This window comes from Nesterenkonia sp. LB17, assembly GCF_022565915.1.
In the GTDB taxonomy this organism is placed as follows: Bacteria; Actinomycetota; Actinomycetes; order Actinomycetales; family Micrococcaceae; genus Nesterenkonia.
The window spans coordinates 568267-681290 of record NZ_JAJOYX010000001.1 but is presented as its reverse complement, the minus strand read 5'-3'; the positions used below and the strand labels follow the sequence as shown (position 1 = coordinate 681290).

At 65.9% G+C, this 113024-nt stretch carries 114 protein-coding genes and 1 other RNA gene (2 of these 115 only partly in view); 48 read left to right on the top strand and 67 right to left on the bottom strand.

Annotated elements, in window-relative coordinates; genetic code table 11:
- The 11 genes from LTH96_RS03120 to LTH96_RS03075 form a co-directional block, all read left to right on the top strand.
- Positions 1–19, top strand: partial view of a CrcB family protein gene (locus tag LTH96_RS03120; RefSeq protein ID WP_241464283.1) — the 3' end only. Its footprint begins 521 nt before the window's first position; 19 of the gene's 540 nt are visible here — the last part of the coding sequence; its start codon lies off the left edge, out of view; its stop codon occupies positions 17–19.
- Positions 9–413, top strand: coding sequence for a CrcB family protein (locus tag LTH96_RS03115; RefSeq protein ID WP_241464282.1), 405 nt, complete (start codon positions 9–11; stop codon positions 411–413). Before LTH96_RS03120 ends, LTH96_RS03115 begins: the two co-directional genes overlap by 11 nt.
- A gap of 64 nt (positions 414–477) precedes the next feature.
- Positions 478–850: a transfer-messenger RNA gene (gene ssrA, locus LTH96_RS03110) on the top strand.
- A gap of 163 nt (positions 851–1013) precedes the next feature.
- Positions 1014–2276 (top strand): site-specific integrase, encoded by a 1263-nt coding sequence (locus LTH96_RS03105; protein WP_241464281.1) that lies wholly within the window; start codon positions 1014–1016, stop codon positions 2274–2276.
- A 197-nt stretch (positions 2277–2473) separates the two neighbouring features.
- Positions 2474–2647: a helix-turn-helix domain-containing protein gene (locus LTH96_RS13160; protein WP_370644364.1), complete on the top strand. Its 174-nt coding sequence runs from the start codon at positions 2474–2476 to the stop codon at positions 2645–2647.
- Positions 2648–2736: 89 nt separating this feature from the next.
- Positions 2737–4620, top strand: a complete 1884-nt coding sequence (locus LTH96_RS03100; protein ID WP_241464280.1) for an AAA family ATPase — start codon at positions 2737–2739, stop codon at positions 4618–4620.
- Between the two features lie 315 nt (positions 4621–4935).
- On the top strand, positions 4936–5157 hold the full coding sequence (locus tag LTH96_RS03095; protein ID WP_241464279.1) for a hypothetical protein: 222 nt from the start codon (positions 4936–4938) through the stop codon (positions 5155–5157).
- Positions 5154–5558, top strand: a complete 405-nt coding sequence (locus LTH96_RS03090; protein ID WP_241464278.1) for a hypothetical protein — start codon at positions 5154–5156, stop codon at positions 5556–5558. Before LTH96_RS03095 ends, LTH96_RS03090 begins: the two co-directional genes overlap by 4 nt.
- Positions 5555–5788 (top strand): hypothetical protein, encoded by a 234-nt coding sequence (locus LTH96_RS03085; RefSeq protein ID WP_241464277.1) that lies wholly within the window; start codon positions 5555–5557, stop codon positions 5786–5788. Before LTH96_RS03090 ends, LTH96_RS03085 begins: the two co-directional genes overlap by 4 nt.
- A 26-nt stretch (positions 5789–5814) precedes the next feature.
- On the top strand, positions 5815–6459 hold the full coding sequence (locus tag LTH96_RS03080; protein ID WP_241464276.1) for a hypothetical protein: 645 nt from the start codon (positions 5815–5817) through the stop codon (positions 6457–6459).
- A 199-nt stretch (positions 6460–6658) separates the two neighbouring features.
- Entirely contained in the window at positions 6659–7243 is a 585-nt protein-coding gene (locus LTH96_RS03075) for a recombinase family protein (RefSeq protein WP_241464275.1), read from the top strand.
- Here the strand turns inward: LTH96_RS03075 and LTH96_RS03070 are convergent.
- On the bottom strand, positions 7212–7880 hold the full coding sequence (locus LTH96_RS03070; protein WP_241464274.1) for a hypothetical protein: 669 nt from the start codon (positions 7878–7880) through the stop codon (positions 7212–7214). The two genes, LTH96_RS03075 and LTH96_RS03070, sit on opposite strands and share 32 nt — an antisense overlap.
- A 72-nt stretch (positions 7881–7952) precedes the next feature.
- Between LTH96_RS03070 and LTH96_RS03065 the strand changes: the two genes are divergently transcribed.
- The 3 genes from LTH96_RS03065 to LTH96_RS03055 all read left to right on the top strand — a co-directional run bounded on the left by LTH96_RS03065 (position 7953) and on the right by LTH96_RS03055 (position 10189).
- Positions 7953–8354, top strand: a complete 402-nt coding sequence (locus tag LTH96_RS03065) for a hypothetical protein (RefSeq protein ID WP_241464273.1) — start codon at positions 7953–7955, stop codon at positions 8352–8354.
- Between the two features lie 260 nt (positions 8355–8614).
- Positions 8615–9712: an aldo/keto reductase gene (locus LTH96_RS03060; protein WP_241464272.1), complete on the top strand. Its 1098-nt coding sequence runs from the start codon at positions 8615–8617 to the stop codon at positions 9710–9712.
- 87 nt (positions 9713–9799) lie between these two features.
- Positions 9800–10189, top strand: coding sequence for a DUF6480 family protein (locus tag LTH96_RS03055; protein WP_241464271.1), 390 nt, complete (start codon positions 9800–9802; stop codon positions 10187–10189).
- Positions 10190–10245: 56 nt separating this feature from the next.
- Here the strand turns inward: LTH96_RS03055 and smpB are convergent, their stop codons facing one another.
- The 13 genes from smpB to LTH96_RS02990 all read right to left on the bottom strand — a co-directional run bounded on the left by smpB (position 10246) and on the right by LTH96_RS02990 (position 20638).
- Positions 10246–10749, bottom strand: coding sequence for an SsrA-binding protein SmpB (gene smpB / locus LTH96_RS03050; RefSeq protein ID WP_241464270.1), 504 nt, complete (start codon positions 10747–10749; stop codon positions 10246–10248).
- Between the two features lie 69 nt (positions 10750–10818).
- Complete coding sequence (gene ftsX / locus LTH96_RS03045) at positions 10819–11736, bottom strand: permease-like cell division protein FtsX (protein WP_241464269.1); 918 nt, start codon at positions 11734–11736, stop codon at positions 10819–10821.
- Entirely contained in the window at positions 11733–13748 is a 2016-nt protein-coding gene (gene ftsE, locus LTH96_RS03040) for a cell division ATP-binding protein FtsE (protein ID WP_241464268.1), read from the bottom strand. The genes ftsX and ftsE overlap by 4 nt, the downstream gene beginning before the upstream one ends.
- Before the next feature lie 3 nt (positions 13749–13751).
- Positions 13752–14867, bottom strand: a complete 1116-nt coding sequence (gene prfB / locus LTH96_RS03035; RefSeq protein ID WP_241464267.1) for a peptide chain release factor 2 — start codon at positions 14865–14867, stop codon at positions 13752–13754.
- Between the two features lie 138 nt (positions 14868–15005).
- On the bottom strand, positions 15006–15929 hold the full coding sequence (locus LTH96_RS03030; RefSeq protein ID WP_241464266.1) for a hypothetical protein: 924 nt from the start codon (positions 15927–15929) through the stop codon (positions 15006–15008).
- A gap of 81 nt (positions 15930–16010) precedes the next feature.
- Entirely contained in the window at positions 16011–16505 is a 495-nt protein-coding gene (locus tag LTH96_RS03025; RefSeq protein ID WP_241464265.1) for a hypothetical protein, read from the bottom strand.
- Between the two features lies 1 nt (position 16506).
- Entirely contained in the window at positions 16507–16977 is a 471-nt protein-coding gene (locus LTH96_RS03020) for a hypothetical protein (protein WP_241464264.1), read from the bottom strand.
- Positions 16964–17344, bottom strand: a complete 381-nt coding sequence (locus tag LTH96_RS03015) for a TadE family protein (RefSeq protein WP_370644379.1) — start codon at positions 17342–17344, stop codon at positions 16964–16966. Before LTH96_RS03015 ends, LTH96_RS03020 begins: the two co-directional genes overlap by 14 nt.
- Before the next feature lie 28 nt (positions 17345–17372).
- Entirely contained in the window at positions 17373–17567 is a 195-nt protein-coding gene (locus LTH96_RS03010; protein WP_241464262.1) for a hypothetical protein, read from the bottom strand.
- Between the two features lie 45 nt (positions 17568–17612).
- Positions 17613–18011: a type II secretion system F family protein gene (locus LTH96_RS03005; protein WP_241464261.1), complete on the bottom strand. Its 399-nt coding sequence runs from the start codon at positions 18009–18011 to the stop codon at positions 17613–17615.
- Positions 17992–18558: a hypothetical protein gene (locus LTH96_RS03000; protein ID WP_241464260.1), complete on the bottom strand. Its 567-nt coding sequence runs from the start codon at positions 18556–18558 to the stop codon at positions 17992–17994. Before LTH96_RS03000 ends, LTH96_RS03005 begins: the two co-directional genes overlap by 20 nt.
- Positions 18555–19415 carry a type II secretion system F family protein gene (locus tag LTH96_RS02995; protein ID WP_241464259.1) on the bottom strand — a complete coding sequence of 287 codons (861 nt, stop codon included), beginning with the start codon at positions 19413–19415 and terminating at the stop codon, positions 18555–18557. The genes LTH96_RS03000 and LTH96_RS02995 overlap by 4 nt, the downstream gene beginning before the upstream one ends.
- On the bottom strand, positions 19412–20638 hold the full coding sequence (locus tag LTH96_RS02990) for an ATPase, T2SS/T4P/T4SS family (protein ID WP_241464258.1): 1227 nt from the start codon (positions 20636–20638) through the stop codon (positions 19412–19414). The genes LTH96_RS02995 and LTH96_RS02990 overlap by 4 nt, the downstream gene beginning before the upstream one ends.
- 230 nt (positions 20639–20868) lie before the next feature.
- Between LTH96_RS02990 and LTH96_RS13155 the strand changes: the two genes are divergently transcribed.
- Complete coding sequence (locus tag LTH96_RS13155) at positions 20869–24852, top strand: FtsK/SpoIIIE domain-containing protein (protein ID WP_241464257.1); 3984 nt, start codon at positions 20869–20871, stop codon at positions 24850–24852.
- Positions 24853–25161: 309 nt separating this feature from the next.
- On the opposite strand, the gene LTH96_RS02980 is transcribed toward LTH96_RS13155, so the two are convergent.
- Positions 25162–26325: a histidine kinase gene (locus LTH96_RS02980; protein WP_241464256.1), complete on the bottom strand. Its 1164-nt coding sequence runs from the start codon at positions 26323–26325 to the stop codon at positions 25162–25164.
- Between the two features lie 39 nt (positions 26326–26364).
- On the opposite strand from LTH96_RS02980, the gene LTH96_RS02975 reads away from it, so the two are divergent.
- The 3 genes from LTH96_RS02975 to LTH96_RS02965 all read left to right on the top strand — a co-directional run bounded on the left by LTH96_RS02975 (position 26365) and on the right by LTH96_RS02965 (position 28142).
- Positions 26365–26640: a hypothetical protein gene (locus tag LTH96_RS02975; protein WP_241464255.1), complete on the top strand. Its 276-nt coding sequence runs from the start codon at positions 26365–26367 to the stop codon at positions 26638–26640.
- Positions 26641–26812: 172 nt separating this feature from the next.
- The gene (locus LTH96_RS02970) at positions 26813–27505 is read left to right on the top strand and encodes a PepSY domain-containing protein (protein WP_241464254.1); all 693 of its coding nucleotides are present in this window, start codon (positions 26813–26815) and stop codon (positions 27503–27505) included.
- Positions 27506–27560: 55 nt separating this feature from the next.
- On the top strand, positions 27561–28142 hold the full coding sequence (locus LTH96_RS02965; RefSeq protein WP_241464253.1) for a MarR family transcriptional regulator: 582 nt from the start codon (positions 27561–27563) through the stop codon (positions 28140–28142).
- Between the two features lie 27 nt (positions 28143–28169).
- Here LTH96_RS02965 and LTH96_RS02960 read toward each other — a convergent pair whose 3' ends face one another.
- From LTH96_RS02960 to LTH96_RS02935, 6 genes are all read right to left on the bottom strand, one after another.
- Complete coding sequence (locus LTH96_RS02960; RefSeq protein ID WP_241464252.1) at positions 28170–29078, bottom strand: SseB family protein; 909 nt, start codon at positions 29076–29078, stop codon at positions 28170–28172.
- On the bottom strand, positions 29075–29836 hold the full coding sequence (gene priA, locus LTH96_RS02955) for a bifunctional 1-(5-phosphoribosyl)-5-((5-phosphoribosylamino)methylideneamino)imidazole-4-carboxamide isomerase/phosphoribosylanthranilate isomerase PriA (protein WP_241464251.1): 762 nt from the start codon (positions 29834–29836) through the stop codon (positions 29075–29077). Before priA ends, LTH96_RS02960 begins: the two co-directional genes overlap by 4 nt.
- 99 nt (positions 29837–29935) lie before the next feature.
- Positions 29936–30577, bottom strand: a complete 642-nt coding sequence (gene hisH / locus LTH96_RS02950) for an imidazole glycerol phosphate synthase subunit HisH (RefSeq protein WP_241464250.1) — start codon at positions 30575–30577, stop codon at positions 29936–29938.
- Positions 30574–31191: an imidazoleglycerol-phosphate dehydratase HisB gene (hisB, locus tag LTH96_RS02945; RefSeq protein WP_241464249.1), complete on the bottom strand. Its 618-nt coding sequence runs from the start codon at positions 31189–31191 to the stop codon at positions 30574–30576. Before hisB ends, hisH begins: the two co-directional genes overlap by 4 nt.
- A 38-nt stretch (positions 31192–31229) precedes the next feature.
- Positions 31230–32369, bottom strand: a complete 1140-nt coding sequence (locus tag LTH96_RS02940; RefSeq protein WP_241464248.1) for a histidinol-phosphate transaminase — start codon at positions 32367–32369, stop codon at positions 31230–31232.
- Between the two features lie 52 nt (positions 32370–32421).
- The gene (locus tag LTH96_RS02935) at positions 32422–32787 is read right to left on the bottom strand and encodes a LysM peptidoglycan-binding domain-containing protein (protein ID WP_241464247.1); all 366 of its coding nucleotides are present in this window, start codon (positions 32785–32787) and stop codon (positions 32422–32424) included.
- 318 nt (positions 32788–33105) lie between these two features.
- Here LTH96_RS02935 and lexA point away from each other — a divergent pair, with 318 nt between their 5' ends.
- The gene (gene lexA, locus LTH96_RS02930; protein WP_241464246.1) at positions 33106–33825 is read left to right on the top strand and encodes a transcriptional repressor LexA; all 720 of its coding nucleotides are present in this window, start codon (positions 33106–33108) and stop codon (positions 33823–33825) included.
- Positions 33826–33895: 70 nt separating this feature from the next.
- Here lexA and LTH96_RS02925 read toward each other — a convergent pair whose 3' ends face one another.
- From LTH96_RS02925 to hflX, 3 genes are all read right to left on the bottom strand, one after another.
- Positions 33896–35179 (bottom strand): CapA family protein, encoded by a 1284-nt coding sequence (locus tag LTH96_RS02925; RefSeq protein ID WP_241464245.1) that lies wholly within the window; start codon positions 35177–35179, stop codon positions 33896–33898.
- A 150-nt stretch (positions 35180–35329) separates the two neighbouring features.
- Complete coding sequence (locus LTH96_RS02920) at positions 35330–37357, bottom strand: ATP-dependent DNA helicase (protein ID WP_342357705.1); 2028 nt, start codon at positions 37355–37357, stop codon at positions 35330–35332.
- A 2-nt stretch (positions 37358–37359) separates the two neighbouring features.
- Positions 37360–38985 carry a GTPase HflX gene (hflX, locus tag LTH96_RS02915; RefSeq protein ID WP_241464244.1) on the bottom strand — a complete coding sequence of 542 codons (1626 nt, stop codon included), beginning with the start codon at positions 38983–38985 and terminating at the stop codon, positions 37360–37362.
- A gap of 322 nt (positions 38986–39307) precedes the next feature.
- Between hflX and LTH96_RS02910 the strand changes: the two genes are divergently transcribed.
- A complete protein-coding gene (locus LTH96_RS02910) occupies positions 39308–39925 on the top strand; it encodes a methyltransferase (RefSeq protein ID WP_241464243.1) in 618 nt (205 codons plus the stop codon).
- Between the two features lie 34 nt (positions 39926–39959).
- On the opposite strand, the gene dapF is transcribed toward LTH96_RS02910, so the two are convergent.
- The 16 genes from dapF to LTH96_RS02830 all read right to left on the bottom strand — a co-directional run bounded on the left by dapF (position 39960) and on the right by LTH96_RS02830 (position 56993).
- Positions 39960–40949, bottom strand: a complete 990-nt coding sequence (gene dapF, locus LTH96_RS02905) for a diaminopimelate epimerase (protein ID WP_255727122.1) — start codon at positions 40947–40949, stop codon at positions 39960–39962.
- Between the two features lie 60 nt (positions 40950–41009).
- Positions 41010–41981 (bottom strand): tRNA (adenosine(37)-N6)-dimethylallyltransferase MiaA, encoded by a 972-nt coding sequence (gene miaA / locus LTH96_RS02900; protein ID WP_370644363.1) that lies wholly within the window; start codon positions 41979–41981, stop codon positions 41010–41012.
- Positions 41981–43558 (bottom strand): tRNA (N6-isopentenyl adenosine(37)-C2)-methylthiotransferase MiaB, encoded by a 1578-nt coding sequence (miaB, locus tag LTH96_RS02895; protein ID WP_255727123.1) that lies wholly within the window; start codon positions 43556–43558, stop codon positions 41981–41983. The genes miaA and miaB overlap by 1 nt, the downstream gene beginning before the upstream one ends.
- 11 nt (positions 43559–43569) lie before the next feature.
- The gene (locus tag LTH96_RS13150) at positions 43570–44598 is read right to left on the bottom strand and encodes a regulatory protein RecX (RefSeq protein WP_370644362.1); all 1029 of its coding nucleotides are present in this window, start codon (positions 44596–44598) and stop codon (positions 43570–43572) included.
- 12 nt (positions 44599–44610) lie between these two features.
- On the bottom strand, positions 44611–45654 hold the full coding sequence (recA, locus tag LTH96_RS02885) for a recombinase RecA (RefSeq protein WP_241464241.1): 1044 nt from the start codon (positions 45652–45654) through the stop codon (positions 44611–44613).
- Between the two features lie 257 nt (positions 45655–45911).
- A complete protein-coding gene (locus LTH96_RS02880; RefSeq protein ID WP_241464240.1) occupies positions 45912–46130 on the bottom strand; it encodes a DUF3046 domain-containing protein in 219 nt (72 codons plus the stop codon).
- Positions 46127–46711, bottom strand: a complete 585-nt coding sequence (locus LTH96_RS02875; protein WP_241464239.1) for a MarR family winged helix-turn-helix transcriptional regulator — start codon at positions 46709–46711, stop codon at positions 46127–46129. The genes LTH96_RS02880 and LTH96_RS02875 overlap by 4 nt, the downstream gene beginning before the upstream one ends.
- 177 nt (positions 46712–46888) lie before the next feature.
- Positions 46889–47335 (bottom strand): helix-turn-helix domain-containing protein, encoded by a 447-nt coding sequence (locus LTH96_RS02870; RefSeq protein ID WP_274615740.1) that lies wholly within the window; start codon positions 47333–47335, stop codon positions 46889–46891.
- A 94-nt stretch (positions 47336–47429) separates the two neighbouring features.
- Positions 47430–48083, bottom strand: coding sequence for a CinA family protein (locus LTH96_RS02865; RefSeq protein ID WP_255727914.1), 654 nt, complete (start codon positions 48081–48083; stop codon positions 47430–47432).
- Complete coding sequence (pgsA, locus tag LTH96_RS02860) at positions 48076–48768, bottom strand: CDP-diacylglycerol--glycerol-3-phosphate 3-phosphatidyltransferase (RefSeq protein ID WP_241464238.1); 693 nt, start codon at positions 48766–48768, stop codon at positions 48076–48078. Before pgsA ends, LTH96_RS02865 begins: the two co-directional genes overlap by 8 nt.
- Before the next feature lie 7 nt (positions 48769–48775).
- Complete coding sequence (locus LTH96_RS02855; RefSeq protein WP_241464237.1) at positions 48776–52117, bottom strand: DNA translocase FtsK 4TM domain-containing protein; 3342 nt, start codon at positions 52115–52117, stop codon at positions 48776–48778.
- A gap of 176 nt (positions 52118–52293) precedes the next feature.
- A complete protein-coding gene (locus LTH96_RS02850) occupies positions 52294–53976 on the bottom strand; it encodes a ribonuclease J (RefSeq protein WP_241464236.1) in 1683 nt (560 codons plus the stop codon).
- A 96-nt stretch (positions 53977–54072) separates the two neighbouring features.
- The gene (dapA, locus tag LTH96_RS02845) at positions 54073–54990 is read right to left on the bottom strand and encodes a 4-hydroxy-tetrahydrodipicolinate synthase (protein ID WP_241464442.1); all 918 of its coding nucleotides are present in this window, start codon (positions 54988–54990) and stop codon (positions 54073–54075) included.
- Between the two features lie 165 nt (positions 54991–55155).
- Positions 55156–56043 carry an anti-sigma factor gene (locus LTH96_RS02840; protein ID WP_241464235.1) on the bottom strand — a complete coding sequence of 296 codons (888 nt, stop codon included), beginning with the start codon at positions 56041–56043 and terminating at the stop codon, positions 55156–55158.
- The gene (locus LTH96_RS02835; RefSeq protein WP_241464234.1) at positions 56036–56593 is read right to left on the bottom strand and encodes a sigma-70 family RNA polymerase sigma factor; all 558 of its coding nucleotides are present in this window, start codon (positions 56591–56593) and stop codon (positions 56036–56038) included. The genes LTH96_RS02840 and LTH96_RS02835 overlap by 8 nt, the downstream gene beginning before the upstream one ends.
- A 34-nt stretch (positions 56594–56627) precedes the next feature.
- The gene (locus tag LTH96_RS02830; RefSeq protein WP_241464233.1) at positions 56628–56993 is read right to left on the bottom strand and encodes a class F sortase; all 366 of its coding nucleotides are present in this window, start codon (positions 56991–56993) and stop codon (positions 56628–56630) included.
- A gap of 254 nt (positions 56994–57247) precedes the next feature.
- Between LTH96_RS02830 and LTH96_RS02825 the strand changes: the two genes are divergently transcribed.
- Complete coding sequence (locus LTH96_RS02825; RefSeq protein WP_241464232.1) at positions 57248–57421, top strand: hypothetical protein; 174 nt, start codon at positions 57248–57250, stop codon at positions 57419–57421.
- 33 nt (positions 57422–57454) lie between these two features.
- Here the strand turns inward: LTH96_RS02825 and LTH96_RS02820 are convergent, their stop codons facing one another.
- Entirely contained in the window at positions 57455–58276 is an 822-nt protein-coding gene (locus tag LTH96_RS02820; protein WP_241464231.1) for a DUF4397 domain-containing protein, read from the bottom strand.
- A gap of 195 nt (positions 58277–58471) precedes the next feature.
- Here LTH96_RS02820 and LTH96_RS02815 point away from each other — a divergent pair, with 195 nt between their 5' ends.
- Positions 58472–59686, top strand: a complete 1215-nt coding sequence (locus LTH96_RS02815) for a heparan-alpha-glucosaminide N-acetyltransferase domain-containing protein (protein WP_241464230.1) — start codon at positions 58472–58474, stop codon at positions 59684–59686.
- Positions 59687–59729: 43 nt separating this feature from the next.
- Here LTH96_RS02815 and galK read toward each other — a convergent pair whose 3' ends face one another.
- Genes galK through LTH96_RS02795 form a run of 4 tightly spaced genes read right to left on the bottom strand, consistent with a single transcriptional unit; the run spans position 59730 to position 64025 of the window.
- Positions 59730–60911 carry a galactokinase gene (gene galK, locus LTH96_RS02810; protein ID WP_241464228.1) on the bottom strand — a complete coding sequence of 394 codons (1182 nt, stop codon included), beginning with the start codon at positions 60909–60911 and terminating at the stop codon, positions 59730–59732.
- Positions 60908–61927 carry a UDP-glucose 4-epimerase GalE gene (gene galE, locus LTH96_RS02805; RefSeq protein WP_241464227.1) on the bottom strand — a complete coding sequence of 340 codons (1020 nt, stop codon included), beginning with the start codon at positions 61925–61927 and terminating at the stop codon, positions 60908–60910. The genes galK and galE overlap by 4 nt, the downstream gene beginning before the upstream one ends.
- Positions 61924–63159, bottom strand: a complete 1236-nt coding sequence (gene galT, locus LTH96_RS02800) for a galactose-1-phosphate uridylyltransferase (RefSeq protein WP_241464225.1) — start codon at positions 63157–63159, stop codon at positions 61924–61926. The genes galE and galT overlap by 4 nt, the downstream gene beginning before the upstream one ends.
- Positions 63156–64025, bottom strand: coding sequence for a DeoR/GlpR family DNA-binding transcription regulator (locus tag LTH96_RS02795; protein ID WP_241464223.1), 870 nt, complete (start codon positions 64023–64025; stop codon positions 63156–63158). Before LTH96_RS02795 ends, galT begins: the two co-directional genes overlap by 4 nt.
- Positions 64026–64146: 121 nt before the next feature.
- Between LTH96_RS02795 and dapB the strand changes: the two genes are divergently transcribed.
- Entirely contained in the window at positions 64147–64908 is a 762-nt protein-coding gene (gene dapB / locus LTH96_RS02790; RefSeq protein ID WP_241464222.1) for a 4-hydroxy-tetrahydrodipicolinate reductase, read from the top strand.
- 5 nt (positions 64909–64913) lie between these two features.
- Positions 64914–65366 carry a hypothetical protein gene (locus tag LTH96_RS02785; RefSeq protein ID WP_241464221.1) on the top strand — a complete coding sequence of 151 codons (453 nt, stop codon included), beginning with the start codon at positions 64914–64916 and terminating at the stop codon, positions 65364–65366.
- 13 nt (positions 65367–65379) lie between these two features.
- Here the strand turns inward: LTH96_RS02785 and LTH96_RS02780 are convergent, their stop codons facing one another.
- From LTH96_RS02780 to glp, 4 genes are read right to left on the bottom strand one after another with little or no spacing between them, the layout of a single operon-like run.
- A complete protein-coding gene (locus tag LTH96_RS02780) occupies positions 65380–65868 on the bottom strand; it encodes a molybdenum cofactor biosynthesis protein MoaE (protein WP_241464219.1) in 489 nt (162 codons plus the stop codon).
- Positions 65865–66470 (bottom strand): MogA/MoaB family molybdenum cofactor biosynthesis protein, encoded by a 606-nt coding sequence (locus LTH96_RS02775; protein WP_370644361.1) that lies wholly within the window; start codon positions 66468–66470, stop codon positions 65865–65867. Before LTH96_RS02775 ends, LTH96_RS02780 begins: the two co-directional genes overlap by 4 nt.
- A complete protein-coding gene (moaC, locus tag LTH96_RS02770; RefSeq protein WP_241464217.1) occupies positions 66467–67003 on the bottom strand; it encodes a cyclic pyranopterin monophosphate synthase MoaC in 537 nt (178 codons plus the stop codon). The genes LTH96_RS02775 and moaC overlap by 4 nt, the downstream gene beginning before the upstream one ends.
- Positions 67000–68343, bottom strand: a complete 1344-nt coding sequence (gene glp, locus LTH96_RS02765; protein ID WP_241464215.1) for a gephyrin-like molybdotransferase Glp — start codon at positions 68341–68343, stop codon at positions 67000–67002. Before glp ends, moaC begins: the two co-directional genes overlap by 4 nt.
- Positions 68344–68516: 173 nt before the next feature.
- Here glp and moaA point away from each other — a divergent pair, with 173 nt between their 5' ends.
- The 3 genes from moaA (at position 68517) to LTH96_RS02750 (ending at position 70513) form a co-directional block, all read left to right on the top strand.
- Entirely contained in the window at positions 68517–69662 is a 1146-nt protein-coding gene (gene moaA, locus LTH96_RS02760) for a GTP 3',8-cyclase MoaA (protein ID WP_370644378.1), read from the top strand.
- A 105-nt stretch (positions 69663–69767) separates the two neighbouring features.
- Positions 69768–70070, top strand: a complete 303-nt coding sequence (locus LTH96_RS02755; RefSeq protein ID WP_241464214.1) for a MoaD/ThiS family protein — start codon at positions 69768–69770, stop codon at positions 70068–70070.
- 62 nt (positions 70071–70132) lie between these two features.
- Positions 70133–70513: a nuclear transport factor 2 family protein gene (locus LTH96_RS02750; RefSeq protein ID WP_241464212.1), complete on the top strand. Its 381-nt coding sequence runs from the start codon at positions 70133–70135 to the stop codon at positions 70511–70513.
- Between the two features lie 20 nt (positions 70514–70533).
- Here the strand turns inward: LTH96_RS02750 and LTH96_RS02745 are convergent, their stop codons facing one another.
- The 3 genes from LTH96_RS02745 to LTH96_RS02735 form a co-directional block, all read right to left on the bottom strand.
- A complete protein-coding gene (locus tag LTH96_RS02745; protein ID WP_241464211.1) occupies positions 70534–70980 on the bottom strand; it encodes a hypothetical protein in 447 nt (148 codons plus the stop codon).
- A 157-nt stretch (positions 70981–71137) separates the two neighbouring features.
- Positions 71138–72439, bottom strand: coding sequence for a pitrilysin family protein (locus LTH96_RS02740; RefSeq protein ID WP_241464210.1), 1302 nt, complete (start codon positions 72437–72439; stop codon positions 71138–71140).
- 154 nt (positions 72440–72593) lie between these two features.
- Positions 72594–73025, bottom strand: coding sequence for an Lrp/AsnC family transcriptional regulator (locus LTH96_RS02735; protein WP_106122999.1), 432 nt, complete (start codon positions 73023–73025; stop codon positions 72594–72596).
- Positions 73026–73173: 148 nt separating this feature from the next.
- On the opposite strand from LTH96_RS02735, the gene LTH96_RS02730 reads away from it, so the two are divergent.
- Both LTH96_RS02730 and ctlX read left to right on the top strand, forming a co-directional pair.
- The gene (locus LTH96_RS02730; protein WP_241464209.1) at positions 73174–74202 is read left to right on the top strand and encodes an ornithine cyclodeaminase; all 1029 of its coding nucleotides are present in this window, start codon (positions 73174–73176) and stop codon (positions 74200–74202) included.
- A gap of 6 nt (positions 74203–74208) precedes the next feature.
- A complete protein-coding gene (gene ctlX / locus LTH96_RS02725; protein ID WP_241464208.1) occupies positions 74209–75204 on the top strand; it encodes a citrulline utilization hydrolase CtlX in 996 nt (331 codons plus the stop codon).
- 133 nt (positions 75205–75337) lie between these two features.
- Here the strand turns inward: ctlX and LTH96_RS02720 are convergent, their stop codons facing one another.
- From LTH96_RS02720 to poxB, 3 genes are all read right to left on the bottom strand, one after another.
- On the bottom strand, positions 75338–75940 hold the full coding sequence (locus LTH96_RS02720; RefSeq protein ID WP_241464207.1) for a hypothetical protein: 603 nt from the start codon (positions 75938–75940) through the stop codon (positions 75338–75340).
- Between the two features lie 476 nt (positions 75941–76416).
- Positions 76417–77103, bottom strand: coding sequence for a DUF6318 family protein (locus tag LTH96_RS02715; RefSeq protein ID WP_241464206.1), 687 nt, complete (start codon positions 77101–77103; stop codon positions 76417–76419).
- A gap of 101 nt (positions 77104–77204) precedes the next feature.
- Positions 77205–78920 (bottom strand): ubiquinone-dependent pyruvate dehydrogenase, encoded by a 1716-nt coding sequence (gene poxB / locus LTH96_RS02710; protein WP_241464205.1) that lies wholly within the window; start codon positions 78918–78920, stop codon positions 77205–77207.
- 167 nt (positions 78921–79087) lie between these two features.
- Here poxB and LTH96_RS02705 point away from each other — a divergent pair, with 167 nt between their 5' ends.
- Positions 79088–79720, top strand: a complete 633-nt coding sequence (locus tag LTH96_RS02705; RefSeq protein ID WP_241464204.1) for an NUDIX hydrolase — start codon at positions 79088–79090, stop codon at positions 79718–79720.
- Between the two features lie 48 nt (positions 79721–79768).
- On the opposite strand, the gene LTH96_RS02700 is transcribed toward LTH96_RS02705, so the two are convergent.
- Positions 79769–80413, bottom strand: a complete 645-nt coding sequence (locus tag LTH96_RS02700) for a cation transporter (RefSeq protein ID WP_241464202.1) — start codon at positions 80411–80413, stop codon at positions 79769–79771.
- Positions 80410–80778 carry a helix-turn-helix transcriptional regulator gene (locus LTH96_RS02695; RefSeq protein ID WP_241464200.1) on the bottom strand — a complete coding sequence of 123 codons (369 nt, stop codon included), beginning with the start codon at positions 80776–80778 and terminating at the stop codon, positions 80410–80412. Before LTH96_RS02695 ends, LTH96_RS02700 begins: the two co-directional genes overlap by 4 nt.
- Before the next feature lie 128 nt (positions 80779–80906).
- Between LTH96_RS02695 and LTH96_RS02690 the strand changes: the two genes are divergently transcribed.
- Both LTH96_RS02690 and LTH96_RS02685 read left to right on the top strand, forming a co-directional pair.
- A complete protein-coding gene (locus tag LTH96_RS02690; protein WP_241464198.1) occupies positions 80907–81248 on the top strand; it encodes a helix-turn-helix transcriptional regulator in 342 nt (113 codons plus the stop codon).
- A complete protein-coding gene (locus LTH96_RS02685; RefSeq protein WP_241464197.1) occupies positions 81245–81721 on the top strand; it encodes an SRPBCC domain-containing protein in 477 nt (158 codons plus the stop codon). The genes LTH96_RS02690 and LTH96_RS02685 overlap by 4 nt, the downstream gene beginning before the upstream one ends.
- On the opposite strand, the gene LTH96_RS02680 is transcribed toward LTH96_RS02685, so the two are convergent.
- The gene (locus LTH96_RS02680; RefSeq protein WP_241464195.1) at positions 81705–82442 is read right to left on the bottom strand and encodes an ABC transporter ATP-binding protein; all 738 of its coding nucleotides are present in this window, start codon (positions 82440–82442) and stop codon (positions 81705–81707) included. The genes LTH96_RS02685 and LTH96_RS02680 overlap by 17 nt on opposite strands.
- Before the next feature lie 26 nt (positions 82443–82468).
- Complete coding sequence (locus tag LTH96_RS02675) at positions 82469–83647, bottom strand: ABC transporter permease (RefSeq protein WP_241464193.1); 1179 nt, start codon at positions 83645–83647, stop codon at positions 82469–82471.
- A gap of 230 nt (positions 83648–83877) precedes the next feature.
- Here LTH96_RS02675 and LTH96_RS13145 point away from each other — a divergent pair, with 230 nt between their 5' ends.
- From LTH96_RS13145 to LTH96_RS02660, 3 genes are all read left to right on the top strand, one after another.
- On the top strand, positions 83878–85119 hold the full coding sequence (locus LTH96_RS13145; RefSeq protein ID WP_241464191.1) for a sensor histidine kinase: 1242 nt from the start codon (positions 83878–83880) through the stop codon (positions 85117–85119).
- A gap of 41 nt (positions 85120–85160) precedes the next feature.
- Entirely contained in the window at positions 85161–85787 is a 627-nt protein-coding gene (locus tag LTH96_RS02665; protein WP_241464190.1) for a response regulator transcription factor, read from the top strand.
- 87 nt (positions 85788–85874) lie between these two features.
- Positions 85875–86807, top strand: a complete 933-nt coding sequence (locus tag LTH96_RS02660) for a cation transporter (protein ID WP_241464189.1) — start codon at positions 85875–85877, stop codon at positions 86805–86807.
- Between the two features lie 75 nt (positions 86808–86882).
- On the opposite strand, the gene LTH96_RS02655 is transcribed toward LTH96_RS02660, so the two are convergent.
- From LTH96_RS02655 to LTH96_RS02630, 6 genes are all read right to left on the bottom strand, one after another.
- Positions 86883–87257: a hypothetical protein gene (locus LTH96_RS02655; RefSeq protein WP_241464188.1), complete on the bottom strand. Its 375-nt coding sequence runs from the start codon at positions 87255–87257 to the stop codon at positions 86883–86885.
- Positions 87258–87348: 91 nt separating this feature from the next.
- Positions 87349–88236: a Ku protein gene (locus tag LTH96_RS02650; protein WP_241464187.1), complete on the bottom strand. Its 888-nt coding sequence runs from the start codon at positions 88234–88236 to the stop codon at positions 87349–87351.
- Between the two features lie 266 nt (positions 88237–88502).
- Positions 88503–88730 (bottom strand): hypothetical protein, encoded by a 228-nt coding sequence (locus tag LTH96_RS02645; RefSeq protein ID WP_241464186.1) that lies wholly within the window; start codon positions 88728–88730, stop codon positions 88503–88505.
- 143 nt (positions 88731–88873) lie between these two features.
- On the bottom strand, positions 88874–89761 hold the full coding sequence (locus LTH96_RS02640; RefSeq protein WP_241464185.1) for a serine hydrolase: 888 nt from the start codon (positions 89759–89761) through the stop codon (positions 88874–88876).
- Positions 89751–90629, bottom strand: coding sequence for a serine hydrolase (locus LTH96_RS02635; RefSeq protein ID WP_241464184.1), 879 nt, complete (start codon positions 90627–90629; stop codon positions 89751–89753). Before LTH96_RS02635 ends, LTH96_RS02640 begins: the two co-directional genes overlap by 11 nt.
- 110 nt (positions 90630–90739) lie before the next feature.
- The gene (locus LTH96_RS02630; RefSeq protein ID WP_241464183.1) at positions 90740–91636 is read right to left on the bottom strand and encodes a LysR family transcriptional regulator; all 897 of its coding nucleotides are present in this window, start codon (positions 91634–91636) and stop codon (positions 90740–90742) included.
- Between the two features lie 72 nt (positions 91637–91708).
- Between LTH96_RS02630 and LTH96_RS02625 the strand changes: the two genes are divergently transcribed.
- A complete protein-coding gene (locus LTH96_RS02625; protein WP_241464180.1) occupies positions 91709–93109 on the top strand; it encodes an MFS transporter in 1401 nt (466 codons plus the stop codon).
- Between the two features lie 129 nt (positions 93110–93238).
- Here LTH96_RS02625 and LTH96_RS02620 read toward each other — a convergent pair whose 3' ends face one another.
- Positions 93239–93556: an XRE family transcriptional regulator gene (locus LTH96_RS02620; protein WP_241464178.1), complete on the bottom strand. Its 318-nt coding sequence runs from the start codon at positions 93554–93556 to the stop codon at positions 93239–93241.
- 86 nt (positions 93557–93642) lie between these two features.
- Between LTH96_RS02620 and LTH96_RS02615 the strand changes: the two genes are divergently transcribed.
- Together LTH96_RS02615 and LTH96_RS02610 are read left to right on the top strand one after the other, a co-directional pair.
- Positions 93643–93975: a cupin domain-containing protein gene (locus LTH96_RS02615; protein WP_241464177.1), complete on the top strand. Its 333-nt coding sequence runs from the start codon at positions 93643–93645 to the stop codon at positions 93973–93975.
- 85 nt (positions 93976–94060) lie between these two features.
- Positions 94061–94759 (top strand): hypothetical protein, encoded by a 699-nt coding sequence (locus LTH96_RS02610; RefSeq protein ID WP_241464175.1) that lies wholly within the window; start codon positions 94061–94063, stop codon positions 94757–94759.
- A 422-nt stretch (positions 94760–95181) separates the two neighbouring features.
- On the opposite strand, the gene LTH96_RS02605 is transcribed toward LTH96_RS02610, so the two are convergent.
- Positions 95182–95562 (bottom strand): hypothetical protein, encoded by a 381-nt coding sequence (locus LTH96_RS02605; protein ID WP_241464173.1) that lies wholly within the window; start codon positions 95560–95562, stop codon positions 95182–95184.
- Between the two features lie 598 nt (positions 95563–96160).
- On the opposite strand from LTH96_RS02605, the gene LTH96_RS02600 reads away from it, so the two are divergent.
- The 10 genes from LTH96_RS02600 to LTH96_RS02555 form a co-directional block, all read left to right on the top strand.
- Positions 96161–98644 carry an ATP-dependent DNA ligase gene (locus LTH96_RS02600; protein WP_241464171.1) on the top strand — a complete coding sequence of 828 codons (2484 nt, stop codon included), beginning with the start codon at positions 96161–96163 and terminating at the stop codon, positions 98642–98644.
- Between the two features lie 87 nt (positions 98645–98731).
- Complete coding sequence (locus LTH96_RS02595) at positions 98732–99208, top strand: pyridoxamine 5'-phosphate oxidase family protein (RefSeq protein WP_241464170.1); 477 nt, start codon at positions 98732–98734, stop codon at positions 99206–99208.
- A gap of 429 nt (positions 99209–99637) precedes the next feature.
- Positions 99638–99829 (top strand): helix-turn-helix domain-containing protein, encoded by a 192-nt coding sequence (locus LTH96_RS02590; RefSeq protein WP_241464168.1) that lies wholly within the window; start codon positions 99638–99640, stop codon positions 99827–99829.
- Between the two features lie 127 nt (positions 99830–99956).
- Complete coding sequence (locus tag LTH96_RS02585) at positions 99957–100712, top strand: hypothetical protein (protein WP_241464167.1); 756 nt, start codon at positions 99957–99959, stop codon at positions 100710–100712.
- Positions 100709–101266, top strand: coding sequence for a BREX protein BrxB domain-containing protein (locus tag LTH96_RS02580; protein WP_241464165.1), 558 nt, complete (start codon positions 100709–100711; stop codon positions 101264–101266). The genes LTH96_RS02585 and LTH96_RS02580 overlap by 4 nt, the downstream gene beginning before the upstream one ends.
- Entirely contained in the window at positions 101263–104718 is a 3456-nt protein-coding gene (gene brxC / locus LTH96_RS02575; protein ID WP_241464163.1) for a BREX system P-loop protein BrxC, read from the top strand. Before LTH96_RS02580 ends, brxC begins: the two co-directional genes overlap by 4 nt.
- Before the next feature lie 2 nt (positions 104719–104720).
- Complete coding sequence (locus LTH96_RS02570) at positions 104721–107924, top strand: N-6 DNA methylase (RefSeq protein ID WP_241464161.1); 3204 nt, start codon at positions 104721–104723, stop codon at positions 107922–107924.
- The gene (gene pglZ / locus LTH96_RS02565; protein WP_241464159.1) at positions 107921–110254 is read left to right on the top strand and encodes a BREX-1 system phosphatase PglZ type B; all 2334 of its coding nucleotides are present in this window, start codon (positions 107921–107923) and stop codon (positions 110252–110254) included. The genes LTH96_RS02570 and pglZ overlap by 4 nt, the downstream gene beginning before the upstream one ends.
- Positions 110251–112308, top strand: a complete 2058-nt coding sequence (gene brxL, locus LTH96_RS02560; RefSeq protein WP_241464158.1) for a protease Lon-related BREX system protein BrxL — start codon at positions 110251–110253, stop codon at positions 112306–112308. The genes pglZ and brxL overlap by 4 nt, the downstream gene beginning before the upstream one ends.
- Before the next feature lie 461 nt (positions 112309–112769).
- Positions 112770–113024 carry the start of an IS110 family transposase gene (locus tag LTH96_RS02555; protein ID WP_241464156.1) on the top strand. 828 nt of this gene lie beyond the right edge of the window, so 255 of the gene's 1083 nt are visible here — the first part of the coding sequence; its start codon is at positions 112770–112772; the stop codon falls past the right edge of the window.

Here is a 113024-nt window from a genome sequence, read left to right as displayed (position 1 = left end):
GGGCCGCCATGAATCCTGAATTCAGCATCGCCATTGCGCTGGGCGTCGCGCTCGGCGGCTCGGTGGGCGCGGTGGCGCGCTTCCTCCTGGACCGATACCTGCGCGTGGGCCTGCTGCTGGCGAACACGCTCGGGTGCTTCCTGCTGGGGTATCTCCTCGGCGAACTCACCTGGCTGAGCGGGAACGGCGCGGCTGAGCCCGAAGGCGTGCTGCCCGGCCCGGTGTCCACGGTGCTGATCTTCGGGGTCCTCGGTGCGCTGAGCACCTTCGCAACCGTCTCAGTGCGGGTGGCGCAGACCTGGGTGTCGGGTCGACGACTGCGGGCGGTCGGGATCTGGACGGCGCACGTGGGGTGCGGGTTCGCAGCCGCAGCGTTGGGGATTGCGCTGTCCCGGATGTCGGGGCTATACTGAAAAGTCAGCTCGCGAGCACGTGGCGAGAGACAGGGGCTGATAAGCCTCGTTGACAACACAATATGGGGACGATCGGTTTCGACGATCTGAGTTGATCATGGTGAAGCGGGTCGAGGATGCAGAGTGACCTCGTAAATACCTCTCTGCAAAACAATAAGTGCCGAAACTAAGCGCACTGACTTCGCCCTCGCTGCCTAAGCAGCGACGCGAGTCTGTCAGCCTGGGTCTGCTATCGACCCAGCTCCTGGCATCAGCTAGATAGCCACTGGTTCCAACTCCTCGTCGTGGGGAGTTGGGTCGACAATTCACACGACTGGGCCCGTCAGCCGCCTGTCTGCGTGACGGCTGGGGCCGAGAAAATCTATCAGCAGACTGCACCCGGAGAAGCCCATGTGAATCCAGATCGGACGCGGGTTCGATTCCCGCCGTCTCCACAGTGAAGGGCCAGACACATCGTGTCTGGCCCTTTTTTGTGCCCTTTTTCCGCGCCATCACTGGGATGTGGTCTACTAGCTACAGAATTACGCTGTACACAGAAGTAGACACCATTGGACCCGCGTGCACTCTCCTTAGTGCACGTAGAGCGCACGAAAGGCACACATGGCGAAGCGTCGAGACTTCGGAACTGTCCGCAAACTGCCCAGCGGTAAGTTTCAGGCCACGTACATCGGTCCCGACCATCAGCGCCATAAAGCACACACCACGTTCGACACCAAGGGTGCCGCGACCAGCTATCTAGGTCGAGTCAAAGCAGACATTGACCGTGAGGCGTGGGTCAGTCCAGAAGAAAAAGCTCAGCGTGAAGCTGAGACTCAGAGGCTTGCGGACGAAAAGGCACAGCTCGAGGCAGAAGCCTTGGAGCGGGATATGACGCTGACCGCGTTCACTCAGCTATGGCTCACAGCGAAAGCCAGTGGCAAGACTGTTTCAGGCCGAGGCGCACGCGAGGTCAAAACTTCTACGATCAGCACCTACCGGAGCAGACTCGAGCACGACGTGTTGCCGGTGCTAGGGGATCTACGCATGAGCGAACTCAACGACAAGAACGTAGGCAAGCTGCTCGATGATCTTGCCCTACAACCGTCGAAGGTGAACCCTCAAGGCCGGGGCAACGGCGTAGCCCTGCCAGTCGGTAGAACACTGAAAGCCCTTCTAAGCGACGCCGAGCGGGAAGGGTATATAGCTTCACTCCCCCACATGTACCTACCCGCAAACAAGCCGGTACGGGCTCGACGCGAGGACTCAGACGTAGCGACGCAGGAGCAGGTCAAAGCGCTCCATGAAGCCATGCCAGAACAGTGGCGGATAGCCGTCCTGTTAGCCGCGTACTGCCAGACGCGCCTAGGCGAAACCCTAGGACTTCAGCGCCGGGACTTTGAACACCTAGACGACAGCACCCGTGCACTGGTGAAGGTCAGGCGACAGCTCAACACCAAGACTGGCAAACTCACCGACGATGGAGACGTGAAGAGCACCAGCGGTGAGCGAAACCTGTTCATCCCTAGCGGCATACTGCCAACTCTTCGGGACCACATGGACTCCCACGTAGAGGAACACCCAAACGCGCTTATCCTGCGATCCCTGACCCCCTCGAAGCGCTCCAAGGGTGAGATAGCTTCATCGTCAGTGTTTGACCGTACTTGGAGAGAGGTCAGGGACTCTCTCAACATGGAGGGGTTCCGCTTTCACGATCTACGGCACACGGGGCTGACTCTCTACGCCCAGCAGGGCGCGACCCTGAAAGAACTCATGTACCGAGGTGGACACTCCGACCACAAGGTAGTGATGCGCTATCAACACTCGACCCAGGATCGACAGTTGAAGCTAGTGCAGCTCATGAGTAACGAGATGCCTCAGTTTTAGCTATTAAAGTGTGAGTAGAAATGGATAAATCTATTTACACATGTTCGCTGTACGGCCATTTATTGACAGACTAAGACAATACTTGATAAGCTTTTCTTGTCACTCGGGCGCGGAGTCTTTCTGAGAAGTGATCATCGGGGTAGCTGAACCGTAAAAAAGCGTAACGTCCTATTTTGTATCAATAGATAGGCCCTGCTATGCCCTTTACAGTCGCAACCGTCGATCAGACCGCCGAAATGCTCGGCGTAAGTACTCGCAGCGTCCGCCGCTGGATTGACGACGGGAGTCTTCCCGCATTCCGTATTCACGGACACCTACTCAGAATCAAAGTCGCCGACATTGAGGCTCTACTCGAGCCGGTGACCTCATGACTAAGGCCCGGTTGGGAGACCGGGCCTTAGATACCACCACAGGAGAGGAGAACCATCGACACAATCAACAATCGACCAGAAAGACTATTATGCCTAACCCCTATTCTACCATCGTTGACACCGTAAAGACAGGCGCTGAACTTGCCCTCGAATGGGTAAATGCAGGTTATTCAATCCTGCCGTGCAACTCCGATAAAGAGCCGCTTAACGGTGAGCGAGGGTTTCTGGTGGCTTCTAACAGCCCCGACCAGATCAAGCGGTGGTGGCTGCGACACCCTGAAGCGTTGGTCGGAGTCGTGCCGTTCTCAGGCGGTGCAGTGGTGATCGACGTTGACCATAAGGAAGGTCGCGATGGTCACGACGGGTTGACCGTCGCAGGTGTCACCCTGGACCCGGCTGACGGGTTCCACTCACTCTCACGTGTGGGCAAGCACTATTGGTACGCCGCGACTGAAGAGGTGCGCAACGTGGGGGTGTCAGACCTCGACGGTATGCCCGTGCCACTAGTGGACGTGCGCTCTTCTGCTGGCTACGTGGTCGCTCCCTACGCGCCACCGGAGACACTGCCAGCACTGCCAGAGTCGGTGACGTTCCTCGAGAGTCTGGGCATCTATGGAGACCCCGCGACACGTGCACAGTTTCTTACCTTCATCGCGGACCACGTCGGACGCTATGACGATGCACAGGAAGCCACCCGTGCAGACCTGCTGAACCGGTTCATTGCCGAGCGCGAGCAGGGCACCCTGAACCGTGACTTCATGCTGCGCGTTCAGGTCGCTATGATCGCCGGGTCTGTCCCCGGTGATGCAACGATGCTTCTGCTCGACGCGCTGCGCGAGGTCTATATCCGTCCGGCTGACGGTGAATCTATCGACGGCAAATGGGTTCACGACTGGGATACCGCGCTCATGGGCGCAGTGGGCAAGATGCTCAACGGTGGTTTCAAGCCTGAGGACAGTCCGAGGTATCAGCGAGACCTCGACACAGAACAGCTCAGACAGCGAGTCGTCAGGGACGCACGGGAAGCACTCGAGCGGGAGGACGCTGCGACAAGTGGCAAACTGCTGGCACCGGTGTCACTGGACGATGAGGTAGAGGAAGGTCCAGCGGAGCGTATTGAAGGAATCCTGTTCACTGGCGGCAAGCTCGGCATCAGCGCCAAGGCCAAGGCAGGTAAGACCACGTTCACTATGAACCTGGTGCGCTCCCTGACCACTGGTGAGCCGTTCCTCGGCGAGTTCGAGACTGTACCGGTGCAAGGCACGGTGGGATATCTCAACTACGAGATGCCGAAGCGTAAGTTTCAGGAGAACGCGCGCCGTATGGGTATCGACCTGAACAAGGTGCGAGTGTTCCACGGGCGCGAAGGGTTCAACCCCTTCACGCACCCGGAGCAGTGGCGCGTGATCGCTGAGGACTTCAAGGCTCACGGTGTGGAGGTTCTGATCCTCGATCCACTTTCCAACGCGTTCCCCTTCAACAGCCAAGACAACGCCGGAGAGATGCGGCGCTTTCTCAACCTGGTCAATGACCTGCGTATCGAGTGTGGGGCGTCTGAACAGATCATCGTCATGCACGCCGGGAAGGGTCACGCTGACCACAGCCCTCGAGGCTCGAGCGTTCAGGAAGATGACCCTGACAACCTGCTCTACATCAAAGAGTCAGCGGGTAAGCGGAAGTTCTCGACCAAGGGCCGACACGATGAAGATATCCCTGACACCGGGCTCACGTTCGATCCGATGACACAGCTACTCACCGCGAGCATGGACGGTGAGCATTTTGCCGATGAGGTGGACGCGCTGGTAGAGCTTGAGCGCAAGGTACTCGACTACATCAAGAAGCACCCCGGCTGCGGGATCGGCAACCTTCCAGGACAGACCGACGCAAAACACACAGCTAAAGAGTCGCTGCTGAGTCAGAGCCTGATCGAGATGCGGCGGGACGGGCGCAAGCACACGTTCTACGCGCTCTAACTCCCCTCTTCAACTCTCCCCGAGAGATAGCTCAGGGAGAGTTAGAGGGATAGTTGATATCGCTCTGACCTGGGGTTTTAGCGGTTTTTGCGAACTATCCCTATCTATCCCCAAGCTACGAAGTAGCGGGGGTAGATATTTCAGGGACAGTAACTGGTTGGGGATAGCTCAGAAGTAGGGGTTGTGAGCAAAACTAACAACGTGGGCGATTCTCGGTGACTTGGGGTTAATCAGCTAAAACGGCGTGACGAAAAGAATGATAAATGTATCCGGAATTTCTTTGATAAGTTCACCCCTTTATGGGATACTTTAATCATGGATACAACAAATAGTTTAACGCCGGAGGAAGTGGTTGAAAGAAAGCGTGAGAAGCGTCGCGCTTATCAGCGTGCATGGGTCAAAAGGAATCCCGGTAAATCCACTGAGTACGCTCGAGCATTCTGGTATCGCCAGTTCTTGGACGATCTCGCGGCGGCAGAGCACGCCCGTGATGAAGAGTCTCGCGAGCTTCTGCGCAGTCGGGGCATCGACGTATGACCGGCGCACTTGACCGCGAGACCCTTGCCACGGCGTATATCGCAGAAGGGAGTATGACTCGCGCGGCACAGATCGCCGGGGTCTCACTCTCAACAGCAAGCCGCCGACTCAATGAGCCAGAGACGCTGGAAATCATCAGAGATGCGAGGCGAGGACTTCTGACGAAGGTGCTCAGCACTCTCGAGGTTCACGTACTCAAGTCCGTGGCAACGCTGGCAGAGATTCAAAACGATCAGGCCGCACCCTCGACTGCACGCGTCCAGGCCGCTAATAGCATCCTGAGTCGCGTTGAGAGCCTGGCAGAACAGCTCGAGGTACAGGAACGCCTGACAGTCCTGGAAGACGCTCTCAAGGCCACACGGGCACCGTCCACGCGTCGTGGCGGCGAGGTTATCCCGTGAGAACGCTTCAGTTCCTCAATGAAGCCGAACGGCGAATATCGGCACCACAGCCCCGACCCTCACTAATCCTGATTGAAGACGGCATAGCGAGCGAGATGTGGTGGGACGGCATTCCCGGCAGATCAGAAAACGTGAAGGTGCGCGTCCACGATCTGGACGAATACCTAGACCAGTTCCAAGACGGTGACGGTCGCATGACGGTCATCATCGCGGACGAACTTCCCGAATAACCACACCACAAAGTAAGGAAAACCATATGAGCAAGACCAGTTTCCCGCCGTCGCACATCCCTCTCGGCCCCTGGTATGAGGGCATGGAGCCTGGCGCAGCCGTCGCTAAGTACATGGAGAAGGCCCAGTACGAATATTCACGCGTGGATGACCGCGAACTGCGAGACGTGAAGACAGGCGAGCGTGTGTGGCTCAATGGCACCACCACCAAAGCAGACGCTGAACTGAAGGTGATGAAGGAACGTCAGGCCGCTGAGAAGGTGATCCGCGCCCAGTACGACACCGCCCGTGAGAAGGTCCGCCGCTCAATTGCTAAGCCAATGCCTAGTGGTGTCCGTGAGCAGATTGCCACGATGAAGCAGCTCGGCGCGACTCCGACGGAGGTCGAGGCGCTTCAGCGGACCTATGCAGATAGCTACCTCGCGCAGCGACTCATTCAGGCTGAGCTTATGGACGACTCGACCCCTGGCACTCAGATCATGGCACCGGCTGTGGACGATGTTCTCGGCGAGCTGGACCATACAGAGTCACTTGCCCTGCGTGCGCTCAGTGTCAATCCTGAAGAGGCCCACCTGTCATATGATGCCCAGCTCGTGGCCAAAGGAAACGTCACGCGCAATTCACTGAACTCCGCTGAGGTCTTCGACTCCATGTTCGGTGGCGATAAGTAAACCTCCCTCCCCGCTCACGCGGAAGATGCCGCGCTTCACGGCATGAGACCCCCAGACTCCTTCCGAGGTCTGGGGGTCTCTTTACGTGTAACCCTGGACCATAGTCCAAGGTGACATGCACAAGGTTGACAGTTTCCCTATCTCGCGCCGCTCAGCGTGTGTAAACTAATCTGACAACTAATTAGGTGAGGTTGAAGCCATGACTAAATGGGGATACGTGCGGGTCTCGACTGCCAGGCAAGACACATCGGAGCAGCGCAGAGAGCTTGAAGCGCACGGCGTTGAGCCTGAGCACATCGAAGAAGACCACGGGATCACCGGGCGCACTATGGAGCGTGACGGACTGACACGCCTATTAGGTCGCATGGAGTCGGGAGACACCGTACTTGTCACGGCTCTCGACCGGGCAGGGCGCACCATGAAGGGAATGCTCGAACTAGTGGAAGAGCTGACCGAACGGGGCATCACTATGCGCACCACGGCAGGAGACGTGAACACAGGTACAGAGATGGGACGCGCTGTGTTCCACATCCTCAGTGCACTTGCTGTAATGGAAGCCAACATCAAGCGTGAACGGGCTCAGGCTGGCATACGCAGGGCTCAGGCGAGCGGACAGAAGATCGGTGGACGGAAACCCGTCGTCTCTGATCTGAGGATCACACAGGCGGCTACACGGGTGCGAGATGGATCGTCGTCAGTCACCGATGAGTGTCACCGACTGGCTATGTCTCGGCAGGGCTTCTACAAGCGCATTAAGTCCCTGGGGTTGGAGCTGAGGGCTTAGTTCGGGGCGGCCAATTAAACGGACGATGATCACGAAGCCACTTGAACAGACGATAGTCACGAAGTCGTTGACGGCGGGACTTAACGTAAAGCTCACGCCTTGTGGCTTCGGCGATGCGTCTGCGCTGGTCTTCCAGCTTCACCTCCATAGCTTCAATTTCATCAGAAATATCCGAGGTGCTGCCGTGAGCCAGATTAATAGCTTTATCAACAGAATCATTCACCGATATGTAGGCATCCCGTACAGCCGAGGGTGCGTATATCTCGAGTGAAGACTTATACTTGTCGAGCTTGTTGGATTCATTTATCAAAACCGTAAATCTAGATTCTACTTCGTCTGATGTCTTTTTATATGATTCGACATTAAGTGGTTTAGGGCCACCTGTTAGATCGGAGTCATTCAAGATCCGTATTTTGAAATTCTGGGCATGTATCCAAGAGTAGAATGCTTTCTGAAATGATTTGAAGTCTTGGTCAAACTCAATGACTAGTTTGGCAAGGTGCTCAGAGTTTCTAGCGCGCGCTTCCCGACTCGCGGCTGACAAGTGCGTGACGAGGTTAGTCACCAAAGCTGTGAGCAAGGCAGACCCAGCAGCGATGACCGCGATGTCCCCACTCGTCAGCTCTCCTGTCTCCATAGTGACAAGACCCTAGCGCATTAGGCGCCATTCAACTCGCCTATGCTGAGTCCGAGATAAAGGAGTCTGCACATGTTCGAACTACTACTCGTGCTGGCTGGTGCCGGTGCCGCGTTCCTTGGACAACTATTCAAGTCGAAGTGGGACCGCAAGAGCAGCCTGACGGACCGACGTAGAGAAGCCCACGCAAAGTTCCTGGGCGAGATCTATCAAGCCATGCGACTCGGCGCGACGCTGAAGAACGTAATGCGGGTGTCCGTCACGCGTGAATCTCAAGACCCTGAATTTGTCGAGCTAAGGGCGAAGCTGTCTAGCTCCCTGGCACAGGTACAGATTCTCAGTTCGGTCCACGTGGCAGTTCGTGCAGTAAGACTCTACGACGATGCAATGAACAAGCTCAGAGGGGATCCTCTAGTTGCGCTAGGCCCCGCGATAGACGCCTACATGGACGCTTTGAAATCTGAGATCAATTAACGCACGTAGAGTGCACGTCGAGTGAGTCTCACTCACGTAATCCTTAAAACCACAGGTCAGACGGCTATCGGGCTACATTCCCGCCGTCTCCACAGATCGCCCGAGCAGGCTCAGCCTGCTCGGGCTTTTTTGTGCCCTGAAGCCGGGAAGCCCCAGCTCGAAGGGCCCCGGAAGGCCGCGTTGCTCAGCCCGCCCCTCGGGAGTCGGAGTAGTATCCGGAAGGTCTCGTTGACTGTGCGAAATCTACGTGAAGGAGCCTGATGAGCATCCCCTTCTACCGCCCGCTCTCCCCCACCTGCGGCCTGCGGGTCTCCCCGCTCGCGCTGGGAACGCTGCCCTTCGGCGGCGCCAACGGCATGGGTCATATGGGCAGCCTGGGCCCCGACGATGCCGCCGTGCTGCTGGATCGCTCCCTCGAAGCAGGGGTCAACCTGCTGGACACCGCGAACCTCTACTCGCTCGGTGTCGCCGAGGAGGTGCTGGGGCAGACCCTGGCGCGCAGCGGCCGCTATGACGAGTTCCTGATCGCCACCAAGGCCCGGATGGTTGTCGGTGACGGCCCCAACGACGGCGGCGCCTCCCGCTGGCACCTGCTCAAGGAGGTCGAGACGTCTCTGCACCGGCTGGGCCGTGATCACATCGACCTGTTCTACCTCCACCACTGGGACGGCGAGACCCCGCTGGAGGAGACGCTGCAGACCATGGACGGGCTGGTCCGGGCGGGCAAGATCCGGTACTACGGGGTCTCGAACTACACCGCCTGGCAGCTGATGAAGGCGCTGAAGGTCTGTGAGGTCAACGGCTTCATCAAGCCTGTGGTGCAGCAGATCCACTACTCACCGTTCTCCCGCGAGGCCGAATACGAGATGATCCCCGCCGGGATCGATCAGGGCATCGGCACCCAGGCGTGGAGCCCGCTGGGCATGGGGCTGCTCAGCGGCAAGTACCGCCGGGACCAGCGCCCGGAGTCAGGTGCTCGCATGGTCGACGGGGATGGCTCCGAGATGCGCGTGGCGGACTGGGAGAAGCTCCACAGCGTCGTCGATGTGCTCGATGAGGTCGCTCAGCGCAACGACGCCACCATCCCGCAGGTCCTGCTCGCCTGGCTGCTGGAGCGCCCCGGGGTGACCAACCTGGCCGTGGGCGCGCGCAGCCTGGAGCAGTGGAACGATCTGCTGGGCACCTTTGAGGTCTCCCTGGACGCGGCGGACTCTCAGGCCATCGACGACGTCGGCCGGCCGACCCTGGCCTACCCGTTCTGGCACCAGGCCGATATGGCCAGCGAACGCATGAGCGCCGCGGATGTGTCGATCATGGCGACCACCAAGCGGGAGATCGCCGAGAAGATCGGCGAGTAGTCAGCTGACGTTCAGCTCGCACGGACAGGGCCCGATGGTGGTCTGACTATGGTGGAGACAGACGACCACAACAGATTGAGGTGTCAGATGACTACCGAACAGAACAGACCTGAAGAGGCGAAGAGGCCCAGCGCGGACCACAGCTCCGCCGATGTGAACGGCGGCCAGCCGCTGGACACTCCCCCGCACCAGCGTGACGGCGGGAATCAGCACACCCACGGCGAGCATCACCGCGACGAGGCTGCGCGCAACCCGGGGCTGGATCCCGAACCGACCGAGACTCCGGGGCTGGAAGACGGCGGCGGCGTGCAGCCTGGCGATACTCCGCCCGATTCGAACTCCGCGACCGCCTCACCCAAGCAGGCTTCGCCGACGAAGCCCCCGAAGTCCAACCTGGTCATGACCGTGGCGATCATCGCGATCATCGTCGTGGTGCTGCTGATCTTCGTCGGTTACATCGCGGGACTGCTCGACTGAGCCAAGGGATGACCGAGGGCTGAGCACGACTCAGTTGAGATCGGCTCAGCGGAGACTCAGGACGACCGCAGGTTCCGGTAGCGCATGGCGCGCTGGGCCTCGCGGTTGTCCTGCTTTTCTCGGAGGGTCTGCCGCTTGTCGAACTCGCGCTTGCCGCGGGCGATGCCGATCTCGACCTTGGCCCGGCCGCCCTTGAAGTAGAGCGAGAGCGGGACGATGGTCAGGCCCGGGTCCTCGATCTGGCGGGAGATCTTCACCAGCTCTTTCTGGTGGAGCAGAAGCTTGCGTTTCCGGCGGGCTGAATGATTGGTCCAGGTGCCGTTGAGGTACTCGGGGATGGTGACCTGTTCGAGCCAGAGCTCGCCGCCGCTGGAGAAGCCGCCGAAGCCGTCGGTGAGGTTGGCGGTGCCTTCGCGCAGCGACTTCACCTCGGTGCCGGTGAGCACCAGTCCGGCCTCGTACTTGTCGAGGATCTCGTAGTCATGCCGCGCGCGACGGTTCGTCGCCACGATGCTGTTGTTGGGATCGCGCTCTTTCTTCGCGCCCTTCTTCTTCGCCACCGTGTCACCTCCGCGCTGGATCGCTGATCTCGGCGTTCTTCTGCAGTGGCCAGAAGAGCCGACCTTCGATCATACACGCAGGTATCGGCGCACCGTGACCCAGGAGGCGATGATCGCCAGGACCACGGCGATCGCCAGAAGGCCCGGCATGATGATCCAGGCTTCGGCGGAGTCGATGAAGTGGATGCTCGGCACCTGCTGGGCCATCCACTGTCCCAGCACGAACTCCGCGACCACCCAGGTGGCCGCACAGGCGAGCAGACCGCCGATCAGGGCAGCGATCACGCCTTCGAAGACGAAGGGCATCCGGATCATCGATTTGGAGGCGCCGACCAGACGCATGATCCCGGTCTCGCGGCGACGGCTGAACGCGGAGAGCCTGATGGTGGTCGCCACCAGCAGCAGCGCGCAGACGATCATCACCCCGGCGATGATCAGCGCGACCATGGTCAGCCCGTTGAGGATGCCGAAGATCTGATCGAGGACCTCCTGCTGATCCGCCACGGACTCCACCCCGGGGGCAGACCCGAAGAGCTCGGTGACCACCGGGAACTCCTCCGGCTCGTGGAGCAGCACTCGGTAGGACTCCGGCATGTCGGAGGCGGTCAGCGCCGCGGTGCGCGAGTTCTCCCCACGGGTGTCCAGGAAGTCGTCCAGGGCTTCCTGCTGCGTCTCGTGGCGGTAGCTGGCCACGTACTGGCTGGCCGCACCATCGGAGAGCGTGTGTTCCAGGGAATCGCGCTGATCCGTGCTCACCGCACCGGTGGGACACGCTGACTGCGGGGAGCTCTCGGTGCACAGGAACACCGAGAGCTCAAGGCGATCATAGAAGTCGTCGGTCATCTGGTTGACCTGGGTCTGCATCAGCGCGGCGGAGCCCACGAAGGTCAGCGAGATGAAGGTGACCAGGATGACGGAGGCGACCATGGCGACATTGCGGCGCAGCGAGCTGAAGGTCTCGCTGAGCATATAGAGGAGGCGGTTCATCGGTCCCTCCTCAGGCGGCGCATGATCGATCGGCGCGAGCGGGACAGGCCGAGATGTTCTGCTGTCCTGCTCGCATCGGGGTAGGTGGACTGAGCTGCCGAGGACTCAGGCTGCGGCACCGGGCTGGGCTCCTCGGGCTCGGGCGGCAGCTCCGGTTCACGTTCCAGCTCTGGCTCTGACTGGGGCCCGACCTCTGGCTCCGGCTCGGGTTCCGGGTCGGGCGTCGGGGGATCCAGCGTGAAGGCGGGCCGGGACGGTGACTGCTGTTCCGGCGGCTGGGCGGAGGGCGGCTGCGGGGCGTCGTCGTCGGCGCGCGCCAGCCAGGACAGCTGGGGCCGCGCGGGCGGCGGAGTCGCCGGAGCCAGCGGTGCGAGCGGCTCGCCGTCGAACATCGGGGCCGACGGCGGCCGGGGCTGGTCAGGTTCGCGGGGCGGCTCGACGGAAGGCCCGGTCGCGGCAGGAATCTCGCCCGTGATCGGTTCCTCCAGGGTCGGCTCGACCGACTGAAGTGCGTGGGCGTCCTGATGATCAGCCCGAAGTTCGGTCTGATCCTCGCGTGCACCGTAACCCGCTGGTTCGTCCGCTGGTTCCGTCACGAGATCGTCCACGAGATCGTCCTCGAGATCGTCCTCGGTCTCGGTGTAGCCGTCCTGTTCGAGGTCGGGCATCTCGGTGCCGTTGAAGTCCCCGTGGGGCTCCTTGACGTCATGGCCGTGAGCGTCGTGGCGGAGATGCTCGGGCCAGGTGACCCTGAAGCCGGCGTCTTCTTCGTGCGCGGAACCCTCGCCGTCGAAGTCGTGCTCGTGCTCGTGCTCGTGCTCGTGCTCGAAGGGATCGTGGGCGACGGGCTCATCGTTGATCGGCGCGTCGTGGAGGCCCGGTTCGCTGTCATCGCCCGCGGGAGCCGCGGGGGCGTCGTCGTCGAGGTCCAGTTCGGTGAGCTCATCGGTGTATGCCACCGGGGCGGTCTCCTGGAGCACCGGATCTTCGTCGTAGGCGAGCACGGAGGGGTCCTCGCCTGGAGCCATCACCTGGTCCTGGGGGTGATCACCGACGTGATCGATGGCGTCATCACGCGATTCCACGAAATGGTGGTCTTGCGCGTCGGGCTCCCAGGTGTGGTGTTCCTGACCGTCGTGTTCCTGGGTGCCGTGTTCCTGGGTGCCGCCGTCACCGAAGTCACTGTCCGCCAAGTGGTCTTCCGCGGTGCCGGTGTCGCTGCCGACCACGGCGGGAACCATCCCGGTCTTGAGCGGGGCCGGATCGTGGGCGCGCAGCCCTGATTCGCCCTCCTCCTGGGCGAGCACATCCCGGGCCTCGGAGCCTTCGGGCGGGTCGTAGGAGCCGTGGGGCTCGTCGCGGACCACCCGGCCGTGGTGCAGCTGCACCACCCGGCTGTTGGCCTGGTCGACGATGGCGCGGTCGTGGGTGGCCATGATGACGGTGGTGCCGGAAGCGTTGATCCAGCGCAGGACCTTCATGACCTCGGCGGAGGCGCGCGGGTCGAGGTTGCCGGTGGGCTCGTCGGCGAGCAGGATCGCGGGGTCGTTGACGATGGCGCGGGCGATGGCGGCGCGCTGCTGCTCACCTCCGGAGATCTCATGCGGGTAGCGCTTCGCGAGGTGAGCGAGGTCGACCTTCTCCAGGACCTTGGTGACGCGTTTGCGGATCGCGCTGCGTTTGGCGCCCAACACCCGCATGGCGAAGGCGACGTTGTCGAACACGGTCTTGTCCGGCAGCAGGCGGAAGTCCTGGAAGACCATGCCGATGCTGCGTCGGAAATCGGGGACCCGGCGGTCGAGCATCAGCCCGAGGTTCTGCCCGGCCACGGTGACCTTGCCGCGCTGGGGCAGGCCCTCGCGCAGGATCATCCGCAGCAGAGTGGACTTGCCGGAGCCGGAGGCGCCGATCAGGAAGGCGAAGTCTTCGCGGTAGAACTCCACGGTGACGTCATCGAGCGCCGGTCGCCCGTCTGCCTCGTAACGACGGGTGACCTGTTCGAATCGGATCATGGATCAGTCGTCCTCGGCCGCAGTCTCGTTGCGCCAGCGGATGCCGGTGTCGATGAAGCCGTCGATGTCTCCGTCGAGGACGGCCTGGGTGTTGCCGACCTCGTGCTCGGTGCGCAGGTCCTTGACCATCTGGTACGGGTGCAGCACGTAGGAGCGGATCTGGTCGCCCCAGGAGGCCTTGATGTCTCCGGCGAGCGCCTTCTTCTCGGCGGACTCCTCGGCCTTCTTCAGCACCAGCAGCCGGGACTGCAGCACGCGCATCGCGGCGGCGCGGTTCTGGATCTGGGACTTCTCGTTCTGCATCGAGACCACGGTGCCGGTGGGAAGGTGGGTGATGCGCACGGCCGAGTCGGTGGTGTTCACCGACTGTCCGCCGGGCCCGGAGGAGCGGAAGACGTCGATCTTGAGGTCGTTCTCGTCGATGTCGATGCTCTCGGTGCCTTCGAGCAGCGGGATGATCTCGACCGCGGCGAAGGAGGTCTGTCGGCGGCCCTGGTTGTCGAAGGGGCTGATCCGGACCAGCCGGTGGGTGCCGGCCTCGACCGAAAGGGTGCCGAACGCGTAGGGCGCGTTGATCTCGATGGTGGCGGACTTCAGTCCGGCCTCCTCGGCGTAGGAGGTGTCGAGCACCTTGACGTTCCAGCCGCGGCGCTCGGCCCAGCGGGTGTACATGCGCAGAAGCATCTCGGCGAAGTCCGCGGCGTCCACGCCGCCGGCTCCGGAGCGGATGGTCATCACGGCGTCGTACTCGTCGTACTCCCCGGACAGCAGGGTCGTGATCTCCAGGGACTCCAGCGCCTTGTGGATGGAGGCGACCTCACGGACGGCGTCGTCGAGGACCTCGTCGTCGCCCTCCTCCTTGGCCATCTCGACCATCATCTCGACGTCGTCGATCCGGGTCTCGAGCCGCTCAAGGCGCTCCAGCTCGGTCTGTCGGTGACTCAGCTGAGAGGTGACCCTCTGCGCGTTGGCCTGGTCGTCCCAGAGGTCCGGCGCGACGGCCATATCACTGAGCTCGACGACCTGCGCCTTGAGCTTTTCAACGTCGGTGACCTCCGTGATACGGCGCAGCGTATTGCGCAGGTCACGAAGTGCGGTGGGGAAATCTGTCTCAGCCATAACAGCACTACAGTACCGTCGTCTGGGGATTCACCGGTTGAGACTCACCCGGGGGCATGCTCGCGCTGATCTTCACCCCATCGAGGAAGGGACTGACGCGAAGGTGCCGGGCAGAGGGACCCGGCGTCGGGCCAGGTCTCAGCGGGCATCTCGGCGGCGCTTGAGCCAGCCGTCGAGGATGGACCATCCCCAGAGCGCGACGACCCCGAAGCCGAGCAGGATCCCCAGGATGCGCAGCGTCTCGGCTTCGAACACCCCGGAGTCGAGGAACTCCGGGCTCACCAGGGCCCCGCGCACCAGCAGGTTCAGGATCAGACTCACGAACACCACCGCGAGCACGGTGTTGGCGACCGCGAGACCCGCATCCCACCGGCCACGCCGCTGAAGGACCACCGCGAAGACCGCGTGCAGCCCGATCAGCACCAGCAGCCACGGCCAGAGGGTGGTGTTGAGGATCGGCATGGTCTCGCCGTCGACCCGCATGGAGCCGCCGAATCGGTCCCACAGCACAGCACCGGCGGCCAGCCCGAGGAAGACGAGGGTGGCGATGAGCTCGGATTTCGCGCTGTCCGCCCCCGGCACGGGGAGTTCTTCGGGGTCCCAGCCGGCGTCGATCTCGACACCGGATCGCTCGATGATGAAGAAGACCAGGGTGACCCAGAAGCAGAGATGCACGATCAGTGAGAGTCCCACGGTGATCGAGGCGCTGAGGATCTCGCCGATATCGGCGCCGTCGAGGGTCTGTCCGAGCGCGACGCCGCCGGCCGCACAGATCGGTACGATCGCGAGCAGCTTCCTGAGCAGGCGCCACCAGGTCAGGTAGTAGGGCGGTCCGATCAGGTGCAGCGGCTGGTGCGAGTAGCCGGCGGCCAGGACGGCTGGGTCGCCCAGGTCGATCAGCGTGGCGCGTTCGGCCGCAGCCGGTTCCTCTCCCATGCTGACCCGGCGGGCGATCGCCTCGGCGATGGACTGCTCCAGGTCGGTCCGGGATTCCTCGCGCACCTTCGGAGCCAGGTGTCTGGTGGCGGCGGTGACATACCGCTCGGTCAATGTGGTGTCCATGTCAGGGGCCCCTCCCCGGAGTTGATTCGTCGGAGAGGACTATCGTCGCGCCTGCTGATCCCGGCGGGAAGAGTGGGCCGCTCATCGGTTGAGGCTCACTCGAGCGTGGGACTCCACGCTGATCGGGACCTGAGCCGGCAGGATCACCGAGACCATCGGCAGGTCGACGACGGCGGCCAGTTCCACGTGCGCCGTCTCCCCCGCATCGGTGACCCAGGTCCGCGACACGACCAGGTCATCGAACCGGCCGTGGGCGCCGGAGACGGTGAGGTAGTTCTGCGCCTGGGCGCGCACCTGGTCGCTGCTGACCCGCGGGGTCGGCCCGGAGGCGCCCTGTTCTGCGGCCTGGGCGGCGGCCGAGGCGGCACCATCGGCGGCGGAGAGCAGCTTGCGCGCCTCCAGATTGACCGCCGTGGCGCCTGCCATCACGGCGACGAGCAGCAGCACCACCAGCAGCATCCCCAGGATCAGGACGCTGGACTGTCCCGCGTCCTCAGTCTGCAGCCGCCGCAGCGCCGCCTTGGTCGCGCCTCTCTGCGGGAGCCGAGTCGGGAGCAGGGTCCGTGTCGTGTACATCTCACCCCGCCTGGACCTGCGCTGAGGTGGAGGAGACGGTGACCAAGGTGGAGCGCCAGCCACCGAGGTCCGGGATCAGCGGCACCGGTACCCGGACTTCCACGGTGAAGGCGACCACGTCGCCGTCATCCTCGCAGCCACCCTTGGGGCAGGACATGGTGATCTCCGCCTGCTCGGTGCTGATCCCGAAGTCGGCGAGCGCCGCCGACGCCGCAGCCTGGCTTCGTGCTGCCCGTTCCCCCGCGCCGAGGTCCTCCCCTCCGAGGACGTACATCCGGGCAGCCTGATCGGAAGCGCCGAGGCTCGCGTAGGCCGCGGCCTGGACGGTCGCGACGCCGAGGATGAGATAGATGACCGGAATCAGCACCAGCACGGCGAGCATGATGAATTCGACCAGTGTGGAACCTGACTCATCCTGGCCCTGCCGCAGCCGCTGGGTCAGCCGCTCAGTCAGTCGCTCAGTCAAAGTCATACGCGCTGCCCGTCACCTCGAGGCTGCCGACCCCCGGAAACAGCCCCAATACCGGGACCTGAGCCTGGACCGTGATCTGAAGGGTCTGGCCCTCCGGTTGGGCCAGGTACTCATAGCCCACGTCCTGGGCGTATCGGGAGGAGATCGAGGACTCGATCAGAGTCCGGGTGCGCTGGACCCCGTCCCCGGCGGTGCGGTCCTCCAGCACGCCGAAGCGAGCCCCCGTGGACGCCGCGTCGATCAGGGTGTTGCGCACGTGCACCATGAGTGTCAGCTGGAGGATCGCGAAGGTCAGCAGGACCAGGAGCGCGGAGACCATGGTGAATTCAGCGGTGGCGGCACCCCTGTCCTTCCCCGGCGACCGGATGCGCGCGAATCGATGGGCCCGGTGCGGGTCAGCGCGAGACCTGATTGATGGCATCGTTGAACAGTCCTTGCAGGGCTGGCTGAGCGATCGCGAGCAGCCCGGCCACCAGCACGGCGCTCATCAAGGTGATCATCACCCAGCCCGGCACATCACCGCGCTCCTCCTCTTTCAAACAGACCGCGGCGCAGGCCGCCTGGTGGACGAGTCTTTCCGTGTGCGGCATGTTCTTCCCCTTCTCCGGTGGTGTGGTTGTGTTGTGAGCGGTGGTTCAGATGCCGATCTCCAGCAGCGAGAGACCCGGGTAGATCGCGAAGAGCACCGTCAGCGGCAGCACGCCGAACACCAGCGGCACCAGCATCCCGATCTCCTTCTTCCCCGCCGTTTCGATCAGTTCGCGACGAGCGAGTTCGCGGACGTCCTGGGCCTGGGCGTGCATGACCTCGGCCAGGGGCGTGCCGCGCTCCATCGCCACGATGATGCCCTCGAGGAACCGGGAGATCGGCGCCGACCCCACCCGGGTGGACATCTGTTTCAACGCTGTCGAGAAGCTGGTGCCGGCTTGGGTCTGGTGCAGCACCCGGGTCAGCTCGAGGGCCAGCTCTCCGCGCGCCAGCCTTCCCACGCGGGAGAACGCACCGGGAGCCCCCTCACCGGCGCTGACCGCCAAACGCGATCATCTCTGCGATGGTGGGAAACTCTGTGAGCATGCGCGCCTGTCGGCGCCGAATCTGGCTGGTGAGCAGGTTGTCACGCAGGGCCACGCCCAATCCTGCAAGCCCGAGCACGATGACCGCGGCGGAGAACCCGTTGAGGCTGCCCGCCCAGACGCCGAGCAGACTGAGCCCGGTTCCCAGCAGGGCGCCGAGGACTCCGAGGCCGAGCTGCTGAAGGCGGTAGTCATTAGGACCGAGTCGTGAGTTCGCCTGTCCCAACCGGTGACGAAGCTGTTGGGTGTCGAGACTGAACCGATCGAATTGGCGTGCCGCCTGGTGCAGCACCGGTGTGAGGATCTTCGCCAGTACTCCCAGGGGCAGGGTGTGCTCGACACCAGAATCGGAGAGGGCGAACCGCGAGTCCGTGGAACGCAGGTAGGGAGCCACCCGTGCTGAGAAGCTGGGCTGATTGTTCACCGGCAGCGCTCGCAGGATGATGACCAGGCCAAGTCCCAGGACCAGCCCACAGATCATCGCCCATCCGATGACCGCCTCATTCACGCCAGCACCCGTACTTCCCGCGGCAAAGCGCCGATGCGCAGCATGAGTCGATAGCACACCAGGGACACGAGGAGTCCGGCACCAAGCACAAGCATGCCGGTCGCGCCTCGGTATGCCTCGGCGGCATCCCGCTGCAACGAGAGCAGCAGAACCACGATCCAAGGAGCGGCTACCGCGAGCTTGGCGGCGTTGACCGTCCAGGATTGCCGCGCCTCAAGTTCGCTTCGCGTCCTGGCGTTCTCGCGCAGGAACTCCGCCAAGGTGCTCAACAGCCGACCCAGGTCAGAACCACCCACCTCGCGAGTGATCAGGAGCGCCGCCACGATCCGGTCCCCCACCGGATCGGCGAGACGCAGCTTCAGCCTCTCCAGCGCGACACCGAGGGTCTGTCCCGCGCGGTAGTCCTTGGCGAACTCCACAAACGGTTCACGCAGCGGCTCTGGACCTGAGGTGCCGAGTTGAATCAGCCCCTCAGGCAGCGACATCCCCGACCTGACCGCCGAGCGCAGATGATCCACCGCATCAGGCCAGATGTGTCGCAGCAGTGCGCGACGCTTCCCGGCCTGCCAGCGCAGCGCCAGGACCGGGACCATCCCGGCGAAGAACGCGAAACACAGCGCCACCGGGACCGCAGCGGTGAGCACCAGGACGACCAGAAACGCTGCGACGGCGCAGACCAGGACTGCGGTGAGGACCCCCGTGACCGGGATTCTGGGGTGCCCGGCCTCATCGAGAAGCTTGCGCAGCCTCCGCCGACGCGGTCGGTTGGGACGACCCGCGGTGGAGGGACGCGGCCAGAAGGACGCGTAGATCAGCAGCAGTCCGAATCCGAGCCCCAATCCCAGCAGCAGACTCATCCCAGCATCCCCGCCCTGGCCAGTCGGATCTGGTACTGCGGTGAGAGCTTCGGCAGATCGAAGACTGCAGACTCCGTGACCTCCAGCTCGCCCTCCGGTGCGTCGAAGAGCATGGTCGTCTCGATGGTGTCGGCCTCGACCCGGCTCCCCACGGCCAGGATCTGCCCTACGTGGCGGCTGCCGTCCCGCTCGCGCACGCAATGGACGACCAGGTCGAAGCAGGAGGCGACGGTGGGCAGGATGAAGCTGCGCGAAATGTTCTCACCGGCCAGCAGCGGAAGGGTGCAGATCTTGGTGACAGCGTCTTGGGCGCTGTTGGCATGCACGGTCGCCATCCCAGGAAGTCCTGCATTCAGAGCGATGAGCATGTCTAAGCTCTCGGCTTCCCGGACCTCCCCGACGATGAGCCGGTCAGGGCGCATTCGCAGCGCCTCTTTCACCAGCCGCCGGAGCGGGATCTCTCCCTCCCCCTCGAGGTTGGACTGGCGACACTGCAGTCCGACCACATCGCGAAGCGGCAGCTGCAGCTCGAAGATCTCCTCCACCGTGACGACCCGCTCTCGCGGACCGATCGCAGCCGAGAGGCAATTCAACAGCGTCGTCTTTCCAGACTGGGTCGAGCCTGACACCAGGATATTCATTCCGCTGTCCACACACCCGGCCAGGAACTCCGCGGCCGCTGCGGTCAGGGAGCCGTTGCGGACCAGGTCGTCGAGCGTATGGGCTCGCGCAATGAACTTGCGGATATTGACGGCCCAGTGGCGTCGGGTGATGTCCGGAATCACGACGTGGAGACGGGACCCATCGGGCAGCGTCGCGTCGACAAACGGTGAGGACAGGTCAAGTCGACGTCCTGAACTCTTGAGCATCCGTTCCACGAGGTCCCGGATGCGGGATTCACTCAACGTGATCGAGGTGAGTTCGGAACGGCCCGCGCGAGCCACGAACACGGCGCTGGGTCCGTTGACCCAGACCTCCTCCACCGAGGCGTCATCAAGAAGCGGCTGAAGCTCCCCGAAGCCGGCGACGGCATCGACGACATGCTTGACCGCTTGCTCCACGGGGCCGATCAGCGGCAACGCGGTCACCATCGACCGCCGGTCGTACTCGACGACGGCGGCCTCGACCAGCTCTCGAACGCCGCGCGGATTCTCTGCAGGGTCGAGCCCGCGGTGTCGGATCTGTTCCCGCACCTCATCTTCAACGATCGTCAAAGCATCCACAGGCTCGGCCTCGTCCCTGATTCCAGTGTGGTGAGATCACGATAGCCAGCTGCGCAGTGACTGACCAGCGATTGTTCAAACCCTGTGGAAAATAGGCGATGATCACAGGTTCTCCACAGCTCGCCATCTGCCCGCGGCCGCCGAATCGTGGGGGCATAACCTCAGGGAAAGCGGACGCCGCGAAGCGCTCTCGCGGACGTCTCGGCACCCGAGGATCAGGAGGGACACGCGTGACCACGGCAGCACCGATGACCCTGGCCTTCACAGTCGTCCACGCGCCAGGGTCCGTTCCTGAGTCCTTGTGGACCCTGATGCGTCTCGCAGCGGGCGGTGCGCACGTCCACGAGCTGAGGATCGTCCTCGACGGCACCGCCATCCCCTCGGGGGCGCAGATCGATGAAGCGCTGTCCGCATGGGTCCAGAGCTTCCGGAGCGACTGTTCTTCCCGCACTGGGGTCCTGGCCGGCCCAGTCGGACCCGCCTGGGTCGCAGTCCTGGACCATACGCCGTTGAAGGACCACGCCGCGGACTCCTCTTCGATCCATCACGGAATGGTCGTGGTGCTGCATCCCCGAGCCCATGCGGCGCAGCGAACCAGGTCGGACCCGTCACCGCTGCGACTGTGCATCAGCGCCGGGCCGGACTCCGGATGGATGGTGAAGGTCCCGCGAGGTGTCCACCTGCTGGGGCGGGGCACTGCGCATCGCGGCACCGCAGACATCCGGATCAATGACCCTCGTCTGGAGCCCGTGCATGCTTCGATCCATGTCAGTGCGACACAGGTGAAGCTGACTCGCTCAGGCACAGCTTCACAGCTGCTCGCCATCGAGGTCCCGGTCTCCGTCGGCGGGTCGCGCGTGGAGCTGGTCCAGAACGCGCCGGCGGCTGCCCCCGCAGCGATCTGGCCCCTGCCACGCGCAAGCGTCGCGGAACAGCCACCGTCCGGACGCCACCGCACGACGCTGCTCATGTCCTTGGCCCCGCTGATCGTCGGGATCGTGCTGGTGCTCGTCACCGGAATGTGGATCTTCCTGATGTTCAGCGCCGCCTCTGCACTCCTTGCTGTGGTCACACTCGTCGTCGCGCACCGGCAGCGCCAGCGCTTCCGCCGGGCCGTTCGCGCGGCCGCCACCGCATGGGCCCGGCAGCGCAGAGACCTGCTGACCCCACCAGGACGCTCCATCAGAGCCCTGCGAGCGCGGGCTCACCCGCGGAGCTCGCTCACCCCCACGGACGCCGAGGGCGTCGTCGTGACAGTGGGTGAGGCGAGAATCGATGCTGATCTGGACTGCCCGGGTGATACTGGACCGCCGGTTGACCTGCCGGAACTCTCGGTCTGCACAGCGACGGCGCTGACACTTCGCGCGTCTGAACACACCGCACTCTCGGGCCCACCTCGAGACCAGCTCAGCGTCCTGCGTTGGATTCTCGCGCAGCTGACCCACCATTGCCGAACAACTCCCGAAGTCATGCTCGCAGCAGGTCCCGAGGAGAGCGGCGGATCCCGGTCAGGTGAGCTTCTCGACATCACGGAGCTGCGCGACTATCCCCACGTGAGCGTCGTGCAGCGGCGCAGTCTCCCCGACGCGCTGCAGCTCAGACAGGCCAGGTCCCCTATCTCATCGGCACCGGTGCTGATCACCCCTGTTTCGCTGGACCCCGCACACATTCGGGCAGCGCTGCACGCCGGGTGGCACGTCATCTCCCCGGCCGGGTCCCCTGCCCTCCAAACACTGCCGGGGAAGCCACCGGAGGAGCAGGGGCTTCCCCCGGCAGCCGATGGCTGGCAGGTGAACCTCGAATCGGGCGAGATCCACCGGATCGAGTCAGGAGCCGCGCTGCGGGTCGCAACAGAGCTGGTTCCTGACGGACTGTCGCGACGGACGCTCCACGAACACCTCAGGCTGGGGCTCGCGCGGATCTCAAGGACGGCGACGACTCCCGAGGTCCCCGCGCAGTTCACCGCGGCCCTGCCCGACCCCCTGATGACGCGCAGCGCCCACCTGCGGCTGGAGACGCTGCTCGGCCGTGGGGCCGCCGACGCGGAGCTTCTGGACCTGGTGGAGGACGGTCCCCATATCCTGCTGGCAGGAACGACTGGAGCGGGTAAATCGGAGCTTCTGAAGTCGATGCTGCTCGGCTGGGCGGCCAGATACAGTCCCCGCGAGCTGAACTTCCTGCTCTTCGACTTCAAGGGCGGGTCGAGCTTCCAACACCTGGCGCGACTGGAGCACACGGTGGGTCTGGTCACGGACCTCACACAGGCACAGGCCGATCGCGCGCTGGAAGGCGTCCGATCTGAGCTCACCCGGCGGGAACGGCTCTTCCTCGAGTCCGAGGCCACCGACTACGCAGATTTCCGACGAGCACAGCCCGACCGGCCGCTGGCTCGGATCCTGGTGGTCTTCGATGAGTTCCGGATCTTCACGCAGGAGCTTCCGGCAGCGATGGGTGAACTGATGCGCCTTGCCACCCTGGGTCGATCGCTGGGCCTCCATCTGATCCTCGCGACCCAGCGCCCACAGGGAGTGGTCACAGCAGAGATCCGGGCCAACATCGGAACCACGATCTGTCTGCGTCTGCGCAGCGATGACGAGGCACGCGAACTGGTGGGAACCACAGCGCCCGCACATATCCCTCGGCACCTGCCGGGCCGAGCAATCATCCAACGCCCAGGAGAACCAGCGGTGGCGTTTCATGCGGTGCAGCTGCTGGACCGTTCGGCGAAGCTCCGGGCGCGTCCGGAAAGGTCCCCGATGCCGCCGGCGGCCGGGTGGCGAGAGACCACCCCGCACCTGGTCGAGACGCTGGGGGCGCATATGCGCCGGCAGCGGATTCGCAGACCCCACACTCCGCTGTGCCCTCCGCTGCCCGAGATCCTGCGAACGCCACTCCAGGCCCACGAGGTCCTCCTCGGCCTCATCGACGATCCCGCCCGGCAGGCGCAGCGTCCGCTTCGCCTCGACCTGAACGAGGGTCTGGGCACCGCCCTGCTGGGCGAGACCGGGTCTGGCGGCACCGCAGCCTTGGTATCGCTGGTCCACCAGCTCCTGGAGCTCCCCGCAGAGGTCCACGTGTACCTCCTGGACGGCGACCACTCCTTGGAACAGTTCCGGAGTCACCCACGAGTCGGGTCCTGGGTCACCACGGAACACCCTCAGGAGGCTCAACACCTGGTCAGCGAGCTTCACCGCCTGGTGGTCCGACGGCGCACCGCCCCGCCTCAGGAGCGCATCCCGGTGGTCCTCATCGTCTCTGGGCACCCGCAGTGGCATGGGTTGAGTCACCTGCTCGGCCTTGGAGGCCTGGAGCATGACCTGGGCGTCCTCATCGGTGAGGGAGCCGGCTTCGGTGTCAGCGCGGTGGTCGCAGGAGGCCGCGAGCTCGCCCTGGGGAAGCTGGGTTCGCGGCTCCCGTCCAGGATCTACCTCCCCTACGGCGTCTCCGAGGACGTGCGGCTGCTGTGGCCGAAGCTGCGCGTCACAGATCGCCTGCTCGGGCGCGGAGTCCTCGTCACGGCCGATGTTCCGCCCCCAGGCCTGACCGTCCAGCTTGTGACCGGCGTCCGCGTGCAGCAACCTCGGAGCCAGGTGATCGGCGGTGAAGAATCGACGAACCGTCCCATGCTCCGGGTGCACCCGCTGCCAGAAGCGATAGACCTCCCTGTGTTGAAACCCCGCTCGGAGGCGCTGCTGTTGGGCCTGCGCCAGTTCACGCACGCACCCGCCCTGCTCGAGGACGACTCCTGGCAGGTCGGGCTCATCCTCGGAACCGCGCAGACCGGGAAGACCAACGCCCTGCGCGTGGTCGCCGCCCAGCGGGGGTGTTGGACTCTCGGCGATCTTTCCAAGACCTGCGAGCACGGGGTCACCGAGGCTGCGGCCCACCGGCTGCTCCTGGTCGACGACGCCGACCGGTGCACCCCCGCGCAGCACCAGAGTATTGAGGCGTGGCTGGACTCTGGGGGAAAGGTGCTGGCGACGGCACGGCCAAACCTGAACGTCGTCGGTCAGTTTCCCTGGTCCTACCGGGCACGTGGAGGCTCAGCGAACTTCGTGCTCAGTCCGCTGAGCCGCTCGCAGGGGGACGCCCTCGGAAGCTCCATTCCCATCCTGCCGAGACTCATTCCGGGACGTGCAGTGTGGACGGCATCCGAGGGGCCCCGGGTCATCCAATGGTGGAGGCACCCGCGGACACCCTGTGCCGACCGCTGAGACACACGCTGGTTGCCGAGAGACAGGGCGGCTCCCAAGACTTGGCGGCTTGGCCACTGGGAGGATCGATGGCAAGGGCCCCTCCGGCGCGTCAGCCTCACCCGGTCGGACCCGCCCCGACTCGTAGGCGACCACCACCAGCTGCGCCCGGTCCCGACATCACACTTGTCCAAGGACGGTTGACGTCGGCCTCACCGCCGCTGTGCTGAGGAACAGCGCACCTGCGATCTCATCGCCGAAGCGTCCGAGCTCCAGGGCGCAGCCCGGTGTGGACGAGTTCCTGGTCATCGACGAGCAGTACCCGCAGCGTCACTGGGGACCCCGGGTGGGGAGCCGGGCCCGGACGCGGTAACCGGGCTCTCCGTCGTCGGCTGGTCCGTAGTCCAACCGACCCCCGGCCACAGCGATCCGCTCGGCCATCCCCTGCAGCTCCGATCCGTGCCGGTCAGGCCGGACCGGGGTGGGCTCCCGCGGGCTGCCATGGTCACGGATGATCACGTTGACCACATCGGCCTGCAGGTCCAGACCGACATCCACGCTCTCCGCCGTCGAGTGGCGCAGCACATTGGTCAGTGATTCCTGCACGATCCGGTAGATGACCAGCTCCACAGAGGGACGGACCGTGGAGAGGTCCCCGTGGACGGTCAACGAGACGTCCAGTCCCGAGGTCCTGACGGCGTCGATGAGCTCAGCGAGCTGATGTTCTGCGAGTGCGGACTCTTGCGCGGCCCCGGTGCCGTCTTCGCGCAGCACCGCGATGGTGCTGCGCAGATCCACGGTGGCTTCCTGACTGGCGGTACGGACCCTCGCCACGGCCTGTTTCGCGGTCTCCGGGTCGCTGTCGATGGTCTCCGCCGCCACGCTTGCCTGGATGCCCACCACGGCCACCGTGTGGGCCAGGACATCGTGGAGTTCACGAGCGGCACGCAGTCGCTCCTCGGTGAGCTGGCGCTGATGCTGCTGATCCGCCAGCAGCAGTCGCAGGGAGGCCTCCTCACGGATCGTGCGCCGGCTGCGCAGCGCCTCCCCCAACAGCAGCAACACCCCCAGCAGCGAGATGTCGAAGAGCGTGCTCAGCGCCACCTGACCCAGCGGCTCCGCCTCGGGACCGCTGAGCCGGTAGGGCACGCTGATGAGACCGGTCAGCGCGAGGACCGCGAGCGCCCACCAGAGGTGCCCCTTCCACGCGGCGATCAAGACCGGCACGCCGATGGCCAGGGCTGGCGAGAAGTCGGGAATGCCGACGCTGACGGCGGCGTAGAAGCTGACGCTGGCGCCGATCAGGGCGGCCCGCGGGGCTCGTCGCGCAATAGCGGTCCAGGCCCCGGTGAACAGGAGGATCGCGACCACCGCCGCATCGACCTGCCGAGCCGGCTGATCTGCTGACTCCGAGGCGGCGATGATCATGACCACGGTGACCAGTGCTGCAGCCGCGAGGTCCAGAGGAATGCCGCGCCAGAAGGTGAAAGGCACCTTCCCAGTTTAGCCACCTGGCTCATCAATGGTCTGGCGATGGACCTGGAACGTATCGATGAGGTCGTGGAGGTCGACACCACGGAGGTCTGGGAGGTCACGGAGGTCTGGGAGGTCTCGAACTCAGGCAACCTCCCGCGCAACCTCCACGGCCACACCAACCCGGATCTGGCCCAGGTGCTCCACTCTCACCTGCTTTGTCACGAGGATCTGGGCATGATCGGCCAGTTCGTCGTCGTCGAACCGGGGCAGCAGCCCGGAAATCGGTCGAAGGGTCGTCCCGGGAGTCCCTCAAGGAGTCAGCACGAACATTGAGCCCCATCCGCTCAGCGTCTGGCCTGGATCCAAGGTAGACGCAGATCAGCGCGGGCAACTATTCTCCAAGGATGCAGCAAGGCCCTGCTGCACGCAGCATCCCAGGAGGCTGGAGGCCAGTCGCACCGCCTCTCTGGGAGTCAGCCCATAGCCGCTTGTGGAAGGAGATCCGATGTCCCACACCCGCATGAGCACACGCAACGCTTTTCTCTCGATGGCCGCCATCTCGACACTGGCGCTGAGCGCCTGCGCCAGTGATGAACTCGGCGCAGAGGATCCCGCCGAGGACGAAGACACTGCGCAGACCGAGACCGCTGAGACCGATGACACCGAGACCGCCGACACCGGGACCGAGGACACGACGGAGGACGCCACAGCCGAGGAGGACGCGGCGGGGACCGATGCGGATGAGGATGCTGCAGCTGATCCGGAGGATGCGGATACGCAACAGACGGACGAGACCTCGGACGGCGATGGTCCGCAGGAGCCCTATGACGCCGTAGACGCCGTCATGGCCGAATACCCGGATGCGATCGTGCTGGACTTCGACACCGAAGGCTTCTACTACGAGTTCACGATCTACGACGGCGAGGTCGAGTGGGAGCTCGAAGTGGACCGTGACAGCCTCGAGATCATCGATGCGGAGGAGGACGACGTGGACTCCGATGACCAGCGCAAGTCGGAGTCGGTGGAGATCGACTTCGCTGAGGCGCTGCGCACCGCCGCTGAGGAGGGCGACGGCGTTGCCGCCGAGGCCGATCTCGACGACGACAACGGCGCGGTGGTCTGGGAGATCGACCTGGACAACGGCACCGAGGTCTATGTGGATGTGGCCACCGGCGAGGTCGTCAACGTGGACAGCTGACATAGAATGGGCTGACTTGAGAATCAGCCGACTAGGGCAGGGAAGAGGTGAGGTCGTGACGGCCAGCCACAGCGACACCACCAGTGACAACGTGAACCCGACCGCGCAGGAGGCCGTCGGCGAGGCCTCCCGGGACGCCGTCGAGGCAGGCACGGTCGATGATCAACGCGGCCGTCACGACCTCACCGGCTTCTCTCCGAAGGCTCGGGCTTGGCGGTCCTTCTTCGAGACCTCCGCGATCATCAGCGATCGCATGGAGAAGCGGCTGCACTCCAGCACCGGGCTGCGGCTCACCGATTACAACCTGATGCTGCTCCTGGCCGAGGCCGAGGACAACCAGCTGCGCATGGGGGAACTCGCCGAGGGCATGGTCTTCTCCCCCTCCCGACTCTCCTACCAGGTCAAGTCGCTGCAGAAGCGCGGTCTGATCGATCGCTTCGCCGACGCCGAGGACCGGCGCGGCATGACCGCCCAGCTCACCGAAGAGGGGCATCGCGTCTTCGAGCAGGCCTCCCGGCTGCACGCCACGCATATCAAGCAGCTCTTCCACCCCGCGCTGGATGACGCCGAGGCCGACACGCTGCGCCAGATCTGCGAGCAGATCAAGGACACCGTCGCTGCGGCAGACCGGGCCTGAGCCCAGAGTCTGAGCGACGACCTCCGCTCAGCGGACCAGTTTCAGCTGCACCGAGTCCGCCCGATGGCGCAGCATCTCAAACTCCGACAGGGCCGCCTGCACGCTGGCCAGCGCCAGCCGGGCATCCACCTCATCGGCTCCGGGCGCCAGCACGACGCCGATGCTCAGCTCCGGTCCGCTGCCGCCGCCCACCACCGCATCTCCTGCCACGGTGCGGGTCGCCACGCCGTCGCCGGGCTGCAGCTGCAGCTGGGCGACTCCGGGGCACAGATCCAGGATCCCCGCCAGCGACTCGGCCAGCTCGGGGTCCTGATACGAGGGCACCCATCGGGTGGCCTGCGCCAACGCCTCCACCGCGGGGCGGCGCAGCACGAAGGTCAGCTCCGCTCCGGGGTCCAGCACCGCGAGCTCGGCGCCCTCGGCCAGGGCCGCGAGCATGATCCGTTCGGTCTCGGCCGCCACCGGCCGGGCCTTGTCGTGCCAGGCGGTGAGTGCCTGCACGGAGGTGAACACCGGCATCGTCTGGCGTCCATCGCGGCTGGTGACACTGATCAAGGTGATGTCGGCCTGCTTGTCTCCCACCGGCGCGCCGCCATGGCCCGGTTCGGTCGAGCTACCCGGGGCGGGCGCGGCCTCCTCGGCCAGCTCGGCGAGCACCGGGACGAAGAGCCGCTGCCCGGCCAGGGCGTTGACGAATCCCGCCTCATCGAGCTCGCCGGCGAGCAGCTGCTCCCGGGCGGACCGGACCGCGGCGGCGGCGAGGCCGTCGTCGCCGTCGAAGGTGTGCAGCGGGTTGCCGTCGCCGGAGAGGTCGCGGTCCGCCCAGGGGATCCCGGCGGAGTCCGCGGGGCGGCCCTCGGCGTCCCGGGGTGCACGCTGCAGCAGGGCAGCGATATGACCGGGCAGGTCCCTGCTGGGGGCGGAGTCCTGGTTCATGCGGAGGCTGAGGCCACCTTCAGCGCCTCGGGGAACTCGAACTTCCCGGCGTAGAGGGCCTTGCCCATGATGGCGCCCTCGACCCCGAGGGAGACCATCTTGGCCAGGGCCGCGACGTCCTCCAGGGAGGAGATGCCGCCGGAGGCGACCACAGGCTTCTTCGTCTTGGCGCAGACCTGGGCGAGCAGCTCGGTGTTGGGGCCGCGCAGGGTGCCGTCCTTGGTGACATCGGTGACCACGTAGCGGGGGCAGCCGGCGTCTTCGAGGCGCTGCAGCACCTCCCAGATGTTGCCGCCCTCGCGGGTCCAGCCGCGGGCGGCGAGGGTCTCTCCGCGCACATCCAGGCCCACGGCGATGGCGTCGCCGTGGCGTTCGATGGCGCGGGCGGTCCACTCCGGGTCTTCCAGTGCGGCGGTGCCGAGGTTGACGCGGGTGGCGCCGAGCTCCAGGGCCCGGTCCAGGGATTCGTCGTCGCGGATGCCGCCGGAGAGTTCGATCTTCACACCGAGCTCCTTGACCACGCGGGCCATGATGTCGCGGTTGTCGCCGCGGCCGAAGGCGGCGTCGAGGTCCACCAGGTGGATCCACTCGGCGCCCTGCTGCTGCCAGTTCAGGGCAGCTTCCAGCGGATCCCCGTAGCCGGTCTCAGATCCGGCCTCTCCCTGGACCAGTCGCACGGCCTGGCCGTCGGCCACGTCGACGGCGGGCAGCAGCTCCAGGGCGGGAACGGTGGCAGTGGGCGCGGAGGGCTCAGTCATGGATCTACTTTCGGCTGGATGTACGGCTGGTCGGAATGTCTGGCTGGGTGGGTCAGGTTCTCGGGCGGCGGACCCTCAGGTCACGCCGAAGGACAGCGGTCAGAGGCTCAGGATCCAGTTGCGCAGCAGCTGCATCCCCGCGTCACCGGACTTCTCCGGGTGGAACTGGGTGGCCGAGAGCGGACCGTTCTCCACCGCGGCGATGAAGTCGGCGCCGTGGTGGCTCCAGGTGACCTTCGGTGGGTTCATGGTCTCGATGGACTGATCGAAGTCCCAGGACTGCACGGCGTAGGAGTGCACGAAGTAGAACCGCTCATCCCTGAGCCCGTCGAAGAGCACGCTGTCCTCGGGCGGACGCACGGTGTTCCAGCCCATATGCGGGACCACGGCATCTTCGGGCAGGGCTGTGACCTCACCGGGCCACTCCCCCAGGCCTTCGGCGGGAATGCCGTGTTCGACTCCGCGGTCGAACATCACCTGATGCCCGACGCAGATGCCGAGCACCGGGCGGGACCCGGCGATCCGGCGGCCGATCCAGCGGGGTCCGTCGATCTCACGCAGCGCAGCCATCACCGCCGCGAAGGCGCCCACACCGGGCACCACCAGCCCGGAGGCGTTGAGCACCGCGTCGGTGTCTTTGGTCAGGGTCACGTCCGCGCCGGCGCGCTCAAGCGCACGGACCGCGGAGTGGGTGTTGCCGGAGCCGTAGTCCAGGACGACGACGTCGGGCTTGCCGGTCACAGGGCACCCTTGGTGGAGGGGATCTCGTCGGTGCGCGGGTCGGACTCCACTGCTTCGCGCAGCGCGCGGGCGAAGGCCTTGAACTGGGCCTCGGCGATGTGGTGCGGGTCGCGTCCGCCGAGCAGGGTCATGTGCAGGCAGATCCCGGAGTGGTACGTGATCGCCTCGAAGACATGGCGGGTCATGGAACCGGTGAAGTGCCCACCGATGAGGTGGTACTGCTGACCCTCGGGCTCCCCGGAGTGGACCAGGTAGGGCCTGCCGGAGACATCGACCACGGCCTGGGCGAGCGCCTCATCCAGCGGGATGGTGGCATTGCCGAATCGTCGGATGCCCCGCTTGTCTCCCAGGGCGAGGCGCAAGACCTCGCCGAGCACGATGGCGGTGTCCTCGACCGTGTGGTGCACGTCGATGTGGGTGTCGCCGGAGGCTTCGACGTCGAGGTCGATGAGGGAGTGCCGGGACAGTGCGGTGAGCATGTGGTCATAGAACGGCACACCGGTGCTGATGTTCGAGGTGCCGGTCCCGTCGAGGTCCATCCGGACCTTGACGCTGGACTCGCTGGTGACACGTTCCATCTGGGCGATGCGCCCGGAGATCAATTCTGCTCCCATAACTCCTGCTTGGTGGTGGGGTACGCCAACGCTTCAGTCTACGCGGTGGTGCTGGTGATGAATCGCTGCAGCGAGGCCAGGAAGTCGCCGGTCTCCTCCTCGGTGCCGGCGGTCACGCGCAGATGCCCGGGGATGCCGACGTCTCGGATCAGGATCCCGTCCTCGAGCAGGTGCTGCCAGGCGGCCTTCTCGTCGGTGAGGCCGCCGAAGAAGACGAAGTTGGCGTCCGACGGCGCCGGGTGCAGACCCATCTGCTCCAGCGCGGTGACGATCCTGTCGCGCTGCTCCTTGATCCGTTCCACATTGGCCATCAGGGTTCTCGAGTGGTCCAGGGCGGCGACGGCGGTCGCCTGCGTCACCGCGGAGAGGTGGTACGGCAGCCGCACCAGTCGCATGGCGTCGGTGACCTCGGGGGCCGCGGCCAGGTAGCCCAGTCGGCCACCCGCCAGCGCGAAGGCCTTGCTCATGGTGCGCGAGACGATCAGCCGTTCCCGCCCGGGCAGCAGCGCCAGCGCCGAGCCGGTTCCGGACTGGCGGAACTCGCCGTAGGCCTCGTCCACCACGACCATGGTCTGAGATTCCTCGGCGGCGGCATAGGCGGCCTCCACGGTCTCCAGCGAGAGTGCGGTGCCGGTGGGGTTGTTCGGCGAACACAGGATCACCACGTGGGGACGGTGCTCACGGATCTGCGCGGCGACGTCGTCAGGGGTCTGGGTGAAGTCAGCCGCGCGGGTCCCGGCGATGTACTCGCTGTAGGTGCCGCGGGCGTAGAGCGGGTACATCGAGTAGGTCGGCGGGAAGGAGAGCACCGAGCGGCCCGGGCCGGCGAAGGCCTGAAGGATGTGCTGCATGATCTCGTTGGAGCCGTTGGCGGCCCAGATGTGCTCGGCCGTCAGCTCGGCCGGCTCTCCCTCGGAGGCGAGGTCTCGGTTCAGGTATTCGGCGAGCTTCTGTCGCAGGACCGAGAACTCGCGGTCCGGGTAGCGATTGAGCTGGGCGGCCGCGGCGCGGACCTCTTTGCCGATGGCATCGACCACATCGGCCGGAACGTCATAGGTGGTCTCGTTGACATTGAGCATCGCCTTCACGCTCAGCTGCGGGGCTCCGTAGGGTTCTTGACCCTGGAGCTCCTCGCGCAGCGGCAGTCGGGACAGGTTCCTGGCACGGGATGAAGTCACCGGGACATTCTAGCCGGGTGATGCGCACCGACTTCAGCTTCCCGCGGTCTGCTCAGTCTCTTGGGACGAACAGTTCCTGGCCCGGGGTGAGCTCGGAGCCGTTGAGACCGTTGAGCTCAGCGATCTGCCCGATGAGGACCTGGGCGTGCTCCTCGGAGTCCACGGAGGCCGCGACGCTCCACAGCGTGTCCCCCGCGCCGACCGTGACCACCTGTGCGTCCACGCCTGGGACGTCGCCCGAGGAGGCCTGCGCCTGGTTCAGCAGCGAGGTGGCCAGCATGAGCGCACCCAACAGTGCGACCGCCAGGACTGCCAACGCGGGCAGGCCCAACAGGAGGAAGCGACCGCGGCGAGTGAGGTGCACTGCCGGAGCCGGTGCGGAGTCAACAGGTGCAAGTGCAAGCGGTGCTGTACTCATGGGGAAGAACCTCTCATTCGAACGTGTGTACTATTTCTAGCACATAGTTTCGAATCTTGACCAGACTCGCCGCAGAATCAATGGAATCTCTCTACGATTTCGAGTAACCTGAGCGCCAAGTTCGAAGTGATCTTCGAAGCGAATCTCACGGTGAACAGTCCACCAGCAGGGTCTGACATGGATGCTGACACGGGTCCCGGCGGGGTCAGCCCCGCTTCGGTACAGGGTCGAATCTCGGTCCGCTCGGAGCTCGGTCCGCTCGGGTCCGGCACTGCTTCATCGGGACGCAGAACGCTCAGCACAACTACGGAGGCAGCAATGGCGCGGAACACCAGGGACTCATCGGCAGCGCCGCGACTGACGGATCGGCAGCGGCAGATCGTCGATGTCATCCAGGAGTCGCTGGCCGAGCGCAGCTACCCTCCCTCCATGCGTGAGATCGGCGACGCCTGCGGGCTGGCCTCACTCTCCTCGGTGACTCACCAGCTGGCGCGGCTCCAGGAGCTGGGCTACCTCAGACGGGTGCCCGGGCGACCGCGCGCCATGGAGGTGCTGCGTGACTCTGCCGGCGCCCCCGTGCTCAGCGAACAGGCCCAGGAGGCCGAATCTGCGGCACGTGACGCAGTGGTGGAGCTGCAGGGCTACCGCACCCAGTCCGACAGCCGGATCTCTGAGATTCCCATGGTGGGTCAGATCGCGGCCGGTGGACCGATCCTGGCCGATCAGCAGGTCGAAGACATCATGCCGCTGCCGCGGCAGCTCACCGGCGAGGGCGAGCTGTTCATGCTTCAGGTCCGCGGTGACTCCATGATCGAGGCCGGCATCTTCGAAGGCGACTGGGTCGTGGTGCGTCGGCAGAACACCGCAGAGAACGGCGACATCGTCGCCGCCCTGCTCGACGACGAGGCGACCGTGAAGACGCTCAAGCGCCGCGACGGCCACGTCTGGCTGCTCCCGCAGAACCGGCAGTATGAGCCGATCCTCGGCGACGAGTCCACCATCATGGGCAAGGTCGTCACGGTGCTGCGCAGCCTCTGAGGCAGCTGCAGGTCCCCCCACACACGCCGCGGTGCCCCCAGCTCTTCCCGGCCCTCCGAGACCCGGCGTCCTAGTCCCGGCGCGGCACCACCGTGGGTTCCTCCCCCGTGGGTGACGGTGGATCCTCGCGGAGCTCCTGCTCCGTCATGACGTCGAGGACCCGCGACCACCGGTCTTCAACGGTTTCCGCGCTGAGTTCGACCCCAGGCGGAATGTTCCCCTCGGCGAGGTCGCGCAGCGGCCAGATCCCTCGGTGAGGCTCATCATCGGTCGGGCCGCGATCCACGGTGACGGGCAGCCAGTCCATGGAGATGACCTCGGCGTCCTCGTCGCTGACCTCGACCGTTGCGTAGACCACTGTTCCGCTGGCAGTTTCTGGGATGCAACAGGCCTCGTCCTGGTTGGAGAGGAAATTGCCCATGGACCACACCACCCACATGCCCTCACCTGACGGGCCGCCCTCGAGGTGTTCCAGCGGCTGGGGCGTGTGCGAATGGCTGCCGAACACCACGTCGATCTCACCACCGGCTGCCAGCTGCTCGCCATAGTCCCGCTGCTCTTCAGCGGGCTGGTGGACATACTCCTCACCCCAGTGCACAGAGGCGACGACGACGTCGGCGCCGTCCTCGCGCGCCTGGGCCGCCTGGTCTGTGAGCTCCTCGGGAGTGACATCGGCGACGCGCCACAGTTCATCCTCCGGCGGTGGATATGCCTGGTTGTGGAGCATGGTGGTGGCCACATGCGCCACCGTCACCTCTTGTCCGCCGCGTTCCAGCGTGTAGAGCTGGGGCTGGGCGGCTTCGGCTTCAGTTCGCGCGGTTCCCGCATGTCCCAGGCCAGCGTCGTCGAAGACGTCGAGCGTGCGCTCCTGCCCGGCCGTTCCCTGGTCGAAGGAATGGTTGTTTGCTGTGGAGCAGCCGTGGAAACCCACCGAGGCGAGATCCCCGGCGAGTTCCGGCGGGGCCGCGAACACCGGATAACCGGCCGGCTCCACACCCTCTGGGGCGATCGGCACCTCCAGCCCGCACAGGGCAAGATCAGCACCACTGATGAGATCTTCAACCCCGCCCATCAGCGGCGCAAACGAGTAGTCTGCGCCGTCGGCGAGCGCAGCTGCCTCGTCAATGATGGGGCCATGGAGAAGCATGTCCCCCGTGCCGGCGATGGTGAACTGCTCCGGCTGAGGTTCGTCAGTCTCCGCCTGATCGGCTTCATCGTCGTCGATGTCGGGCCGCGCGGTGTCAGTATCGCTGTGCGCATCGGTCGGCACAGCGGGCGCGGCGTCGTCATCCCCAACGCCTTCGGCGCAGCCGGCCAGGGTGAGCGCTGCCGCCAGCACCCAGAAGCAGGTCATGGGGCCTGAGCCTGTGGTGCGTCTTGGATCCGACATCGTCTGTGAGCCTCCCGTGGTCACCCATCATGTGGGATTGATTCTCTTCTGCAGCCTCACCCGGGAAGCGCACTGAGCCCAGCTCGCAGCACCCGACTCACCTCACACGTCGAGCTAGCCGTCTGACTCGGCCAGCCGGGCCAGCGCCCCGCGGGCCAGATCCCCGTTGACGGTGGGCCAGAAATCTGGCATCGATTGCTTCAGGAAGCCGCCGTAACGCGCATTGGCCAGGCGTGAGTCCAATATGGCCAGCACCCCCTTGTCCTCCGAGGTGCGGATCAGCCGTCCAGCACCCTGGGCCAGCCGGGTGGCGGCGTGGGTGGCGGCGACCTGCATGAACCCGTTGCCGCCATGCTTGGTGACCTCCTGGCTGCGCGCACTGACCAGTGGATCATCCGGTCGTGGGAACGGGATCCGGTCGATGGCCACCAGCCGGCAGGACCGGCCGGGCACATCCACGCCCTGCCAGAGGCTCATGGTGCCGAACAGGCAGGTCTCCTCATCCTCAGCGAAGGCGCGCACCAGCGCGGACATCGTCGAGTCGCCCTGGCAGAGGATAGGGATATCAAGGCGCTGCCGCAGATCCTCGGCCGCCTCCTCGGCGGCGCGGCGAGAGGAGAACAGCGCGAGGGTCGCACCCTTGGAGGCCTCGATGAGACCGGCCAGCTCATCACGCTGGGCCTGGGCGGTCTTCATCGACGGCGGCGGCAGGTGCTTGGCCACATAGAGCACCCCCTGTTTGGGGTAGTCGAAGGGGCTGCCCACATCCACGGCGTCCCAGGCCGGGGCCTTCTCCCCCGCCAGGCCCAGTGACCCGGCCACGGGGTCGAAGCTGTCGCCGATGGTCAGCGTCGCGGAGGTCAGCACCACGGTGCGATCACCGAAGAGGCCTTCACGCAGCCGCCCGGCCACCGAGGTGGGTGCGACGTAGATGAGTGGGGACTCATCCAGATCTGCCTCCTGGTAGCCCCGACCCGGCACGAACGCTCCGGGCCTGTTGAGCCAGACCACGTCGGGGGTGTCCGGGGAGTCCAGGATCCGGTTGGCGGTGTCGAGCACGGCCTGCATCCGGGACCTGGCGGTGCTGCGCCCGGGATCGGCCTCGGCGTCACCGGTCGGCTTCGAGTCCGAAAGTGCGGTCCGTGCGGCGTTGCGGGCCAGCTCGACCGCCTCGCGCTGCTGCGGGTTCAGGCCGCGCGCTAGCAGGCCTGAGTCGATCCGGTGGAAGGCCGCCTCCACGGCGACCGCGGAGCTCTGCAGCGCTTCGACGTTGATGGCGGTGTGCCGCCGAGCGGAGGAGGCCGCGGCCTTGATCATCTGTGCGGAGAGCTGCGCGGTCACCGCGGAGGTCACCCGGTCGGCCAGTTCATGGGCCTCATCGACGATGACGGCGTCATGGTCCGGCAGCACGTCGAGCCCCTCGAAGGCATCGATGGCCAGCATGGCGTGATTCGTGATCACCAGGTCGGCGTCCTTGGCCTTCTCCCGGGCTCGCTCGGAGAAGCACTCTGCCGCCATCGGGCATTTGCGCGGGCCGATGCAGTCCACGGCGTTCACCGAGATCTGCCGCCAGGCCCGGTCGGTCACCCCGTTGGGCAGGTCATCCCGGTCCCCGGTCTCGGTGACCTCGGCCCACTCGCGCAGCGCCACGATCTCCTTGCCCAGCTGAGAGCCGGGTTCGAAGGCGGTGACCCCGCCGGTGGGTTCGTCGGCGAAGGCGAAGAGGGCCTGTTCGTCGTCGTCCTCGGGGAAGCCGCCGTCCATCTTGTGCTTGCAGGCGTAGTTCGCGCGGCCTTTGACCAGGGCCACGTCGACCGGTCGGTCCACGTGCTCGGCGATGTTCTCCAGCAGGCGCGGAAGATCACGGCCCATGATCTGGGCCTGAAGCGCCAGCGTGGCGGTGGAGATCAGCACCGGCTTCTCCGCGTCCAGTGCGTGGACCACCGCCGGCACCAGATAGGCCAGTGACTTGCCCGTGCCGGTGCCGGCCTGGACCAGGAGGTGACGGCGCTTGCGCAGCGCCATGGCCACATGTTCGGCCATGGTCACCTGCCCCTCGCGCTTGACTCCGCCCATGGCGGTGACGGCGCGCTCGAGCAGGTCCGTGGTCTCCTGGTATCCCGTGGACCGGCTGGTGCTCACGCTCAAGGCGTCGGCTCTGCCTGGACCTGGAACTCGGCGAGGTCCCCGACGAGTTCCCGGCGGACCAGCACCTTCAGCAGCGTGCCCTCCTCCAGGTACTCGGTGGAGAGGATCTCGGCGTCCTCCGCGTGGAGCCTGGAGACGATGTCACCCTGGTCATAGGGCACCATGAGCTGCAGCGGGACGCTGGGACGCGGGATGGAGCGGCTGATCAGTTCGCGCAGCTCCTCGATCCCCTCCCCGGTGTGCGCCGAGACCACGATGGTGTGCGGCTCACGACGGCGGATCCGTTCCACCACGTCCCAGTCTGCGACGTCGGCCTTGTTCAGCACGATGACCTCGTCCACCTCGTCGGCGTCGACCTCGGCCAGCACCGTGCGGACCGCGCTGATCTGGCCCTCGGGCTCGGGGTGGGAGGCGTCGACCACGTGCAGGATGAGGTCGGCGTCGGCCACCTCCTCCAGCGTGGAGCGGAACGCCTCGATCAGCTGGGTGGGCAGCTGTCGGACGAAGCCGACCGTGTCCGAGAGCGTGTAGCCGATCCCGTCCGGGGTGACCGCCTTGCGGGTGGTGGGGTCCAGGGTGGCGAACAGGGCGTTCTCCACCAGGACCCCGGCGTCGGTGAGCCGGTTCAGCAACGAGGACTTGCCCGCGTTGGTGTATCCGGCGATCGCGACGGAGGGCACGGCGTTGCGTTTGCGGTTGGCCCGCTTCGCGTCCCGCGCCGGTTTCATCGCGGCGATGTCCTTGCGGAGCTTGGCCATGCGCGCGTTGATCCGCCGACGGTCCAGCTCGATCTTGGTCTCACCTGGACCGCGTGACCCGATGCCGGCACTCGCGCCACCGACCTGGCCGCCGGCCTGGCGGGACAGCGACTCGCCCCAGCCGCGCAGGCGCGGGAGCATGTATTCCATCTGGGCCAGCTCCACCTGGGCCTTGCCCTCCCGGGACTTCGCGTGCTGCGCGAAGATGTCGAGGATCAGGCCGGTCCGGTCGATGACCTTGACCTTCACGATGTCCTCCAGGCCGCGGCGCTGGGAGGGTGCGAGCTCGGAGTCGACCACGACGGTGTCGGCGCCGAGCTCGGCCACTGCGACGCGGATCTCTTCGGCCTTGCCGGAGCCGAAGAAGGTGCCGGGGTCCGGCTTGGCCCGGCGCTGCAGGAAGCCGTCGAGCACGGTGGAGCCTGCGGTCTCGGCGAGCGCGGAGAGCTCACGCAGCGAGTATTCCGCCTCTGCGACGGTGCCCTCGCCCCAGAGCCCGGCGAGGACCACGCGCTCCAGGCGCAGCTGGCGGTACTCCACCTCGGAGACGTCTTCCAGCTCGGTGGAGAGCCCGTCGACCCGGCGCAGGGAGCGGCGTTCCATGAGTTCGAACTGTTCGCCGTCGGACTCGGAGTGTGAGGTATCACCGGCGAGCTCACGTGCCTGTTCACCGAGGATGCCGCGGCGTTTGAAGCTCGAATCCGCCTCAAACCGGGTGGTCCGCTTCGGTGCGTCTTCGCGGGCTCGATCAGCGGCCAGGATCCGCTCGATGGTCGCATCGACGGAGGACTGCTCTGCGGCTGGCGCCGTGGAGTCCTCGGGGGTCTCGCCTGAAGGTTCGGGCGTGTGATTCTGCTTGGTCATGATCTCCTTAGGACCAGTTTTCGGCCTGGCCCTGCCCGCCGTGGATCTCCATCCTACGTTCGACCCTGGACATGGTTAAGTGCGCGGGTCCGCTGTGGAGATCGAGCGGGGCTTGTTCGGGGGTGTGGATACTTTGGTTCGGCCAGCTTCCGGATCCGCACCGGGAACCGAGGTGGCGCAGTCCGCGAGGACCGCGCTGGTGCCGGGCGAACGACACTGCCGGCTCAGCGGGCCGGCCAGGTGGTGAAGGGGTGACTCAACCGCGCGGGCGGGAGTACGTCAGGTGAATCCACATAGGGAGGAGTCTACTACGATTCACCGTGTGAACTCCCAGCATTATTTCTCCGCGTCCCCTGAGGGGCCCTTCACCCGCCGAACCGTCAGCGTCACCCTGGACCGCAGAGAGGTCTCGGTCTCCACCGCCGGGGGCATCTTCTCCCCCGACGGAGTGGACAAGGGCACTGCGGTGCTGCTCAAGCACGCGCCCGATCCGGCGAGCCAGGGCCACCTGCTCGACATCGGCTGCGGCTGGGGCCCGTTGGCGCTCACCCTGGCGATGCGCTCACCGGCGGCCACGGTCTGGGCGGTGGATGTCAACGAACGCTCCCGCATCCTGTGTGCGGAGAACGCGGCTGCACTGGGACTGACCAATGTGCGGGTCGTGGCACCTGAAGAGGTGCCGGCTGAGATCGAATTCGACACGATCTGGTCCAATCCCCCGATCCGTGTGGGCAAAGAGGTGCTGCACGGACTGCTTGAGCATTGGCTGCCGCGGCTGGGCCCCGGCGGCGAGGCCTGGCTGGTGGTGCAGAAGAACCTCGGCGCGGACTCGCTGCTCGCCTGGATCACCACGATGCTCTCCGGCTCAGCGAGCGAGTTCCACAGCGGGCGCGCGGAGACCGCGAAGGGCTTCCGACTGCTTCGGATCAGCCGCGGCTGAGCAGGCGGCGTCGACGGCTCAGCGGCTCAGCGGCTCAGGCGAGTGTCCCGGTGAGCACCAGCTCCGCGGGTCCCGCCAGCTCCACGTCCTCGGCCCCGTCGGCGCGGGCGGTGAACCGTACAGTGACCTGTCCGCCGGGGACGTCGACCTTCCAGAGGTTCACGCTGTCATCTGCGGCCCAGACCCGGACCGCGGCTGCGGCGGCGCAGGCGCCGGTCCCGCAGGACATGGTCTCGCCGACCCCGCGTTCATGCACGCGCATCCGTACCCGACCCACCGGCTGGCCGTCCTCGCCCTGAGTCACCAGCGGCTCGGCCGGGACCACGAACTCCACGTTGGTCCCTGCGGGCGGGACCGGGTCCACCTTGGGTGCCTCGTGAAGGTTCAGGTCCTGCAGCGTGGTCTCGTCAGAGAGAGCGACGACGGTATGCGGATTGCCCATCGAGATGCTCAGGGCTGGGCGGGGCTCATCGAGTCCGGCGGCGATCACCAGCGCGTCCGAGGCGTTTGACGCGGCCTGCTCGGGGTCCAGGAAGGACCATACGCCCATGCCGATGGCGTAGCCCTCGGGGACCTTGCGCACGGTGCGCAGCCCGGCCCGGGTCAGGACGGGAAGCTCCTGGCCCTCGGCCAGCTGCACCAGGTCTTCGGCGATCAGGAAGTGGGCGAAGGCGCGCACGCCGTTGCCGCACATCTCGGACACCGAACCGTCGGAGTTCCGGTAGTCCATGAACCACAGGGGCGCTTCGTCGGTGCTGCTGAGCTCAGGCGTCTCGGCCAGCACCCGTGACACCATGGCGTCGCCGATGACCAGGTGTGCGGGGACTGCACGGATGACCCCGTCGCCGCCGATGCCCAGGTGACGGTCGCAGAGCGCTGCCACCTGGTGCGCTTCCAGAGTCTGCTCCCCGGTGGGGTCGGCGATCATGACGAAGTCATTGCCGGTGGCGTGGGCCTTGGTGATCGAGGTGCCGGTGAGGGCGTCCAGGCCGGTGAGGTGGTGAGCCACGCGGTTCTCCTTCATTGATGCTTCGGGTCCTGATCTTCTGAGCTGCTGCTTGGGGGCGCGCCGCTGTCGAGATGTTCAACGCAGCGCGCGGTGGATCGCTTCCTGGGCCTGCTGGGTGAGGTCTTGGGACGGCGCCGGGAGCCAGGTCACGCGGGGATCAGCGCGGAACCAGGTCTCCTGTCTCCGGGCGAACCTGCGCGTGGCCACCGTGGTGGACTCGATCGCCTCCCCCGGGGTCAGTTCGCCATCGAGGACTTGGAGGAACTGCTGGTAGCCGATGGCCCGGGAGGCGGTGCGTCCTCGACGCAGTCCGGCGTCGTCGAGCTGGCGCACCTCCTCGAGCAGGTCTTGGTCGGCCATGCGCTGGACGCGGTGTGCGATGCGTTCGTGGAGCAGGGGCCGGTCCACGTCGAGTCCGATCTGCACCACCGGTTCCAGGCCTGGTTCATGGCGCCGCTGCGGCATGTAGGAGGAGAAGGTCCGGCCGGTGAGCAGCACGACCTCCAGGGCACGGATCAGGCGTCGGTCGTCTTTGATGACGGCGGCAGACTCGGGGTCCAGCTCGCGCAGCTCCTGGCGCAGCGGGGCTGCACCCTCGTCGTCGAGTCGCAGGGTCAGGCGGCTGCGCAGCTCTGCGTCGGTGGGCGGGAATTCGATCACGTCGATGACGGCGCGCACGTAGAGCCCTGAGCCGCCGACCATGATGGGGGTCTTGCCGCGGGCTCTGATCTCCCCGATGATCCGGCGTGCCTGGTCCTGGAAGTCCGCGACCGAGGCCTCCTCGGTCACGTCGAGGACGTCGAGGAGGTGGTGCGGCACGGCGCCGGCCTCGTCCTGGGTGACCTTGGCGGTGCCGATGTCCATGCCTCGGTAGAGCTGCATCGAGTCGGCGTTGATGATCTCCCCGTCGAGGCGCTCGGCGAGGTCGATGCCCAGCGCTGACTTGCCGGAGGCCGTGGGGCCGACCAGCACGATCAGCGGAGCCGTCTGCCGGGCAGCATCCGATCTTGCGGAGGACACCTGCTGTGTCAGATGATCAGCGGTCATCAGGAGACGGGGCGCAGAGTCGGCATGCCGAGGGAGACCGCCGCAGGAGTGGATCCGGTTACCTGAGTGGTGCCCACGCCGCAGGAGTCAGCCTGCCAGCGGTCCCAGGCTTCGCCGGCGGAGGACCGACGAAGCTCGTAGTCCGCGGGGCCCGTCGGATCGGCCAGCAGGTGGAATCCGGCGGCCTCGGTGATGGTCACGGTCACGAAGTCACCGGGACGCGGCGCGGAGGCTCCGGCCGGCACGGCGAAGTGCACGAGCCGGTTGTCCCGCGCGCGCCCGCTGAGCCGTCCGGTCTCGGTGGCTTTCGCACCGGAGTCGGCGGTGACGAGAAGCTCCTGGGAGGTGCCCACAAGTTTCGCGTTCTCTTCGGCGCCGATGCGGTCCTGCAGGGCGCACAGGCGTTCGAACCGCTCCTGCACGATCGCCTTGGGGATCTGATCCTCCATGGTGGCGGCGGGGGTGCCTGGACGTGGTGAGTATTGGAAGGTGTAGGCCGAGGCGAAGCGTGAGGCCTCGACCACCCGCATGGTGTCCTCGAAGTCCGCCTCGGTCTCCCCGGGGAAGCCCACGATGATGTCGGTGGTGACCGCCGCACGCGGCATGGCTTCACGCACCTTCTCCAGGATCCCGAGGAACTTCTTGGAACGGTAGGAGCGTCGCATGTCTTTGAGCACCTTGTCGGACCCGGACTGCAGCGGCATGTGCAGCTGGGGCATGACATTGGGAGTTTCGGCCATGGCATGGATGACGTCGTCGGTGAAGGAGGCCGGGTGGGGGCTGGTGAACCGGACACGCTCGAGCCCTTCGATCTCTCCGCAGGCGCGCAGCAGTTTGGCGAAGGCGCCGCGGTCGCCGAACTCGACTCCGTAGGTGTTCACGTTCTGGCCCAGCAGGGTGACTTCCACTGCGCCGTCGGCGACGAGCGCGCGGACCTCGGCGAGGATCTCGCCCGGACGCCGGTCGCGCTCTTTGCCGCGCAGCGAGGGCACGATGCAGAAGGTGCAGGTGTTGTTGCAGCCCACCGAGATGGACACCCACCCGGAATGCACGGACTCGCGTTTGGTCGGCAGCGTCGACGGGAAGGTCTCGAGAGCCTCGAGGATCTCGATCTCGGCCTCGGCGTTGTGGCGGGAGCGCTCCAGCAGTGCCGGCAGCGACCCGATGTTGTGGGTCCCGAAGACCACGTCCACCCAGGGTGCCTTCTTCTGGACGGTCTCCTGATCCTTCTGCGCCAGGCAGCCGCCGACGGCGATCTGCATGCCGTCATGCGCGGCCTTGGTCTGGCGGAGCATCCCCAGATGTCCGTAGAGCTTGTTGTCGGCGTTCTCACGCACCGCGCAGGTGTTGAAGACGACGAGGTCCGGGGTGGCGCCCGCTGCGACGGGCCCGTAGCCGGCGTCCTCCAGGAGTCCTGACATCCGCTCGGAGTCGTGGACGTTCATCTGACAGCCGAAGGTGCGCACCTCGTAGGTGCGCGGACCCGCCGCTGCCGGGTGCGCATCGACGGCAGAACCCTCCGCCAGGGCGGGGTCCGGTGCAGTGGTCTCGGCGCGGTCCATCAGTGCATCACTCATTGCAGGGAATTCTACGCGTTTGAGTGATCCTCGATCACTTCACGCACGATCTGAAAGGCTGCTCCCGGGGCGTGGCCTCTGCGGGCCAGCATCGAGACCAGTCGACGGGTGACCTTGTCCCGCTCGGCGCGCTCCTCCGGACTGGGCCCGGTGGGCACGGCCTTGCCCTGAAGCTTGCGCCGCACGAGCTCGCGCGCGGCCTCACCCTCGTCCTCGGCGCTGATCTGCTCCAGCGCGTCAGCTGCCACCGGCTCGCTGATGCCCTTCTCACGCAGCTCCCGGCGCAGCGCGGACTTTCCGAGGTTCTTGAGCTCATGACGACCCCTCACCCAGGTGCGGGCGAATTCCGTGTCATTGACCAGGTGGACCTCTTCCATCCGATCCAGCACCCGGGTGATGATCTCCGGGTGGAACTCCTTCTCCTTCAACGCCACGGCGAGCTGGTGCCGGGACTTCGGGGACCCGGTAAGTCGGCGCAGCACCACGGCACGGGCCTTCTCGTACTGCTCCTCAGGACTGAGCTCGGCGATGGCGCCCATGGAGGTCTCGGCCTCCCCGTCGTCGGCCTCAGCTTCAGCTTCAGCTTCAGCTTCAGCTTCAGGGGCATCGACTTCGGGGGCATTGACTTCGGGGGCATCGAACGCGGGGGCGTCCTCGGCCCGATCTTCGCGGCGATCCTCAGCCTCCAACGGCGCCGTGGGGCCGGGGAGCCCGCCAGGGTCCACCAGCGGACGGGCCGCGGCTGATGCCTCGAACTCGAGGTCTCCCGACTCGATGTCAGCGAGTTCGGGGCCAGCGAGTTCGGAGTCAGCGAGTTCGGGGCCGGCGGAGTCGGCCTCCGCGCCCAGGGCGTCGCCCGGGACGGTTTCGCCCGGGGCAGACCCGGCAGTCCCAGCGTCGGCAGGCGGAGGGTCGGCAGGCGGAGCGGGCAGGGAGGTGTCCACCACCAGGAAGTCGGGAACCGGCTCGTCCGGGTCCCGCTCCTGGATTCTCGTCATGGCCGCCCGCAGGGCGTCGATCTTCTGCTGCTGGTCACCCATAGAGGCCTCCTATCAGCCGTCGACCGCCTTGAGGGCGGGTCCACCTTCGTCTTCCAGCGGGGCGATCAGACCGAGCTTCTCCCGGATGCGACGCTCGATCTCATCGGCAAGGTCGGGATTGTCCTTGAGGAATGTGCGCGCCTTCTCCTTGCCCTGGCCCAGCTGGTCCCCGTCATAGGTGAACCAGGCGCCGGACTTCTTCACGAGGCCGTTCTCGACGCCGACGTCGATGAGGCCGCCTTCACGGGAGATTCCCTCGCCATAGATGATGTCGAACTCGGCCTGCTTGAACGGCGGGGCCATCTTGTTCTTCACGATCTTGGCGCGGGTCCGGTTGCCCACCGCGTTGGTGCCCTCCTTGAGGGTCTCGATGCGGCGCACGTCGACACGGACCGAGGCATAGAACTTCAGCGCCTTGCCGCCCGAGGTGGTCTCCGGGGAGCCGAAGAAGACGCCGATCTTCTCGCGGAGCTGGTTGATGAAGATCGCAGTGGTCTTGGTCTGCGAGAGCCGACCGGCGATCTTGCGCAGCGCCTGCGACATCAGGCGGGCCTGGAGGCCGACGTGGGAGTCGCCCATCTCGCCTTCGATCTCGGCGCGGGGCACCAGCGCGGCGACGGAGTCGATCACGACGATGTCGATGGAGCCCGAGGAGACCAGCATGTCCATGATCTCCAGCGCCTGCTCACCGGTGTCCGGCTGGGAGACCAGCAGCGCGTCGGTGTCCACGCCCAGCTTCTGGGCGTACACCGGATCGAGCGCGTGCTCGGCGTCGATGAAGGCGGCGATGCCGCCCATCTTCTGCGCGTTGGCCACTGCATGGAGGGCCACGGTCGTCTTGCCCGAGGACTCCGGGCCGTAGATCTCCACGACGCGGCCGCGGGGGAAGCCGCCGATGCCGAGTGCGGCGTCCATGGCGATCGATGAGGTCGGGATGGTCTCGATCGGCGCCCGGGTTTCATCACCCAGACGCATGACCGAACCTTTGCCGAACTGCTTGTCGATCTGCGCCAGCGCTGCTTCAAGCGCCTTCTCACGATCTTTGCTGACTGCCATGATTCACCTCGATGACTCGTTGTATGTATGTGGTGCCAGATTAGGCGGACCCTCTGACATGCCCTCGTGCACGGGCAGACGATGTGCATCCAACCGGGTCGACCCCGCAGTACGGGCCTTCTGAGGAAAACTCTAACTCATCCAGTCGAACATATCTTCGACTGTCGCCCGGCGTGTCCGCGCGGCTGATTCGCCCGCCGCCGCCGAAGCCGCGGGCCGCTCCACCCATGGTGCTGATCGGGTGTGTCCGGTCCAGCTCAGCTCTTCGGCGAGATGTCTCGTCCGAGGCGTCGATCAGCGGGGACATCCTGCTGCTCACACACGGCGTCCCAGACATCGCGCGCACTCACGCCCGCCTCCAGCGAGGACTTCACCGTCAGCTGGTATTCGCTGAGCACCAACGAGTCGGCGAGGACGTGGGCGTAGTTGGCCCCGAACTCACCCTCCATGAGGAACCAGAACCGGCTTTCTCTCACGAAACCCTCTTGTCTGTGCCGTTGTCTGTCGAATGCCGCACCGCTGATCCTGCGGAGCGCTGCACCGGGTCGGCGATGTTGACGGCTCCGGGGACGGTGGACTCCTGCGCGAGCGAGGGATCGTGCTCGGCGTCGAACTCGGTGTAGGCCTTGTTGAGCTTGGCCAGCAGCTTCGAGAGCGTCTCGATCTCCTGCTCCTGCCAGGGCGTGAGCATCTGCAGGTATCGCTCGGCTCGGTCCCCCTGGGCGGATTCCAGCCGGGCGCGGCCCTCCTCGGTCAGCGAGACCATCTGGGCCCGGCCGTCGGCAGGGTCGGTGGCCTTCTCCACGAAGCCGCGGTGCTCCAGCGTGCTGAGCTGCCGCGAGAGTGTGGGCTTGCCGATCCCCAGGTGACGGGCGATCGCAGTCATCCGCTGCGGTCCCATCTGCTGGAGCGTGGCGAGCACGGAATAAGAGGCCGGCTCGATCTCGGAGTCGATCTGACGCGCCAGCTGCAGGGCGTTGAATCGACGCCGGACGAAGAGTCGGTTGAACTCCTGCTCCAGCTCGTGGACCTTGGCGCGTCGATCAAAACTTTCCATGGGCAACAGTCTAGGACAGCAAGGGAGGGCCGCCCCATAGGGCGCCCTCCCAGACTGATCTTTGGCCTGCTCCGGTGCTGAATCTCATCCGGCTGATCCGTCGACGATGTTGCCGGTCTGGCCAGCGGCTGGCTGGCTGTCGGTGCACACGCCCATGCCTTGCGGCCGGCATCGGTCTCAGGACCCGCTGCGGGCGAGTTCTTCTCGGGTCAGCGCGTCGGGCACGCGATCCGGGACGACTCCGCCGCCGAACTCGCGCTGGAACTCGGTGGGGACGGTGTCGGGGACTTGGAGTCCCTCGGCGGTGGCGATGCGCTCCGCAACCTGGGAGAGCATCGTGGAGAGCGGCACCTCGAGGGCGGAGCAGATCGAGGCGAGCAGCTCCGAAGAGGCTTCCTTCTGCCCGCGTTCCACCTCGGAGAGGTACCCCAGGGACACTCGCGCGTCGTGGGAGACATCTCGCAGGGTCCGGCCTTCGGCCTGCCGGATGCTGCGCAGGACGTCACCGATCTCCTGGCGCAGGATCACTCCCTTGGACTCTCGGGGCTGGGTCGTGGCGACGCCTTCGACGTCCATATCTTTCCAACGGGTCACGCCGTTGACGGTGACTGGTTGTCTCACCATGGACTCACTCCTCTTTCGGTATGTTCCACCTGTCGTCAACGGTCTTGGCAGGTGTTTTCTTCCCGGGGTGGCTGAAGGTCCCTATACGCCTACTCTAGTCCCGATCCCCGATGCCATGAGGTTCGGTGAGCAAGAAGTCTTCGACAAGCTTCAATGCGCCCTCCACCGAGGCGGCGCGGATCTCTGCGCGGTCACCGTGCAGATCCAGCAGCAGGGATCCAGAGATCCACGTCTCAGCGGTCTCGGGGGCGAGTCCCGCCGAGACCGGTTCGCAGCCGGCGGGAAGGCGCAGTCCGAGCCGCTCGGCTGAGGACTCTCTGCAGGCCAGCCCCAGATAGACCGTGCCCACGTCCTTGCCCTCGTGAGGTTCGGGCCCGGCCACGCCGGTCGTCGCGATGCCGATATCGGCTCCCGTGCAGAACGCGACGCCGCGCGCCATGGCCGCCGCGACCTCGGGATCCACGGCGCCGCGATCCTCGAGCAGCTGCGCATCGACGTCGAGAACATTACGTTTCACGGCGCTGGAATAGGCGACGACGCCGCCAAGCAGAGCCACCGAGGTGCCGGGCACCTCGGCGATGCGGGAGCAGAGACCGCCGGCGGTCAGCGATTCAGCGGTGGCCAGGGTGAGGCCCCGGTGCCCCAGGCTCTGGATGATGGTGCGCGGCTCGGTCCGGCGCTCCGCGGCGCGGGCGACCTCTCCGGCCTGTCCGGAGATCCGGTCGGGCTCGCTGGAGAGATCAGTCATCGTCGGGCGACCTGGGGTGATCGGCCGCGGCAGAGTCTGCACGCTCCTGGCGCACCCGGCGGCGCATCCGGATCGCGGAGATCAGGTAGTCCACTCCGGTGACCACGGTGACGGCCAGGGCGAGGATCATGATCCAGAAGGCGACGTCGGCCAGCCAGGTCGCGATGACCACCAGGGGCAGCAGCATCAGCAGCAGGCCGGCGGACTGCAGCACCGTCTTGAGCTTGCCGCCGCGGGAGGCCGGCATCACGCCGTAGCGGATCACGACCATGCGCAGCACGGTGACGCCGAGCTCACGGGCAAGGATCACGATGGTCACCCACCAGGGAAGCTCACCGAGCAGCGAGAGCATGACCAGGCCGGCCCCGATCAGCAGCTTGTCCGCGATGGGGTCAGCGATCTTGCCGAAGTCGGTGACCAGGTTGCGGGACCGGGCGAGGTCGCCATCGATCTTGTCGGTGAGCACCGCCAGTGCGAAGACCCCTGCGGCGGCCCAGCGCCATCCGCCGTTGGTGGCCTCGCCGGACCCGCCGAACACCTCGCCCTGGGCGTCGAGCACCAGGAGCCAGATAAAGACCGGGACCAGCGCTATGCGCACCATGGTGAGGATGTTGGCGATGTTGAGCAGCGGCGGTTCGGCCGGCTGCCCGGTCTGTGCGTCTCGTTCGCGCGGTGTGTCAGTCATGAGTCTCTCAACGTCCGGTCAATTCCCACATATCCTCGCCGGATGTGGAGTCGTGCCCGTCATGATAGTCCCTCGCCTGCGGCAGGGCCGCCGTGCGTTCGGCGAGATCACGGGCGATCAGGTCGGCGCTGGAGAGCGAGGCGCGGCTGACCTGGCGCTGCCCGACAGCCTGGGTGGGTGCGGTCTGCGTGGGCTCCTCCTCGCCGCGAGCGGGATAGTCGCTGCCCTCGCGCGGCTGGATCGGCTGGATCTGGGTGGGCTGGGTCGTCGGATAGCCAGCCGGATCCGGCGCCGAGACGGCGGAGACCGCCGAGTGACCGGACGGAGCGGAGTGACCGGAAGCGGCCGAGTGGGCGGAGTGACCGGAGGCCGCCGAGTAGGCGGAGCCGGCGCCTGCGGCTGACGTCGGACTGTGCGCAGGCTCTTCGACCCCGAGGATGCCGCTGGGCGCGGTCTGCACCGACTGGCCGGGCTCGTATTCGATCCCGGTGTTGTCGTACGCCTCCGGTGCGGCCTCGCTGGGCGCCGCCGCCCGCGGCTCCTCGCCGCGCATCATGGCGAGCAGGCCGGGGAGCTCCTCCGGGGAGACCAGCACGTCGCGGGCCTTGGAGCCCTCGGAGGCGCTGACCACACCGCGGGATTCCATCAGGTCCATCAGTCGCCCGGCCTTGGCGAAGCCGACGCGCAGCTTGCGCTGGAGCATCGAGGTGGAGCCGAACTGGGTGGTGACCACCAGCTCGGTGGCCTGAAGGAGCACGTCGAGATCGTCGCCGATGTCCTCGTCGATCTTCTTCGAGACCTTCTCCGGCACCACGTCTTCGCGGTACTGGGCCTTGAGCTGGGACTTCACATGCTCGACCACGGCGTGGACCTCGGAGTCGTTGACCCAGGCCCCCTGCACGCGCATCGGGTTGGGCCGACCTGCCGGCAGGAACAGCGCATCGCCCTGTCCGAGCAGCTTCTCGGCGCCCACCGAGTCAAGCACCACGCGGGAGTCGGTGGAGGAAGAGGTGGCGAAGGCCATCCGGGAGGGGATGTTCGCCTTGATCAGCCCGGTGACCACGTTGACCGAGGGACGCTGGGTGGCCAGCACCAGGTGGATGCCGGCGGCGCGGGCGAGCTGGGTGATGCGCACGATCGAGTCTTCGACGTCGCGCGGAGCGACCATCATCAGGTCGGCGAGCTCATCGACGATCACCAGCAGATACGGGTAGGGGCGCAGGTCGCGCTTGGAGTCCGGCGGCAGCTGGATCGCTCCGCTGCGCACGGCCTTGTTGAAGTCGTCCACGTGCTTATAGCCGAAGTGGGCGAGGTCGTCGTAGCGGTTGTCCATCTCCTTGACCACCCACTGCAGCGCCTCGGCGGCCTTCTTGGCGTCCGTGATGATCGGGGTGACCAGGTGCGGGACACCTTCGTAGGCGGTGAGCTCCACCCGCTTGGGGTCCACCATGACCAGGCGCACCTCATCGGGGGTGGCGCGCATCAGGATCGAGGTGACCATGGAGTTCACGAACGCTGACTTGCCCGCACCGGTGGCGCCGGCGACGAGCAGGTGCGGCATCTTGGCCAGGTTGGCGACGACGAAGCCGCCCTCCACGTCCTTGCCCACACCCATGACCATCGGGTGCTCGGTCTTCCGCGCCGCGTTGGAGCGCAGCACGTCACCCAGGGCGACGACTTCCTTGTCCTTGTTCGGGATCTCGATGCCGATGGCTGACTTGCCCGGGATCGGCGAGAGGATCCGGACCTCGTTCGAGGCCACGGCGAGGGAGATGTTCTTCTCCAGCCCGGTGACCTTCTCCACCTTGGTGCCGGGAACCAGCTCCACCTCGTACCGGGTGACGGTGGGGCCGCGGGAGAACCCTGTGACCTGGGCTTCGACCTTGAACTGCTGGAAGGTCTGGTTCAGCGCGTGGACGATCTCATCGTTGGCGGCGGTGTGCTCCTTGGCCGGCGGACCCGAGGGCAGCAGCCCCTGTTCGGGCAGCGTGTAGGTGACGTCGCCACCGAGGGTGAGCTGCTCCGAGCGCACCGGCATGGCGGCGGCCGGAGCGGGCGCCTCGGGGTTGGGATTGCGCTTCAGTCCCGCGGAGGACGGAACGCCCGACGGCGGCACGGCAGGCGCCGCCGCTGCAGCGGGTGCCGCGTGGGCTGCGGCTGCCGGTGCGGCCTTCTCCCGGGCGCGCTGGATGGCGCGCTCCTGGGCGGTGGGGCGGCGCACCCCGGCAGGCACTGCCGGAGAGCCGAACGAGTCCTGCTCGGACTCGTTGAACACCGGGTCCTCGTAGGCGCCCTCGGTGGCGCGCCTGGCCTCGGGGTCTTCGTGGCCGAAGGAGTCGGTGTCTGAGTCCTCGGTATCCTGCTTGGTGCCCATGATCTTCGACAGCAGGGACTTCTTGGTGCGGCCCTCGCCGCCGCCGTCCTCGGCGTGGCGGGCGGCGCGACGCGGGCGGGCCTGGGCGTCGTCGTCGTGAGACTTTGACTGTGATGCGGGCGCTGACTTGGACGCTGACTTCGAGCCCGACTTCTGCGCGGGTGCCGACTGCTGGGCCGAGCCGCCGGAGGGAAGACTCGGATCCTTGAGCGGCTCGCGGCGCTCCCCGACGATGAAGCCCTTGGCGACCGCGACACGGTCGGGGACCCGCCGCAGCGGGGTGTCGGTGATGACCAGGAGTCCGGCGAGCAGCGCGAGCAGCAGCAGCGCCCAGACCGGGTAGGGGGTCACCAGGGAGGCCAGCGGGACGCTGACCAGGTAGCCGATGACTCCCCCGGAGTTCAGCAGGGCGGTGAAGGTGCCGTCGTCGCCGACGGTGAAGGCCTCGTTGATCGTGGGCAGACCGTTGGCCAGGTGCACGACCCCGGCCGAGGCGACCAGGATGATGGCGCTGCCTGCGGCGATCCGGGCGTTGCCGGCATGCTCCTGGGGTGCGCGGAAGTAGCGCACGGCGGCGATGAACAGGATCAGCGGAAGGATCACCGAGGCCCAGCCGAAGGTCCCCGCCGTGGAGGTGTGCACCAGGTTGACCGCCCAGTGATCCAGGGTGCGGGCTCCCCACCAGTCGACCACCGCGGTGAGCAGCGCGAGCAGGAAGAACACCAGTCCGGCGCCGTCGCGGCGATCATCGGGGTGAACCTTCACCTGCCGACCGATCCCGCGCACAGCAGAGGCCACCGGCGTGGCCAGGGCCAGCCAGAAGCCGCGTGCGGCGGAGGCCAGCAGGTTCCCGCGGGGGGACTCTGCCGGTGGGTTGGAGGGATTCTTCGACGTCGTCGCGCGGCCGGATGCACTTTTGGAGGTCTTGCTTCCTTTGGTGCTGGCGGCTCGCGAGGGGGAAGTACGTGTCGCCATAGAGGCTAACTTACCCTCGATGCCGGGTCCGGTCACCGATCGGCACACCTTTGGACCCCGTCACACCCTTGCGCCGGATGCGCCGCTGGGCCCCGCATGATGCGAGGCCCAGCGGCGTGATGGTGCAGATCTGACCGGTGCAGGTCGAGCTGACCCGGGCGGGGCGACCCGATGGATCAGGTCTCGACGACCACCGGGACGATCATCGGCTTGCGGCGCAGCTTGCGCGCCACCCAGGAGCCCATGGTGCGGCGCACGATCTGCTGCAGCTGATGCGTGGTGTGCTCCTTGTTGTCCTGGATCGCCTCGGTCAGCGCGCGGGAGATCTTCGGCTTGATGTCCTTGAAGACCTGATCCTCCTCGGCGACGCCGCGGGCGTGGATGTCTGGTCCGGAGATGATCTTGCCGGTCTGCCGGTTGACCACCACGACCACGGAGATGAAGCCCTCTTCGCCCAGGACGCGTCGGTCCTTGAGGTCGTTGTCGGTGATCTCGCCGATCGAGGAGCCGTCCACGTAGACGTAGCCGCACTCGACCTGGCCGACGATCTGCGCGACGCCCTTGTGCAGGTCCACCACGGAGCCGTCATCGGCGAGGATGACGCGGTCGCTGGGGACCCCGGTGTCCTCGGCGAGCTTGCCGTTGGCGATCAGGTGGCGGGTCTCGCCGTGGACCGGCATGACGTTCTTGGGCTTGACGATGTTGTAGCAGTAGAGCAGCTCACCGGCGGAGGCGTGTCCGGAGACGTGGACCTTGGCGGTGCCCTTGTGGATCACGTCGGTGCCGAGCTTGAGCAGCCCGTTGATCACGCGGAAGACCGCGTTCTCGTTGCCGGGGATCAGCGAGGAGGCCAGGATGACGGTGTCGCCGTCGCCCACCTGGATCGGGTGGTCGCCGTTGGCCATGCGCGAGAGCGCGGCCATCGGCTCGCCCTGCGAGCCGGTGGACATCAGCACCACCTCGGAGTCGGGGTAGTTGTCCACCTTCTTCATGTCCACCAGGATGCCCTCGGGCACGTCCAGGAACCCGAGCTTCGAGGCGATGCCCATGTTGCGCACCATCGAGCGGCCGACGAAGGCCACTTTGCGGTTGTGCGCGTGGGCGGCGTTGAGCACCTGCTGCACGCGGTGCACGTGGGAGGAGAAGGACGCCACGATGATCCGCCGGTTGGAGGTGCCGAAGAGCTGGTCCAGGGTCGGACCGATCTCCTTCTCCGGGGTGGTGAAGCCAGGGACGTCGGCGTTGGTGGAGTCGGTGAGGAACAGGTCCACGCCCTCTTCGCCGAGCTTGGCGAAGTGGCGCAGGTCGGTGATCCGCCCGTCCAGGGGCAGCTGGTCCATCTTGAAGTCACCGGTGTGAAGCACGGTGCCGGCCTCGGTGCGGATGAACAGGGCCAGCGCGTCCGGGATGGAGTGGTTGACCGCGATGAACTCGCACTGGAAGGGGCCGAAGTCCTCGATGTCGCCCTCTTTGACCTCGAGCGTGTAGGGCTTGATCCGGTGCTCGGTCAGCTTGGCCTCGATGAAGGCCAGGGTCAGCGTGGAGCCGATCAGGGGGATGTCGGGCTTCTTGCGCAACAGGTACGGGACGGCCCCGATGTGGTCCTCGTGGCCGTGGGTCAGGACCAGGCCGACGACGTCGTCGAGCCGGTTCTCGATGTAGCTGAAGTCAGGAAGGATCAGGTCCACGCCGGGCTGTTCCTCTTCGGGGAAGAGGACGCCGCAGTCGACGATCAGCAGCTTGCCGTCGATCTCGAAGACCGTCATGTTGCGCCCGACCTCCCCCAGGCCGCCAAGGGCGACGGTGCGCAGGGTGCCGCGGCGGAGTTTCGGTGGAGTGATGAGGCGCTGTGCTGCCAAGGTGAGATTCCTCCTCGAGAGATCCCGGTGGGGACCTCAATTGTGTAGTGGTTGCGTTCTCTGCTCCGCTGGCAGCCCGTTCTTCGAACGGGTCCCTCAGAGCTGCCAGCCTGCCTCGCGCAGGTCGGCGATGATCAGTTGTTTCTCGAGTTCGTTGGCCTGCACCAGGGGCAGGCGGACGCTGGGGTGCATCCCGGTGCCGAGCCAGTTGAGCACCTGCTTGCAGGAGACTGCGCCCTGGACGCGGGTCATCATCGCGCGGATGACGGGGCCAAGCTCGCCGTGGGCGATGCGCGCCTCGCGCAGCTCGTAGTTGAGCACCGCGTCGATCATCCGTCGGAAGGTCGGGGACGCCACATGGGCTGTGACCGAGACGACTCCGGCGGCGCCCATCGCCATCCAGGCGAGCACATTCTGGTCATCGCCGGAGTAGACCTCGAGGTCGGTCTTGGTGAGCACCTCGGTGGTGGCGGTGATGTCGTTCTTGGCGTCCTTGAGCGACATGATGTGCGGGTGCTCGGCGAGCTTGAGGATCGTCTCGGTGGCGATCGGGATGCCGGTGCGTCCGGGGATGTCATAGACCATCAGCGGCAGGTCAGCGGCATTGGCCACGGCGGTGAAGTGCGCGAACACTCCGTCCTGGCTGGGCTTGTTGTAATACGGGGTGACCACCAGCTGGCCGTCGGCCCCGGCGCGCTCGGCGCGCTTGGCCATGAGCAGGTCGTGGTCGGTGTGGTTGGTCGCGGTGCCGGCGATGACCTTCGCCCGGTCTCCGACGGCGGACTTGGCCGCGCGGACCAGGGATTCCTTCTCGTGGTCCTCCAGCGTGGAGGTCTCACCGGTGGTGCCCGAGACCACCAGGGAGTCGTTGCCCTCCTCGACGAGCCTTACGGCAAGCGCTTCGAAGGCCTCGAAATCGATCTTGTCATCGGGGGTGAAAGGCGTCACCATCGCCGTGATCAGGTGCCCGAAGTACGGGTCGGTCTGATCCGGGTGCTGGACCTGCCCCTCCATGAGGTGCGGATCGAATTCGTGTGTGGGCTCGTTGTCGCTTGCCATAAGCAACAGCCTACCGCGTGGGCCCCGCCGACGGGCCAGCGACGGGCAGGAACTCCGCGCGGACCTGGCCGGGACTGGGCCGAGACCTGACCGGATCCTGGCCGGGACCCGGCCGCGGGGTCAGATGTCGGCTTCCTCCATGGGACCCGCGCCCAGGGTGATGCCGCTGTGCCCGGGGTCCCCGTCGAAGTGCTCGTGGGAGACGTCGACCACGGGGTACTGGCTCAGATCGATGCCGGCGGGCACCGTGAAGGTGGTGGAGCCGGCGGTGGCGGAGCCGAGGGAGATCAGCTGGGTGCCGTCCTCATCGCGCAGCCACACCTCGAAGTATCCGGCCTCGGGGTCCGGGGCCGCGGAGATCTCTACGGTGAGCTCCAGGGCCCCCGCCTCGGTCTCGACCATCTCGGCGCGGCCGGTGAAGTCCTCTGCGGCCACCGGTTCCAAGGTGGCGTCGCCGACGACGGTGGGGACGGCCACGGGAAGCTCGACCTCGGCGGCGTCTCCCTGGCCGAGCACAGCTGCCACCGCCGCGCCGCCGAGCAACGCCCCTGCGGCGGCTGCCGCGAGCGGGATCCAGGCGCGGCTGCGCCGGGAAGGTTCCCGCTGGCTCTGCCGGCGGCTGTTCCGGTCACTGGTCCGGGGGCGCAGCTCGGTGACCGAGGCCATCGAGGCGCCCCGGTCCGAGGCATGCTCCGGGGTCGCTGCGATCTCGGCGGCGATCCGGTCCCAGAGCCCGGCGGGGGGCTCGTGCAGCGCGGCGGGATCCCGCAGCGCCTCCATGGCACGCTCGGTGGCCTCGAAGGCCGCGTGGCAGGGCCCGCAGAGTCCGAGGTGCTCGCGCTGGGCAGCTGGGAGTGGCGGGTGGATCTGGTCCAAGGTCTGATCATCAGTCTGGTCGGCGGCCGACTCGGTGTGGGCGAGCCGCGGATCGGCCAGGACCGCGAGGTACTCGTCCGTCAGGTGCCCGTTGGTGCCGAAACCGTTCCGCGCGGGAATCTGTTCAGTCACTATGCACCTCCAGACTTTGTCTCATGCGTGCCAGTCCCCGGTGGACATGGGATTTCACGGTGCCGAGCGGCATCTCCAGGCGTTCCGCGATGATCTTGAGCGGAAGGTCCTCGGTGTAGGCCAGACGAATTATCTCACTCTGCGGCGGTCCCAGCTGATTCAGGCTCTGCTGGACCACCACTCGGTCGACCACGGCGTCGGTCGGCTGCGGCGCACCGTCGCGCGCAGCCGCGTCGGCCCCGGCCTCGGCGGCTTGCAGATCCTTCTCCCGCCGGGCGAAGACATCGGCGATCACGCGCCGGGTGATCCCGGTGAGCCAGGCGCCGGTGGGATGGGTGATGTCATAGGTGTCCCGTGAACGCCAGGCCCGGGTGAAAACCTGCTGGGTGGCATCCTCCGCGTCCTGACGATGCCGGAGCGCGGCCATACACAGGGAGAACACGAAGCTACCGTGCTGGCGGTAGAGGTCGTGCATGGCTGCGGGCTCCCCGGCCGCGAAGCGCATCGCAAGGTGCTGATGATCCAGAGCGACTCCTCGGTCGGGGGGCACGGGCAGGCCAGGCGCAACCGGAGCTGTCGCCTGCTCAATCGAGGGGTTCGGCGACCACGATGATGTTGTCCGCATAGCTGCTGCGCTCATCGATCCACTGACCCCCACAGGTGATCAGCACGAGACGGTGCTCCCCGGTCCGCTCGAAATACGGAGCGAAGTCCAGGCCGTCCTTGCCGAGCTGTTCCACCTGTGTGACTTCATAGTGATGTGCATCTCCGGCTTCGTCAAGGACGGTCACCTCCTCACCCGGACTGGAGTCCTTCAATGCATAGAGCGGCCCGACCGGGGTCTCCTGCGAGCCGGCATGGGCCGAGATGACGGTGGTCCCGACCTCATCGGCCGGCGCCTTGCCGTATTCGTACCAGGCCGCCTGGGCGGCGTCGTCGGGGATGTCCATCTGGCCATCCCCGGCGACGCCGCGCGGCTCCACCGGGATGTAGGCAACGGGGGGCGTGGGTCTCGGCCCCCGGGGGGGGGGGGGGGGGGGGGGGGGGGCCCCCCCCCCCCCCCCCGCCCCCCCCCCCCCGCGGCTCCACCGGGATGTCTGCATCGATCTCCGGGTAGAGCACCTGCACGGGCTCGGGAGTGGGCTCCTGTTCTCCCTGCTCGGCAGGTTGGACCGGGACGGATCCGGGACTCAGGACTGAGGGGGTGGCCTCCGGAGATCCGGGGGCCGTCGGCGAAGGGGAAGACGCCGACGGTCCCGGGGATGCTCCGGAGGCCGAGACCGCCGCCGCCTGGCCCTCGGAGCTGGCCGCAGTCCCCGTGGCGCACCCTGTTGCGACCAGAGAAGCGGTGAGCATGAGAGCCAGGCTGGCGGAGTGACCCGCCCGCAGGCGACGACGGTGGTTGTTCATCTCAGGCGCGGCTCTTGGCGCGGGCACCCATGGCCACGGCTCCGACGCCCATCAGGGCCAGCACGCCGATGCCGGCGACCCAGCCGGCAGTGGACTGGCCGGCGACGACCTCGAAGTTGCCGGTGGGCACGCCGTCTGGCGAGGAGTGCGCGGCGTCGACCGTCTGGGTTGCCAGAGCCAGGTTGCCGTCCGCGGCGGAGCCCCAGGCGTAGACGATCGTGTTGACGCCTTCGGCGACGTCGACATCAGCCGGGCCGATGACCGGGTCAGACTCGCCGGCCAGAGACACGGCGGCCTCAAGCGTGCCGGCAGGCAGCTCCAGCGCGGCCTCGTCCGGGTTCGCCAGCGACTCGACGGCGACCTCGCCGTTGGCCCAGATGTCGACCTCGGGGGCGGCGGCCACGTGGCGCACCGTGAGGCGACCCTCACCGGCCGCGAGCTCCGAGGTGTCGTTGCCGAACGCGGTCACGGTCGGGTTGCCGTCGGCGTCCAGGTGGGCGGCTGCGGTGTAGTTCCCGCCGCCCTCCAGGGAGACGTCCACGGGGCCGAGCACCGGATCCGAGGCATCGGCGGCGTCGGCGGCGGTGATCGCGATCTCGTAGTCGCCGCCCGGCAGCTCCAGCGGCCCGGCCAGGTCACCTGGGTTGAAGTCATCGAGGGTCAGCTCGCCGTTGACGTAGACGTCGACGGGAAGGTCCGGCACGGCGTGCAGCACGGAGAGCTGAGCGGAGGCCTCATGCTCGTCGGCGTAGGCAGGGGCCGCGGTGGCAGCGATGGCCATCCCGACGAGAGCGGTGGTGGCGAGTGGAAGTGACTTGCGCATGGCGTTGTCCTTTCAGGGTGCCTGAAGGCAGTGATGGTGATCACTTTTTGTGCTCACATCAGGACTACCGTCGGAGCCGCGAAAAGGTTGCAGCGGATTCGAAACTTTTTTCTCCCGGGCCGCTCAAGTGGTCCGCTGGCGCGCTCACCAGGCGCTCGGCGATCGTCGGCCCGAGAAAGCAGTAACGTACATACGGTGATCAAAGCTGGCACCACCTCCGTACGTCCGCGCCGCATCTCCGGTGTCGATGCCGCCCGCGGTCTCGCGCTGCTGGGGATGATGAGCGTCCACGCGCTGCCCACCATCTCTGAGACCGGCCAGGACGCGAGCTGGGCCGGGCTGCTCTTCACCGGACGGCCCTCCGCGCTGTTCGCGATGTTGGCCGGGGTGGGGCTCTCGCTGCTCAGCGGCGGCGCCGGCCGACCCCATTCCGGGGCGCAGCTCGCCGGGGACCGCAAGGCTGTGGCGGGGCGCGCGCTGGTCGTGGTGGTGATCGGGCTGCTGTTGGCCTCGTTGAACTCCGGAGTGGCGATCATCCTGGTGCACTACGGCCTGCTCTTCCTGCTCGCGCTGCCGTTCCTGCGTCTGGGCGCGGTGCCGCTGTTCGCGCTCGCCGGGGCCTGGGTGGCCGCAGCCCCGGTGGCGTTCTGGTGGCTGCACAACGATCTGCGCAGCTCCTGGGAGGGATTCCCCGACATCTGGCGGCTCTGGCACTCCCCCGGCGTCGCCGACCTGGCCAATCCGGCGGTGCTGGGCATGGATCTGGCGCTGACCGGGTACTACCCGCTGCTGCTGTGGCCGGCTTACCTCTTCACCGGCATGGCCATCGGCCGGCTGCAGCTGCACCGCGCCCCCACCGCGCTGAAGCTGGCCGGCATCGGTCTCGTGCTGGCCGCGGCGAGCTACGCGGTGCACCTGTGGATGCTCTGGCAGTCCTCGCTGATCCCCGAACTGGCGGCCCGCTATGGCTGGTCCAGCGCCGAGATGCGCGCCGAGCTGCTGGTCGGGACCTTCCAGGTTCCGCTGGTCACCGAGGATCTGTGGTTTCTGCTTGCCACCCCCCATGAGGGCTCCACCATGGACCTGATCCACACCATCGGCACCTCGATGCTGGTGCTGGGGCTGTGCCTGCTGGTCGCGGAGAAGCTGCGCTGGCTGCTGGCACCGCTGATCGGCGCGGGTGCGATGCCGCTGACCCTCTACGTGGCCCACATCGTGGTGCTGCACTTCTGGCGCGGGGCTCCGGTGCCGGACTTCCTGACCTTCCTCACCGAGTATTCGCCGATGGAGATGCTGATGATCCTGATCATTGGCGCCCTGGGCGCGGGTCTGCTGCGCTTCATCCTGCGCCGTCGCGGCCCGCTGGAGGCGCTGGCCCACGCGGCCGGAAACGCCGTCGCGGGCCGCTAGGCCCTCGCACGGCGCAGGCACGGCGGCGGTTCCCGCACGGCGCTCAGGCGAGGCGGCGGGCTCCGGCGGAGGCGTGCGCCAGGAAGCCGGTGGGCTCGGTGAAGCCGCGCCGGCGGGCATTGTCCTGGACCGCGGCGAGCAGCCCGTCGAAGGAGTCCGCCTGGATCAGCGCGATCACGCACCCACCGAATCCGCCGCCCACCTGCCTGGCCCCCAGCGCGGGCTGCACGTGATCGGAGGCCGGCACCGAGAGCAGCGTCTGCACCATGGTGTCGGTCTCTTCGACGGTGATCTCGAAGTCATCGCGGGCAGAGGCGTGGGATGCAGAAAGGATCTCACCGAGCTGGGCGTAGGCGCCGGTGCGCAGCGCCTCCCGGGCGGCGAGCACCCGCGCGTTCTCGGTGAGCACGTGCCGGACCCGTCGCAGGGTGACCTCGTCGGGGAGCCGCGCCGGCAGCTCCTCGGGCGCGACCCCGTCGTCGGTGAGCTCGCGCAGACTCTGCACCCCCAGCGTCCGGGCGCCGGCCTCGCACTGGGCGCGGCGGGCGGCGTACTCGCCGTCCACGAGGCGGTGCTCGGCGCGGGAGTCGATGACCAGCAGCGCGAGATCATCCGGGGCCAGGGTGAACGGGACCTGTTCGGTGCTCATGCTGCGGGTGTCCAGCAGCAGCACGTGCTCGGCCTCGGCGGCGACCGAGGCCATCTGGTCCATGATCCCGCAGGGCATGCCCACGAAGTCGTTCTCCGCGTGCTGCGCGAGCCGGGCCAGCTCCGCGGCGGGCAGGTCGACGCCGGCCAGGTCGGTGGCCGCCAGCACCACCGAGCACTCCAGGGCGGCCGAGGAGGACAGTCCCGCGCCGATGGGCACCGTGGAGTCGATGAGCAGGTCCAGGCCGGGCAGCCGGTGTCCGGCCTGCTCCAGTGACCAGAGCACCCCGGCGGCATAGGCGGCCCAGCCCGCGACGACGCCGGGGGCCAGCCCGTCGAGGCTGAACTCCGCGGTCTCGCCGTTGAGCAGCGAGCGCACATGGACCATCCGGTCCTCGCGGGCCGCGGCCGCCACCTCGCTGACCTGAGGCAGAGCGAAGGGCAGCACGAAGCCGCCGTTGTAGTCGGTGTGCTCGCCGATCAGGTTGACCCTGCCCGGGGCGGCCCAGATCCCGGTGCAGGCGCGGCCGTAGGCGGCGTGGAAGTGCTCGGCGAGCGCCAGGTGCTCGGAGCTCATGCGGCGCCTCCGCGGGCCTGGTCTCCGGGGGTCTGGGTTCCGGCGGTCTGTGGGTCGGGGGTCGCGGCGGGCTCGTGCCCCAGGGCGGCCCAGGCGTCGGCGACCATCTCGCGGACCTCGCGGGTCGGGCTCCAGCCCAGCCGCTCGAGCGCGCGCGCTCCGGAGGCGACCAGCACCGCCGGGTCCCCGGCGCGGCGGGGCTCCTCCGTCGCCGGAACTGGAGCCCCGGTGACCTCGCGGACGGCGTCGATCACCTGGCGCACCGAGGTGCCGGTGCCGGTGCCGAGGTTGTAGATCTCGTGGGTCGAGGGTTCGGCGGCCTGCAGCGCGCGCAGGTGCGCCTCGGCGAGGTCGAGCACATGGATGTAGTCGCGCACCGCGGTGCCGTCCTCGGTCGGGTAGTCGGTGCCGAAGATGCTGGCGGACTCCTTCTCCCCCGCGGCGACCTTGAGCAGGTTCGGGATCAGGTGGGTCTCCGGGTCGTGGCGTTCGCGCAGGTCCCCGGAGGCGCCGGCCACGTTGAAGTAGCGCAGGCTGATCGCGGCCAGCCCGTGGGCGTGGGCCTCGGCGGTGAGCATGTGATCGATCGCCAGCTTCGACGCCCCATAGGGGTTGGTCGGCATGGTCGGGTCCGATTCGGCGATGCTGGATCCGGCGGGCTCCCCGTAGACCGCGGCGGTGGAGGAGAACACCAGCCGGCCGACCCCGGCCTCGCGCATCGCATCGAGCAGCGCGAGGGTGGCGACGATGTTGCCGTGCCAGTAGCGCTCCGGGTGTCTCACCGACTCCCCCACCAGGGAGCGCGCGGCGAGGTGGACGACACCGTCGAAGCTGGAGTCCAGGATCTCACCGACCTGGAGCAGCTCGGCCTGGTGCCAGCGCGCCCCGTCCAGCACGGAGTCGGCGTGGCCGGTGCTCAGGTTGTCCAGGACCTCCACGGTGTGGCCCTCGGCGAGCAGCCGCTGCACCACCACGGATCCGATATACCCGGCACCGCCGGTGACCAGCAGCTTCATGGTGTCTCCTCTGTCTGGGTGGGTGTTGCCTGCTCTGACTCTGCCGTGTCTGATTCTGCCGCCTGCGGGCCGATCGCCACGAGTCGCCGTGCCGTCTCCTCAGGGGCGATGTCATTGATGAACACGCCCATCCCGGATTCGGAGCCGGCCAGGTACTTCAGCTTGTTCTCCGCCCGCCGGATCGAGAACAGCTGCAGATGCAGCCGCATCAGCCCGGGTGCGGCCGAGGCCGGGGCCTGCTGCCAGCCGGAGATGTAGGGCAGGGGTGAGTCGAAGAGCAGGTCGCCGCGGCGCAGCAGGTCCAGGTAGAGCGCGGCGAAGTCGTCGCGTTCGGCGTCGGTGAGCTCGGGCAGCCGCTCCACCGCGCGGTGCGGGTAGATGTGCAGCTCCACCGGCCAGCGCGCCCATGCGGGGGTGAACGCGGTCCAGTGCTCGGTGCGCGCGACGACCCGGCGACCGTCGGCGACCTCGCTGGCCAGGATGTCGGCGAAGAGATCGGCGTCGCGGCGGGCGCGGTAGTCCGCGGCGGAGTCCAACAGGGTGCGGGTGCGCGGGGTGACGAAGGGGTAGCCGTAGATCTGCCCGTGCGGGTGGTTCAGCGTCACCCCGATCTCCTCGCCGCGGTTCTCGAAGCAGTACACCTGCTCGACGCCGGGTTCGGCGAGCATCGCGGCGGTCCGGTCCGCCCAGGCGTCCACCACGGTGCGCATCCGCCTGACGCTGACCTGCCCCAGCGCGGAGGTGTGCTGGTCGGTGAAGCAGACCACCTCGCACCGGCCCGAGCCGGGGTGGCGCAGACCGGCGGACTCCTGCGCCGCCGTCGTGGTGCTCAGGAGCTCCTCGGGGATCGGGATGTCGCCGCGGAAGGAGGGGAAGCGGTTCTCGAAGACGACGACGTCGTACTGGCCCTGCGGGACCTCGGTGGCACGCTCGGGCGTCGAGGGGCACAGCGGGCATTGATCGGTGGAGGGCAGGTGGGTCCGATTCTGGCGGGCCGCGGCGATGGCCACCCATTCGCGCAGCAGCGGGTCATAGCGCATCTCGTTGCCGCCCACCGGTCGGGAGATCTCGCGCCGGTCCTCGACGGTGCGACGGCGGGGCTCATCGTCGAAGAAGAAGATCTCGCGGCCGTCGGCGAGCTGGGCCCGGGTGCGCTGCGCGGCATGCCCGCCGGGGAGGGGCTGCGGCGGTGCGGGCGCGGGGCGCTCGGCGGCGCTGGCGGGGGTGGTCATCGGGGACTCCTGGTCTCGGTGGGTTCGGCGAGGATCAGCGCCTCGAGCTGCTCGCGCAGCGCATCGGCCGCGGCGTCGTCGACGCCGGTGTCGGTGATCAGTGTGTGGATCTGCGCGAGCTCGGCGAAGGTGCCCAGCGCTGTGGCGTTCCATTTGCTGTGATCCGCCAGCACGACGGCGCGCGGTGAGGTCTGCAGCCAGGTCCGGTTGGTCTCGGCCTCCTCCAGGTTCGGAGTGGTGAACCCGGCCTCCAGGGCAAAGCCGTGGGCGCCGAGGAAGATCAGATCCAGATGCAGGGAGCGCAGCGCCTGGTTCGCGATCGGGCCGACCAGCGCGTCCGAGGGCGTCCGGACTCCCCCGGTGAGGATGACGGTCTGATCTGCTGGTGCGCTGCCCGCGGCTGTCTGTTCCGGGGCTTCGCCGCCGGCCCGCGCCTGCTCGGCGGAGCGGTGGAAGATCTCCGCGATCCGCGGGGAGTTGGTGACCACGGTGAGCTCTCCGATGCCGAGGAGCCGGTGCGCCAGCGCCCAGGTGGTGGTGCCGGCGGAGAGGCCGATGGACATCCCCGGCTGGACCAGCTGAACGGCGGCCGCGGCGATGGCTTCCTTCTCGGCCTGGCGCTGCGCTGACTTCACCGGGAAGCCCGGCTCCTCGCTGCGCCGCGCGGATGAGCCGACGGCGGCATCGGCCGGGGCGACGGCTCCTCCGTGGACCTTGGCGATGAGCCCGTGGGCGGCGAGGTTGTCCAGGTCCCGACGGATGGTCATGTCCGAGACCCCGAAGTGCGCGGCGAGCTCGGTGACGCTCACGGCCCCGGAGACGTCCAGCAGAGAGACGATCCCGGCACGGCGCTGTGCTGCCAGCATGGACTCCCCTTCACTTGCCGACCTGTTGCTCACATTCAAACACAAGCGAACAGTTTTCAACACCCCCTGACCTGTCCAGGGAGAACCCCCGGTGGGGAGGACTGGACGATAGGCTGGGGGGATGAGCACAGCAGAGATTCGAGTCGCCGTCCTCGGCGCGGGCGGCCGCATGGGCATCGAGGCCGTGAAAGCCGTTCAGAACGCACCGGACATGGAGCTGGTCGCCGCGCAGGGCCGCACAGACGAGCTCAGCGAGATCCTCTCCGCCGGGGCCACCCATGTGGTGGATCTGACCGTGCCGGAGTCCACCGAGGCCAATGTCCGCTTCGCCGTGGAGCATGGCCTCCACGCGGTGGTCGGCACCACCGGCTGGGACACCGCGAAGCTGCAGGCTCTGGAGCAGCTGCTCAGCACGCACAGCTCCACCGGTGTGCTGATCGCCCCGAACTTCGCGCTGGGCTCGGTGCTGGCCACCGCCTTCGCCGCCAAGGCCGCGCAATACTTCGACTCTGCCGAGATCATCGAGCTGCACCACCCGAAGAAGGTCGATGCCCCTTCAGGCACCGCGGTGCGCACCGCGGAGCTGATGGGTCAGGCGCGGGACGCGGCCGACGTCGGCCCCTCCCCCGATGCCACCGAGACCGCCCTGGAAGGTGCTCGCGGCGCCGAGGTCGCCGGGATTCACGTGCATTCGGTGCGGCTGCGCGGACTCGTCGCGCATCAGGAGGTCCTGCTGGGCTCCACCGGTGAGCAGCTGACCATCCGTCACGACTCCTTCGACCGTGCCTCCTTCATGCCCGGCGTGCTGCTGGGTCTGCGCACCGTGGGATCGCGGCCAGGCCTGACCCATGGGCTCGACGGCTACCTGGACCTGGGACTGTAGCCCGCGTGAAGACGAAATTCTGGACCGGACTGGTCATCGTCCTGCTCGCCATCATGCTGGTCGGCGCCGGGGCCTCAGCCTGGCGGTTCCTGCGCGTGGATGACCTCGCCGCGCAGCTCATCGGCGCCGGTGCGATGCTGATCGTGATCCTCGGCGTCTGGGTGCTGGCCCGGGAGCTGCTCTTCGGCATCGGCACTGAACGATTGGGCCGGAGGCTGGAGACCGAGGGCGGGCTGCCCGAAGACACCGTGGAACGTTCTGCCGGAGGCCGGGCGAACCGGGCCCAGGCCGATGAGCAGTTCAAGATCTACGCCGCCGAGGCCGAGGCCGCCCCTTCAGACTGGCGCTCCTGGTTCCGGCTCTCCATCGCCTATGACATCGCCGGGGATCGCACCCGAGCCCGGAAGAACATGCGCAAGGCGATCGCCATGGAGAAGACGGCCCGCTCAAGCCGGTAGGTCCTGCACCGGGCTAGAGCCCGACCCATTCCTTGCTGCCGTCGGCGAAGAACTGCTCTTTCCAGATCGGCACCTGTTCCTTGGTCTGCTCCACCAGTTCGGCGCAGGCTTCGAAGGCCTCGGCGCGGTGGGCCGAGGCGACGGCGGCGACCAGTGCGTGGTCCCCGATCGCGAGCTCCCCCACCCGGTGGGCCACCCAGACCCGCACCGTCGGGAAGCGCGCGGCGATGTCGACGGCCACCTGGGCGATCGCTTCGGCCGCGGAGGGGTGCGCGGTGTAGCTCAGCCGGTGCACGGGCTGGCCCTGGTCGTGGTTGCGCACGATCCCGGAGAAGCCGACGACGGCGCCGGCCCGTTCAGCCCAGACCTCCGCCTCTGCCTGGGCGGGGGTCAGCGGCTGATCGCTGAGCTGGGCGAGGATCACGCGTTCCTGCGGAAACTCGAAGGGCTCATCGGCGGAGAAGCCTGCCCGGTTCAGCTCCTGGGGTGTATCCGAGCTCATTCCTCGCTGTCCCACGCCTCGTGGTCGCGGATGTCGGCGACCTGGTCGCAGAGGTGCGGGAGGACCTGGACCAGCACCTCCATGCCCTCGCGGACAGCCTTGGGAGAACCGGGCAGGTTCACGATGACCGTCTTGCCGGTGACCCCGGCGACACCGCGGCTGAGCGAGGCCAGCGGGTTCTTGGTCCGGCCGTGGGCGCGCACCGCCTCCATGATGCCGGGGATCTCTTTGTCCAGCAGCGGCTTGGTGAATTCGGGGGTCAGGTCATCGGGGGTGAGCCCGGTGCCTCCGGAGGTGATAATCACCGCGGGCTCGATCTGCACCAGCAGCTCCGAGAGTGCCGCGAGGACTCCCTCGCCGTCGGGGATCAGCACCGGGGGGCGGGTGAAGAAGCCGATCTTCTTCGCGAACTCGGCGATCACCGGTGCTGAGCGGTCCTCGGTGACCCCGGTGGCCGCGCGGGTGGAAACGATCACCGGTGCGATCATGCGCGAGGTCTGGTCGTCGGAGTAGTCGGTCTCGCCGAGGTCCGGCACTTCAGCCTCAGCGGTGGCGTCGGCGGGGATCTTCTTGGGTGGGGTGGCGTGCGGGGTGTCGGTCATCGGGTCTCCGTCTCAGTCCTGGCCCATTCTCCGCTGGCGCCGCCGGCCTTGAACAGGACCATCTGGTCGGTGATCACGGCGGCCTTGTCCACGGCCTTGATCATGTCGTACAGAGTCAACGCCGCGACCGTGGCTGCCGTCAATGCTTCAATCTCCACGCCGGTGCGCGAGGTGGTCTTCACCTCCGTGGTGATGCGCACCGAGCCCGAGGCAGGGGTGTCGACGTCGAGGTCCACGGTGACCTTCGCGACCGGCAGCGGATGACACAGTGGGATCAGCTCAGGGGTCTTCTTGGCGGCCATGATCCCGGCGATCCTCGCGGTGGCCAGTGCGTCGCCCTTGGGCAGCCCGTCACTGGCGAGCAGCGCGGTGACCTCGGCGGTGGTCTTGACCACGGCCTGGGCCCGGGCCACCCGCTGGGTGACCTCCTTGCCGGAGACGTCGACCATGTGGGCGCTGCCGTCACCGCGGACGTGGGTCAGCCGCTGCTGGGCAGCGGGCTCGGTCTGCTGAGCACCTGGCTGTTCGCTCATCGGGTGCCGATCCCGCGGCCGGTGATCAGCACGGCCTGCCGCTCGGAGCCGGCCGGGATCTCGACGTCGTCCTCGGGCAGCTCCAGCAGCGCATCGGCCCGGGCGAGGTGACCCAGCAGGTGGGAGCCGGGCCCGCCCTCGAGCTCCACGCTGGGCGCCGCGCCGGTCTCGGCGGCGGCGTCATCGAGGATCCGCACGCGACGGAACTGCCGGACGCCCTGCGGGGAGCTGATGTCTTCGACCGTGCGGACCGTGATCCGGCGCGGCGGGGCGCAGTTGGGATCCACCGCCGCCAGCGCGGGACGGACCAGGGTCTCCATGCTCACGGCCGAGGAGACCGGGTTGCCCGGCAGCGAGATGACGGCGATCGGGGCGCGGGCGTCGTCGACCTGGGAGCGCCAGTGCAGCAGGCCGCGGCCCTCGAGGTCACCCTCGAGCAGACCCCATCCCTGCGGGCCCCCGGGCTGCTGCGCGACGACGCCGAAGGAGATGCCGCGGCGGCCGAGCCCCTGGCGGACCACCTCGTAGGCGCCCTTGCTGATGCCCCCGGCGGTGATGATCAGGTGTGGGTGGTGCACCGCGATCAGCGCGTCCAGCGCTTCGAGGAACCAGGCCGGGTCATCGGTGCCGATCCGGGAGGTCTCCACCTGGTGACCAAAGGTCTCCAGCACCGCGCCGAGCAGCGGGGTGTCGGCGTCGTAGAGCTGGCCGGGGCGCAGCTCGGAGCCGGGACGACGGATCTCGTCCCCGGTGGAGACCACCAGGGTGCGGATCGGTTCCAGCACGCTGATCTCGGCGTAGCCGCAGGCGGCGAGCACGGCGAGCTGGGCGGGGCTGATCACGTCACCGGGTTCGGCGAGGAGGGTGCCGGCGTCGATGTCGGAGCCCACCTCCCGGATGTAGCGGCCGCGGGCGACGTCGGCCTCGGTGAGTCCGGTGAAGTGGACCTCCTTGGCGCCGAACCCGTCGGTGAACTCCACCGGGATCACCACGTCGGCCCCGGCGGGGATCGGGGCCCCGGTCATCACCTCGAAGGCGGCGCCGATGGGCAGCAGGGCCGGCTCCTGGCCGGCGGCGGTGGTGCCTGCCACCGGCAGGGTGGCTTCGCCGGCATGCACGGTGAGGTCGGCGGCGCGCAGCGCGAAGCCGTCCATCTGGGAGTTGTCGAACCCCGGCAGGGGCACCTCGGAGACCAGCCGCTCGGCGATGATCCGGCCGGCGACGCCGCCGGAGGAGATCTCCACGGTCTCGGCGGCACGGGCGCCCAGGGCGGCGCCGAGCACCTCTCTGAGGCGGCTGATGTGCTCTTCGACGGGTACGCGGTCGGGGGTCTCTGACATGGGGTCCAGTCTACGCAGAGGCTGTGACATCTCCTCGTGACAGGCCGCGAGGATACGATGGCCAGATGCAGCAGCTTCCAGCTGACCACGCCCCCGCTCCAGGCGCATCGAGCACCGCCCCGGTGAGCCCGAGCTCCTCGAGCCCGGCCTCACCCAGTCGGGTCCAGCTGGGTATGCCCGCGCTGCCCTCCCAGCAGAGCGCATCCAGGCCCGGAACACCGGGCGGGGGTCACACCGGGCGCGACACCAGCGGCGCGGATCCGGCTCGCGGGCTGATGGACTCCTTCGGCCGTCGCGCCACAGACCTGCGGATCTCGCTGATCGACAAGTGCAATCTGCGCTGTACCTACTGCATGCCGGCCGAGGGGCTCCCCTGGCTGAGCAAGGACCAGCTGCTCTCCGCCGCGGAGATCCGTCGGCTGGTGCACATCGGGGTGAACACGCTGGGGGTGCGCGAGCTGCGACTGACCGGAGGTGAGCCGCTGGTCCGTGCTGATCTGGTCGAGATCGTCGCGGCCCTGCGCGCCGATCACCCGGATCTGCCCATCGCGATGACCACCAACGCCATCGGACTCGAGCGCAAGGCCGCCGCGCTGGCAGAGGCCGGGCTGACCCGGGTGAACATCTCGCTGGACTCGGTGCACCGGGAGACCTTCGCCCAGCTGACCCGCCGCGACTCCCTGGACAAGGTGCTGATCGGGGTGGAGGCCGCCGCTGCGGCAGGGCTGACCCCGCTGAAGATCAACGCGGTGCTGATGCGCGGGATCAATGACACCCACGCCGCAGACCTGCTGGCATGGTCGCTTCAGCGCGGCTTCGAGCTGCGTTTCATCGAGCAGATGCCGCTGGACGGGGATCAGCAGTGGAACAAGGACGGCACGATCTCCGCCGCGGAGACCCGGGCGCTGCTCTCCGAGCGCTTCGTCCTGACCCCGACGCCGGAGAACCGCGACGGCGCCCCGGCCGAGCGCTTCGACGTCTACCCGCTGGGCACATCTGATGACGCGATCCTCAGCGGGCTGAACGGGCCGCCGCTGGGCCGGGTCGGGGTGATCGCCTCGGTGACCGAGCCGTTCTGCGCGGACTGCCGGCGCACCCGGCTCACCGCGGAGGGCCGGGTGATGAGCTGCCTGTTCTCCAACGAGGAGTTCGACCTGATGCACCTGCTGCGGAACCCCGCCACCACCGATGCCGAGATCGCCCAGGCCTGGGCCGAGGCGATGTGGGTCAAGCCCGCCGCCCACGGCACCGACCGCCCAGGCTTCGATCTGGCCAGCTTCCACCGCCCTGACCGCTCGATGTCCGCCATCGGAGGCTGAGCCATGACCGAGACCTCACCTGCGACGGCATCCCCCGCACCGGACCCATCCGCTGCGCCTGTCCCGACGTCAGCGCCGAGCGCCGCGCCGATGACGGGTGCGCTGATGTCTGCTGCGCCGATCAGCGTGCGGTTCTTCGCCGCCGCCGCCGAGGCCGCCGGGGTCGAGGAGCTGCGCCTGCCGGTGCCCGCAGAAGGGGTCGCCGTCGTCGATCTGCTGACCGAGCTGCCCCGGCTGGTCCGGGAGCAGCTGTCCACCACCACCAACGACGGCGCCGCGGTGTCCGGCCTGGAGCGGGTCTGCGCGCGAAGTTCGTTCCTGGTCAACGGGGTTCGAGCCCGGTCCGAGACGGCTCGGCTGCACCCCGGGGATCAGCTCGATGTGCTCCCGCCCTTCGCCGGCGGCTAGGCCTGCCGCTCCCGGCCCCGAAGCGCTGACAGGCCGCGGGAGGGACGAGTAGATTCCCGATCATGATCAGGACGCCGATGGAGACAGCTTTGGCGCAGTTCGCGGCCTACCGCGTCGGGGACCGCCAGGCGGCGCGGATCCTCCTCGATGAGGACATGACCTTCACGTCTCCACAAGATGACCATCTGGACAAGGCCGCATTCCTGGAGACCTGCTTCGCCACCGCCGAGCGCTTCCTGCGCCACGAGATCACCGCTGCGGTCGAGATCGAACCCGGCACGGTGATGCTGCGCTATACCGCTCAGCTGCCGAACGAGCCGCCGTTCAGCAATGTGGAGCTGGTGAAGGTGGTCGATGGGCAGATCACCGAGATCGAGCTGTACTTCGGCGGGGTCGAGGCCAAGGGGTCGGGTCCGAGTCCGATCTGGCCAGGTCGACACTGAAGCCGAGCCGAGCCGCTGGGTCAGGGTGCGAGCTCAACCTCAGTCAGCGGCACGACCTCGCGGTCTCCCAGCGGCTGGTCGAGCTCGATGACCAGGGCCACGTAGCGGGCCTCCTGGGTGCAGGCGGAGCCGACTGCATCGGGCAGGGTGCCCGAGATGGTGGCCACGCGAACCTCCGTGTCATCCTCTTCCACCACCGACCGCACGCCGTAACAGGCAGGATTGCCGCTGAAGAAGGCCAGCTGGAGCTCCGTCTCGGAGGCCGTGCTGTATTCCTGCCAGCTGGAGAGGTGTTCGGACACCAGCTCTGGTGCCTCCTGAACCGGGGTGGGGATCATGTCCGGGACTTCACCGCCATCGTCAGGCCCCGCGCCGTCGATGTAGGCGCCGCTGCCGTCGGCACCCTCGTTCGGGTAGGTCACCGCGGGGGCGCTGGTGGACTGGTCGTCAGAGCTCTCTGCCCTCATAGGGCCTGAGTCGCCCGCGCAGGAGGTCAGGAGCATAAGGCCGAGAGACATGACCGCGATGCCGGACCGCCGGGCAGCAGCTCGCCTGCGGCTGCGGCATCCACTTCGACTGCGGTGCATGAGACCCCCTCGGTCCGCCTGCAGTGACTCTTCCAGTCTAGGCGGGGCCGACCACCGTGACAGCTCGTGGCGAGCTGGCAAGCCTGGCCGCGACCTTGCGCACGTCCTCGGCGGTGATGGTGTCGATCTGGTGCAGCGTGTCGGAGATGTCGACGAACTCGCCGCGCACCAGCTCGGCCCGGCCCAGTCGGGACATCCGCGAAGAGGTCTCCTCCATGCCCAGCACGGTGCCGCCGCGCAGCTGACCCTTCGCGCGGGTGAGCTCCTCGGCGCTGACGTGGTCGGTGGCGATCCGGTCGAGTTCCGCGGCCATGACCTCGGTGACCTTGGCGACCTTGTTCGGCAGGCAGCCGGCATAGAGGCCGAAGTAGCCCGCGTCGGTCATCGCCGAGGAGAAGGAGTAGGTGGAATACGCCAGGCCGCGGCGCTCGCGAACCTCCTGGAAGAGTCGGGAGGACATGCCGCCGCCGAGCACCGCGTGCATCACCGAGAGCGCGAAGCGGTCCTCGTCGGAGGCCGCCATACCGCGGCCGCCGAGGATCACCTGGGACTGCTCCACGGGTTTGATGATCGTCTCGGTGCCGGCGCGGACCGGGATCTCGGTCTCGCGACCGACCCGGCGCTGCGCCGGTGAGCCGGGGACGGTCATGTCCCAGGAGGACTTGTCCAGCGCCTCCGCGATGAGTGAGACCACATGGTCATGGTCGAGCCCGCCGGCGGCGGTGATGACCAGCTCGTCGGGGCGGTACCAGCGCTGGTAGTGGTTGAAGACGTCCTCGCGGCTGGCGGCATTGATCTCCTTGGGCGTGCCCCCGATGGGCCGGCCCAGCGGGTGACCGTCGAGGACCTGGGAGCCGAACCGCTCGTGGACCACGTCCTCGGGATCATCCTCGGCCATGGCGAGCTCTTCAAGGATGACCCCGCGCTCGATCTCCATCTCGGCCGGATCCAGCAGCGCGGAGGTGACGATGTCGGTGAGCACCTCGACCGCCATGGGCAGGTCGGTGTCGAGCACCCGGGCGTAGTAGCAGGTGTGCTCCTTGCCGGTCATCGCGTTGGACTCACCGCCCACGCTGTCGAAGGCCGAGGCGATCTCCAGCGAGGAGCGGGTCTCGGTGCCCTTGAAGAGCAGGTGCTCCAGGAAGTGGGTGGAGCCGTGCTGGTGGGCGGCCTCGTCGCGGGAGCCCACTCCGATCCAGAAGCCTAAGGTGACCGAGCGCTGGCCCGGCATCTCCTCGGTGAGCACACGCACCCCGGCGGGGAGCACGGAGCGGCGGACGGTGGAGCCGGCGTCGTTGTTCAGGACGCCTTCGGTGTGGGGATCAATGGTGACGCGCATAGGCCCCCAGGTTACCTGGGTGGTTGAGTTATCCGGCACTTACGTATCCGCCTGAGAACTCAACCAGCCAGGAGGAACGGCGGGAGAACGACGACGGCGCCGGTTCGGCCCCCAGCGGGCGGCTCAGCTCTCCAGCATCGGCGCGGACCCGGGCTCAGCGGACCACCGAGCTGAGCAGCAGGCTGGTCTCACTGTTGACCACTCCCTTGATCCCGCGGACGCGGCGCAGCACCTCGTCGAAGTCGCGCAGATTCTCACACGAGATCTCCGCGACCAGGTCCCAGCCCCCGTTGGTGGTGTGCAGCGCCATGATCTCCGGAAAGCCGCGCAGCTCGGCGATCACATGATCGGTGGTGCGCCCGACGACCTCGATGAAAGAGATGGCGCGGACCTCGCCGGTCTCATTGTGGTCGTGGACGCGCACGCTGAACCCCACGATGACCCCTTGGGCCTTGAGCTTCTCGATTCGGCTGGTGACCGTGGCCCGGGCGACTCCGAGCTGTTCGGCGAGCGCCGCTACCGGTGCGCGGCCGTCCTTGCGCAGCGCGGAGATGAGTCGACGGTCGAGGTCCGTGAGGCGAGGCATGTGCATAATGCTAACCGAAACCTGCCAAACTGCCACCTGATTGCCCCGAAATTCAACAGAACTGCTCTTACATGTACACATCGAGATCCCTAGGCTGAGACTCATCACCCTGGCACGATTCACGCACCACCCCTTGAAGGAGTTCCTCATGACGCAGTTCGTCGACGTCGGCAACATGGCCCGCTGGATCCAGCGCGAGGGCGTGGAGCAGCTGATGACCGAGATGATCCAGTACCTCGAGGACGACTTTCGCCGCTGGGAGAGCTTCGACAAGATCCCGCGCATCGCCAGCCACACGCCGTTCGGCGTGATCGAGCTGATGCCGACCTCCGACATGGAGACCTACGCCTTCAAGTACGTCAACGGGCACCCGCTGAACCCCTCCCGCGGGTTCCAGACCGTCACCGCCTTCGGCATGCTCGCCGATGTGGACAACGGCTACCCCACCTTCCTCGCAGAGATGACTCTGCTGACCGCCCTGCGCACCGCCGCGACCTCCGCGATGACCGCGAAGGCGCTGGCCCGCCCAGACTCGACGCGGATGGCGCTTATCGGCGCCGGCTCCCAGGCGGAGTTCCAGGCACTCGCGATCCGCTCGGCGCTGGGCATCGAGGACCTGCAGGTCTTCGATGTGGATCCCGCCGCGATGAGGAAGCTGCGCCGAAACCTGGAGCCGCTCGGCTTCAACGTCACCCTGGCGGAGTCCACCGACGAGGCCGTGGCCGGGGCCGACATCATCACCACCTGCACCGCGGACAAGGCGCAGAACACCATCCTGAGCTCTGCGCAGATCTCCCCCGGCGTGCACATCAACGCTGTGGGCGGAGACTGCCCGGGCAAGACCGAGCTGGACGCCGAGATCCTGCGCCGCGGCCGGGTCTTCGTGGAGTACCCGGAACAGACTCGGATCGAAGGCGAGATCCAGCAGATGGAGCCTGATTTCCCGGTGGTCGAGTTCTGGCAGGTGCTCACCGGCGCCGAGTCCGGCCGCCAGTCCCCTGAGCAGATCACGATCTTCGACTCGGTGGGCTTCGCGATCGCGGATCTCTCCGCGCTGCGCTTCGTCCGCGACGCCACCGCCGGCACCGATCTGCAGACCTCGCTGGACCTGGTCGCCGACCCCGAGGACCCGAAGGACCTGTTCTCACTGGTCAGCTCTATGAAGCCGGTCGGGTGATCGTTGATGACTGAGGTGATGAATGCGCCGGTGGCGCGTTTCCGCGTCACCGCAGAGCAGGTGACCGAGCAGGCCCCGTCCCGAGTGGTGCTCGTGCGACCGCACCAGTTCACGCCCAACCCGGAAACCGCTGCGGACAACAGCTTCCAGCAGCGGATCCTCGACGCGCTGCTGCCCTCAGCCGCCCGGGAGTCCGCCCGCCGGGTAGCCGATGCGGCCTACGCCGAGGTCACCGAGCTCGGCCGCACCCTCGAGCGACTGGGCATCGGCGTGGACATCTTCGATGACCCCTCCGCGGAGACGCCTGACAGCGTGTTTCCGAACAACTGGTTCAGCACGCATCCCGACGGCACGGTCACGCTGTATCCGATGTATGCGGAGAACCGCAGGGCTGAGCGGCGCGGCGACATCGTGGCGCACCTGCAGGAGACCCATCGGGTGCGCCGCGTGGTGGACTACTCCTCGGCGGAGCGCTTCGGCGAGTACCTCGAGGGAACGGGTTCGATGGTGCTCGATCACCGCGCCCGGCTGGCCTACGCCTGCCGGTCACGTCGGCTGTCCGCGGGACTCTTTGCTGAGTTCTGCCGCGACTTCGGCTACGCCCCGGTGCTCTTCGACGCCACCGACGGCGACGGGGTGCCCGTCTATCACACCAACGTGATGATGTCGGTGGGCACCGACCTGGCACTGATCAGCAGTGACATGATCCGCGACCGGGCTCAGCGCGAGCACGTGCTCGGCGTTCTGCGCGATTCCGGCAGGACCGTGGTGGAGCTCAGCGAAGCCCAGGTCGGCCGCTTCGCCGGCAACTGCCTGGAACTCGCGGGGACCGACGGGCGCTACCTGGTGCTGTCCACGACAGCCGAGGCGAGCCTGACGGACGCTCAGCGGGAGACCATCGCCGCGCACTGCACGTTGATGCCGGTCGATGTCTCCACCCTGGAGGCCGCAGGCGGGTCAGTGCGCTGCATGATCGCCGGCAACCACCTCCCCCGCCGCTGACCCCATCCTGGGCAGTTGAGTTCTCCGGTCGATACGTATGGACCGAAGAACTCAACTGCCGGGGAGGATCTGCCGGGAACGGACGACGACGGCGCTCGGTCACCTCATCTTTGGGTGGCCAGCAGGCAAGGGGTCACTCCCCCAGCCAGTTGCCGTTGGCGTCGTACTGGTCCGCGAAGATCTTCGGTGGGGTGTCGCCCGGTTCGAGGGTGACTGGTCCGTTGCAGCCCCAGTCGACGGTGTTGCGGCAGGAGCCGGAGACGTTGCGCGCGGCGACTCGCCAGATGTCGGCCTCACCCGGTGAGGCCTGGACCTCCACGGATCCGGGGATGACGATCCACGGTCCGCTGCCGACCCGGTACTCGCCGACGAAGGTGGTGCTCAGGCTGACCGGGAAGCGCCCGGTCTCGGTGTAGACGTGACTCGTGGGTGTCTCTTGATTCGTCTTGACCACCGCTTCGCCCTGCCAGCTGTCGGGCATCGGTTCCCCGGGGTCGTGTGTGACCCGGCTGGCACCATCGCCGTAGTCCCATAGGAAGCTCTGCGGGTTCACTCGGATCTCCACCGGAACGCCGAGAAGGGTCTGATTCAGGTTCTGTGTCTCGACGTCCGCGAACATGTGGGTATGCCGGCCCCGGTAGCCGAAACCGAGAAGGTCGGGTTCGAACTCGACGGAACCTCCGGCGATCGGGAGGGTGGCGAAAGCTTCTTCGACGGCGCCGGGCAGGAGCGCCATCACATCGACAGCCTCTTCCCCTTCGTCCCCCTCGACGTCGGGGACGGCCGCTGGCGCGCAGATGTAGCCAGAAAACTCGCCAGTATCGACAGGGCTTACGGCGTCCATACCCTGGGACGCGCATTGCTCAATCAGAACCACCCGACAATCGGCTTGACCCTCCCCGCTCTCCGTTCCGCAGTAGGTTGGCTGCGACTCCGGCACCGAAATCGGCGGACTGGCATCTTGTTCGTCCGCACTAGACGCCCCGCCACGGTCGTTGCGGACACCTGGCAGTTGGTGCTCCGCGCGAGTCCTAGGACTTTCACACCTAGCACTTCCTTGAGCACCTCCTCCCTCCCAGGCCACTATGTGATCGCAGCTTCGGGATTGCGGCGTGCCAGCGGAAGCCATACCAAGTGTCACTCCGACAGGGACCGCCACGAGGCTGGAGATTATCCAGACAACCGATCCAACTCTTGCTTCAGACCACAGTTTCATTGTGGGTCCGCGATACTGAGCTCAAGGACCCACCACTGTGCTCCGTCATAGGCGAGAGACGCCTCGGCAGCGTAGGTTTCGTCCGTCACCTCACCGAGGCTTTCTCCAGAAGTGTCGTGCGCGGCGTACCCACCTTCAACGAGAGTGAATAAGATTCCGGCATTGCCGCCGGTTGTGATTGACGAGACGATTTCATCGGACGTGGTGGCACCCTCCGCGACATACCATCCACCCTCTGCCTCATAAAGGTCATAGAACTGGTCGATTTTGTTATTGCACGTCTCGCAATCCGGAGCCGAGACTGCGGAGACAGGCTCGAACTCGCCAGTAAGTTGCAGGTACGTAATCGCCTCAAACCAGTACTTCAGCGCCGCCAGCGCGCCCTCTTCGGTCTCCTCATAGATCTCATCCGGAACCTCAGGCTCGGGCCAGTTCTGCGCGGGTCCATCCGAAGACGCAGGCACCGGCGTCGGCGACGATTTAGGCTCTTCGGCCTCGCTCCCGTCACCACTCGACTGCTCCGGATCCGAAGCTCCACCCTCCGGTGAGGTCTCCTCCGCACTCGGCTCAACATCCGCTCCACCAGACTCAGCCCCAGCATCGTCACCCCCACAGGAACTCAGCGCCAGCCCAAGAACCACCACAACACTCACCACACCAAGCCGACCCGCAGAAGTGTTCATGAACCTGTCCCGTTCAATCCGTCACGGCTACTGAAGCAACAGACTAAACAGAACCGCCCCGGCGCAAAAGGGGCCGGGGTGATTCTGTGGAGGGCGAAGAATCAGAACAACTGGCGGAGATTCGTCTTCGCGAGGTCGACGAGTTCATCCCCGCGGCCACTGAGGACCGTCCGCACCGCATAGAGCGTGAAGCCTTTTGCCTGCTCAGCGGTGACACTCGGCGGCATCGAAAGCTCCTGGCGCTCGGTGACAACATCCAGCAGCGCCGGGCCGTCGTGCGCGAGGAACTCCTCGACGGCGGCTGGAAGATCCTCAGCCTTTTCCACCCGGATCCCCTTGATATCCATCGCCTCGGCCACTTTCGCAAAGTTGGGATTCTTCAGCTCGGTGCCGAAATTGACGATGCCGGCGGCCTTCATCTCCACCTCCACGAAGTTCAGCGAGGAGTTGTTGTAGACCACGGTCTTGATCGGCAGCTCGTTCTGGGTGATGGTCAGCAGCTCCCCCATGAGCATCGCCAGCCCACCGTCACCGGCGAGCGCGATCACCTGCTTCTCCGGCTCGGCCATCTGCGCGCCGATCCCCTGCGAGATCGCGTTCGCCATGGATCCGTGGCTGAAGGAACCGAGCAGCCGGCGTCGTCCGTTCATCGTCAGGTACCGGCAGGCCCAGACCACGGGTGAGCCGACGTCGGGAAGGAAGATCGCGTCGTCGTCCGCGGCGTCGTTGATCAGCTTGGTCAGGTACTGGGGATGAATGGTCCGCCGCGAAGGCGTCGCCAGCGCGTCAAGATCCTTCCGGGTCTTCGCGTAGTGCTTCGTCGCACCGTCAAGGTGCCGGGAATCCTGATGTACATCGAGCTTCGGCAGCAGCGCCTCCACGGTGTCCTTGACCGACCCGACCAGCCCGACGTCCACCGGGGTGCGTCGGCCGATCTGGGATCCGCGGATGTCGACCTGCACCACCTTCGCGTCCTCGGGATAGAACTGCTGATACGGCAGGTCCGAGCCGAGCACCAGCAGCGTCTCGCAGGCCGCCATCGCCGCGTAACCGGAGGAGAACCCGAGCAGCCCGGTCATTCCAACGTCGTAGGGGTTGTCCCACTCCACGTGTTCTTTGCCGCGCAGCGCGTGCACGATCGGGGCCTGCAGACGCTCGGCCATCGCCAGCAGCTCGGGGTGAGCTCCAGCGGTGCCGGCACCGGCCAGGATCGTCACGCGCTCGCAGGTGTTCAGCGCCTCGGCCGCCCGGTCCAGATCGGCCTCGGCAGGAACGACCCGGGAGTGCATCGGCCGGATGGTCTCAGCTTCGGCCTGGCTATCGGCGAGCGCCACGTCTCCGGGGATCACCAGCACGGCTACCCCGCGCTTCTCGATGGCCTCGCGCATGGCGATGCGCAGCAGCCGCGGCATCTGGTCCGCGTGGGCGACGTGCTCCACATAGACGCTGCATTCGCGGAATAGCTCCTGCGGGTGGGTCTCCTGGAAGTAGCCGGACCCGATCTCCTCGCTGGGGATGTGCGCGGCGATCGCGAGCACCGGAGTCCGCGAGCGCTGCGCGTCGAAGAGGCCGTTGATCAGGTGCAGGTTGCCCGGCCCGCAGCTTCCCGCGCAGACCGCGAGCTCCCCGGTGACCTGGGACTCCGCGCTGGCGGCGAAGGCAGCCGCCTCTTCATGGCGGGTCGGCACCCATTCGATGGTCCCCGCGGCGCGCAGCGCATCGGTCAGACCGTTGAGCGAATCCCCGGAGATCCCGTAGATCCGCTCGACTCCGCTGGCGTGCAAGGTATCAACAATGTTCCGTGCGACTGTCGGCATGAGCGTCCTTCCCTTCAGGGTCGCCGCTCCCCGAGTAAAGGCCACGGCGCGTATGTCCGCAGTCTAGAACTCCGGGCCCCGTGCGCCTATGGGCCAGGTCGTGCGGAGGACGACGACGGCGGGCCCTGTTCAGCGGCCGAGGCACCAGCCCCACGTAGGCTGGCTCCATGCCGATCTATGACTCCCCCGCTGAGCACCCCATCCTGGGGGCCAAGTCCCTGCAGTCGACGCCGATCTATGACCTGGTCGAGGAGACCTTCAGCTTCGGCAAGAACGGCCAGACGCTGACCCGCGCGTTCCTCAAGCACCTCAGCGCCGTGGCCGTCCTCGCGATGGACGAGCAGGACCGGGTGCTGCTGATCCGGCAGTACCGGCACCCGCTGCGGCAGAACATGTGGGAGATTCCGGCAGGACTGCTCGACGCCGAGGGTGAGCCGATGCTCGACGCCGCAGCGCGGGAACTCCACGAGGAAGCCGACATCAGCGCCGACACCTGGCACACCCTGGCGGACTTCCACACCAGCCCCGGCGCCTCCAATGAAGGCATCCGGATCTACCTGGCCCGGGGCATCACCGAGACGCCGGAACATGACCAGCACGAGCGCGAGGGCGAAGAGGCCGAGATCGAGAAGGCCTGGATCCCTCTGACTGAGGCTGTGCAGGCGGTGCTCACCGGGCAGATCCGCAACCCCAGCGCCGTGACCGGAGTCTTGGCGCTGCACGCGATCAGGACCGGTGCCGGGGAGCTGCGCGACTCTCGTGCACCCTGGACTGATCATCCCCGCGGCATCAAGCCCTAGGCGCCCACTTCCCTCTTCTCGAGCAAGACTTCCCGGTCCCCGATGGCGTTACGTCTTCAGGTCATCGAGGACCTCGAGCGGTGACTCGACATCACCGCGCCACGCCTCGATCCCTTCACGCAGCGCAAGGGCCGCGATGACCAGTGCAGCCACGGAGTCGGCCCACATCCAGCCGAAGAGGGTGTTGAGCAGCAGCCCGAGAAGCACCGCCCCGGAGAGATAGACGCAGAGCAGCAGCTGTTTGGCGTCGGCCTGGACGCTCTTGGATCCGAGTTCGCCGCCGGTGCGGAATTCGAACCAGGCGAGCAGCGGCATGACCACCAGGCTCGCCACGGCGATGCCGAGGCCGACCGGACTGTGATCGACCTGCTCCACCCCGGTCAGGGTGAGGAACGCGTCGATGCTGACGTAGGCGGCCAGGGCGAAGAAAGCGATACCGATGGCGCGGACGGTGGCCTTCTCCCACCGTTCAGGATCCTTTCGGGTGAACTGCCAGGCCACCGCGATCGCCGAGGCGACCTCGATCACGGAATCGAGTCCAAAGGCGATCAATGCCGTGGAGGAGGCGGCCACCCCGGCCCCGATCGCCACGGCAGCTTCGATCACATTCCAGGTGATGGTGAAAGCAACGATGAGCCGCACCCGACGGTGCAGCTTCGCCCGCCGCGTGGGCGTCACGGACTCCGGGCTCATTGACGCTCCACAGTTGCCGAAGCTTCACGACAACCAGACACGGAACAGGCCGGGTCCATACATGGCACGCTCTCATCCACCGCGAGAGTCACCTCCAGCAGTGCGGTCAGGGCGACGGCGAGGTGTGGGTCAGCTATGGCGTAGCGAGTCTGGCGCCCCTCGGTCTCAGCGACCACGATTCCGCATCCCCGCAGGCAGGCGAGGTGGTTGGAGACATTCGTGCGGCTCAGTGCGAGTTCACGTGCGAGCTTCGCCGGGTAGCCCGGTTTCTCGAGCAAGGACAGCAGAATTCGGGAGCGAGTCGGGTCCGACATCGCCCGTCCAAGGCGGTTCATCACCTCCGCGCGGGAAACATTGGTCAGCATGGGGTGACTATACATCGAGCGCTGACCTATCAATCCAGGCGCCAGACTCTTGACCCATGCTCAGGACCTCTTCTAACGTGTAAGCAACTACTTACGCATTGGAGGCGCTCTTGCCACCCAAGGACCCATTGAGCGTCACCTTCAGCGCCCTGGCCGATCCGACCCGTCGGGACATCCTGGACAGACTGCGACGCCGGCCGCTCACCGTGAGCGAGCTCGCCAAGCACTACCCGATGAGCCGCGCCGGGGTCTCCCAGCATCTGAGCGTTCTGGAGCGGGCAGAGCTGGTGAGCCGCAATCGCCGCGGGCAGTGGATCGACTGCTCGATCACCCCGGCGTCCCTCGATGAGGCATCCCAGTGGATCGAGAACCAGCGCAGGCAGTGGAATGAGCGGCTGGATCACCTTGAGGAGTACCTCAACAATCACCCATCCAAGGAAGATGCATCACAGAAAGGCGAAGAGCAATGATCGATGAATCCAAGGGCTTCACCCTGGTGCGGACGTTCGCGGCCACGCCGGAGCAGGTCTGGACTGCGTGGACAGACCCCGATGCCGCAGCACAGTGGTTCCACCCCGAGGGTGCCACCACACCGCGGGAGTCGGTCGAGATGGACGTGCGCGTGGGCGGACGCTACACCTACACGATGGTCAATGATGAGGACGGCACCGAGGTGGTCACCGCCGGCGTCTACCGGGAGGTCTCCCCCTTTGAACGCCTCGCCTTCACCTGGGGTGACCCGCACAGCGATCCCGACGACGCCCCGGTGGTCACCCTCGTCCTGGCCACCACCGACGCGGGCACCCAGCTGACCTTCGACCTCCGCGGTGCAGAGGGCGCCAAGGGGGACAACTTCTTCTACGACGGCTGGGACAGCGCGCTGAATGTCCTTGACTCCTTCCTCCAAGACGACAGCCACAGGTCGACTACCGCTCAGAAATGAGGCGACCGTCACGGATCGTCACGGTTCGGTCGGTCAACGTCGCCATCTGCGCATCATGGGTCACGATCACCGTTGCAGTGTTGAACTGACGCGTGGTGCTGACGAGCAGTTCGAGGATGGATCGGGCCCGCTCGTGATCCAGAGCGGAGGTGGGCTCGTCCACCAGCATCACCGACGGTCTGCCCATGAGCGCGCGGGCGATGTTGACCCGCTGGCGTTGACCGCCGGAGAGCTGGTGCGGACGCCGGTTCGCGACAGACGCCAGACCGACCAGATCCAGCAGTTCCGCACCCTGTTCTTCTGCCGCCTTCAGCTGCCTGCCTCGGTCGCCGCGCAGATGAGCAGTGAGCACCAGCTGTTCCAGCGCGGTGAGGCTCGGCAGGAGGTTGGGCTGTTGGAAGATCGTGCCGACCTGGTCTCGGCGCAGCGTGGTGAGCTCGCGCTCAGCCAGTCCGGTGAGTTCCCTGCCGGCGAGGTGCACCGCGCCGGAGCTGGGTCGGATGAGTGCCGCGGCCACGGCCAGCAACGATGATTTTCCCGAGCCTGAAGGCCCGACGAGGGCTGTGACGGTCCCGGCCTCTGCGCTGAAATGGACCGCATCGAGTGCCCGAAGCGTGCGGGCCTCTCCGTTCTCGTCGACGCCGTCCGGATAGGTCAGGGTCACGTCCTCAAGCCGAAGAGCAGCGGCATCTCCACAGGTTGGGGCCGGTGGTGATGGCATGGGTGTGGTGTGGATCGACGTCATGCTCAGTTTCCTCCGAGTGCGAGAAGTGGATCGACGCGGGAGACGCGTCGAGTCGTCAGGGCCGCACCGGCAACACCCAGTGCGACGACCCCCAGAACGGGGGCCGCGACGGTCAAGGGCGTCAGCACGAACGGCACCGCGTTGCCGATGAGCAGTCCCCCTGCCCAGGCGGCCGCACTGCCGGTGAGGGCGCCGAGAGAAACCACGATGGCCGCTTGGGTCAGCGCGTCGCGGACCAGGTAGCCGCGGGAGGATCCCAGCGCGCGGAGAACCGCGAGGTCACGCGTGCGCTGGATGGTCCACACGGTGAGAAATGACACGACCACCAGCGCGGATATGCCGTAGAGGAATCCCTGCATCATCACCAGTGAGCCGCGCTCTGACTGGTAGGCGGGCAGAGCGTTGAAGGCTCCCTGAGTGTCGGTGGAGACAGTGCCAGCCTGGTCATTGACCGTGGCGAGGGCCTCGGTGGACAGATCATCTGCGGCAGCTCGTCCGGCTGCCTCAGGCACCGCGAGAGCTGGAACCGCGGCAGCGGGTACCGCGAGAGCGGTCGCCACAGTGTCCTCGCCCAGATGAGCGATGCCCGCGAAGTCTTCGATGGACGTCCAGACCACCGGGACGTGACTGTAGAACTCGTCGTCGACCATCCCGGCAACGGTGAACTCACCGGAGGACAGGCGCAGGCTGTCCCCCAGTGCCAAGTCGAGATCCTCTGCGATCACAGAGCTGAGGATCACCTCGCCTTCACCCGGATGCGGCCGACCTTGAATCGCCTGCAGTCCCGGGGCAAGCGCGGTGTCCTGCTCCACGCTGAGGACCGCGACCGAGGCCGCTGTCCGGCTTGAGCCCTCCTCCGCGTCATCAGCACTGGTTTCAACCCGGGTCTGCGTCACTCCCAGTCGCTCCACGGCGCCTGCACCCAGAGCCTCCTCCCAGATGTCCAGCTCGGCTGCGGTGATCCCTGATTCGGTGAAGGAGGGATGATCATCCGCGTCCGCTGGCGCGCTGAAGATGACGTGTGAGGCGTCGAGTCGCTCCAGTGCTGAGGTGTTCTGATGACCGAGACCGTTGGTCAGGCCTGTGAGCAGCACCAGGAGCATGGTGATGAGCGCGACGACTCCGCCGATCAGCGCGAAGCGCCCTTTGGCGAAGGTGATGTCCCGAAGGGATAAGTACATGGCGACTCCAGAGAGCAGGTGTTGGGTGATGATCTTGCTCTCCAGAATTCTGGAATCAGGCCGCTCAGGGATCGTGTGATCGGTTGATCCCGCAGGTCCCTTCGGTGGACGCCAGGCTCAACCGAATGGTTGATCCGGCGGGGAGTCCGCCTCGGTACGATGATCAAGTGGACGACCACGGCCCACGAGCATTGTCACTTGTCGTGGAGCAGTCGAGGAGGGCATCGCTGGTGGGAGAGGTCTCCACGCCCGACATCCTGCGTGGTCTGAGGATCAGCCTGCATGTCAGCTTCGCCGCCCTGCTGCTCATCGGAGTGCTGCGCGTCGTCGTCGGCATCCGTTCTGCCTTCGGGGGCGAATGGCTCGTCGTCTCACTCAGCATTCTGCTGGCGTGCATCTACGTCATCGGAACCGTCTGGGAAAGTCGGTTCGCACAAGGTCAGACCAGCCGCAATCCCCGACGCTTCGTGCTGCCGTGGCTGGGCGCAGTCACCCTCGTGTGGGCGGTGATGACGCTGGCCAGCCCCGACTTCTCCTGGGTGGCGTTCCCGCTCTTCTTCCTCTACCTGGTCGTCCTGCCGACAGGACCGGCGATAGCGAGCATCGTGGGTCTCACAGCGGTGGTGATCGTGGCCCAGTTCATGCACGCGCCGTCGGGTGATTTTCATCTGGCAATGGTGATCGGGCCATCCCTGGGAGCCGCTTTCGCTGTGGTCGTCGGCTTCGCCTACCGGGCGGTATACCGAGACAACGAACGCCACCAGCGAACGATCCGTCAGCTGCAGGCAGCTCGTCTGGAGCTTGCCGAGCAGGAACAAGAGGTGGGGCGCGCAGCCGAACGGGAAAGACTGGCCCGCGAGATCCACGACACCCTCGCCCAGGGACTGTCCTCGATCGTGCTGATGACCCGCGCCGCACGGCAAGAACTGGAGAATCAGCACCCGGACAGGGCGCTCGAACGCATCGACGTGATCGAGGAGACGGCGGCCGAGAACATGGCCGAGGCCCGACGCTTCGTGCGGGATCTGAGCTCACCCGCCCTGGACTCCGACCTCCTCACCGGCCTCCGCGAGGTCTGCACCCGGACTGCCGAGCGGGCGCACGCCGAGGGACAGGAGCTGCAATGCAGGTTTCGAAGCGAAGGCGAGCTGCCTGACCTGCCGCTGAACCACCGTGCGGTGTTCTTGCGTGCAGCCCAGTCGCTGCTCGGCAACGTCGTGGCCCACGCGCGCGCTCACACAGCCGTGGCCACTCTGCAGGTCTGGCCCGATGCGGTCTCATTAGACGTGGTCGACGACGGGATCGGCTTTGCCAACGACGACGACACCCAGCTCGAACGACCAGACGCCCCCAGCTACGGACTGGCCAAACTCGCGGCGCGCGCTCGCGAGCTCAACGGAGCACTGACCGTCGAGTCGGCTCCGGGCAAGGGCACTGCGGTGAACATCCGACTTCCCCTGGAGGGCCAGTGACACCCGGACCGATGACACCTGAAGCCACGACACCCGGCCCCATGACGCAGGTGCGCGTCCTTCTCGTGGATGACCACCCCGTGGTCCGCTCAGGGGTGAAGGCGCTGCTGGAAGCTTCAGGGAAGCTGCGCCTGACCGCAGAGGCCGGCACCGGTGAAGCGGCGTTGGAGATCCTCGCGGTCTCTGCCCAGGAGGTGGATGTGGTGGTCATGGATCTGCAGATGGGTGCAGGCATGAGCGGGGTCGAAGCCACGAGAATGATCACCGCGGAGCATGACCTTCCAGTGCTGATCCTGACGACCTTCGACACCCAGGCCGACATCGTGGCCGCCATGGGTGCCGGCGCGATCGGCTACCTGCTCAAGGACGCACCGTCGGAGACCGTGCAGCACGCGGTGCTGGACGCCGCGGCGAGGAAATCCGTGCTGTCGCCCTCCATCACCGCGCAGATGATGAAGCGACTCGCGTCACCAGCGACGGCGCTGACTCCGCGTGAGATCGAGATTCTGCAGCAGCTGGCCACCGGAGCCACCAATCGTGACCTGGCCCGCGTGCTCTTCATCTCGGAGGCTACGGTGAAGACCCACCTGGTCCACATCTACGACAAGCTCGGCGTGGAGAATCGCACGCAGGCCATCGATCGAGCACGCGCTCAGCACATCATCTGACCTGGCCATTGCTAGGCTGACTGCGCTTTATCGCGGTCAGCAGCCCTCTTCTCGGGCCTTCCTCATCTATGAAAGGGCTTCAACGCCGTGCGTACGGAACAACAGGCCTTGAAGGTCTCCCTGGTGGGAGTCCTGATCGTCTCTGCGCTGGGAATCGGGTTCGGCGTCGTCTCCGGATCGTTCGCCATCCTCTTCGATGGTGTCTTCTCGCTGGTCGATGCGGTGATGTCAGTCCTGTCGATCACTCTCGCGGGACTCATCGCGAAGTCAGCATCCAATGCGCTCTCGAAACGGACACATGATCGATTCACCATGGGTTTCTGGCATTTCGAGCCGATCGTCCTGGCGGTGAACGCCCTGCTGATGATGTCGGTGGCCGCCTACGCACTCTTCCAAGCGATATCGGCTCTGCTGACGGGTGGCCGTGATGTCGAGTTCGGCCCCGCGGTGGTCTACGCCGCCGTTGTAGTCGTGTTGACCCTCGTGATCGGGTTCATCGAGCATCGAGCGAACAAGAAGCTCGGCTCAGCTCTGGTCGCGATGGACGTGAAGGGCTGGATCATGGCCGGAGGAGTGACCGGAGCTCTGCTTGCGGCCTTCTTGATCGGCATGCTGATCGAGGACACCGACGCCGAATGGGCGATGCCCTATGTCGATCCAGCGGTGCTGGCGATCGTCGCTCTGATCCTTCTTCCCATGCCGTTCTCCACATTGCGCAGGGCCCTGGCCGAGATCTCCCTGGTGACTCCACCCGAGCTCAAGAGACAGGCCGAGGGAGCAGCCCAGGACGTCACCGAGTCAGAAGGCTTCACCGACTATCGGGTCTACGCTGCGCAGCAGGGACGAGCGCGCACGATCGACGTCGTCTTCTACGTTCCCACAGGCATGGGGCTGCGATCCTTGGAGGACTGGGATCGCATCCGTGACGAGACCCGAGCGCAGCTGGACGGTGAGGACCCGCACAGTTGGATCACAGTCTCCTTCACCACGAAGACACCACCTCCGCAGCCGCAGCCCTGAGAACACCTTCGCCGCTTCTGCCCGATCGAGCAGAAGCGGCGAAGAGAGACCCAGCAGAACCGTCCGGGGAGATTCCTAGATGAAACCTGGCACGAGGACCGCCACCAGTACGTTGACGGTGGCGAGGATGCCGGCCGCGTGGGTCAGCTTCTCGCTTGCCCGCTGGTTGTTCTTGCGGGACTTGCTCGCGGCGATCTCCAGTGTCGCGACCACGGCGAGGGAGACCAGCAGCTTGATCCCGATCTTGAGATGGTTCACATCGGCGCCTCCCCAGAGGTCGGCGGCCTCGCCCAATGCGACGATCAGCAGGCCGCTGAGAAGCAGGATGCGGCCGCCCCAGACCATGACTGGCCAGGGTCGTGGCTTGCGAAGGACCACGAAGTACCCGCCGATGACGGCAGCCATCGCGAACAGGTGGGCCAGGACGCTGAGGTCGTAGATGATATCCATACCTCCAGCCTATGGAATGAGCCAGAGGTTCAGGCGCGCAAGGTGTCAACCGAATGGTTGATCTTCACGGCACTGACGAGCCGGAGCCTGATCAACTGGCCTGCTTCTTCTGGCTGGAGCCGCTGTCCTTCGAGGAGTTCTTCGAAGAACCACCCTTCGCGGAACCCTGAGATCCCTCACCTTTGGAACCCTCAGACTCCCCAGCACCCTTCCCCGAGCTCTTCCGCCGGGAGTCCACCGACTGCTTCAGCGCCTCCATGAGGTCGATGACATTGCCATCGCCGTCGTCCTCATCCTCGACGTTGCCGAAGGTCGCGTCGGTGTCGATGTCCTCGCCGTGGGCGAGCTTCTCCTCCACGAGCGTGTGCAGCTGGTCCTGGTACTCGTCCTTGAACCGCTCCGGGTCGAAGTCCTCGGCGTAGGACTCCACCAGCGAGGTGGCCATCTCCTGTTCCTTCTTCGTGAGCCGCGACTTGGGGATGTCGAACTCCGGTTCGCGCAGCTCATCGGCCCAGCGCAGCCCCTGCAGCACGATCACGTCCTCACGGACCCGCAGCACCCCGAGCCGGGTCTTCGTGCGCAGCGTGAACGTCACGATCGCGACCCGGGAGGACTCCTCCAGGGTTCGACGCAGCAGCACATAGGCCTTCGCAGACTTCCCCGCAGGCTCCAGGTAGTAGGACTTGTCCAGCACCATGGAGTCGATCTGGTCCTCGGGTACGAACTGCTCCACCGCGATCTCCTTGGAGTCGTCCGCGGGAAGCTCCCCGAGCTCCTCCTTGGTGAGCACGACGGTGGACTCGCCTGAATCGTAGGCCTTGTCGATGTCCTTGTAGTCGACCTTCTCGCCGCAGACCTCGCAGTGGCGCTGGTAGCGGATCCGCCCGCCGTCCTCGTCGTGGACCTGATGCATGGTCAGATCGTGGCTCTGCGTGGCCGAATACAGCTTGATCGGCACCGTCACCAACCCGAAAGACACATCGCCAGACCAGATCGCCCGCATGGGTCACTCCTGAGGTTGTTCGTCATGGGTTCTTCGTCATTGCTCTTGGGCTAATGACATCACAGCCGTCTGGGTCCGGACAGATAGAGCGGACGACGACGGCGCGGGCTCGGCTGGGAGACGCGGCGGCGGCAGGGGAGCTGGGCCAGCGGGTAAGCCGCGATGAGCAGCCTCTGAAAGCCCCACACACACGGAGGGGCACTGCCGATCATCGACAGTGCCCCTCCGTGGAAGTCTGAGATTCAGCGCTTCTTGCCGTTGTTCTCGTACTGCGAGAGTGCCAGGCCCAGTCCGAAGAAGGTCGGCGCCCACTGGCCGACGAAGATGCCCCATCGGTCTGCCTGCGGCTTGGAATCGTCATTCTTGTAGCGGGAGAGCGCCCAGCTGCCGAAGGACAGCCCCACTGAGACCAGTGCGGCGTTGTAGGCGTGCTCGGAACGTAGACCCAGATTATGCAGTGTCGTCAGCATGTTGACTCCTCAAGAACATCGTTGTCAGTACCCGGACAAACTCGGCACCTGACTTCAACGTATGGTCGCCGCCTGGTGACTTCATGGTTCTTACCTCCACCTAGGCTTTGCACGCCGGAGTGCCAAGCCTAGGCGCGCGGCGGTCAGCTCAGCGCGGAGTGGTAGGCAGCCAGGCCCAAAGTGCCCAGCACGGCCGAGACGTCCCGTGGGGATCGAACACCAGCCGACGACGGCGGCAGGTGGGCTGCCAGATGCACCCACTCCCCTGCGTGGTTGGGCAGGGAGAGCACTGAGCTGTATCCGCGCTGCGCGCCGGCGGCGGTGAGCTCCCAGCCCGAGAGGGTCTGGTGCGGCACTCGTTTCGGCCCGAAGCCTGGGAGCGCCGCGGCCAGGCCGGCGGGTTCGAAGACCTTGCCCATCCAGCCGTGGAGCCGGTGACGGGTTTCGGAGGAGACTCCCCCGGCTGCGGCTGGACCGTTCCCGGTTTCGCCCGGGGTCCCAAGCGCACGCAGCAGCTGCAGGTTTGCGGAAGGAGTCGTCTCACCGACGAGCCCCTCGCCCCATGATTGATCGCGCTCCAGGCCGGTCAGCCGAACAGCATCGAGGCCCAGCTTCGCGACCAGGCCCTGGGCTTCGGTGAGCAGGTCGACTCCCTCGGACGCGGCGAAGTCCAGCAGCGCGAGCACACAGGCGCCGTCGCCGGTGGAGAAGACCAGTTTCACCGCGTCGTCAACACTGAGCGTCAACTCCCCGGCCATCAGTCGCAGCGTGCCCGAGCGGGCTCCGACGCGGTGATCAGAGGTCACTGTGAGCGGACGCCCGAGGAAGCCCCCGTCCCCCTCGGCGAGGTGGGCCAGGGTCAGGCCGAGCAGCAGCTTGCCCGTGCCTGCCAGGTCGTGCGGTTCATCCGCCCGGGATTCGGCAACCACCCCAGTAGATTCAGCAGACCCAGCGGCGCCCACGGCGAAACGCGCCTCCGGATAGGTCGCCGCACATTCCTCAACGCTCAGCATCTTCACCTCAGCGACCAAGGGCCCACTCCTGAACTGCCAGTCCCAGCTCGGCGAACAGATCAAACGCCGCCACCCGCCCGGGGACCCCGGAGGGCAACACGGTCGGGATGTTCTCGGCGTAGGCCGCGACTGCTGCCAGAGGTGCACCCGACGCCGAGAGCGCCAGTCCCACCTGGGAGAGGCTGCGCAGCCCGCGCCCGTTCTTCTCTGCGAACCGGATCTGAGTACAGGCGACCCCCAGCGCCGGGGTGAAAAGCCCGAGCATCGCATCACGCGCGAACTCGCACAGCTGCTGCGACAGCATCAGCTCAGCGGCGGCGAGGTCATCCACGCACCCGCGGCCCAGCTGCTCCAGCAAGCGGGACTGATCCCGCGCCGTCGTCGTAGTGAGGGTGTCCAGTGAATGACTCCAGGTCAGGTCTCCGGTGCGGGGGAAGATCTCGCGGTGCAGGGTGGCGTGGAGGCCCATCCAGGCGCAGTAGTCGTTGACCCATTGCAGCGGGTCAGGCCGGACGGAGCCGATGGCGGCGAAGACCAGCTGGGTGCAGATGTTGTCCGAGGTGCTCATCATCTGCAGCAGGCAGTCGCGCAGGCTCAGCGAGATCCCAGCGGAGAGGTTGCGCATGATCCCGGCCTGGACGCCGTCCTTCATCTCCTCGGTGATCACCGAGCGGTCTTCCAGGCTCAGCTCGCCGGTCTCCACCAGTGCGAGGCAGGCCAGCAGCACGCTGACCTTGCGAGTGCTGAAGGAGGCGGCGGCGCGGGTCGAGTCCTGGCCGACGACCTCGCCGGTGCCGATCGCGCGGATCTCCCAGGACAGCGCGAAGGGCTGGTCTGCGGCAAGGCTAGTGATGGTGGACTCGAGGTGCTGCAAGGACTGCTCCACAAGGCTCCTCATCACTGCGGGCGCGGGATGACTACAGCATAGTCGCGAGCGCTGACCTGTCCGCGCGCTGTACGCCTCACGCGTCACGCGCCCGGTTCACTCGGGAGCACCTAGGTCGGACGGGCCCGCTCCAGGGCGTCGATCACGGCGTCGATCCGCGGGTTGCCGCGCGAGCCTGCCCGGAAGGTCAGCATGATGCGGCGGTGCGGTCGATGCTCACCGGCGAGCGGGACGCGTCGAACGTGCGGATGTGAGATCTCCTGCGCGATCCGCGGCACCGCCGAGATGCCCAGACCCGCGGCCACGAGAGCCGCCGTCGCGGTGAGGTCCTGTGCGTAGTGGCTGGATCGCGGCGCATAACCCGCTGATCGGGTCGCCGCGTAGAGCTCCTTGTAGGAGTCCTGGTGCGGCAGACCGGTGATCCACTCCTCGTTGCGCGCCTCTTCCAACCGCACCTCCTCCCGCGAGGCGAATGCATGAGACTGGTGCACCAGCAGGTCGATGGGATCGTCCATGAACTCCGCGACCTCAAGGTAGGCGGGGAGGCGACTCGTGGATTCATCGGCCACGAAGAGGCCCACATCGATTGCGCCGGTCTCGAGAGCTCGTGTGATCCCCTGCGAATAGATCTCCTTGGCCATGGGCCGCAGCAGCTGGTGATCCTCCCGGAGTCGCACCACGGCCGGGGTCACCACTGAGGTCAAGACCGTGGCGAAGCCGCCGATCGACACGGGTCCGCAGAGCTCGGTGGCGGCCGAGGCTGTGTCGCTGAGCGCTGATTCCCACGCGGCGTTCAACGCCCGGGTGTGCTCGACCAGCCGATGGCCTGCCGCAGTCAGTTTCACCCGACGCCCCTCGTGCTCGAGAAGGTCGAGGTCGATCTCCGCCTCGAGCTGTTTGATCTGCCGTGACACCCCAGAGGGGCTGCGAAACAGCGCTTCCGCAGCGGCCGTCACCGTCCCGTATTCACTCACGGCGACCAGGAGCTGCAGGCGGGAGTCGATCATGAATCAATACTGCACGATCATCGTGACTATGTGAACCTGGACGCAGGCTTCTGAGTCCGTTGAACTGGGCCCATGCCCCACTCCACAATCTCCACCGTCTCCCGGCAGCACGAACCCCCGATCTCTCTGGCCCGCCTGACCGGGATCCTGGCGGTGTTCACGGTGGTGCTGGTCATCGGCGGGACCGATATGACCAAAGTGGCTGTGGCGCTGCCCGAACTCACCGAACAGCTGTCGCTGGGCCCGGTCCAGGCGCTATGGGTCGCCGATGCCTACGCCCTCACCACGGGCATCGCGATCATTCCCAGCGCAGTCCTTGCCGATCGCTATGGACGAAGGCGCGCCTACCTTGCCGGGCTGACCGTCGCCATGGCAAGCGCCCTTCTCGCAGGGACCGCTGCCGATCCCACGATGCTGATCATCGGACGGATCGGGCAGGGGGTCGGGTCCGCCCTGCTCATCGCGGCCACCGTGGCGATCATCCGCGTCTCATTCCCCACCGAGAGATCTCGAGCCTTCGCCTATGGCCTCTGGGTCTCCAGCTTCAGTGCCGGCGTCGGTCTCGGACCGCTGCTGGGCGGCGTCCTGGTGGAGCACCTGCCCTGGGCGTGGATCTTCTGGGTCAACGCACCGGTCCTGGGCCTGTGTCTGCTCGCTGCGGCCTTGGTGCTGCCCGAGTCGAGGAACGCACATCCCCCGGGCCTGGATCCGTTCAGCATCGGGTCCTCGACGATCGGAATTGCGGCTCTGATCCTGGCGCTGAAATCGATGCCGCGGGACGACTCCGTCGTGATCGCGCCGGCACTCCTTCTAGGAGGCGCGGTCGCCCTGACTGCCTTCTGCGTCCGGCAACTCCGACTGCGCCGGCCGTACCTGGACGTCGCGCTGTTCAAGAACCCGGTGCTCGCGGTCTCGGCGCTGAGCATCGCGGCCACCACGGGACTCTTCAACGGCACCCTCTACCTGCTCACCCAGCAGCTCCAGCTCGTTGACGAGCGGTCCGGCATCGAGGCCGGCCTGGTGCTCCTGCCCCTGGCCGCGGCCAGCGTCCTCGGCGGCGTGCTGAGCCCTGGACTGAAACGGTGGATCTCCGAGCCGTACCTCTTGATCTCAGGGTTCCTCTGCACGGCGTCGGGTGCCCTGCTGTTGATCTCGTTGCCGCAGACAGCCCACCCTGCGAGCCTGATGCTGCTCGGACTCGGCGCCGGCACGGTGATGGCCATCGCGTCCAACGCCTTGATGAGCTCCGCTCCGACCACCCGCACAGCCGATGCCGGCGCGATCCAGGAAAGCGCCTTCGCCCTGGGTGCCGGGATGGGCATCGCCACCCTCGGGGTGCTGTCCCTGCACTTCAGCGCGCTGGACGGTGACGATCTGGGAATCGGGATCCACTCTGCCCTGGGAGTCGGCGCGTTCATCTACGCCTGCCTCGCGATTCCAGCAGCCCTCATCTCCTTGGCACGACGGCGCTGAGCTGCGGCCTGCGGAGCCTGGACGACGGCGAGGAAGCAGGCCTCGATCATCTGGCAACGCTGCACGGGGTGGGTCCCAAAGCGATTCGCATCCCTAGGGAAGCGCGGCAGGAACAGCTCGAGCAGCTGTTCAGATGTCGTCCTCGTAGGCAGGTCCGCCCTCGCTCTCCCAGCGGCCCAACTGACGAGCCTTGGAGGCGTTGTACTTGCGCCGCACCCCGTAGCCGCCCTCGTCGTCCTCATCGAAGAAGACGGCGCCGAATCGCTCCAACGCCGCCCGCAGCTTCTTTTTGGCTTCTGGGTCCAAACCGGATCCGCGGTGTTCGAAGTCGCGGACCCTCGCGGGCTCGAGCGAGGCCTCCTCACTGATCTCTTCGACGGACACCTGTGTGAGCGCGCGAGCTGCCCGGGCCAGGTCTGGGGTCAGCGGAGCGAGATATCGTTTCATCTTCCCAGTGTGTCAAATACCACACCTTTCGGGAATGGCCATGAGAATGGCATCGCCGTCACCCTCAAGAGATCGGAACAAGCACCATGCAGAAGACCTCACTGATCGCACTGGCACGGCATGAACTTGAGCAGGCTCGTAAGGCGTCCAGCGGCAGGAGCGCGAAGACGGTGTTCGGGGGTCATGAGCATCAACTGCGGCAGACTCTCATCGCCCTACGGGCAGGTGAGGAGCTCTCCGAGCACGAGAACCCCGGGGAAGCCACCTTGCAGGTGCTGGAGGGCCGAGTCTTGCTGAAATCCGGTGAGGCGTCCTGGAACGGATCACCCGGAGATCTCCTGACCATTCCGGACGGACTGCATTCGCTGGACGCCGTCGAAGACGCCGTCATCCTGCTCACGGTGGTCAAGCAACGCTGAACGCAACTCCGCGAAGATCAGGCTGAATCACCTCACCGTCCGGCAGGTGGGGGCCGCGGCCCGCTGGGCGCATTAGGGTTGGATCATGATCAATGAAGACGCACGACTGCCCCAGGACATCCTGCACGCACTGCCCGGCTCCAACGCGGTGATGAAGCACGGTGTTGATGTCGACGCCGCCCGCTGGCGCGCCGAACTCTCCAAGCGCGGACTCCCCACGCTGACCGGCATGCTCGGCAGCCTCGACAAGGTCTCGCTGACCCGCCGCGACGTGTTCGAGATCGGCGACCGCGAGCGCACCGCTGACAACGCCTTCCAGCTGTTCTATTACTCGCTGTCATGGGGTCTCGGACCCAAGGTTCCGCGGCTGCACCACCGTCTGGACAACTTCGCCTCCCACCGCGACGAGGCCTCCGAGCTGCTCGTCAACGCGTGGAACTCGGTGCGCAACGGCGACTCCGCCAAGGACGCCTTCAGCATCCTGACCACCGACGACGGCGCCGGCCGGATCCCGTGGTTCGGGCCTGCCTTCTCCACGAAGTTCCTCTACTTCGCCCAGGGCGCGGCCGCTGAGCCGAAGCTGGTCAGCCTGGACCGCGACGTCGCCGCGAACCTCGCTCGCGACGCCTGGCCCGACGCGACCACCGACGTCTGGGTCCCCGAGGTCTACCAGCAGTACTGCACCCTGATGACCGAATGGGCGGACGAAGCCTCGCAGGACTCCTCGGTGGACCGCACGGTCCGCGCCGATGAGATCGAACTGGCAGTCACCCGCCGGGCATAAGGCAAATCACCTTGGGAGCTTTGGCAAGAGCTTAAGTCCGACCTAGGCGCAACGGGGGCCGGCTGACGACTCTTCTCTCGTGAGAGGCACGTGGTCGGCCGGCCTTGACCGTTATCACGCTGATGCCCGCTTCGGACCTCATGGGTGATAGCTGACGCGAACCGGGCATTGATCGCAATCATTCCCAGATCACCGGTATGCGCACGCGGGCGGAGCCACGCTGGCGACTAATCTTCCGTGAGACTAGGTGACCTGCCGATCAAAGTGCGAGCCCAGGTCGGTCAACACGCAGCGTCTAATCGAGAAGCGTCCGCCGCGACTATCCGCTGGAGGCGTTCGAGGGTCTACATCTACACGCACTAATATCCCACCCAAGAAACGTCCGCGGGTTGGCCATGAATCGCTTCAGCGATTACGACATTTTAGAACGCCAAGAATCCCGCGAGCATCAGCAACAGCAAAGCTACACCGAATGAAATGAGCTGGACACCACCTAGCCTCTTGAGATTCCTAGAATCTATGGTCGGAGCAGCTGCCCCTTCCACGGCGGCCTCACGTTGGATGCCAGCTGCTGCCATCAGGGTCAGCATCCCGAAAATCACAGCAACCAAGAAAACTATCCAAGAGACTCCGAGAAGCCATCTGACTAGGTCACCAGAGTTCCTTGCCACATCGGTCAGAAAGGCCACTGAGATAGCGATAACACCCGTTGAAAGCGTCAGCACTTGTTTTGTGATCTCCACGACCAGATCGAAGGCACGCTCATTCCAAGTGGCCATCAGCAGAACGGCCACATCGGACATATAACTCGCCAACCAAGCCTGGGAAACCTTGGAATATAACTAAATCCAACCCGGCCATCCTCTGTGATCTGCATTTCATTTGCTTGACCATAGTTTCGGACTGATTCCTCGTAATCTGCGAGCCGTGCAGCCAATTCCTTGACGGCAACGTCAAAAGACTCTTCACCCAGTTCTTCGAGGGCACGCACGCGTCCAACTACCAGACGCTCACGGACGCTTTCCAATTCGTCTGGACGCAACGGCGCCCCCCTGGATGTGGACACTCGTCCCGCTACGTATTTGAGCGCTTCACTGACCTGCATCCATCGACCTCCTCGTAGATCGATATGTACCACAACGATCTGTGGCTCCATCGATAACAAAATACATCGGAGCCGGGGTGATGCCTACCGCCGCAGACGCTATTGATACCGACCGCTGGAGGTATTGCGCCCGAATGGTGGGCATTCCGCCTGCTCCGTATCTGTCTGCTGGCGACGGAGGACGCAGCGGTCCACTGCGTAGAAACCTGGCAGCGAGTCAAGACCAATTCGAGTGGTCGTCCTCACTGCGAAGCCTCACCCAGCCAACGCCCAGCCTCCCCCACCAAGGTTGACCCATGGCAAGCAAGCGGCAACAGACTGTCACGGTCGCCGGTCACAAGCTGCGGCTCTCCAATCTGGACAAGGTCTTCTTCCCCGCCTCGGGCACCACCAAGGCCGAGGTCATCGAGTACTGGCAGACCGTGGCCCCGGCGATGCTCCCGCACACCAGGAACCGCCCCGCCACCCGCAAGCGCTGGCCCGACGGCGTCGGCACGCAAGCCAAGCCCAATGAGCCGTTCTTCCGCAAGAACCTTGAAGACTCCGCCCCGGACTGGGTGCCGCGGCAGGAGCTGGAGCACTCAGACCACACCAACACCTACCCGCTCGCCAACAATCAAGCCGTGCTGGCCTGGTTCGGGCAGGTCGGCGCCCTGGAGGTCCACGTCCCGCAGTGGCGGTTCAACAACAAGGGCGAACCGCAGAACCCCGACCGGCTCGTCCTGGACCTGGACCCAGGTCCCGGCGCGGACCTCGCCGATTGCGCGCAGGTGGCCCGCTGGTGCCGCGAGATCCTCGATGAGATGAACCTGCCTTCGGTCCCAGTCACCTCCGGGTCCAAGGGCATCCACCTCTACGCCGCGCTCAATGGCAGCTACACCTCGGAGCAGGTCTCCCAGGTGGCCCGTGGGCTGGCCAAGGCGCTGGAGGCGGACCATCCCGACGAAGTGGTCAGCGACATGAAGAAGTCCCTGCGCCAGGGCAAGGTGCTCATCGACTGGTCACAGAACAACCGCAACAAGACCACGATCGCCCCCTACTCGCTGCGCGGCCGCCCCGGGTCCGGCGACGGTCCGCATGTGGCCGCCCCGCGCACCTGGGAGGAACTCGAGGATCCCGACCTCGCCCAGCTGGACATGCACCAAGTGATGGAGCGGATCGCCTCAGGTGCTGACCCCCTGGCAGACTTCACCGCCGACGACGACGCCGCGGACGTCCTGCCGCCTGCCCAAGACGCACTGAGCACCTACCGGTCCATGCGCGATGCCGCAAAGACCCCGGAGCCGGTGCCCGCCGATTCCCCCGCGGCCCGGACCGGAGATCCGATCTTCGTGATCCAGGAGCATCACGCCTCCCGGCTGCACTATGACACTCGGCTCGAGCGCGACGGGGTGCTGGTCTCTTGGGCGGTGCCGAAGGGTCCGCCGCTGAAGAGCGGTCAGCAGCGGCTGGCGGTGATGACCGAGGACCACCCGATCGAATACGCGGAGTTCGAAGGCACGATCCCGAAGAACCAGTACGGCGGCGGGGAGATGTCCATCTGGGACTTCGGCACCGTGGAGATCGAGAAGTGGGAGATCGGCGAGGGCAAGTCCGGGAAGGTGGTCTTCGTCCTGACCGGTGCACCCGACGGCGGGCTGGGCGGGGTGCCTAGGCGCTACGCCCTGGTCCAGACCGATGAGGCCGGCAAGGACTGGCTGATCCGGATGACCAAGGACCAGCCACGTGCCGGCAATGGCGCCGAAAAGGGTGCTGCGAAGCCGTCCGTCGAGTCGGCGGAGAAGCCCGAGAAGTCAAAGAAGTCAGCCGCCGCATCTGGTAAGAAGTCAGCCTTCCCAGACCCGCTCCCCTCCCCCATGCTCGCCTCCCCCGGCAAGCTCACCGACATCCGCGGCACAGGGTGGGTGCTGGAGGGCAAGTGGGACGGCTACCGGGCGATCGCCGCAGTCCACGACGATGGTCGAGTGGAGATCCGCAGCCGCAACGGCAAGGACTTCACCCCCACCTTCCCCGAGCTGGGCGAACTGGCGGATCTTGTCCCGCCGGGCACCGTGGTCGACGGCGAGATCGTCGCCCTGAACTCTGGCTCCCGCCCCGACTTCGGACTCCTGCAGCGTCGCGGCAAGCTGAGCAAGCCCAAGGAGATCGAACAGACGGCCAAGAAGATCCCAGTGCACTTCATGGTCTTCGACGTGCTGCACACCGCCGAGCACGGTGACCTCACCGGTGAGCCGTATTCGCGCCGGCGGGAGGTCCTGGAGCAGCTCGCCGAGAGCGGCAAACACGTGCAGGTCCCAGGCGACCTGGGTGATTCCCTGGATGAAGCCATGGAGGTCAGCCTGGAGCTCAAGATCGAGGGACTCGTGGCGAAGCGCGCCGACAGTCCCTACCGTGCCGGGCGGCGCTCCGACGATTGGCTGAAGCTCAAGCACGAGAGCCACGCGGATGTGGTGATCATCGGCTGGCGCCAAGGCAAGGGCGGGCGCGCGAAGACTTTCGGGTCGCTGCTGCTGGGCATGACCGACGACGACGGCGAACTCCACTACGCCGGGCGGGTCGGCACCGGCTTCAGCGATGTGGAACTGACCGATCTCCGTACCCAGCTGGAGAAGCTGGCTCGCAAGACCGCCCCAGTTGATGACGTCCCCACGGAGGACTCCTCGGACGCCACCTGGGTAACCCCGAAGCTGTCCGCGGAAGTCCGTCATTCCGGGGTGACCAGGGACAACCGGCTGCGTCACCCCACCTGGCGGGGCGTGCGGGTAAAGAATGGACCCTGAAATCGGCTCAGCGCGGACGCGCTGTACTCAGCCCCTCTGATCCGTAGACTGCGAACAAGACGCTCATACCCAACACAGGAGAACGATATGACTGACATGACTGCGAACGAACTCGTCAAGAAGCTGAACAGCATCGGCACCTGCATGTTCACCACCGTGGACCAGAATCACCGGATCGTCTCCCGCCCGATGGGTGTCACCGAGATCGACGACCAGCACAAGTTCTGGTTCTTCACCCCGCTGAACTCGGACAAGATCGAGGACATCATCGGTGAAGGCGAGGTCAACCTCGGCTTTGTGGACTCTCACACCTGGGTCTCCATCGCCGGCAGCGCCCAGATCATCGATGACCTCGAGCGCAAGAAGCAGCTGTGGGACCTGGGCCCGAAGGCCTACTTCGAGGGCGGCCCCGAGGATCCCAACGCCGTGCTGATCGAGGTGACCCCGGAGACCGCCCAGTACTGGGAGGGACCCGGCAAGGCTGCCGCACTCGTGAAGATGGCGAAGGCGTCATTCTCCTCGGAGACCCCAAACATGGGCGACCAGGGGCGCGTGGAGCTGTAAGTCGGTCGATACTGACAAAGGGGGGCGGGCCACCTCGTTGGCCCGCCCCTTTGGATTTTATGGACACCGTTTTGCCAGAGGCCGAGTGGTTTTGACCGGTCCGGTCTTTGGTCATGATCGTTTGGCGCCGTTGACCCCATCATTCAGGGGAGTTGTCAGCGAGGGACGGATCGCCGCGGAGCATGGGCTCGCTTGGGTACGGCCCGCAGAAGAGCTCTCCGCGCCAGCGCTGATCCTTCAAGGCGCCAGAGATGGTTCGGCTCCCATCAGCGCATCGAAAGCACTGCGCGCACGACGTCCTGACGAGTGCCGCGCCAACCTCATATGTGATGGTCGGCCCGATTAAACCCGGAAAAAGCCTACTCAACCCACTTTAACTCCGATATCATAGGAAGTATCGGCCTGTGCGGGTCGAGATGGAGGACTTACGTGACTGAGCCGTGGCTGTCTGCCGATGACATCGCCTCCCACCTTGGTGTCACCAAGGACACGATCTACACCTGGATTGCGGAGAAGGATATGCCTGCCCACAAGGTCGGGCGGCTTTGGAAGTTCCAGGCAAGCGAAGTCGACGACTGGGTCCGCGACGGCGGCGCAACGACGGGAGATGGCGATTCGTGAGTGCTCGAATGTGGAAGGCTCCTGCTGGAATCGGGACGGTGGATACAGGGGTCGTGTTGCCATGGGGAGTCCTGAAGCTGTTGAAGATTGATCCACTATCTGTGTGTGAGGCGGTGAACGCCGCGAGATGACGAGTTCTCCTGTCTTTGAGGGCGATTTCACCCTCGGCACGTTGCGGACAACCGCCAGCCACACGACTGCCATTCCCCACCTTGTGGAGCTGTTGCGAGATGTGCCATCAAGTGCAAGCGCAGAGCGCTACCGCGAGGCGATAGTCGACGGCAATATCCTCGGCCGTCCGACCCAGGCCGGTCGGCAGCGTTCGTTTCGCCACCTGCGCGAGTTGTACTTCCTTGACCCCGCCCGCCCGGAGTTCACTGCACTGCGGCACTTCTGGGACATCGACCCCTGTTCCCGTCCACTCCTTGCGGGACAGTTGGCTTTCGTCCGCGACGAGGTGCTCCGCGCATCCTTCGCCGCCATCGCGGACCTCCCCAAAGGTTCGGGCTTGACGTCGGCAGACCTCACTGCTGCCGTCGCCGCACAGTTCGGTAAGGAGATGTCGGAGTCGACCCTCGGGAAGACCGGCCGCAACACCGGTGCCTGCTGGACCCAGATTGGCCATCTCACTGGTCGCTCCAAGAAGGTACGTACCGGCGTGGAGGCCAGACCGGCGGCCATCGCCTATGCGGCTTACCTGGGGCACTTAGCCGGCGGGCGTGGCCTCGGTGTCCTTGACAACCCCTGGTCGCAGATTCTCGGCATTGCACCCGGCCGTTCCTTGGAGGCTCTTCGCGACGCGCACGCCCAAGGACTCATCGACCTTCTCGTGGCGGGCAACGTGGTCGACGTGTCGTTCCCAAGCCTGGGCGGTGAAGCATGAGCCGCGCCTCCGAGCTCGTCGAAGCATACAAGGCAGAGTTATCCATGACGTGGAAGGACAACGTTTCGGGTGGTGAGCGCGTCTGGATGCTCGTCTACCCGCCGGATCTGGAGCGGCAAATCCGGCACTCTCTGCCTAGCCTGGGGTTGGCGACGACCCAGGCGCATCATGACTGGATCGTCCTCGATGTCACCGACGACTTTGGGCACTGGTTGTCTTCTCACCGGCACGCGGAGGCGTTCTACGAAGAACCGAATGACCTCACGCAGTCGATACTCGATCAGTTCGAGACGACATTGGTTGGACGCATTCGCCAGGTCCTCGAAACGGCTCCCGCAGACGCCGTCGTGTCGCTCGTGGGTATCGGCTCGATCTTCCCGTTCTTGCGGGCGTCGAGCGTGATCAAGTCCGTCGATTCCGCCATAACCGGCCGCCTCCTCGTGCTCTTCCCGGGGCTTCACGAGACTGAGACTCATTCATTCCGCTTGCTCGACGCGCGCGATGGGTTCAACTACCGAGCCCGCGTCATCGATCCCCAGAAGGACCTCACATGACGATCAACAATGACCTGTTCACCCGCCACCCGCTCAGCTTCGAGATTCCGAACGACGGTGTCACCAACGTTGACCGTCCGGAGGACTCCAACCAGTGGGATGTCCTAAAGTACGAGCTCGAGAGCTTTGTCTGCGAGGGCGAGTATGCGCACGGCCTGCAGCGCATCCTCGACTCGTACACCGGCCACCGGAACAGGACGACGCAACCGGCCGTATGGGTCTCTGGCTTCTACGGCAGCGGCAAGTCCCACATGGTCCGTGTGCTTCAGCACCTATGGGCAGACACACGCTTCCCGAACGGTGCAACCGCGCGGGGCCTGACCAACATCCCGCAAGCTATACAAGACCAACTGACAGAAGTGACCACGCTCGGCCGCCGGGACGGCGCCCCGCCGTGGGCCGCCGCGGGGGCGCTAGACCGTAGCGGTGACACTCTCAATTCGGTGTTCCTCTCGATCGTCCTTGGGGCGGCGGGGCTGCCCCCGCGCGTAGCACCCACTCAAGTGGCGCTGTGGCTCGCGAGCATCGGACGCATTGACGCTGTGCGCGACCACATAACAAATAACGGCGGCGACTTCATCGAGGAACTAAACGAGTACAACCTCAGCACAATACTCGCGAACGCCATCCTCGCCGCCGAGCCGGAGTTCGCCGCATCTGCCAAAGACGTTCGCGCCGCGCTGCGCAGTCAGTTCCCGACCGACACGCGTTCGTTCTCCACTGACGAGACCATTGCGCTACTCAAGAAAATTCTTGAGTACGTCGGCGACGGACAGGTTCCTCCGTCGTTGATCGTCCTCGATGAGGTCCAGCAGTACATCAGTGGCGACGGTGGCCGCGCGATGGAGGTCCAGAACCTAGTTGAGTCGGTGTCTCGTGAACTAGACGGTCGCGTCTTGCTCGTCGCGACGGGCCAACAGGAACTGACGGCGGACGCGACCCTCCAGAAGATTCAGGACCGCTTCACCGTCAAGGTTGTGCTCAAGAACCAAGATGTCGATGCCGTCGTCCGCCGTGTCCTGCTGAGCAAGGAGCTCGCGAAGAAGCCCTTTCTCGACAGCACGTTGGCTTCCGTCTCGGGGCAGATTTCGCGGCAGCTCATTGGTAGCAAGATTCAGCACACGGCTGAGGACGACAAGGACCTCGCCGAGGATTACCCACTGCTTCCTGTTCGGCGTCGTTTCTGGGAAAGCGTGCTCCGACAGGCCGATGCCGGCCGCGCCGGGCAACTTCGTTCCCAGCTTCGAATCGTGCACGAAGCTAACCGCAAGGTTGCCCCCGCGTCACCGGGCACCGTGGTTGGTGCCGATTTCCTCTATTCTCAGAAGAACGAGGACTTGAACGGCGCGGGGCTACTCCTCAAGGAGACGCAGACACTGATCCATGAGCAGGGGCAAAAAAACTCACTGCGTGGGCGCATCCTCGGTCTGATCCATCTGATCGGTCTCCTCCCGACTTCAGGGCACGGCGATATCGGTGTACGCGCCTCATCGGACCACCTCGTGGACCTGCTCGTCGAAGACCTTACCCACGATGGCGACCGGCTTCGACAGGAGGTGCCGGCCGTGCTCGACGCGCTCGCTGGGGAGGGGGTCATCCAGCAGGACGGCGAGGAGTTCCGCCTTCAGACGAAGGCAGGCCGCGAATGGGACGAAGCGTTCCGCAGGCACCACGCGCAGGTCACTGACAGCGAGGTGAGTACTGCGCGTGACTCGCTGTTGCTTACGGAGGTAGGCCGGTCGCTGCCGACTTCAATCCAACAGGGGCGCGCCAAGGAATCACGCAGGCTCACCCTGCACGCCGATGCGTCCCTCCCGCCCGACTCCGAGGCGATCCCGGTGTGGCTCCGCTCAGAGTGGGACGAAGGAATCACGGCGAAGCAGTTCAATGAGGCCGCCCGCGGTCTTGGCGTCAACTCTCCGATCATCCTCGTCCACGTTCCACGGCTCCAGGCACCCTCGTTCGCGTCCGCGGTCCGCAACAAGCTCGCTGCGCAGCGAGTGGTCGACCAGCAGGGTATTCCGCGGGATGATGAGGGCAAGCAAGCCAGAAGTGCAATGCAGACTCGCCTTGACCGGGCGACGGATCGGGTGAATACACATGTAAGCGATGTCATCTCCAAGGCGAGTGTGCTTCTTGGCGGCGGGACGGCACCGAGCGGCGTCACACTACGAGAGAAAATCGAGGCTGGTTCGCAGGATGCCGCGACACGACTCTTCCCGAGGTTCGCCGATGCCGATGACAATCGCTGGTCGCAGGTACTCGCCAGGGTCAAGAGTGGATCGGCCGCAGACGCCCTCAAGGCTGTCCAATACGACGCCGACCCCGAGCAGCATCAAGTCGTCAAGGAGGTGCTCAGTCATATCGGTTCGGCCGGCACCGCAGCAAGCGACGTAGAGAAGGCTGTCACGTCGAAGCCGCTCGGCTGGCCGAGAGACGCTCTCATGGCGGCGATTGGCGTACTTCTCCATACCGGTGTGATCCGAGCGACGCTCAACGGCAGCGACGCGGCTATGACCGACGTACTCAAGCAGACCCGTCTAGGCAATGTGCAACTCCGTCGGGAAGCAACCTTTCTCAAGCCAGCAGAGAAGATCCAGGCCCGCCAGGTGCTGAGTATGCTTGGGTTCCCCACGAACAACGATGGACTTGTCTCTGCGGCTGAGCAGGCCGTGAAGTCGCTCGTGCAACGCACGAAAGACGTGAGCGGACCGGCACCACTTCCGGAAATCAGATTCCCAGACAATATCCAGGTCATTGTCAGTAGCTCGGGAAATGACCGTATTCATGCGTTGTTGGACGCGAAGGACGAGCTCACGAGCTTCAACGACAAGCTTTCGGAGTATGAGCGGCGGCGCAAGAGCCGGAGCCCTTCGCTGGAGCTGGCGCGTTCACTCGCCACGTCCTCCGCAGGGTTGGAAACAGCAGCGGCCGCGCGCGACCGCCTCGACACACTGCTTGCAAGCCGTGACCTGCTCGCCGATGCCGATCCCGTTGCGCCAATCGTCAAGGACCTGGCCGGGGCGCTTCGCGACGCGATCTACTCAGCCGCGGGCACACTGCGGGAAACCCGCAAGCAGGCTGCTGAAAGCCTTAAGGCGCAGTCTGCGTGGAAGGCGCTTGAACCGAAGCAACGCGCCGCGCTCCTCGCTGACTACCACTTCGCTGCAGAGCCGGAGCCCAACCTGGCCGATCCATTGGCTGTACTGGCCACGGCGCAGGCGCGACCTCTTCAAGGGTGGACGGCCGAACTAGACGCAATCCCGCAGCGTGCCTCTCGCGCTCTGGAAGCGGCCCTTCGGCTCACGACCCCTGCGGCGACGACCGTCACGGTCACCGTCTCAACGGAGAGTCTGAGCAGCTCGGGTGAGGTCGAGCGGTACATCGAGAAACTGCGGACGCAGCTTCTCGAAGCTTTGCGTAGCAATGACACCGTCGTGGTGAAGGGTTGACTATGATTGAGGCCAAGATTACCGTTCTGAATTCCGACCAACGGCGATTCCTCGATGCCCAGACACAACGCGCTCGCGAGAGGGCGCAGCGTGCAGCCGAAGACGCCCTGCGTGCACTCGCGGCCGGTGAGCCAAGTCGGCTTGCCTACCTGACCGAAGAGCAGAACAGGCTCCGCCTGGCGCTTCGGGACAAGGGCCGGCAACTCGGGGACGACACGTCGCGCGCGGGCGCGCCGCTAGCAAACCTCGTTCATGACGTGGCATATGAGCAATGGCACTGCTTGCTGTTTGCGCGCTTCCTAGAGGTCAACGAACTCCTGCGGCACCCTGAGTACCGTGACATCCCGTTGTCCTTGGACGACTGCGGTGATTTTGCGCCCGACCTGGGCGAGCCCGACGCATGGGCCGTCGCCGCTCGCTTCGCCTCGGAGATCCTGCCCGGTGTGTTCCGACTGTCAGACCCTGCGATGCAGGTCCGATTCGCGGCCGAACACCGGACCGCATTGGAGCGTCTCCTCATGGAGATCCCGGCCGAGGTGTTCACAACCGAAGACGCGCTCGGCTGGGTCTACCAGTTCTGGCAGACGGCCGAGAAGATGCGGGTGAACGACTCCGGCGTGAAGATCGGCGTTTCCGACCTATCGCCCGTGACGCAATTGTTCACCGAGAATTACATGGTCCGCTTCCTGCTTGAGAACTCCCTCGGCGCATGGTGGGCGGCCCGTCACCCGGATTCTCCGCTCATTGACGGCTGGGAGCATATGCGCCGTTTGGATGACGGCACTCCCGCCGCAGGCAAGTTCAGCGAGTGGCCGACAACCGCAGCCGAGGTTTCTGTCATGGACCCATGCTGCGGGTCTGGGCACTTCCTCGTGGCGATGTTCGGGATGCTCTGGCGGATGCGTGCTGAGGAGGAGGGATTGTCCATACCGGATGCGCAGGACGCAGTACTTAGAGAAAACCTTCATGGGCTTGAGCTCGATCCGCGATGCACTCAGATCGCGGCCTTCAACCTCGCCCTCGAGGCATGGAAACAGGGGGGCTTCCGAGACCTGCCGGCGCCCCAGATTGCTTGTTCGGGCGTGCCGGTTCGGGGCACTAGGGAGGAATGGCTCGCTCATGCGAATGGGGACTCGGACCTTTCGAAGCTCCTTGGACGGCTCCACTCACTCTTTCGGAATGCCGACACCCTTGGCTCGCTGATTTCGCCCCGGCCCGCCGATGTAGACGACGCAGCCTTTTGTTCTGACATGAGCATCGGGGCCGCATGGGGTGAGGTCCGTGCCACCCTTCGCAAGATTCTGGAGCGCGAGAAGCAGGAAGGGACCGTAGCTGGTCGTGCGGCAACCGACGTGGTGCTTGCGGCAGGACTACTTGCGCGTCAATACACCCTGGTCGCGACGAATGTGCCCTACTTGTCCCGCGCAAGACAGGACGCTCCGCTGCGGGCTCATGCCGACACCTTTTATCCTGAGGCGAAGCATGACCTGGCGATGATGATGCTCGAGCGGTCATTCACTATGTCGACTTCAGTAGCGGCCGTGCTTCCCCAAGGATGGACCCAACTTTCTAGGTACAAGACCCTGCGAGAGAAGCTCCTGTCCGGGCGGTCACTCTACGCGTACGCATTTCTTGGCACAGGGGCATTCACAGCCATATCTGGTGAAGTTGTAAACGTAGGACTGTTGGTAGCGGGATCGATGCGTCCGGTTCCTGACTCTACTTGGGCGTCCTTCGACGTTGCCGACCGCAAGTCTCCAGCACTCAAGGCACATGAGCTAAAGCGTGTTCCGCCGATCATTCATGCTCAGACTGAGACGATGCGAAATCCAGATTCTCGGATTGTTCCGGAGATCCTCGAATCTGGACCATATCTCTCGTTGTACGCCGATAGTTTGTACGGCCTCAGGACTGGTGATGCAGCCAGGCTCATTCGCAAGTTCTGGGAGGTGGAAAGTCTTGGTGGTAAGTGGCGATTCCATCAGAGCACAACCGCCAGAACCACCCCGTTCGCAGGGCGAGAGCACATTCTTCGCTGGGACAATGGGGATGGCGCTCTTGCTCGGTTGGCTGGGGAGGGAATTGCTAGCATCCAAGGCGAGGCGGCCTGGGGTCATGCGGGGGTGGTTGTCTCCTTGATGGGAGATTTGCCGGTTACGCGCTATACCGGGGAATCCTTCGATAACAACTGTGCGGTAGTTTGGCCAAAGGACGCGCGCATGCTTCCGGCGCTGTGGGCGTGCCTTTCCGATGGCGGATTCAGCGCCTCGGTTCGTCGAATCGATGGAAGTCTGAAGGTAACCAACCAGACACTATTGAAAGTTCCCTTTGATTCCGAGCGGTGGGAGTCCGTGGCAGAGGAAGCGCCATTGGTCGAAAAGCGATCCAGCGACCCACGGCAGTGGTTATTCGCCGGTAGCCCGGTACGTTCTGCGTATCCGCTACAGGTCGCTGTCGCGCGCCTCTTGGGCTACAGATGGCCTGATCAGACTCCTGACGATCTAGATTCCGTTGCCGACGCCGATGGCATTGCCGCGCTTGAGTCATTGCCAGGCGAACCGGACCTTTCCACCAGGCTTCGCGAGCTCCTCAGCGTCGCGTACGGCGGAGAGTGGTCAAGCGCTTTGGAACGGACTCTGGTCACCGAGGCCGGTGGCAAAAACGGTCGTCTGCAGGACTGGCTCCGCGATACATTCTTCGCGCAACACGTCAGAGTCTTCGGGAACCGCCCGTTCCTTTGGCACGTCTGGGATGGCCGCAAGGACGGCTTCTCAGCGGTCATCAACTATCACAAGCTCGACCACAAAACACTGGAGAAGTTGACCTTCACGGTACTGGGCGCATGGATCGAGCGGCAGAAGCATGAAACTGCCGCAGGCCATGCTGGTGCAGACGCACGCCTTGCCGCAGCCGAGACGTTGCAGGCGAGGTTCAAGCTGATCCTCGACGGAGCTCCGCCGTACGACATCTATGTCCGTTGGAAGGAACTCCACGAGCAGCACATCGGCTGGAACCCCGACCTCGACGATGGCGTGCGGCTCAACATTCGGCCGTTCGTGACTGCTGGCGTGCTCCGATCGAAGGTCAACATCCACTGGCGCAAGGACCGCGGAACAAACTCAGACGGGTCTGAGCGGCAAAATGATCTGCACCCGACGCTCGACCAACGCCGCGCAGCACGGAACGCGGGGGGGGCTGCCTCATGACACTCGTGCGTGCAGTAATCGCCAAGGCGCTGAGAGACGCCGCAGCTTTCAACGCAGGGACGAATTCTGCCCCAGCGGCTGTTCTATGGACCGACCCTGAGCGCACATGGGAGCCAGTGATACGTAGCCTCCAAGAGGTGGCGCCCATTCTTGTTCTCGGCAAGTACGACCCTGCAACTGCTCAAGGTCCGGCGCTTTGGCTTCGAGCCGTTCTGGCTTCTTCCGAGTCGGTGGAACTGCCGGCTCATCTCGCCGAACGGGACGAACGTAACCGGTGGGTGATCTACCTGCCTGGTGTCAACCGAAGTTCCGTAGCCGAGGCATCGGTCCTCAACGACGCGCTAGCGCCGCTCGCCGAGGTAGCGATCCGCTCCAATTGGTGGCCCTCTGCCCACGGCCAGGCGCCGTGGACACCGCACACATTCCTCGCGTCGAAGCAGGGCGCAGGGCTTGACCTTGCTGGCGATACGGCGACGAAAGGGGCCCTCAAGCAGGTTCTGAACAAGTTTCTCACCAAGGACATTGACGACCTCAAACGCATGGGGCGACTCGACTCGTCACGCCTGCACCATCTCGTCCTCGAGGACGCGGCGCGTACACTGCTCGAATGGGTGAATGACCCAGACACAGTGCGTGCATCACTGGAAGGCGCGAGATGGCAGGCGCTCATTGCTTCCTGCAAGTCCGTCTACGGTTTCAGCCCTGAGAAAGACGGCCCGCTCACCGCGGCCAGCAAGCTCGGGAGTCGGGCGGGCGAGTGGGGCGCTGTCTGGCAGCGGTTCGAGGAAAATCCCGGCCGCTATCCAAATATCCCCAATCTCCTCGATCGGGCACGCCCCTCTGTCGTGCCGCTTTTCGGAGACACCGACCCGCATCCTGACTCGTGGCCATCTTGGAATCACGAGCAGGAAGAGGCGTTGCGAAATGCGCTCGGCGAGCTCGCGACTCACCAAGATCCGCACAGTCGGATCATCGAGCTCGCTGCCACGCACGCAGCGCGCCGAGACAACGTCTGGGCGGTCCTCGGGCGGGCACCCCTCGCGCGAGTCGTTGGATATCTCGCCGAACTGGCTGATCGTATAGCGGACGCGACGTGGTCGTCGGACCTCGACGCTCAAGTTGCCTGGTATGGCACTGAGGGGCGCGTTATCGACGACCTCGCTTTGCGAGCGATCGCGGGGTCTAAAACCGCGCAAGACCGGGGCGCAGTGACCACTGCGCTCGGTGCGCTTTACGACCCCTGGGTCGACGAGTCGGCTCGGGTCTTCCAGAAAGCAGCAGCTACCCAATACGCCGGGCAGACCGGCCTCGACGTCAAAACTGGAACTGCTGTTGTTTACGTAGATGCGCTTCGCTTCGACCTGGCTATTCGCGTGGCACGGCGACTCTCACCGCTCGACACCAACGTAGAGACACGACTGGCTGCATTCCCCAGCGTGACGCCAACCGGGCAGCCGGCGGTCGCTCCCATCGCGATCGCAGTGGGCGGAGGAATCGCCTTCGACGCTTCCGACGACCAGGGTCGATCCCTCAAGGGGACGGTCCTGCGCTCGGCCCTCGCGAGTGCGGGTGTTCAGTTCCTTGAGTGGGACGCCGCCGATGTGGGCGACCCGAGCGGAAAGGCATGGACGCAGACGAACTCTATCGACTCGCTGGGCCATTCGCATGGACACTCACTAGCCGACTTCGTCGACCAGCAGCTCGACCTCGTCGCCGAACGGGTTCGCGGGTTGCTCGATGCGGGGTGGCGGACGGTCGTCATCGTCACCGATCACGGGTTCCTTCTACCCGGACGGCCAGCACAAAGGGTCACCCTGCCGCTTCAAGTTACGGAAGGGGACACAACGCGCAAGCCGCGTGTTGCCCGGTTAAAGCACGCGGCTGCGCGTCCAGATTTCCCGATCCTGCCATGGACATGGGACTCGTCCGTTGATATGGCGAGCGCACCGGGGGCCGCAGCGTTCGAGGCGGGTCGCCTCTACGAGCACGGCGGCTTGAGTTTGCAAGAGTGCGTGATTCCCCTCGTCACGGTGGCGCGCGGCGATACGACCGTTGCCCCCGTCGAGATCGAGACCGTCCGGTGGACCGGGCAGCGATGCAGAATCGACTACGCGCCTGCCGACGCTGAAATCGTCGCCGAGATCCGGCTCCGCCCCGCCGACGCCTCGAGCGCCGTCGGTGGCCCAAAATCGCCCGCAGAGTCGGGTGAGGTGAAGGTGCTCGTCGATGAGGAACAGGCCCCCGCTGGGGTTCTCGCATGGGTCGTGCTGATCGACTCGAACGGCGGGATTCTAGCCCAAGCACAAACGACGGTAGGTGGCGCCGAATGAGCGAGACAATCATCCTAGACGAGATCGACGAGATTGCGGCTTCGGCGTTCGAGGGATACGTTGTCCGCAAAGATCTCGCGCAGCAGTTCAAGGGGTCGTATCCCGTCCCGACCTACGTTGGCGAGTTTCTAATCGGACGATACTGCGCCACGACTGATCCCGAGGAGATCGAAGAAGGCCTCCAGATTGTGCGCCGACTCCTCGCCGACCGTACCGTGCGCGCAGGCGAGGAAGAACTGTTCAAGTCACGTGCTCGCGAACGCATGACGATCAAGCTCATCGACCTGGTCAAAGCGCGGCTTGACGCAAAGTCGAACGCCTACGTCGCGGAGCTGCCGAGCCTTGGGCTTCGCGACGTGCGCATCGACGACGCCGTTGTGCGTGACAACGAGCGGATGCTCACTGGAGGCTTCTATGCCGAGGTCGACCTGTTCTACGATGCGGCGATTGCGGAGGACAACAACGGCAAGCCCTTTGCCATCGGCTCGCTGCGTCCCATCCAGCTCTCGACTCGTCACTCGCTCTCGCACCTGACCGAAGGCCGCGCGCGGTTATCAACCGAACAGTGGAAGCACTTGTTGCTTCGATCGGTGGGTTTCGAGCCCGTGCAGCTAACCGACCGTGAGCAAGACGTGCTCCTGCTTCGGATGGTGCCGTTCGTGCAGCGTAACTTCAACATGGTGGAGCTGGGACCGCGTGGCACGGGTAAGTCCCACTTGTTCCAGCAGGTATCACCGTACGCGCATCTGATCTCAGGCGGCAAGGCGACCGTCGCCCGCATGTTCGTGAACAACGCGACTGGGCAACGCGGCCTCGTCGCGCAGTACGACGTGGTGTGTTTCGACGAGATAGCAGGTGTCTCTTTCGATCAGAAGGACGGCGTGAACATCATGAAGGGTTACATGGAATCAGGCGAGTTCTCCCGCGGCCGTGAGTCCATCCGTGCTGACGGCTCAATCGTGTTGGTCGGCAACTTCGAGGTGGATGTCGCTCATCAGCAGCGCATGGGCCACCTCCTCTCGCCCCTGCCGCCGGAGATGCGCGACGACACCGCCTTCATGGACCGCATCCACGCCTACCTGCCGGGCTGGGATGTCCCGAAACTCGACCCGACGTACTTCACGCACCATTTCGGTCTCGTGAGCGATTTCCTCTCTGAGTGCTGGTCGCGACTCCGGGACCAGTCGCGACTCACGTCGATCCAAGGTCGCGTCCAATACTCCGCCGCGTTGTCGGGCCGTGACCTCGCGGCTGTAAACAAGACGGTCGATGGTCTGTTAAAGCTGCTGTACCCCGACGCGGAAGCCTCCATCTCCGACGAGGACCTCGAATGGGCCGTGCGCATCGCGCTGGAGGCCCGACGGCGTGTCAAGGAGCAGCAGCGGCGCATTGGTGCCGCCGAATTTCGGAACACGCAGTTCGGGTACCGCCTCGGTGAGGGCGTCGAGCAGTTCGTCTCGACCCCCGAGCTGGCGAGTCCCGACTCGATCGGCATCGACCCGCTGCCGGCAGGGCAGGTCTGGTCGATTTCCGAAGGCAGCGGTGACGCTGGTCCCGGACTCTATCGGATTGAAGCGACTGACACCCCCGGCTCCGGCGCAAGGGGGCTGCTCAACCAGGCTGCGCCTGCCACGCTCCGCGAGAGCTTCAAGGTCGCCGAGCAGAACCTCGTCGCCCAGGCAAGACAACTCGTGGGTGACCGTGACCCCCGTGAGCACAATCTCACTGCCCAAGTCCGAGCCCTCGATACTGCCAAGACCGGAGCAGGCCTCGGCCTCCCGATACTCCTCGCGCTTGCCTCCGCGATGCTCCAGCGGTCGGTGCGCGGCGGGCTGATTGCAGTCGGCAATCTGTCCCTCGGCGGCGGGGTCGAGACGGTACTGAACGCCGCGGCGCTCGCCGAGCATGCAATGGAGAAGGGCGCCTCCGCTCTGTTGCTTCCGGTATCTGCGCGCCGCCAGCTCTTAGATGTTAGCGACGAAGTCGCCACGAAGGTCTCGTTCATTTTCTACAGCGACGCCCAAGACGCTCTAGTGAAGGCGCTCGAGGAATAAGCGCACGACGCCACGGAGTCGGGCGACCAAAACCTGGGCGCAGGTGCGTGCAAGACGGGTGAATATGTCTCAGCTCATCACGTTCCAGAGATTTACCATCGATCAAATTAATTGACTATCGATAGATAAACACCCATGATCAACACATTGAACCGCATGTGAGTCTTGAGATAGCCGGCCTGGGGCTGGCTGGCAGGGTTGGTGTCGTCACCAGTCTCCGGGCGTGACCCCTGAACCGCTTGACCTCCCTATGGGGTGTCTTTCCCAGGATCTGTCCGTCTGGTTGCTGGTGCCGACGCCGACCCTGGACCACCACGATGGCCTGATCAGAAGCATGTCCACCTCGAGGATGACAATCCGCGCGGTGTGACCCATTACAGGCATGCCTCGTAGTGACTCTCTCCCTGGGCCGACGTCGGCAACGACGCCCCCATCCCAAGCGAGAGAACAGGACCACCGCAATGTCCAGTCTGACGACCAGCGCGGCGGACTTCTACCAATACGTGGTCGGAGTCGATACCCACGCCGCGACCCACAGCTACGCCATCGTCGCTGCTCCCAACGGAGCAGCAGTCGATGAAGCCAGTTTCCCCACCACAACAGCGGGTCTCTGTCGCGCCCGGGACTGGATCAGTCGCCGGACCTATGGTGACCTCGACGCCGTGCTGGTCGCCGCTGAAGGCACTGGCTCCTACGGCGCGAAACTTGCCTGCGTC

Coding starts and splice junctions, on each gene's coding strand:
- LTH96_RS02655 (WP_241464188.1), bottom strand. CDS start 87,257: ATGGATATCATCTACGACCTCAGCGTCCTGGCCCACCTGTTCGCGATG.
- LTH96_RS03100 (WP_241464280.1), top strand. CDS start 2,737: ATGCCTAACCCCTATTCTACCATCGTTGACACCGTAAAGACAGGCGCT.
- brxL (WP_241464158.1), top strand. CDS start 110,251: ATGAGCGAGACAATCATCCTAGACGAGATCGACGAGATTGCGGCTTCG.
- poxB (WP_241464205.1), bottom strand. CDS start 78,920: ATGCCGACAGTCGCACGGAACATTGTTGATACCTTGCACGCCAGCGGA.
- LTH96_RS03105 (WP_241464281.1), top strand. CDS start 1,014: ATGGCGAAGCGTCGAGACTTCGGAACTGTCCGCAAACTGCCCAGCGGT.
- LTH96_RS02715 (WP_241464206.1), bottom strand. CDS start 77,103: ATGAACACTTCTGCGGGTCGGCTTGGTGTGGTGAGTGTTGTGGTGGTT.
- LTH96_RS02610 (WP_241464175.1), top strand. CDS start 94,061: ATGATCAATGAAGACGCACGACTGCCCCAGGACATCCTGCACGCACTG.
- LTH96_RS02875 (WP_241464239.1), bottom strand. CDS start 46,711: ATGGAAAGTTTTGATCGACGCGCCAAGGTCCACGAGCTGGAGCAGGAG.
- LTH96_RS02775 (WP_370644361.1), bottom strand. CDS start 66,470: ATGACCGACACCCCGCACGCCACCCCACCCAAGAAGATCCCCGCCGAC.
- LTH96_RS02605 (WP_241464173.1), bottom strand. CDS start 95,562: ATGTCCGATGTGGCCGTTCTGCTGATGGCCACTTGGAATGAGCGTGCC.
- LTH96_RS02680 (WP_241464195.1), bottom strand. CDS start 82,442: ATGCCATCACCACCGGCCCCAACCTGTGGAGATGCCGCTGCTCTTCGG.
- LTH96_RS03115 (WP_241464282.1), top strand. CDS start 9: ATGAATCCTGAATTCAGCATCGCCATTGCGCTGGGCGTCGCGCTCGGC.
- LTH96_RS02745 (WP_241464211.1), bottom strand. CDS start 70,980: ATGAGGGCAGAGAGCTCTGACGACCAGTCCACCAGCGCCCCCGCGGTG.
- moaA (WP_370644378.1), top strand. CDS start 68,517: ATGCCCGCGCTGCCCTCCCAGCAGAGCGCATCCAGGCCCGGAACACCG.
- LTH96_RS02830 (WP_241464233.1), bottom strand. CDS start 56,993: ATGGACATCCCCGACGACGCCGCCCAGGCGGCCTGGTACGAATACGGC.
- hisB (WP_241464249.1), bottom strand. CDS start 31,191: ATGGGAGCAGAATTGATCTCCGGGCGCATCGCCCAGATGGAACGTGTC.
- brxC (WP_241464163.1), top strand. CDS start 101,263: ATGACGATCAACAATGACCTGTTCACCCGCCACCCGCTCAGCTTCGAG.
- LTH96_RS03060 (WP_241464272.1), top strand. CDS start 8,615: ATGAGCATCCCCTTCTACCGCCCGCTCTCCCCCACCTGCGGCCTGCGG.
- LTH96_RS02700 (WP_241464202.1), bottom strand. CDS start 80,413: ATGAGCCCGGAGTCCGTGACGCCCACGCGGCGGGCGAAGCTGCACCGT.
- LTH96_RS13150 (WP_370644362.1), bottom strand. CDS start 44,598: ATGGGTGACCAGCAGCAGAAGATCGACGCCCTGCGGGCGGCCATGACG.
- LTH96_RS02935 (WP_241464247.1), bottom strand. CDS start 32,787: ATGAGTACAGCACCGCTTGCACTTGCACCTGTTGACTCCGCACCGGCT.
- LTH96_RS03055 (WP_241464271.1), top strand. CDS start 9,800: ATGACTACCGAACAGAACAGACCTGAAGAGGCGAAGAGGCCCAGCGCG.
- prfB (WP_241464267.1), bottom strand. CDS start 14,867: ATGGCTGAGACAGATTTCCCCACCGCACTTCGTGACCTGCGCAATACG.
- LTH96_RS02975 (WP_241464255.1), top strand. CDS start 26,365: ATGGACCTGGAACGTATCGATGAGGTCGTGGAGGTCGACACCACGGAG.
- LTH96_RS02730 (WP_241464209.1), top strand. CDS start 73,174: ATGACGCAGTTCGTCGACGTCGGCAACATGGCCCGCTGGATCCAGCGC.
- glp (WP_241464215.1), bottom strand. CDS start 68,343: ATGTCAGAGACCCCCGACCGCGTACCCGTCGAAGAGCACATCAGCCGC.
- LTH96_RS03030 (WP_241464266.1), bottom strand. CDS start 15,929: ATGGACACCACATTGACCGAGCGGTATGTCACCGCCGCCACCAGACAC.
- LTH96_RS02740 (WP_241464210.1), bottom strand. CDS start 72,439: ATGCGCGTCACCATTGATCCCCACACCGAAGGCGTCCTGAACAACGAC.
- LTH96_RS02870 (WP_274615740.1), bottom strand. CDS start 47,335: ATGGTGAGACAACCAGTCACCGTCAACGGCGTGACCCGTTGGAAAGAT.
- LTH96_RS02645 (WP_241464186.1), bottom strand. CDS start 88,730: ATGCTGACGACACTGCATAATCTGGGTCTACGTTCCGAGCACGCCTAC.
- galT (WP_241464225.1), bottom strand. CDS start 63,159: ATGACCACCCCCGCCAGCGCCGCCGAGCGCCCCGCGCCCGCACCGCCG.
- LTH96_RS02720 (WP_241464207.1), bottom strand. CDS start 75,940: ATGGCGCTCCTGCCCGGCGCCGTCGAAGAAGCTTTCGCCACCCTCCCG.
- pgsA (WP_241464238.1), bottom strand. CDS start 48,768: ATGACTGACACACCGCGCGAACGAGACGCACAGACCGGGCAGCCGGCC.
- LTH96_RS02925 (WP_241464245.1), bottom strand. CDS start 35,179: ATGACCTGCTTCTGGGTGCTGGCGGCAGCGCTCACCCTGGCCGGCTGC.
- LTH96_RS02705 (WP_241464204.1), top strand. CDS start 79,088: ATGCCGATCTATGACTCCCCCGCTGAGCACCCCATCCTGGGGGCCAAG.
- LTH96_RS02675 (WP_241464193.1), bottom strand. CDS start 83,647: ATGTACTTATCCCTTCGGGACATCACCTTCGCCAAAGGGCGCTTCGCG.
- LTH96_RS03095 (WP_241464279.1), top strand. CDS start 4,936: ATGGATACAACAAATAGTTTAACGCCGGAGGAAGTGGTTGAAAGAAAG.
- hflX (WP_241464244.1), bottom strand. CDS start 38,985: ATGACCAAGCAGAATCACACGCCCGAACCTTCAGGCGAGACCCCCGAG.
- LTH96_RS03070 (WP_241464274.1), bottom strand. CDS start 7,880: ATGGAGACAGGAGAGCTGACGAGTGGGGACATCGCGGTCATCGCTGCT.
- miaA (WP_370644363.1), bottom strand. CDS start 41,981: ATGACCGCTGATCATCTGACACAGCAGGTGTCCTCCGCAAGATCGGAT.
- galK (WP_241464228.1), bottom strand. CDS start 60,911: ATGAGCTCCGAGCACCTGGCGCTCGCCGAGCACTTCCACGCCGCCTAC.
- pglZ (WP_241464159.1), top strand. CDS start 107,921: ATGACACTCGTGCGTGCAGTAATCGCCAAGGCGCTGAGAGACGCCGCA.
- ftsX (WP_241464269.1), bottom strand. CDS start 11,736: ATGAACCGCCTCCTCTATATGCTCAGCGAGACCTTCAGCTCGCTGCGC.
- LTH96_RS02685 (WP_241464197.1), top strand. CDS start 81,245: ATGATCGATGAATCCAAGGGCTTCACCCTGGTGCGGACGTTCGCGGCC.
- LTH96_RS03025 (WP_241464265.1), bottom strand. CDS start 16,505: ATGTACACGACACGGACCCTGCTCCCGACTCGGCTCCCGCAGAGAGGC.
- dapB (WP_241464222.1), top strand. CDS start 64,147: ATGAGCACAGCAGAGATTCGAGTCGCCGTCCTCGGCGCGGGCGGCCGC.
- LTH96_RS02595 (WP_241464170.1), top strand. CDS start 98,732: ATGACTGACATGACTGCGAACGAACTCGTCAAGAAGCTGAACAGCATC.
- LTH96_RS02615 (WP_241464177.1), top strand. CDS start 93,643: ATGCAGAAGACCTCACTGATCGCACTGGCACGGCATGAACTTGAGCAG.
- LTH96_RS02630 (WP_241464183.1), bottom strand. CDS start 91,636: ATGATCGACTCCCGCCTGCAGCTCCTGGTCGCCGTGAGTGAATACGGG.
- LTH96_RS02585 (WP_241464167.1), top strand. CDS start 99,957: ATGACGAGTTCTCCTGTCTTTGAGGGCGATTTCACCCTCGGCACGTTG.
- LTH96_RS02820 (WP_241464231.1), bottom strand. CDS start 58,276: ATGCGCAAGTCACTTCCACTCGCCACCACCGCTCTCGTCGGGATGGCC.
- LTH96_RS13160 (WP_370644364.1), top strand. CDS start 2,474: ATGCCCTTTACAGTCGCAACCGTCGATCAGACCGCCGAAATGCTCGGC.
- LTH96_RS03010 (WP_241464262.1), bottom strand. CDS start 17,567: ATGCCGCACACGGAAAGACTCGTCCACCAGGCGGCCTGCGCCGCGGTC.
- miaB (WP_255727123.1), bottom strand. CDS start 43,558: ATGAGTGATGCACTGATGGACCGCGCCGAGACCACTGCACCGGACCCC.
- LTH96_RS02750 (WP_241464212.1), top strand. CDS start 70,133: ATGATCAGGACGCCGATGGAGACAGCTTTGGCGCAGTTCGCGGCCTAC.
- LTH96_RS02625 (WP_241464180.1), top strand. CDS start 91,709: ATGCCCCACTCCACAATCTCCACCGTCTCCCGGCAGCACGAACCCCCG.
- LTH96_RS03090 (WP_241464278.1), top strand. CDS start 5,154: ATGACCGGCGCACTTGACCGCGAGACCCTTGCCACGGCGTATATCGCA.
- LTH96_RS02970 (WP_241464254.1), top strand. CDS start 26,813: ATGTCCCACACCCGCATGAGCACACGCAACGCTTTTCTCTCGATGGCC.
- LTH96_RS02855 (WP_241464237.1), bottom strand. CDS start 52,117: ATGGCGACACGTACTTCCCCCTCGCGAGCCGCCAGCACCAAAGGAAGC.
- LTH96_RS02960 (WP_241464252.1), bottom strand. CDS start 29,078: ATGAACCAGGACTCCGCCCCCAGCAGGGACCTGCCCGGTCATATCGCT.
- LTH96_RS03065 (WP_241464273.1), top strand. CDS start 7,953: ATGTTCGAACTACTACTCGTGCTGGCTGGTGCCGGTGCCGCGTTCCTT.
- LTH96_RS03080 (WP_241464276.1), top strand. CDS start 5,815: ATGAGCAAGACCAGTTTCCCGCCGTCGCACATCCCTCTCGGCCCCTGG.
- ftsE (WP_241464268.1), bottom strand. CDS start 13,748: ATGATCCGATTCGAACAGGTCACCCGTCGTTACGAGGCAGACGGGCGA.
- LTH96_RS02755 (WP_241464214.1), top strand. CDS start 69,768: ATGTCTGCTGCGCCGATCAGCGTGCGGTTCTTCGCCGCCGCCGCCGAG.
- LTH96_RS02735 (WP_106122999.1), bottom strand. CDS start 73,025: ATGCCTCGCCTCACGGACCTCGACCGTCGACTCATCTCCGCGCTGCGC.
- LTH96_RS02695 (WP_241464200.1), bottom strand. CDS start 80,778: ATGCTGACCAATGTTTCCCGCGCGGAGGTGATGAACCGCCTTGGACGG.
- LTH96_RS02665 (WP_241464190.1), top strand. CDS start 85,161: ATGACGCAGGTGCGCGTCCTTCTCGTGGATGACCACCCCGTGGTCCGC.
- moaC (WP_241464217.1), bottom strand. CDS start 67,003: ATGAGCGAACAGCCAGGTGCTCAGCAGACCGAGCCCGCTGCCCAGCAG.
- LTH96_RS02995 (WP_241464259.1), bottom strand. CDS start 19,415: ATGAGTCTGCTGCTGGGATTGGGGCTCGGATTCGGACTGCTGCTGATC.
- LTH96_RS02620 (WP_241464178.1), bottom strand. CDS start 93,556: ATGAAACGATATCTCGCTCCGCTGACCCCAGACCTGGCCCGGGCAGCT.
- LTH96_RS03020 (WP_241464264.1), bottom strand. CDS start 16,977: ATGACTTTGACTGAGCGACTGACTGAGCGGCTGACCCAGCGGCTGCGG.
- LTH96_RS02580 (WP_241464165.1), top strand. CDS start 100,709: ATGAGCCGCGCCTCCGAGCTCGTCGAAGCATACAAGGCAGAGTTATCC.
- LTH96_RS02780 (WP_241464219.1), bottom strand. CDS start 65,868: ATGAGCTCGGATACACCCCAGGAGCTGAACCGGGCAGGCTTCTCCGCC.
- priA (WP_241464251.1), bottom strand. CDS start 29,836: ATGACTGAGCCCTCCGCGCCCACTGCCACCGTTCCCGCCCTGGAGCTG.
- LTH96_RS03075 (WP_241464275.1), top strand. CDS start 6,659: ATGACTAAATGGGGATACGTGCGGGTCTCGACTGCCAGGCAAGACACA.
- ctlX (WP_241464208.1), top strand. CDS start 74,209: ATGACTGAGGTGATGAATGCGCCGGTGGCGCGTTTCCGCGTCACCGCA.
- galE (WP_241464227.1), bottom strand. CDS start 61,927: ATGAAGCTGCTGGTCACCGGCGGTGCCGGGTATATCGGATCCGTGGTG.
- lexA (WP_241464246.1), top strand. CDS start 33,106: ATGGCGCGGAACACCAGGGACTCATCGGCAGCGCCGCGACTGACGGAT.
- LTH96_RS02570 (WP_241464161.1), top strand. CDS start 104,721: ATGATTGAGGCCAAGATTACCGTTCTGAATTCCGACCAACGGCGATTC.
- LTH96_RS02795 (WP_241464223.1), bottom strand. CDS start 64,025: ATGCTGGCAGCACAGCGCCGTGCCGGGATCGTCTCTCTGCTGGACGTC.
- dapA (WP_241464442.1), bottom strand. CDS start 54,990: ATGGAGGGGCAGGTCCAGCACCCGGATCAGACCGACCCGTACTTCGGG.
- LTH96_RS02865 (WP_255727914.1), bottom strand. CDS start 48,083: ATGACTGATCTCTCCAGCGAGCCCGACCGGATCTCCGGACAGGCCGGA.
- recA (WP_241464241.1), bottom strand. CDS start 45,654: ATGGCAGTCAGCAAAGATCGTGAGAAGGCGCTTGAAGCAGCGCTGGCG.
- LTH96_RS02600 (WP_241464171.1), top strand. CDS start 96,161: ATGGCAAGCAAGCGGCAACAGACTGTCACGGTCGCCGGTCACAAGCTG.
- dapF (WP_255727122.1), bottom strand. CDS start 40,949: ATGAAGGAGAACCGCGTGGCTCACCACCTCACCGGCCTGGACGCCCTC.